The organism is Agarivorans aestuarii, assembly GCF_019670125.1.
In the GTDB taxonomy this organism is placed as follows: domain Bacteria; phylum Pseudomonadota; class Gammaproteobacteria; order Enterobacterales; family Celerinatantimonadaceae; genus Agarivorans; species Agarivorans aestuarii.
Genome location: NZ_AP023033.1, coordinates 344597 through 437500 on the forward strand (window position 1 = coordinate 344597; position 92904 = coordinate 437500).

A 92904-nucleotide genomic window follows, 5' to 3' on the forward strand; every position below is an offset into this window, starting at 1 on the left:
GTATTTCTGATCTTCCTGTTCGATACCAATGTGATTGGTTATTACCTGTTTCGTTGGGTAGTGGTGTTTTCGGTTCCCATGTACCTGCTAAGTAGAAACGCAGCTGTTGCAGGAGCGGTATCGGCCAGAGTCGTCACACATGGTGGCTCGCAGCCAGCGGTCACAGCTGATCGCATACGGCATGAGTAAGACTGGAGAAAAGCTATGGAAAGGTCTCTAGAGGCAGAACAAACGCAAGGCGCGTTGCTCGATAAAATGTTGCACTTGGCTGCCATCAGCACCTTCGTGCTGATGGCTCTTTGGCTTGCTGTTACCGCGTTCAAGTTGGGCGTGACCAATGTGTACTCCTACGCTTTGCAAGGTTGGCATCAGCGTTGACAGCAAGACTATGCCAGTGATCTGAGCGCCCAGAACCTGCAGGTGGCCGAGCAGGTCGCTCAAGAGAAGTTGGCTTGGCGAACCGAGGAAGCCTTCTATCAAACCCTCACTGCAAACCAGTTAGTGCTGAGTGAGGTTAACGATAAAGCCAGCCTACAACAGCACGGGCAGTACCGCTGGTTTTCAGCCGCCGAGTTACTGAGTAGTGACGAAGTTCATCAAAATACTAAATAGTATTTAGAAAACTAACTGTAACGCTGGCTCGGTACCACTTAGCGGAAGTGAGGTGAATATTGAGCGTTTGTGCTGATATGAACGATGTAATGGAATGAGCAGACCAAGGGATAAATAAAAGTATGGACGCTTCTATAGATATTCCGCATTCACCCAGTGCGGTGAGCAAACAGTATGTATGGGTGCGCTACCTTGCGTTAGCTACAGTAGCCGGGTTGGCCATTTGGGTACTTGTTTCGGCCTCACAATTAGGACTCGCAAATGTGTATTCTTATGCGCTTAGAAGTTGGCACGAACGCTGGCAACAAGATTACAGCAGCCAGTTAAACCAAGATACGATACTAATAGCAGACCAAGTGGGTTTGCAGATGCTTGAATACCGTAATAGCGACCCTTTATATCAAACCTTAATGGCCAAACAAGTTGAGTGGCGTAATTTTTATCAATTGGTTATCGCTACTGGTGAAAATAAGTCACAGCTTCAGCTAGAAAACTTGGATGAAGCCTTTGTTCACTATTTACAAGCCATAGAACAAAGGCCTACTTGGCCAAATACCTATGTGGATATCGCGAGTAATCGCTTAAAAAGTGGTGAGCCTGCTGATTTATGGTTTGGTTATTTGGAGCAAGGTTTGCGCATAGCGCCCACTACGCGGGCAAGTTTAGTGGGGGTGGTTAACCTTGGTATTAGTAATTGGGAGCAACTTAACCCAGATCAACAAGCCTTAGTAACACGCTCGCTAAAAACGCTTGTTGATACCCAAAGTATGAATGCTGAGTTAGCTAGGGACTTTGGTTCTGAAATGGTCCGACTGCGGGTATGTTATTTATTAAATTTTGAAGGTCACCCTGCGCAGCCTAATTTTTGTAAGAGTGGTTAGCTTATGTGGCGTAAAGGCTTAACAGGATTAACCGTATTTATCTGGCTTTGTGTACTAGCGGCTAGTTTATCTAAAACCTTGGGTTTATTTCCTGATACTTTAAGCGCAGTTGAAACCGCAATGGGGGGTGATAAACGACTACATTTAGCATTGGCTTATGTTTGCTCACTCAGCGTGTTTTTTGTGTTTTGCCAAGGGGCCGACAGAAAGTGGCAAGCTATTTTGTCATGGGTTTTAATCTTACTTATCCTATTTACTTTAGATGAAGGCCTACAAATGATTTTTCCATTAAGGCAGTTTTCTTGGGAAGATTTAGCGGCTAATTACTTAGGTTTGGCCTTAGCGTTAATCACTTGGTTCGCCTTTAAAAAGCTAATTAGTACAAAGAATCTAAAGGAGCAGCTTAATGGGGTTCGTTGATATTCACTGTCATATTTTGCCTGGCATTGATGATGGGGCAAAAGATCTAGCCCAAAGCTTGGCGATGTTAGACAAGGCGATAAGCTGTGGCACTCAGGTAATGCTGGCTACTCCGCATATATTGCCCGGAATATTTGATAACACCGCTGAAACCATAGAGCGTAGCTATCTTACGCTGATGAATGCGCTGCAGCAGCGCAATATGCCCTTGCGTATTTATCATGCGGCCGAGGTGCACCTTAGCCCTGAAATTATGTTGTGGCATGGTCAAAATAAATTGCCTTTGTTAGGTCGCTACCAAGATAAAGATGTGTTGTTGCTAGAGTTGCCACATGGTCATGTGCCGCAAGGCCTTAATAGCCTAATAAAGTGGCTCACCGCGCGAAACATTACCCCTTTGATTGCCCACCCTGAAAGAAATCGCGGGATATGGAAAGAACAATACTTGCTGCAACAATGGCGACGTTTAGGGTGTTTATTTCAGGTCACTGCCGGCGCTTTGCTGGGGGAGTTTCGCGAGCAAGCGCAACAAGTGAGTGAGCACATGCTACAACAAGACTTAATCGATGTTGTGGCCAGTGATTGCCATGGTTTGGAAAAGCGTAGCCCCGATTTAAGCAAGGCTTTTGCTAAGGTACAGGCGTTTGCAGGTGAGCCGCGAGCCCAACGCCTATTTGTTGACACTCCCGGCACTATTGCCGCTAGTTGTTCAGGAAGAATGGAACCAACCTTAACGGCGGTTAATGGTCAACGCGAACGCCTAAATGTAGACAAGGAAGCCTAAAATATGATGGAACTTTCATCGCCTAGAGTTGAGCGCACAGCGTTTGGCTTAATGTTATTTTTAATCGTTTGGCTGCCCATCCCCCTAGCCAGCAATAGGCCTTGGGCCTGGTCTATTATGGAAGTGCTAATAGCAACTCAGTCTTTAATGCTGGTTTACTGCTGTAGAGGCGGGATCCCTTGGCAGTGGCTAAAAGCTTGCCGAATTTTACTGTTTGGCTTACTGCTGTTTCAGCTATTTACGGTTATTCAGTTAGTGCCCTTATCGCAGGGGGTGTTAGCTTGGTTAAGCGAAGCAGCATTAAATTTTCGTTTGTTGGGCATACCCGGCTCAAGTCATTATCCTATTTCTTTAGACCCCAATCAAACAATTGTTAATCTGGTGAAAGGCTGTAGCTATTTGCTGTTAGCGATAAATGCTTGTTTGTTGTTTAATCATCCAGATCGAATTCGCATGGTGATGTTGGCCTTTGTTATTAGTGGTACTTTTCAGGCTTTTTATGGCTCGTTACTGATTTTGAGTAATATTACTCACTCACCGATTTTTGATATGGCGGTGGGCGGAAATGCCACCGGTTCATTTGTCTATAAAAACCATTTTGCTAACTATCTCATCTTGTGTTTAAGCATGGGCTTGGCCTTAGTGGTGGCAGATCTTAACGCAACAAGTGCAAGCAGTTGGCGTCATCGTATTCAGCAAATTATTGAGGCTTTATTAAGCGGTAAAATGCTGGTAAGGCTGTGCATGATCATTATGGTGATTGGTTTGGTGATGTCTCACTCACGCATGGGGAACAGTGCATTTTTTGCTATTACTATATTGGGCGCGGTGATGGCCTTGTTGCTATTTCGCCAGCGGCCACGTTCGTTAACTCTGTTGTTTTCTAGCGTGTTGCTGATTGATGTGGTAATAGTGAGTTCCTTTTTTGGGCTAGACCAAGTGAGAGAGCGCCTAAGTGCAACGGTTTTGGTAGAAGAAGGCCGAGCAGACATAGTGGGGTGGTCATGGCCTATTGTAGAAGATTTTTATATGACTGGTTCAGGAGCAGGAAGCTTTTACACCATCTTCCAAAACTATGCGCCCGAACCATTAAACCGTTTTTATGATCATGCCCATAACGACTATCTGCAGTTTGTGATTGAGTCAGGGTTACTTGCAACCCTAATATTGGGTGGGGCAGTGCTGTGGGTGTTAGTCCAAGCGACACTGGCAATGCGTAAACGACGAGATCCTTTATTACGCGCAACCTCACTGGGTTGTGCAATGGCAATTATTGGTATGCTGATTCATATTAGCGTTGATTTTAACTTACAGGCGCCAGCCAATGCCGCCAGCTTTATTATTATTTTATGCTTGGCTATGGTTGCAGCAAAAATGCCCAGAAAAGGCTACGTACCCGATAGGTATTAGCGGGTGTTTACCTTGGGTGTGCAATGTTGGTGATTAGTTGCACCGTAATAACCTTAGCTGTTTTGCGAGACAGAAATATATACACAATCGCCTTAAAGTCGTAAATGTGTGAAATGGTCCATTTGCTAGTGTTTATGTGTGTAAAGGTGCTATTGAGTGGCTTGTTGTTAAGTGTTTTTGCTGCGATTGCTTGATGTTGTAGAAGGAGGTCGTAGCGGCTGAGCTTTAAGACCAAAAATAGATGTCGAAATATTTTACATAGCTCACATAAATAGACTTGACGTTTTTTTAAGCTGTTGTTTTTATTGAGTTTGTATGGTTGGTTCTTTATTTGCATATATTATGAGCAGTAATAAATGCAAGTTTGATTTTGTGTTGAAGTTGGCATTATTCCATTTGTCGGTGGGTGTGCTTTATCAACAAGACATATCATTTTACTTATGCCACGGTAGTTCAAGGAGGACTTATGAGGCAAAAACGGTTGACAAAGTGGGTACTAATTTTACTTTCGGCTGGGCAAATGGCGCTGGCGAGTATGACAATGGCTGCTGACCTACCTGCACCTTTTTTCCCTGCGGGTCTTAGCGCTCCTGCGGGTTTGTTATTACCGCCGCCACCACCTCCACCCGCTCCTGGAGTAGGCAGTGGCGGAAGTGGTTCTGGTTCTACAGGTGGTGGTACTGTATTTGCCTCTCCAAGTTAAGTTTTTAAAGAAGTAACTAGGTTTCAGAAGAGGTTAGCAGTTGCTAGCCTCTTTTTTGTTTCGCTATATCGCTTGCAGTTTACCGCTTATAATGAAATGTAGTTTAGTGGATAAAAAAAAATGCCAATGAGTATTATCCCATTGGCATTTATAACTTACTGTTTTATTGTATATTTATCAGTCTAGCCGAGGACCTGCTGCTACCAGAGCTTCACCTTCTGCATTGTCGGTGTACTTGGCAAAGTTTTTGATAAAGCGTTGGGCTAAATCTTCGGCTTTGCTTTCCCACTGCAATGGATCTTGGTAGGTGTCGCGAGGGTCGAGAATCTCGCTGTCGGCACCTGGCAATGAGGTTGGTACTTCTAGATTAAAGATTGGCAATTGCTTGGTGTCTTGCTTTTCAATCGAACCATCTAAAATGGCATCAATAATTGCACGAGTATCTTGAATTGAAATACGTTTGCCTGTGCCATTCCAACCAGTATTGACTAAGTAAGCTTCGGCACCAGCCGCTTCCATACGTTTAACTAATACTTCGGCGTATTTAGTTGGGTGTAGGGTTAGGAAAGCAGCACCAAAACACGCTGAGAAGGTAGGTGTTGGCTCAGTAATTCCTCGCTCTGTACCGGCTAGTTTGGCGGTAAAGCCAGATAAAAAATGGTACTTAGTTTGCTCTGGCGTAAGCTTAGCAACTGGTGGCAATACTCCAAAAGCATCGGCAGTTAAGAAAATGACTTTCTTAGCATGACCGGCTTTAGATACAGGCTTAACGATATTCTCAATGTGATTGATAGGGTAAGAAACACGAGTGTTTTCGGTTTTAGAACCGTCATCGTAGTTTACGCTACCATCGTTGCGCACCGTTACATTCTCTAACAAAGCATCACGTTTGATAGCATTGTAGATATCGGGCTCGGCTTCTTTACTTAACTTAATGGTTTTGGCATAGCAGCCACCTTCAAAGTTAAATACGCCTTCGTCGTCCCAACCGTGCTCGTCATCACCAATCAACTGCCGTTTAGGATCGGTAGATAGGGTGGTTTTGCCGGTACCAGACAAACCGAAGAAAATAGCGGTGTCGCCCGCTTCGCCAACATTGGCAGAACAGTGCATAGACGCCATGCCATTAAGTGGTAGGTAGTAGTTCATCATGGCGAACATGCCTTTCTTCATTTCGCCGCCGTACCATGTACCACCAATCACCTGCATTTTCTCTGTCATGTTAAATACAGTGAAGTTTTCAGAATTTAGGCCGTGCTCTTTCCACTTTTTGTTGGTGGTTTTAGAACCGTTCATCACTACAAAGTCTGGCTCGTAGTCCTCAAGCTCTGCGGCTGTTGGGCGAATGAACATGTTGGTTACAAAGTGAGCCTGCCACGCTACTTCAACAATAAAACGTACTTTTAAGCGAGTATCTGGGTTAGCACCACAGTAGGTATCAACCACAAATAAGCGTTTGCCAGATAGTTGGTCGGTCACGGTTTGTTTTAGGTCGGTCCAAACCGCAGGGTCTATTGGCTTGTTGTCGTTTTTAGCTTGTTCTGAGGTCCACCACATGCTGTCGCGGGTGGTATCGTCAAGAACGATGTATTTATCTTTTGGCGAACGCCCGGTGAAGATCCCAGTATCTACTGCAACTGCACCGGTAGTGGTGACAATTCCGCGTTCGTAGCCTGTGAGCTCCGGTCGAGTTTCTTCCTTAAATAGTTCTTCGTATGAGGGGTTGTACACCACGTCCGACACATCTTTGATGCCGTATTGAGCCAGGTCGATAACCTGATCTTTTTCTGCAACGTCAAGCATAGCAGTCTCCTGTAGGTAGAGAGGTAAGATTTATATTGTTTTTTTATTTGGTGTTGGCTCTGATTCTATCCCTTTAGTGGTACCAAAAAGAGAGGGGTGTCAAATTACCAGCACTTTTTTTATGGTTATTAGGGGTCTATCTAGGAAATGCGATTCGCACCGCATTTCCTGAGGTCAGTTTAATGAATTTTGGCAGGGTTTGTCGATATATTACGCGTGAAAATGTTTTCAACGTCGGCTTCGTTAAAATTATAGTCATGTCCACAGTAGTCACAATGCATCGAAATATGGCCTCTTTCATGGCAAATTTCGAGCAATTCTTTGTGGTCAATATTGGCTAAGGCCGTTTCACAACGCTCTTTTGAGCAAGTGCATTTAAAGCAAACTTCTTGCGGCTCGTAAACGCGAACTTTATGTTCGTGATACAAACGAAATAGCAGCTGCTCGGCATCTAGCTCAAAGCTTTCTTGAGCGGTGGTGGTTTCACTTAAAGTGGTAATCAACTCAAAGTGTTCAGCATCTTCATCTTTACTGGCTGGTAGTGCTTGTAAGAACAAGCCGCTGGCGTGAGGGCGACCATCAAACATGCCAGTAAATAACCATAGGCGAGTATTAAGTTGTTCCGATTGCTGGAAGTAGGCTTCAATACTGGCGGCTACACCTTGCGGGTTTATTTCCACAATGCCTTGATAACGCTCGCCTTGGCTAGGCGTAATGGTAATGACAATGTGGCCTTTCCCAACCAGTTCTACAAAACCAATGTTAGGGTCAATGGAGCCTTGGTAGCGTGCGACACCGCGCATTTGTTGTTGGTCGGTGCCACTTACTGCTAGTACGCTTAATGGGCCATCGCCTTGCAGTTGCACGGTAATGTCGCCTTCAAACTTTAAGGTGGCGGTAAGCAAACAAGTGGCCGCTAGCATCTCACCCAATAGGGTTTGTACAGGCGCAGGGTAGTTTTGTTGATCGATGATTTCTGCGTAGCTTTGCTGCAACTGCACTAATTCGCCACGGAGGTTGTAATCTTCGAATAGGTAACGATTAAGAATGTCTTGCTTCATAAGTAGGCCTGACTATTGTTGTTTAAACTGAATAATTTGCCGACGCTGCTTTTTGTCGGGTCGGCGTTCTGGGCTGGCACTTTGTGCCATGAGCTTGCGTTGCATTGCATATTGTTCGCGCTTTTTAAGGCTTTGTTCTGTTTCTTGGTAAAGCAGCTGAGCTTGTGGCGCTGGGCCGCGTTTGTCGCTTAATTGCTCAACCTTGACTTCTATTTGTTGTTGGCCTTGCCACAAGCTAATCGTTGCACCCACTTCTACATTTCGGCTTGGCTTACAGCGCTGCTGGTTATAATGCACTTTACCGCCCATTACCATGTCGCGAGCAAGCCCACGGGTTTTATAAAATCGTGCTGCCCACAGCCACTTATCAAGGCGTAGCGCGGAGTTGTTAGAGTTTTGTGAATTCATGCTAAGTCTTGGCTGGCTTATATATTATCTATTAAATTATATCAGTTTTATGCGTACTAGCTATTTCTCGGATTAGTGCGTTATCCAGCAGAAAACCGATAAAAGTCCAATTAAATGCAAAATTTACACTTGCAGCTCTTGTTCTACGCCTAAGTCCCTTTAGAATGAAGAACCCTCTGTATGAGGCGCTTTGCCATAGTTTTTTCATAAGGATGATCGATAATCGGTTAACGATGACAGATGTATTATAACGAATAAATGGATATTAAATCTTTTTCTACTCAACTTGCTCGTTACGTTCCTTCGCAAAAGAGCAGCGTATTAATCACATTACTATTGATGTGTTTTGCCGCTTATCAGTTGGCGTCTATTACTTGGTTATTGGTGCCAACGCCTTCACCCGCTTTTCGCTGGGTTCCTCAGCAGGTGCAATCTAGTAATAAAGCGGCTCAAGTTGATTTATCTAGCCTCACCAAGCTGCATTTATTTGGTGAATACCAATCCAAGAAGGCTAAACCGGTTGTTCAAGCGCCTTCGTCAACCGATGCACCTAAAACCTCATTAAAGTTAACTCTTTCTGGTTTAGTGGCAAGTAGCGACCAAACTAAAGCGCTAGCCATTATTGAACACCGCGGTAAACAACAGACCTATGGCATAGATGAATCGATTAATGGTACTCAAGCTGTCATAAAAGAGATTCAAACTGACCGGGTGATTTTATTGCATCGCGGTGTTTACGAAAGTTTATTACTAGACCCAGAAGACAAAAAGTCGCAATCTCGGACTAGTTCAAATACTGCTAAGCGCAGTACCAATGCGTCTAGCAATAGTCGTTCGGCTAAAGTCGACGTAAAAGAAGTATTAAAAGACCCTTCAAAACTAACCGATTACATTCGTATTTCGCCGGTTCGTAAAGATGGTGCCTTAAGTGGTTACCGAATCAACCCCGGTAAAAACGCTGCCTTATTTAAACAAGTGGGCTTGAAAGCTAATGACTTAGCTGTAGCTCTTAATGGATATGACCTGCGCGACAACGCGCAAGCAATGCAAGTGATGCAAGAGATGGCAGAGCTAACGGATATTACGGTAACCGTAGAGCGCAATGGCCAGTTGCAGGATGTGTTGTTCAGCCTGCCAGATGAATAGTACCGGAGATTTATTTAACATGAAGTTGCAAGCCTTACGCTTGGTTCGCCACAGCCTTGTTGGCCTAATTGGATTAGGCCTTTGTGGAATCGTGAGTGCCACCGAGTTTTCAGCCAATTTTAAAGGTGCTGACATTAGTGAGTTCATCACCACGGTTGGTCGTAATCTCAATAAAACTATCATCGTAGACCCCGCGGTTCGCGGTAAAGTTAATGTGCGTAGTTACGATTTGCTTACCGAAGAGCAGTACTATCAGTTCTTCTTAAGTGTGTTAGATGTTTACGGTTTTGCGGTTATTGATATGCCAAACGGCGTAACCAAAGTTGTGCGCGCCAAAGACGCCAAGGCGGGAGCGATTCCGGTGGTAGACCGTGATGATCAAGCCTTTGGCGATGAAATGGTTACCCGTGTGGTACCGGTGCTAAATGTATCGGTGCGTGAGCTAGCGCCTTTATTACGTCAGCTAAATGATAATGCCGGTGGCGGTAACGTAGTGCACTACGATCCTTCTAACGTAATTATGCTTACTGGCCGTGCTGCTGTGGTGAACCGTTTGGTCGAGATTATCCGCCGAGTGGACAAAGCCGGGGACCAAGAGGTAGATATTATTCGTCTTAAGTTTGCATCAGCCGGTGAACTGGTGCGAATTATTGAATCGCTTACCGCTAGCACGGGTGGTAAAGGTGCGGCAGCCAGTTTGTTAATTCCTAAAGTGGTTGCCGATGAGCGGACCAACAGCATTGTGGTATCGGGCGAACCAAGTGCCCGAGCACGTATTGTGCGTTTAGTAGCAAAGCTTGATAGCGAACTAGAAACCTACGGCAATACCCGCGTTTTCTACTTAAAGTATGCCAAGGCCGCCGATCTTGTAGATGTACTTAAAGGTGTGAGTGAAACCGTAGCGGCAGAGGCTGCTGGCGGCAGCAAGAAGAGTTCTGCCAGTAACTCTCGTGGCAATTTCTCTATTGAAGCTCACGAAGATACCAATACCTTGGTCATTACCGCTCAGCCAGACAATATGCGCACCTTAGAAGGCGTGATTAATCAGCTTGATATTCGTCGAGCCCAAGTAAACGTGGAAGCGATTATTGTTGAAGTGGCCGAAGGTGATGGTATTAGCCTTGGCGTACAATGGGCCACTAAGGCCGGTGGTACTCAGTTTAACGATGCTGGTGTATCAATTAGTGAAATTGGCGCAGGTATCTACGATGCTCAACCCACCGAAGGTTCTACCGTGTGTACCGGCGAAACCTGTACAGTTAACCCAGAAACTCCCGGTGATATCTCTGGCTTAGCCAGCGCATTAGCTAAAATCTCTGGCGCTGCCTTTGGCTTTTATGGTGCTGATTGGGGCGTGTTAGTACAAGCCGCGGCTAATGACTCACGTTCTAACTTATTAGCAACACCTTCTATCACTACCCTAGATAACAAAGAAGCCTTCTTTACCGTAGGTGAAGAAGTACCAGTACTAACCGGGTCTGCTTCTAGCAGTAGCAACGATAATCCTTTCACTACCGTTGATCGTAAAGAAGTGGGTATCAAGCTAAAAGTAACGCCACAAATTAACGAAGGTAACGCGGTTCAGCTTACCATCGAACAAGAGGTGTCTAAGGTACAAGGTCAAACCTCTGTAGACGTTGTATTTGCTAAACGCCAATTACAAACTACGGTGCTAGTCGACAGCGGCGATACCATTATTTTAGGCGGTTTGTTAGACGACCAAATTGAAGAAAGTGAATCTAAAGTACCGCTACTGGGCGACATTCCGGTATTAGGGCATTTATTCCGCTCTACCAACTCGAAGAAAGTTAAACGTAATTTGATGATCTTCATTCGCCCAACCATTATTCGTGACTCGGTAACCATGCAAAGCGTGAGCTCGCGTAAGTATAGCCAAATCCGTGCTCAGCAATTGTTGCGTGAAGAGTTAGGCGTAGTATTAATGCCAGATACTAAAGTGCCAGTATTGCCAGAATTTAACTCGGTAGATGATGTATCGCCTGAAGTTCAAGAGTACATCGACTACTTAAAAGAAAAGAATGAGCGCTTAAAGAAAGAAGAAGCTGAGAAAGCGGCAAAAGAAGCCGAAGCAGCAGCTGCTAATAAAGAGCAAGTGAGTGCCGAGTAATGGACTTAGATGCTGAGCTAAATGTATTAGAAGATGAAAAGGCCTTAGTGTCTGACACCCCCCACATGGAAGGAGTAGAAGGCTGGCAGTTACCCTATATGTTTGCCAAAACCTACGGCGTGATGTTGGAAAAAAAACGGGACGCTTGGCAGGTTTATCATAACTCTAAGGTGGAGTTAGAAGCGCTGCTTGAAATTCGTCGAGTATTAAAGCAAGAATTCGCATGCGAAGCGCTGTCTGATGATGATTTTGAGCAACGCCTTACTGAAGGTTATCAACGAGATTCATCGCAAGCTCGTCAGCTAATGGAAGATATCGGTAACGATATGGACTTCTATACCTTGGCTGAAGAGCTTCCCGAAAACGAAGACCTATTAGAAACCGAAGACGATGCGCCGATCATCAAATTGATTAACGCCATGTTAGGTGAAGCGATTAAAGAAGGGGCCAGTGATATTCACATTGAAACCTTTGAAGCGGCCCTAGTGATTCGTTTTCGTATTGACGGCGTATTGCGTGAAATTTTACGCCCACACCGCAAGCTTGCCGCTTTGTTGGTTTCACGTATTAAAGTAATGGCGCGCTTAGACATTGCTGAGAAGCGGGTTCCGCAAGATGGTCGTATTTCCTTGCGTATTGCCGGCCGTGCTGTAGATGTGCGGGTTTCAACCATGCCATCCAGCCATGGCGAGCGTGTTGTACTGCGTTTATTAGATAAAAACAATTCTCGCTTGAAGCTCGAAAGCCTAGGTTTGGCAGAAAACTACCGCGAAGTGATTAGCGAACTACTGAAAAAACCACACGGCATTATCTTAGTTACCGGACCGACCGGTTCCGGTAAAAGTACTACCTTGTATGCTGGCCTTAACGACATTAATACTAAAGATCGGAACATTCTCACTGTAGAAGATCCGGTGGAATTTAATATTGAAGGCATCGGCCAAACCCAAGTTAATACCAAAGTGGATATGACCTTTGCGCGCGGTTTACGGGCTATTCTTCGTCAAGATCCCGATGTTGTAATGATTGGTGAGATCCGTGATTTAGAAACCGCGCAAATTGCGGTGCAAGCCAGTTTAACCGGTCACTTAGTATTATCTACTCTGCACACCAATACTGCGATTGGTTCGGTAACCCGTTTGCGCGATATGGGGGTTGAGCCGTTTTTATTATCATCGAGTTTATTGGCGGTGTTAGCGCAGCGTTTAGTGCGTACTTTATGCCAAGATTGTTGCGAAGCACATCTGGTAAGTGAGCACGAACATCAACTCTTAGGCATTGCTAAAGATGCTACAGTGTATCGCCCTGTAGGCTGTGAAAGCTGCAATAATACTGGTTATCGTGGCCGAACCGGTATTCATGAGTTATTACCCGTTACCGATGAAGTGCGCGATATGATTCACTCTGGTAGCAGCGAACAAGAAATTGAAAATGCAGTGCGCTCTAGTTGCCCAAGTATCCGACAAGATGGGGTAAATAAGGTGCTGAAGGGCATTACTAGCCTAGAAGAAGTATTGCGAGTCACCCGCGAAGGATAGTTAGTGTAATGCCGGCATTTGAGTATCAAGCCTTTAATAAAAAGGGCAAAAAATCTAACGGAGTTCATGAAGCGGAATCGGCGCGTCAGGTTCGCGCTCATCTGCGTGAGCAAGGCTTAACACCACTTAAAATTGAGCAAGTGGCCGAACGCGTTCAAAAAGCCAGCACTGGCTTTAGCTTTCGAAGCAAAGTTAGCACCTCAGATTTAGCCCTATTAACTCGCCAGCTAGCAACCTTAGTTGCAGCAGCTATGCCCATTGAAGAGTCGCTTAAGGCGGTAGCTCAGCAGTGTGATAAACCTAAACTCAAAAGCATTATTTCAGGTGTACGTTCTAAAGTTGTAGAAGGGTACAGTTTGGCCGATAGCATGGCCGAATTCCCCGATGTATTTGAAAAGCTGTATTGCGCCATGGTGGCCGCAGGTGAAAAATCAGGTCACTTAGATAAAGTGCTTGATCGCTTGGCTGATTACACCGAGCAGCGCCAAGCCATGCGCATGAAAACCATGCAAGCCTTAATCTACCCAGCAGTGCTTACCTTTGTGTGTTTGGGGGTTATCGCAATTCTGTTGGTGTCGGTTGTGCCTAAGGTTGTGGCGCAGTTCGAACACATGGGGCAAGAGCTGCCCAACGCCACCAAGTTTTTGATTTATGTAAGTGAACTGGTAAGTGATTATGGCCTAGTTTTCTTGATTGGTGGCATGTTGGCGATGGTGGTATGGCAGCGCTTACTGCAGAAAGACAATGTCAGAATGAAGTGGCATCAGCGACTTCTAGGCATGCCGGTGGTTGGCAAAGTTAGCAAGGGGCTTAATACTGCGCGCTTTGCCAGAACCTTAAGTATTTTGAACGCCAGTGCCGTGCCCTTATTAGAAGGTATGGGCATTGCTGGTGAAGTACTCACCAATGATTACGCGCGCGCCCAAGTGTTGCATGCCGCCTCTAAAGTGCGCGAGGGCGGCAGTTTGCACTCTTCGCTAGAAGCAACCAAGTTGTTTCCGCCGATGATGCTGCACATGATCGCCAGTGGTGAGCGTTCTGGGGAATTGGAAGGAATGTTAGAACGCGCGGCCGACAACCAAGACCGCCAGTTCGAAACGCAAGTGAACATAGCATTAGGGATATTCGAGCCTGCCTTGATCGTAACCATGGCGGGTATCGTGCTATTTATCGTAATGGCAATTCTATTGCCGATTTTGGAACTTAATAACATGGTGGGGCTATAGCACCTACCGGTATTTCGGAGTAAGTAACATGCAAAAGTCGATGCACACTCAAGCAACTAGCCGAGGTTTTACCTTGCTAGAAGTGATGGTGGTGATTGTAATTCTAGGTATTTTGGCCGGTTTAGTTGTTCCTAACTTATTAGGTAACAAAGAAAAAGCCGATATTCAAAAGGCAAAAACCGATATTATCGCTCTAGAAAATGCCTTAGACATGTACCGCTTGGATAACTCGCGTTACCCCACCACCGAGCAAGGCCTAGAAGCCTTGGTGACTAAGCCAAGCTCTAGCCCAGAGCCACGTAACTACCCAGAAGATGGCTACTTACGTCGTCTGCAAAAAGACCCATGGGGTAATGACTACATTCTAATTAGCCCAGGTGAAAAGGGTCGTATTGATATTTTCAGCGCCGGCTTAGATGGTGAAGAAGGTACCAATGACGATATTGGTAACTGGAACTTAGATCAGTAAATTGATGAGGTCTCGCTTAGCTCATCGCCATCGCCAGCAAGGTTTTACATTGCTGGAGGTTATTTTGGTATTGCTATTAATGTCGATGGGTATCTATTCGGTTGTTATGTCAGTATCGGGTTCGAGCGAGCAAAAGATCGTTGAGCAGCAAGCCAAGCGTTTAGCCGCTCTTGTTCAATATGCCCAAGAGCAGGCGCTGCTTACTGGCTATGATTATGGCGTTTACAGTGATGCCGAAAAGTACCAGTTTGTGCGTATGGAAAAGCAGCGTTGGATAAAACTTAACGACCGCATATTTAAAGAAAAAGTATTTGAAGAACCGTATTTTCTAGAGTTAAGCCTAGAGAATGTGGAGCTAGAAGAACAAGGTTATGGTAGTGGTACTTTAGGTTTTGAAGGCGATGGTTTATTTGAGAAAGACTTCATCACTGAAGAGGTCGAACAAACCATTGTGCCGCAAGTATTGTTGCTAAGTAGTGGTGAAGTAACGCCCTTTAAACTGGTGTTTGCTTACGAAGATAGCCTTAATCGCTGGCAAGTAAGCAGTGATGATTTAGGCCAGCTGACAATTGCTCGAGACCAAGAGCAATGAACAAGCAACGAGGAATGACCCTACTCGAAGTAATGGTGGCCTTGGCGGTGCTGGCCATTGCTGGCACAGCGGTAATGAAAAGTGCCTCAGAAAACTTGCGCAGCCTAACTTACATTCAAGATAAAACCTTTGCCCTATGGATTGCCGACAATCAAATGGCCGAGCTTAAGCTCAGTAAAACTTGGCCCGGTACGGCGAGTCGCAAAGGAACCACCAAATTTGGCGATACCGATTGGCATTGGCGCTCACAAGGGGTAGCCACTGGCGATCCTAATTTTGTGGCAGTGACTATTTCGGTGTATCGCAATGCCGAAGAAAAAGCTGCTTTGGCAGAAATAACCAGTTATGTGAGCCGTTGATGAAGCAGCGCGGTTTTACCTTATTAGAAATGCTGGTGGCAATTGTCATCTTTGCCTTGCTGACTATGGCAGCTTACCAAGTATTGCAAGGAGTAATGCGCAGCGACGAGATTTCCCAGCGCCACGGCGAAAGCCTGCAAGCCTTGCAACGCGCGATGTTTTTTATGCAGCGTGATTTTACCCAGCTGGCACCGCGTTCTGTACGTGATGAAACCGAAGAACAGCGGCCACTAATAATGGCTGAGAAATACTTGCTAGAAAGTGATGACATGGGCATTGAAATGCTGGTGCTTGGCTGGCGTAACCCTCAGTCAGTGATTCGTCGTTCGCAACTGCAACGCGTGGCATATTTGTTAAAAGACGAAAAATTGATTAAACGCTTTTACAACCACCCAGATTCCGTTGTGGGTTACGAACCCCGCGAAATGGTGTTGCTTAACGATGTTGAAGAACTCAAATTCCGTTTTCATGGTTCCAGTGGTTGGAGCCAGCAAGTGTCAGATAGCAACCAACTGCCGCGTGCGGTAGAAGTGACCTTGCGGCATAAAGATTATGGTGAATTACGCCGAGTATTTCTAAGCCCCGAAGGCAGCCGTGCGGCGGTAGCCAGCCAGGCCCAAGAAGACGCCAATCGTAACACCAACCAAGGTGGTAGTGATTCGGGCACCAATAATGGCAACAATAACTCTGGCAGCCAACCTGATCCGGACGGCTCATAATGCAGAGTATTCATGCTTGCCCTCAGCGCCAACGTGGCGTAGCACTGCTTACCGTAATGCTGATTTTGGCAGTAATGGTTGTGGTGGCGGCGCAGTTTAGTCAGCGCTTGCAACTCGATTTAGCTAGAGCGACTAACTTGCAGCATTCGTTGCGCTCAAACTGGATGCTATCGGGCGCCGAAGCTTTTGCCTTAAAAGTGATAAAGCAAGATTTAGAGGATGATGATCGGGTGCATCTTGGCCAATATTGGGCCACCGAAGGCATGGTGTTCCCGGTTGAAGATTCGGTGATTAAAGGCCAAATTGTAGATATGCAGGCCTGTTTTAATCTAAATGCTCTAGGGCAACCAAATAAAACCGACGGGCAACCGCCTAAAGTGGCTGATCAGTTTATTGGCTTGTTGGTTGCAGTTGGTGTTGATGCCTATAGCGCAGAGCAAATAACTGATGCAACTAGGGATTGGATTGACGCAGATACTATACCGCTGCCACAAGGTGCAGAAGACGGTGTATATGAAGGTTTAAACCCGTCTTACCTACCAGCGAATATGCCGATGGTAGATAAAAGTGAGTTTAGAGCGGTTTATGGTGTTACTGCAGGAATATATCGGCGGGTTGCACCTTTTATCTGTGCGATACCTGAAACTGGGTTAGCGGTAAATGTGAATACTGTAGCTGTCGACCAGCCACAACTTTTAGAAGCGCTATTTTATCCTGATCTGGATAACACCGGCGCACTGCAGGTCTTGAATGACCGTCCCGATGAGGGGTATCGTACCTTTGATGAGATGATGACTCATCCAGCGTTAGCGGGGATCCCGCTTACTCAGCCGGGTTTACAGCAAACATTGGCCTTGCAATCGAACTACTTTAAGGCGCAATTGTTAGTGGAAAATGAACAAGGACAAGCACAAATGAGCAGTGTTATTCAGCGCAGTGGTACTTCTGATCTTAAAGTGATTAGACGCTCTTACGGAGACCAACTGTGAACGAACAACTCATCATTCGCCTGCCGAGCACCGGCAAAGAAGTTATCAACTGGATGGTTTGGTCCGACAGCGAGCAGGAGCTTATTGCTGCCGGAGAATTGGCAAGTAGCGCCGAGTTAGGTTTACTTCAGGAAAAGGCCGAACAGCGCCGAGTTATCGTATTAATTCCGGCCAGTGATATCAGCCAGCACCGCTTAGATTTACCTAAGTCGGCACAGCGCTCATGGCAGCAGGTTGCGCCTTTTATGCTCGAAGAGCAGTTGGCACAAGATCCTGAGAGTCTACATATTTGCTTGCTCGAAAAAGGCAAAGATAGCATTGATGTTGCTTGCGTAAGCCATCAGCAAATGGAAAGCTGGCTAGATATGCTCGAAACGGCCGGCATAGAAAGCCAAACCTGGTGTGTTGATGCTCTATGTTTACCTGAAGCCGAAGAAGGCCAAGCGACAGCCATTCAGCTAAACCTGCAATGGCTATTGCGCTTTTTTGATGGTCGAGTAATGAGCATTGACGAAGCGTGGTTAGCCACTGCTTTGCCACTTATTGCCAAGCAGTATCCAGACTTAGTTATTCAGCATTACAGCCCATCAGCTAAGCTCGACGATGATTCGGTGGAATGGCAAGCTCGTGCGCCAGAACTGCCAATGAAGCTGTTAAGTGATGGTGCCAAAAAAGCCAAGCTTAATCTGTTACAAGGGCGATATGCTGCGGCTAACCCTCTTGCTCAACTTTGGTTGCAATGGCGAAAAGTGGCCATTGCCGCCGGAGTGTGTTTTGTATTGGCCTTGGCCTATCAGCTTATTGATACCCACAAAACAGAACAACAAATAGCCAGTGTTGATGAAAACATTCGAACTGTTTACAAAATGGTATTTCCTGAAGTTTCACGCGTTCGTGATAGTCGTATTCGCAGCGATTTTCGCAAAGCACTTGCCGACATTGGCGAGGCCCCTGAGCAAGACTTTTTGAAGATGATGATTCACCTCTCGCTAGCCTTTGATAAAAACCAAGATCTGAACCCAATTAGCCTGCGCTACGACCACAAAAAAGGTGAAATACGCTTGCAGGCGCAAGCCAAAAACTTCCAAACCTTTGAGCAGTTTCGTCAGTCGGTTAAACCTTTTGAGAGTGAGCAAGGTACCTTGAGCAACAAAGCAGGTGCAGTGGTTGGCACGTTAGTCATAAGGAACGCATCATGAAACAGTGGTGGCAAAGTTTAAATAAGCGTGAACAAAACCTGGTTACAGCTGCCGCGGTATTAGTAGCAATAGCTGTTTTGTATTGGGGCATTTGGTCACCAATAGCTGGTGCTAATGCTCAAGCCAAGCAGCGCTTGGCTAGTCAGCAGCAAACTTTAGAGTGGGCCCAGCAGCAAGGTTCAGTGATTATTGCTAATGGTCGCCCTCAACAAACTAGCAGTGAAGTAAAAGTAAGCCAAGCCGTGAGTAGTTCGGCTCGCCAGCAGCGTATTACTATCAGCCGCATTCAACCTAAAGGTGATGAGGTAGAGGTGTGGATTGAAAGTGTGCCGTTTAATCAGTTAATGACTTGGTTAAAAATGCTGAGCCAACGCTATGGCATTATTGTTGAAAACGTAGATTTAGATGAAGGTAAACAAGAAGGCATTGTTGGTGTTCGACGTTTACGTTTAGGAAAAGCTGAATGAAGAAGTACCTCGCTTTAGCGCTATTACTTATATTGGTGTATTTGGTTAGTTTAATAGCTACCACGCCCCTGGCTGTGGTACTAAATTATGCACCGTTACCAAAGGGCATTGCGCTTAATCACCCCAGCGGCAGCATATGGAATGGCAAGTTAATCAGTGTTGATACGCCAAACTTAAGCCTAAACCAAGTAAATTGGCAGTTGAAACCCAGCGCCTTGTTGTTGGGGCGAATTGCTGCTGACGTGCAGCTTGGTACTGGCCAAGAGCTACATGGAGAAGGGCAAGTAGGTTTGAGCTTTGCAGGTTGGTATGCCAAAGACTGGCAATTAGAAGCCCCTGCCAGTTGGGTGGTTGAACAGGTGCCAATGCCGCTGCCCTTATCTATTGAGGGTGATATTCAATTAAACCTTGCCGAAGCAAGCCAAGGCAGCCCTTGGTGTGAGCAATTAACCGGGCAGCTGCTTTGGTTAGGGCCGTTAATTGGTACCCCATTAGGCGAATTACGCTTAGATAACGCAAATGCACAGCTAAGCTGTAATGAAGGGCAGCCTACTATTCAGCTTAGCCATAGCGATCCTCAGCTTGAGTTGGAATTGCTAGCCTCTGTTGGACAGCCTAATTGGTTGGCCGAAGGCAAAATTAAGGCCGGCGCAGAGATGCCCAAAACCATGAGTGGTAATCTAAAGTACATAGGCCGCCCCGACCCTCAAGGTTTTTATCGCTTTAAGCAACAAGGCCGCCTGCCTCGCTAAAGTAAAAGCTAGCTCTTAGAGCTAGCTTTTTTGTTTGCTTAATCCTGCTAGCCTAATAGCTCTTTAGTAAAGTGATGGTAGTCATCAATAGACGGGAAGTGGGTAAATTCTTTACTGGCCTGTTTTGAATCAGGATTATTGATCCCCAACAGGTATTTAATGCCAAACTTGTTGGCTTGTTCGAGCACGGTTTCGTTGTCGTCAATAAACAAAGTACGTTCTGGGTCAAAGGGATGGTGCTCTATTAAGGCTTGCCAAAGCTTAGGATCTTCTTTGGGGAAACCAAATTGGTGGGCACTAAACAGTGTATCAAGGTATTGGTCTAGGCCGGTTACTTTAATTTTGGTAGTCAGCCCGTCGGGGTGACAGTTGGTTAGCAATACCCGGTTTTTCCCCGCTGTAGCGAGCGCTTCTAAAAAGGGTTTTACGTCGTCTCGCCATTGAATCTTGTGCTCAACTTCTGTTTTCAAGTTTCGAATATCAATATTGGTTTTATTGCTCCAATAATCGAAGCAATACCAATCTAGCGTGCCGGATACGGTTTCGTAGTCGGCGAACAAACGCTCGCGCGCCTCATCTAAACTCAGGTTATTTTGGTGGGCGAAGGAGATAGGCAGATAGTGCATCCAAAAGTAATTATCGTAATGCAGATCTAATAAAGTGCCATCCATATCCAATAAAACGGTATCGATTTTAGTCCAGTCAAACATTCTTAGTCGCTAATCCTTGAGTGCTTCTAACAGCAATGTAACAATGACATTAAGTTAATGATAGCAGGAAGATAGATGAGCAAGCATCATCCGCCTCGATTATTAGACAGCGCCATTGCTGCCGAAAGTCGCTTCTTCAAAATTGAAGAGTTACACCTCGAGTTTAGCAACGGCGAGCGACGGATATATGAACGCTTGGTAGGATCAGGTCAGGGGGCGGTAATGGTATTGCCGATTACCCATCAAAATGAACTGTTGCTTATTAGCGAATATGCCGCCGGAACAGAGCGTTATGAACTAGGCTTTGTAAAAGGCTTGGTCGATCGTGGGGAAGCTGCTATTGATGCCGCTAACCGCGAATTACAAGAAGAAGTGGGATTTAAAGCACAAGATTTGCAACTACTTACCGAGTTATCGGTAGCACCGGGCTATTTCTCTAGTCATATGTCGGTGTTTGTAGCGCAGGGTTTGCAGCCTAGTGTGTTACAAGGCGATGAGCCAGAACCCTTAGAAGTGATAAAGCTGCCACTTGATGAGATAGATAATTTGTACGCAAATCCGGCCTTTTCTGAAGCGCGTAGTGTTGCGTCATTGTTACTCCTTGAGAAATGGTTAAAACAGAACAAGGTGAGAAGTATATAGGATGATAGACCCTGCTAGTGTGTTGTCAGAGGTGATTGAAATTGCTCGTGGTGCTGGCGAAATTATTCGTAAAATCTATGAGGAAGGTGATTTTGTTAGCGAAGTAAAAGATGATGCTACGCCGGTAACCTCGGCGGATTATGCTGCGCATCATTACATTATGGACGCACTTAGCAAGCTTACCCCAGAGATCCCGATTTTATCTGAAGAACAAGCCGATATTAGCTTAGCGGACAGAGAGGCTTGGCAATGTTATTGGTTAGTTGACCCGCTTGATGGTACTCAAGAGTTTGTTTCTGGTAGTGGCGACTTTGCTACCGAGATTGCCTTAGTCCAAAACAACCAACCAGTGCTTGGCGTGGTGTATGGCCCCATTGTGCAAATCTTGTATGCTGCGGTAAAAGGTCAGGGCGCCTTTAAAGAGCAAAATGGTACACGTACCTCAATAAAAAGTCGCCATTATCCTGATAAGCCGGAGCATATTCGAGTAGCGACGAGCCGCGTTCAGCGTCCAGCTTTGTTACAGGCAATATTAAACTGTAACTATCATTACAGGTTGTACCCCTTAGGCAGTGCCAGTTTAAAAAGTTGCATGGTCGCAGAAGGTGCAGCTGATTGCTACATAAGGGTTGGTCCCACTGGTGAGTGGGATACCGGAGCACCGCAAATTATTTTACAAGAAGCAGGCGGTACCTTGTTAGACTTGCATCTACGCGAGCTAAGCTACAACCAGAGAGAATCCTTAGAAAACCCTAACTTTATCTCTTTGGGTGATCCACAATTACCGTGGCGTGACATATTAAAGAATCCCAGTTAGTGGGCATAAAGCTAAACAAGCAAGCGTAAACCGCTTTAAACTCGTTTAGCTAACAACTCGGACACATCTGGCTAATATTCGTTTTTACAATGGTTTAACCTCAAGGTAATAGCGGGTATAATTTTGCCAATAATGACAAGGATGCCTAATACTGCGGTCAGTAGGCACGATGAGGAGAGATAAGGGTGAAGCTTTTGAACTGGAAAACACTGGTACTATCTATTTGCTTAACAATTGTGCCGAATGCTTTTGCGGCTGATATGTCTGATGAGGCGATTGCCGAGCGTATTAAGCCAGTGGGTGAAGTTTATCTCGATGGCGAGTTAGAAGTTGCCAAAGCACCTGCTGCTTCAAGCGGACCTCGTGATGGCGACGCGGTATATAATACTTTCTGTACTGCCTGTCACAGTACTGGCGCAGCGGGCGCACCTAAGAAAGGTGACAGTGCAGCTTGGGCACCACGCATTGCCCAAGGTGATCAAACGATGTTTGACCATGCTTGGAAGGGCTTTAACGCAATGCCTGCAAAAGGTACTTGTGGCGACTGTAGCGAAGACGAAATTAAAGCGGCTATTGCTTACATGATTGAGTAAGCGATAGCTTAAATGAAAAACACCACGCATTGCGTGGTGTTTTTGTTTGTACTGCAAAATGATAGCCGCGGTAGTTGCTAACTGTTTTTTCTGCGGCGTTGGCGCTTTTTAGTTTTTTGTAACTCTTCCACCATTTTTTTGCGCTCTTCCTTTTCAGCCACAATTTTAGCGGTTTCTACTTTTTCTATGGCGACCATTTCAGGCGTTTCTAAGGTGATACGACCAATGGTTGCATCACGAAGCTCATTAAGAATAATAGCGGCCGCTTTAACATAATCAACCTGTCCACCACGCACTAAGCAGCCGCGCTTACGGCCAATTTCTTCCATCAATACAACTTCAGATTCTGGCAGTTCTTCGAGTTTATAACGGGCTTTAAGCTGTTCCGGGTAGGCTTGTAGCAAGTACTCACAGGCAAAGGCGGCTACGTCATCGTATTCCATAGCGGTGTCTTTAACTGCACCGGTGGCAGCTAAGCGGTAGCCACTGGCCACATTGTCGAACTTTGGCCACAAAATACCAGGCGTATCCGAGAGGATAATATTGCCTTCTAGGCGGATCCGCTGCTGGGCCTTGGTAACCGCAGGCTCGTTACCGGTTTTGGCGATTTGGCGGCCGGCTAATGCATTAATTAAGGTAGATTTACCCACATTAGGAATACCACAAATCATGGTGTGAATAGGTTTATCTACGCCGCCTTTGTTAGGCAACATGCTACGGCACAGCTTCAGCAGGTCTTGGGTTTGGTTACCTTGAATGGTGCAAAGAGGAATCGCTTTTACTCCTTGCTCTTGTTCAAAATACTCTTGCCACAGGGCGGTTGATTTGGGGTCGGCTAAGTCGCTTTTATTCAGAACCTTTATACAAGGTTTGTCACCGCGCAGGCTAGCAACCATTGGGTTTTCACTGCTGTAGGGAATACGCGCATCCAATACTTCGATGATTAGATCGATTTTAGGCATCACTTCTTTAATTTGTTTTTGGGCCTTGTGCATGTGCCCTGGATACCATTGAATAGCCATTTTATCCCACCTCAACTGCGTAATTGGCGCTCATTGTACTTGCTAAATCGTTAAAGTGTAGCGCTTTGTGATCGAACTATTAGTTCATATAGCTCAATTTCAGTACATTTATTAAGCAGATAGAAAAATCTTTCAGTATTCTGTGCAACTTGCTGCTATGGTTTTAGCATCGATTCATTCAAGCGCTGTTTTCTTATAGCTAGCAGTGTAAAAGGACAATCTTAGGGAAGAGATAATGTCTAGCAGTGAACTACCTAGTGATATTGAGTTAGAAGCCCAGCAGCCGGTGGAGCAGCAAGCGGCAACCAGTCATCGTTCCGGCATCAGCTTACAAGCACGTTATGAGCATCATAAAGCGCGCCACAAGCATTATAAAAAAGGCTACAAACACCTTCGCCGCTACCGCTGGATTAGCCTTGGTTTAGGCATTGTAAGTTTTAGTGCGGTATTTTCTTTAATGGCGGTGTTGCCTACCTACAATGAAGTAAAAAACGATTATGATGATAGTTTGGCCGAGCTCAAGATTGTTGAAGACCAAAACCGTCAGCTCAAAGAAGCTTTGCTGATAGAGCGTCGTAACAACTTTGAACTGAATAAAGAGAACCACCCAGAGCTACGCATTTTTGCCTTCAATACCCTTATTGCCACTGACCAAAGTAATATTCGTTCGGCTTTTTTTGAAGCCTCTGACGATATGGGTAAAAAGATAGCGATTAGTTATCAGCTATTGGCCGAGGGCCCCGTTGAGCAGGCCTTAGCATTGGCGCTAATTGATCAAACGGGGGAGCAAGTGTTCCAACATACCATTGATTTTGGTGAAGTGCCTCCAAAGCAAGGTGAGTCTTTAACAGTGGAAAGCACCATCAATTTAGATAAAAACTTAGATGTTCGTTACTTTAGAATCGTTGAATTGAGTGAAGAATAGGCCATTAGCTGGCCGAGTTAATAAGAGGAGCTTTATGCTCCTTTTTTGTTGCGTATTAAGCGCTATACTGCCAGCAAATCGATTAACTTTGCTGTGAGGGCAAGTATGTATATCAGCGATAAATTTGATAGTGGTAATATTCGTGTTGTAGAACTCAATGATCCTCAAAATATTCAACTGGAGATAAAACACGATAATCAATCGGAGTTTTTCCAGTGGTTTCACTTTCGTTTTGAAGGGCCGTTGGAGCAACAATATCGTTTTTCTCTGCTCAACGCGGGCCAATCTGCCTACGCTAAAGGCTGGCAAGGTTATCAAGTTGTCGCCTCTTACGACCGTGAAGAGTGGTTTAGAATTGATACCGACTTTGATGGCGAGCAACTGCACTTCTCTTTGCTATTGGAGCAGCCTAGCGTTTATTTTGCCTACTTCGCGCCTTACAGTTATGAGCGCCATCAGGATTTACTGCATACCATGCAGCAGGATTATCGGGTAAACCTCACAACCTTAGGGCAAACCTTAGATGGCCGAGATATGAGTTTGCTTAGTGTAGGCGATGTTGAGAACGCTAAACATAAAGTTTGGGTGATTGCCCGTCAGCACCCGGGTGAAACCATGGCCGAATGGTTTGTTGAAGGCTTGTTAGGCAATTTGCTGGACCAAGACAATCCCCTAGCAATGAAGCTGTTAGAAGACACCGTGTTTTATGTTGTGCCTAATATGAACCCCGATGGTTCGGTTCGTGGGCATTTAAGAACCAACGCTGTGGGGGCTAACCTAAACCGAGAATGGCAGAATCCTACTATGGAGCGCAGTCCTGAAGTCTTTCTTGTGAGAGAGAAGATGCTAGATCTAGGTGGAGACTTGTTTTTAGATATTCATGGCGATGAAGACTTACCCTATAACTTCGTGGCTGGATGTGAAGGGATCCCTTCTTACGATGAGCGCCACAAACAGCTCGAAGACACCTTTAAAGAGGCGTTTATGGCCATTTCTCCTGATTTTCAGGATACCCATGGTTACGCCAAAGACGAGTCAGGACAAGCTAACTTAACCATTGCAGCGGCTTGGTTAGGCGAACAGTTTAAAACCCTGTCTTACACCATCGAAATGCCTTTTAAAGACAATGCCGACATGCCCGACGAAGCCTTTGGCTGGTCGCCGGAGCGCGCAATGCAATTAGGCTGCGATGTATTGTTCCCAATAAAGCAAACCCTAGCCAAGCTTTAAATAGATTATAAGCACCTGGCTAGTAGCTGGGTGCTTGTCGGCTTTTTCATTGATAGGCCATCAAATTGTGAGCAAGCTCACTATGCATCTATCTAATGTTTGTCAAATATCTATACAAATATAACTGTTTGATTTGTAAATAATGACGTTAAATCTAACTTCATGAACAGTATGCAGTTCCTTTCGTGGGAGCAATTTATGCGTGCAAAGCTCATGTGACAGAACATCTAACAAACCGCATGGAGTGCTAAATGAGAATAATAAAAGCAAGCAGCATATCCCAAGCAATAAAAAAGGAGTTCAATCGAGCTCCTTTGTATTGTTTTTTGGGCTAATTAATTAGCTAAGAAAGCTAATATAAGTTTGTAGCACGATCAGATTCACGATATCGATGAAGAAAGCGCCGACAATAGGTACTACCATAAACGCCGGTGGTGAAGGCCCATTGCGAGACACTAGCGCACTCATGTTCATCACCGCCGTAGGGGTAGCTCCTAAGCCAAAGCCACAATGCCCGCCAGCAATTACTGCAGAGTCATAACCTCCTCCCATAAAGCGGTAGCTAACATAGCTAGCAAACAGCGCAATCATAATGGTTTGGCAGAGCAAGATAATGAGTAGTGGTAAGGCTAAATCAAAAATCTCCCAGAGCCTTAAGCTCATTAAAGCCATCGACAAAAACAGCGATAAAGAGAGAGTACCAAGTAAGTCGACGCATTCGTGGTTAATTTCATAGCGGCCACTAAACTCGCTGGCGTTGGCTATCAGCACCCCAAAAAATAATGCATATACAAAATCAGGCATTTTCAGCCAAGAGAGGGCAAGTTCGGTTTCCAAACCTTTGGCTATCTTGGCCATTACCACGCAAACCAGTAACAAAAATAGCACTTCGATCACTGATGTTGGGGTAACTAAATCTTCTTCTTTTCGGCTATATGTGACTAAATCAGGGTGGGTTTTGTGGTGGCTTTTGCCCTTAGAGAAAGGTGACTCTAGGTTTTTTTTGTTAATTAAGCGCTGTCCTACCGGCCCGCCAATGATACCCCCCATCACTAATCCAAATGTGGCGGCGGCCATGGCAAACTCTAAGGTTTGAATATTGTACTCATCGGCAAAGATTTGGGACCAAGCCGCGCCTGTTCCGTGCCCGCCTGAGAGCGTAATTGAACCGGCGAACAAACCCATCATAGGTTCTAAACCAAGCAAAGTAGCTAGTACTACACCTAAGCCGTTTTGTAGCACGATATACAGTGAAGCAATAGCTAGGAAAACAAAGACTTTCCTGCCGCCTTTAATCAGTAATTTGTAGTTGGCAGCAAGGCCAATGGTAGCGAAGAACATTAGCATTAGGGTGTCTTGCAAGGGCAGCGCAAAACTAAGCTCAATACCGCGCATTTTAAGTACGGTTATTACAATGGCTACCACTAAGCCGCCCACAATTGGCTCGGGAATGTTGTACTTTTTAAGGATGGCCACATAGTGGCAAATAATGCGCCCAATAAACAACACGGTAAGGGCCACAAGAAAAGATTCCAGTTCTCCAACTGAATAAACAGTGTCCATATATTCAAAGCCTTACAAAGAAATCGACCTATTTATTTAGTGTAGTTGGCGGTTTGCTATGTGTGAGGGTTTTATTGTTAACAATTGCTGAAGATTTAAGGTAAATAGGAAGGGTAAAGCGAGGGTTCAGAACAAATCAGCGGCAAAAATAAGGCTAAGCATAATAATGCTTAGCCTTTTATGTACTAGCGAAGAGTTACAAACTCTTCTGCGCTAGTGGGGTGAATCGCGACACAAGCGTCAAAATCAGCCTTAGTTGCGCCCATTTTCATGGCTACACCAAAGCCTTGTAAGATCTCATCCATGCCTAAGCCAATGCCGTGAAGACCTACTACTTTTTGCTCTTCGCCAGCACAGATTAGTTTCATCTTGGTTACTTGGCGGTGTTGGGTAACGGCGGTGTACATGGCCCCAAAGCTAGAGTTATACACTTTCACGTTATCTTCACCGTATTGAGCAATAGCTTCTGGCTCGGTTAAACCGATGGTGCCAATGGCTGGGTGACTAAATACTACGGTAGGAATTAAGTCATAATCCATTTTTGCGTTGGTTTGGCCATTAAATAATCGCTCAGACAATAAACGGCCGGCTTTTACTGCAACAGGAGTCAATTCAACTTTACCGATGTTGTCACCTACGGCATAAACGCCAGCAACGTTGGTATTTGAGTACTCATCAACCTTAATGTAACCACGTTCATCGGTTTCAACACCAATGCCTTCTAGGTTAATTTTGTCATTGGCGGGTTCACGGCCAATTGCCCAAATTACACTATCTACTTGCAAGCTATTACCATTTTCAAAGCTAACAACTAGGCTGCCATCAGCTTGTTTTTCAATGGCTTTAGGAGTGCTATTGGTATGTAATGTTGGCCCGTCTTCGGCCATTATCTCCACTAAGGTTTCGCTTAGCATAGGATCAAAGTTCCGCAGCGGAGCATGCTTGCGAACGGCTAAATACGTTTCGCTGCCTAGCGAGTGCAATACGCCAGCGAGCTCAACCGCAATATAACCAGCACCTAGCACCAATACTCGCTTGGGTTGCTCGGTCAGAGCAAAGAAACCGTCGGAATCAATGCCTAGCTCGGCGCCAGGAATATTAGGAATCGTCGGGCGGCCACCGGTAGCAATAAGAATATGTTTTGCGCGGATTTGTTCGCCGTTTACTTCAACAGTATTGGCGTCGATAAACTTGGCAAAGCCGTTGATAACGGTCACGCCATTATTGCCTAACACGCGGTCATAAGAGCCATGGATACGCTTAATGTAGGCTTCGCGGCTTGCCACTAGCGTAGACCAATCGAACTTATTTACCTGAACATCAAAGCCATAGTCTGGAGCGTAGCGGTGAATGGCTTCTGCAACTTGAGCGCCGAACCACATGGCTTTTTTGGGTACACAACCCACATTTACACAGGTGCCGCCAACGTGACGGGCTTCAACTAAGGCAACTTTTTGTCCGTACATAGAGGCGCGATTTGCCGAGGCGATACCGCCACTGCCTGCGCCAATGCATAGGTAGTCGAATTCTCTCATTAAGGTACTCCAAATAGGGGCCGAAAACTTGCAGCAGTATAGCCTGTACTAAAGACAGATGTTAATCAGCTTTTTGCGCTTGGTAAGGCAAGCGGATAGAAAAGTGCACCCCTTCATCAGGTTTGCTATCAAAAGCAATGTGCCCTTTAAGCAGTTGAACCACTAGGTTGTAGACAATGTGTGTGCCTAAACCACTGCCGCCTTGGCCTCGTTTTGAGGTGACAAAGGGGTCAAAAATACGTTGGGCAATATTGTTATCAACGCCGCGTCCCGAGTCGCGGTAGTCGATATGCAATTGGTCGTCTTCTCGGTGAATGGAAATGTCGATACGTTTATCACCTTCCCAGCCTTCAAAGCCGTGTTTAACTGAGTTTAAAATCAAGTTGGAATAGATTTGAGTAAAGCTCCCAGGGAAGCTGTAAAGCTCTAAGTCGTCATCACAATCAACCACTATCTCACAGCCCGAACGTCTAATTTTGTGGCCTAAGGAAGTGATTACTTGGTTAACATTTTCGTTAAGGTTAAAGGTGTAACAAGCCTCGGAGCTTTGGTCTACCGCCACTTGTTTGAAGCTGCTGATAAGATCGGATGCACGTCTTAAGTTGTTAAGCAGTAATTCGGTAGATTGGTTGAGGTTTTGAATCAACTCTTCCATAAACTTGCGGCTTAGTTTTCCGCTCTCAATATTCTTCTCTAATTGGTTACCTTGCTCTTGCAAGTAAGAGGCGGCTGTTACACTAATACCAATCGGCGTATTAATCTCGTGGGCAACGCCAGCCACTAAGCCACCCAGTGATGCCATTTTTTCTGCTTCAACCAGTGATTGCTGAGCGTTTTTAAGCTTGTCGAAGGCACTGGCTAATTGCAGGTTACTTTCTTCTAGCCGCTCGGTACGAGATTGCACTTTTTGCTCAAGCTCATCGTTGAGCTCTTTAATCTCTTTCTCAACGCGTTTGAGAGGGGTTACGTCGTAACCAAAGGCGATCATTCGTGATACATGGTTGCCCTCGTAAAAAGGCACAAAGGTCCATAGTAGGGTGTATTGATTGTTGGCTTGGTCGGTAAGGGTTAACTCTTGGTCTTGAATAACCCGCAGTTGGCGTAAATCGGTTTCAATTTTCTCGCGCATGTCATTATCAATGAATACGCTTAGCCAATTCTGTCCTTCTAATTCTTCTTGGTGGAAACCGGTGAGCATTACCCCCGCAGGGTTAGCGGTGAGTACATTAAGTTGATTATCGAGAGTAACAATAACCGCGTTACTGGCGTTGATTACCGTGGCGGAGAAGTCGCGCTCATGCGCCAACTGTTCAGTGGCTTTGAGTTTTTGGTCAAATTCGTGGTCGATCTTCTGGGTCATTTGGTTAAGGGTATTAACCAGTTCTCCTAACTCATCGTTACGCGTTTTATTGCCAGTATCAATTTTTAACGGTGCGCCTAAGTTATCTAGGTCAAGGTTGCGGGTGTACTCCACAATGGTATTTAGGTGGCGCACAATCACGTAATAAATGATGAACAAAATACCAATAGAAACTACTAAGGTTTTCACGGTTTGGCTGATTAAAATCAGCATAGCTTTTTGCCACAAGCGCTCATAAACCTGCTCTAGTGAGGCTGCCACAAACAGCTTACCTACCATTTCACCTTGATAGATAAGCTCAAATTCTTGGGATAAGTCGTAACGATCAGCAGAGCGGCCGCGCGCTAGCAAAGGAACTTCAGATGAACCAAGGATCTCTTTCACTAGCACATATTGCATATTGGGCAGGTTCATAATGCCCTCAATTTGCACTTCTACTTGCTCTTCATCAAGGTTCCATAAACTGGCAGCAATTGGCTGCAAAAAGCTCACTTCAATTTGATCAATGCTTTTTTCAATAACTTGTACGTCTTGTTTGTAGTCGTAACGAAGTTGGATGAGAGTGATGATAAGGGCAAGCAGGGTAGAACAGATAAGGATGTAGGACAGCATCCGTAATGACAGGCTGTTAGTACCTTTGTTTAAGGCTAATTTTTGCCACAGCCCTGAGTTTTCAACTCGTGGTGTATTGTTATTATTGTCCATTAATCGATGAGTCCTGTTGGTCTAGGTTATTGATAAACCAAGAAACCAAAATAATCCCTAAGGAAATCATAGTCTAATTCAAAGCTATGTAAACTGTCCAAATCACTAAACGTGGGTTGATTTACAAATTTTTAGCCCCAGATTAAGCTATTCATAGCTGACATTTCTCAATCTTTAAGGATCCCCTATGAGTAACCCTTTACTTGATTTACCTGGATTACCGCCGTTTAGCAAAATTAAACCTGAACATGTGCAGCCTGCTGTAGAGCAAGTGATTGAGGAATGCCGCACCACCATTGACGATGTGCTCAAGCACTCAAGCCCAAGCTGGCAAAACTTCATTCTGCCTTTGGATGAAGTAAATGATCGCCTTAGTCGCCTATGGTCACCGGTGAGCCATTGTAACTCGGTAGTGAATAGCCAAGAGTTGCGCGAAGCCTATGAAGCCTGTTTGCCCTTGTTGTCGGAATACAGCACTTTTGTTGGCCAACATAAAGGTTTGTATCAAGCCTACAAACAACTCGCCGGTAGCGATGCCTTCGCTAGTTATAATCTAGCCCAGCAAAAATCGATTAGTGATGCATTACGGGACTTTGAATTGTCGGGCATTGGTTTAGAAGCCGAGCAGCAAAGCCGTTATGGTGAGATTGTGAAGCGCTTGTCTGAGCTATCTTCACAGTTTTCTAATAATGTATTGGATGCCACTTTAGCTTGGCAAAAACAGATTACCGATGTAAATGACCTCGCCGGTCTGCCAGAGTCTGCTTTAGCTGCCGCTAAACAAGCCGCAGAAGCCAAAGAACTTGATGGCTACTTGCTGACTTTAGAATTTCCGAGCTACCTGCCAGTAATGACTTATGCCGACAAGCGAGAGCTGCGCGAAGAAATGTACCGCGCTTTTAGCACCCGCGCCTCGGAACAAGCAAGTACCGATGAAAAGTTCGATAACACCGTGATTATTGATGAAGAACTAGAGCTGCGTAGTGAGTTAGCTAAGCTGCTCGGTTTTGATAGTTACGCCGACAAATCTTTAGCCACTAAAATGGCGGAATCACCCTCTCAAGTATTGGGCTTCTTAAATGACCTGGCCGAGCGCTCTAAGCCACAAGCTGAGCTCGAATTAGCCGAGCTAGAAGCCTTTGCCAAAGAACAACATCAAGTCTCAGAGCTAGCTGCTTGGGACATGGCCTATTACTCTGAGAAACTAAAACAACATACTTACGCTATTTCTGATGAACAGTTACGCCCTTACTTCCCTGAAGACAAGGTACTAGGCGGTTTGTTCGAAGTGGTTAAACGCCTATTTAAGGTTGAGGTAAGCGAGAAGCAAAACGTAGATACTTGGCATTCTGACGTACGCTTTTTTGAAATTAGCGACCAAAGCGGTGAGCTGCGCGGTTCTTTCTATCTAGATTTATATGCTCGCGAACACAAACGTGGCGGCGCTTGGATGGACGGCTGCATAGACCGCCGTATCGACGCCAAGGGTGAGCTGATTAAGCCAGTGGCGTATTTAACCTGTAACTTCAATAAACCGGTAGGTGACAAGCCAGCGCTATTTACTCACGATGAAGTGATTACTCTGTTCCATGAGTTTGGTCACGGTATTCACCATATGCTTACCAAAGTTGATGAAGCGGCGGTATCGGGGATTAATGGTGTAGCTTGGGACGCCGTAGAGCTACCTAGCCAGTTTTTAGAAAACTGGTGCTGGCAAAGCGACGCGCTTGCCTTTATCTCGGGCCATTACGAAACTGGCCAGCCACTGCCACAAGCCTTGTTAGATAAAATGCTAGCGGCGCGTAACTTCCAATCAGCGATGACCATGGTTCGCCAGCTGGAGTTTTCACTATTCGATTTTCGTTTACACCACGAGCCAGCCAATGGTCGCAGTGTATTGGATCTGCTTAATGAAGTTCGTGCTCAAGTTTCGGTGATTAAGCCACCTAGCTTTAATCGCTTCCAAAACAGCTTTAGCCATATTTTTGCTGGCGGTTACAGCGCGGGTTACTACAGCTACAAGTGGGCCGAAGTATTGTCTGCCGATGCCTTCTCGAAATTTGAAGATGAAGGTATCTTTAACCCAGACACTGGCCTGCACTTCTTGAGCAATATTCTTGAGAAAGGTGGCTCGCAAGAACCTATGGAATTGTTTAAAGCCTTTAGGGGCCGTGAGCCAAAAGTTGATGCTTTATTGCGTCACTCTGGCATCGCAGCCTAAGTGGCTAGCAAGCTATAATTTACAACGCGGCTAAGGCCGCGTTTTGTTTTTAAGGCTTAAATAAATTTTTGCTCACAGCAACTAGGTGTTGAGTTAAGCTAGCTTAGTTACCAAAGAAAGAGATGGATTAATGTTTGAAGAATTTGCCCAGTGGTTAGAGCAGGAGCAAGCTCAGCTAGCCACGTCTAATTGGTTATTTGATGTATTTGTAGTGTTAAGCATTACGCTAGTGGCCTTTTTGGTTTGGCGTGTTTTGGCCTCACGCATGAGCCGTTTAACCGAGAAAACTAAAACTGTCTGGGATGACGCTATTTGGTTTTCACTTTGGAAACCGATTAACTGGATGATTGCGGTGGTGGGGTTGTCATTAGTGGCAGTAGCCTTTGCTAATGCCTTGGATTCAGACTTTAAACCTTATATTCCCATTATTCGCCAAGTGATGGTGGTATTCATGGTTGCTTGGGCGGCGATGCGCTTTGTGCGCAGAGCCGAAGAGCAGCTGATCGTGGTGGGGAAAGACAAAACCACTGTGCAGGCAGTGGCTAAGTTATGCCGCGCAGCAGTGATCATTCTATTTTTACTCGCGGTATTTCAAACTCTTGGCTTTAGTATTTCTGGGGTATTGGCCTTTGGCGGCATGGGCGGCCTTATTGTTGGTATGGCTGCTAAAGACTTACTGGCTAATTTCTTTGGTGCCCTATTGGTCTACTTTGACAAGCCTTTTAAGGTGGGCGATTGGATCCGTTCCCCCGATCGCAGCATTGAAGGTACGGTTGAAAACATAGGCTGGCGAGTAACCAAAATTCGCACCTTCGACAAACGCCCTTTGTATGTGCCTAACTCAATTTTTTCTAGCATTGCGGTAGAAAACCCTAGCCGCATGAGTCATCGCCGAATTAAGGAAACTATTGGTTTACGTTATGACGATGCTGACAAGGTGAGCAAGGTGGTGGCTGATGTAGAAAATATGCTGCGTAATCATCCAGAAATCGATACCAATCAAACCCTGATGGTGAACTTTGATAGCTTTAATGCATCCTCACTCGACTTCTTCATTTACACCTTTACTAAAACCACCAACTGGGTGAAGTATCACGAAGTGAAGCAAGACGTATTAAATCAGATTGTGCAGATTGTTGCGGCCAACGGCGCCGAATTTGCCTTCCCTACTCGAACCTTGCACTTAAACACTAGCCCGGCAGATCTAGAAGCCTAAGAAAAACGGCAGAAGCAGCAATGCTGTTTCTGCCGAGCGCTAAATTGGCGCATAGCAGCCTGCATATTTATTCTCTGTAAAAGCGTAAAACTTCAAAACTCCGCCAGTGATACTAGCTAAATCTTATGCTATTTACACAAATTGCTTTATTTTTATCCTGCGAAAATTAATTTAACCTTATCAAAATTTAGTTATTCAGCAGAGCTGTAGCATATTTGAGATAAATAAGGCTTAAATTTCGGATTTAGATCTATTTGTAGCTTTAAAGTTTGCTTGTGTGGAATAAGTTGCTGTATGTGATCGGTGTATTGTTTTTAGTCTAGACAAATAAGTTGTTAAAACCCTATGTGATAGAGCCGGCTTCAGAAGGCTGACTTGTGAAACACTGCAAACTTAGGGTAAAACAACAGCCAATGGGGTGAAATCTGCATTATGGTTTAATGCGGCACTTCTGCAAACACACTCAATATAACAAAAAGCTAACATGGAGTTATCAATGACTAAATGGACAAAATCAGCTTCAGGGGTAGCGGTATCGCTAGCTCTATTCGGCGCTGCTACTTTCGCACAAGCGGCAGACACAATTAAAGTGGCAATTGCTGGCCCAGTAACGGGCCCAGTAGCGCAATACGGTGACATGCAATTTGCTGGTGGCGGTATTGCTGTAGAACTGCTTAACCAAGCTGGCGCCTTAACTGGCAAGCAAATTGAAGCAGTGGTTTACGATGATGCTTGTGAGCCAAAACAAGCCGTGGCCGTGGCCAACAAAATCATTAACGATGGTGTTAAATACGTCATTGGTCACCTTTGTTCAGGTGCGACTCAGCCAGCGTCTGACGTATATGAAGATGAAGGTGTATTGATGATTACCCCTGCTTCTACCAACCCAGACATCACCACCCGTGATTACCAACTTATTTTCCGCACCATTGGTTTAGACAGCGACCAAGGTCCAACTGCCGCACGTTATATCATCAATGCGGTTAAACCTGAGCGTGTAGCGGTAATTCACGATAAGCAACAATACGGTGAAGGTATTGCTACTTCTGTGAAAAATGAGCTAGAAGCTGCTGGCACTAAAGTTGTGGCTTTTGAAGGTGTAACAGCCGGTGATAAAGACTTCTCAGCACTAATTGCTAAGTTGAAGAAAGAGAACGTAGATTTTGTTTACTACGGTGGTTACCACCCAGAGCTAGGTTTGATTCTTCGTCAGTCTTCAGAAAAAGGCCTAAAAGCCACTTTTATGGGGCCGGAAGGTGTGGGTAACAAAGATATTTCTGCGATTGCTGGTGCAGCTTCAGAAGGTCTATTGGTTACGCTTCCTAAGAAATACGACTTAGATCCTGCCAACAAACCAGTGGTAGATGCTTTAGTTAAAAATGGCGACGATCCTACTGGTCCATTCGTATGGACAGCCTTTGCTGCCATGCAAAGTATTGTTGCTGGCGTAAATGCTGCGGGTGATGATCCAGAAGCTGTAGCCGAATTCCTACGTGGAAACACCGTTGAAACGGTTATGGGCCCACTACAGTGGGACGCTAAAGGCGACCTTAAAGGCTTCGACTTTGGTGTATTCACTTGGCACGCTGACGGTTCTTCATCAGCAGCTAAGTAAGCGCGTAATACCACACCGGCTAACGATAAGTTAGTCGGTGTTTCTGTTTTTAAGACACTAAATATACCAAACAAGATAAGTCAGCTGGGTAACAAGGTTATCAGCGGTTTGGGCCGCAACACTGAATACACTTACTTGCCGGTATAGGTGGCGTAGGCCACTAGATTGGGGCAGTTATGTCTGAGCAATTTTTCTATTTCTTTCAGCAGCTAGTTAATGGTTTAACCATTGGTAGCACCTACGCACTTATCGCCATTGGTTACACCATGGTGTACGGCATTATCGGCATGATTAACTTCGCTCATGGTGAAGTGTATATGATCGGTAGTTACGTCGCGTTTATCGTGTTAGCTGCATTGGCCTTAATGGGCCTAGATTCCTTACCTATTTTGTTATTTGGTGCGTTTGCAATAAGCATCATTATTACCAGCGCCTATGGCTGGACCATTGAAAAGATCGCCTATCGGCCAGTGCGCGGCGGTAATCGCCTAATTGCGCTCATTTCGGCCATTGGTATGTCTATCTTCTTGCAGAACTTGGTGCGACTGTCGCAGGGCAGCCGAGACATTGCCATGCCCAGTTTAATTACTGGTGGTTGGACATTTGGTCCAGAAGACGGCTTTAACCTAACTATTTCCTACATGCAGTTAGTTATTTTTGTAGTGACCTTTGTCACCATGATTGCACTAACCACCTTCATTACTCACTCGCGCATGGGACGTGCCTGTCGCGCTTGTTCTGAAGACATAGGCATGGCTAACTTATTGGGTATCGATACCAATAAAGTTATCTCTCTCACCTTTGTGATTGGTGCTGCATTGGCGGCAGTAGCGGGTGTGCTATTGGGTATTTATTACGGTGTAATCAACCCTTACATTGGCTTTATGGCAGGCTTAAAAGCCTTTACTGCAGCGGTATTGGGCGGCATTGGTTCTATTCCTGGTGCAGTGGTAGGTGGTTTGTTGTTAGGCATTACAGAGGCAATTACCGCAGGTTACTTTAGTACCGAATACAAAGATGTAGTGTCGTTTGGTTTGCTCTGTTTTGTATTGCTATTTATGCCGACAGGTTTACTCGGTAAGCCGGAGGTTGAGAAAGTATGAGTAAGCTCAATCTCTCTGGTGCATTAATTTCTACCATCACTTTTATGCTGTTGGCCGGCTGGCTATTGGGCATTCGTATGGAGCCAAGCAGCAGTGGTTTAAATTTGGCTTTGGCCGATGAAGGTCATTTGAAATGGTTATTCATTGGCATGGCGGCAGTATTTGTTAGCCAGTTACTTCATCCGCTGTTATTTAAGAAGAAAGTCGCAAAAGCCCCAAGCAAGGGTTTTAACTTTAAACTGCCTAGTCCTGAGCAAAACCCAAAGGCTTATCGCTTGCTGGTGTCTTTTGCCTTAGCTGGCGCAATTATTTGGCCCTTTATGGTAAGCCGTGGCTCAGTGGATTTGGCCACGCTAACCCTTATTTACGTGATGCTAGGTTTAGGCCTTAACGTGGTGGTTGGCTTAGCCGGCTTACTGGATTTAGGTTACGTAGGCTTCTACGCAGTGGGTGCTTATACCTATGCGCTGCTAAGTGCCGACGGCTTTGGTTTTTGGATTTGCTTGCCTATTGCCGGTGGTATGGCCGCTCTATTTGGTTTCTTGCTGGGATTCCCTGTATTGCGCCTGCGCGGCGACTACCTCGCCATTGTGACTTTGGGTTTTGGTGAAATCATCCGTCTGATGCTGAACAACTTAACTCATCTTACCGGCGGCCCAAATGGGATCAGTGGTATTCCTAAACCTACCTTGTTTGGTTTGGAGTTTAACCGCCGTTTGAAAGGCGAGGGGTTTGATACCTTCCATAACTTTTTTGGCATTAGTTACAACTCCCAATACAAAGTGATTTTCTTGTATTTAATGGCTCTATTACTGGTAGTGCTAACGGTGATTGTGATTAACCGTTTATTAAGAATGCCAATTGGCCGCGCATGGGAAGCACTTCGCGAGGACGAAATTGCCTGTCGCTCATTAGGCTTAAATCCTACCGTGGTTAAACTGAGTGCCTTTACTATTGGTGCTGCGTTTGCTGGCTTTGCCGGAAGCTTTTTTGCGGCTCGCCAAGGCTTTATTAGCCCCGAGTCTTTCACCTTCATTGAATCGGCAATTATATTGGCGATTGTGGTGCTGGGCGGTATGGGCTCGCAAATTGGTGTAGTACTAGCAGCAATTATTATGACGGTACTGCCAGAGATGGCGCGTGAATTTAACGAATACCGCATGTTGATGTTTGGTTTGATGATGGTATTTATGATGGTTTGGCGACCACAGGGCTTATTGCCAATGTCTCGTCCTCATATTGAGTTAAAAGAGGAGGCCAAGGCATGAGTACTTTATTAGATGTAAATGGCCTTACCATGCGTTTTGGTGGCTTATTGGCGGTAAACAATGTTGCCCTTCAGCTAAACGAAAAAGAAGTGGTATCGGTTATTGGCCCAAATGGGGCAGGTAAAACCACGGTATTTAACTGCTTAACCGGTTTTTACAAACCAACTGCCGGACAAATTCTTTATCGCGGTGAAGCGCTACAAGGTTTAGCGGGTCATCAAATTGCCCGTAAAGGCGTGGTGCGTACCTTCCAACACGTTCGTTTATTTAAAGATATGAGCGTGGTAGAAAACTTATTAGTAGCACAGCATCGCCACCTTAATACCAACTTTTTAGCGGGTTTGTTAAAAACGCCAAGCTTTAAGAAAAGTGAAGCCGATGCCTTAGCCTTTGCTGAATATTGGCTTGAGAAGGTTGATCTCAAAGAGTTTGCCAATCGCAAAGCCGGCAATTTGGCTTATGGTCAGCAGCGCCGCTTAGAGATTGCCCGTTGCATGGTAACGCGTCCAGAAATTTTGATGCTTGATGAGCCTGCCGCTGGTTTAAACCCTAAGGAAACCGACGATCTAGATCGCTTGATTATGGACTTGCGTGACAATGAAAATGTATCGGTATTGCTGATTGAGCACGACATGAAGTTGGTGATGGGCATATCAGATCGTATTTACGTGGTTAATCAAGGCTGTCCTTTAGCCAACGGTACGCCAGAAGAAATTCGCAATAACCCCGAGGTGATTAAAGCCTACTTGGGCGAGTTTTAGGCTGAGGTAGAAAATAACAATGTTAGAGTTAAAAAATGTTTCAACCCACTACGGCCCAATTCAAGCTCTGCACGATGTAAGTGTCAAGGTGGACCAAGGCGAGATTGTGAGTTTAATTGGCGCAAATGGCGCAGGTAAAACCACCTTGTTAATGACCTTGTGTGGCGATCCGCGTGCTAGCAGTGGCCAAGTTTTGTTTGACGGTAAAGACATCACCAATAGTCAAACTCACGACATTATGCGTGGCGACATTGCTGTGGTGCCAGAAGGCCGCCGGATTTTCTCGCGTTTAACCGTAGAAGAAAACCTGCACATGGGCGCGTTTTTTGCGACCAAAGAACAGACAGCAGAGCGCATCGAAGAAGTTTATAGCTTGTTCCCGCGTTTGCTCGAGCGGGTTAGTCAGCGTGCCGGCACTATGTCTGGTGGTGAGCAACAAATGTTAGCCATTGGCCGAGCATTAATGAGTAACCCTCGTTTGCTGCTATTAGATGAGCCTTCCTTAGGTTTAGCGCCGATTATCATTCAGCAGATTTTTGATATTGTTGAGCAATTGCGCCAACGTGGCATGACGGTATTTTTGGTAGAACAAAATGCTAACCAAGCATTGCGTTTAGCAGACCGTGGTTACGTGCTTGAAAACGGCCGTATTGTATTGGAAGACACCGGCGATAACCTCTTGGTTAACGAGGATGTGCGTAAAGCCTACCTCGGCGCTTAAGCACCTTTCTATACCTAATCTAAGCAAGCTTCGGCTTGCTTTTTTTATCTCTAAACTGAGCCATTTCCTTATGGTTTGTGGCTTTTTCTTTGCCCTTAAACCAGTTAAAGTGAAATAAAAATGACAGCGAAGAAAAAGATGATGGAACAGTTCGAACAAATTGATGTAAATGGCGCTCAGCAAAAGCTCGCTTCAGAAGGCGCGGTATTGCTAGATATGCGTGATCCGCAGTCTTTTTCTCAAGCACACCCCGTTAATGCCTTTCATTTAAGCGACGGCAGTTTAAATCAGCTTATTTCGGAAACCGAGTTTGATACTCCGCTTATTGTTATGTGTTACCACGGGATTTCTAGCCAAGGTGCTGCACAATATCTAATTCACCAAGGCTTTGAAGAAGTTTATAGCCTGCAGGGTGGCTTTGAGGCCTGGCGCCTAGTGGCTCCTTTTGAATCGGGTGATGCTGAGTGAAGCAACTAATCGTAATGGGTAACCCTCGGGTCGCCCAAGCTTTTGTAGATTATATGGCAGTGCTCAAGATTGAGTGCCAACTCGCACCGGCTGATCAGGGTGTGGCGGTTTTCTTAATGGATGAGCAACACTTAGAGAAGGCTGAATACGAGCTCAAGCAGTTTATCGAAAACCCCAATGATGAAAAGTACTTAGCAGCCTCTTGGACTGTGGCGGATAGCCGTAAAGCTAAATTCTCTTATGGTGGAAAGGGCCTAGTTAAAAGTGCTTTTTTTGCACATGCTGGCCCGGTTACTTTGGCTGTTTTGCTGATTTCCGCCGTGGTTTATTTGTTTATGAACATTGGTTTTGAGCGTTATTTGATGCTCAACCTTACCATTACACCACAGTTGAGTATGTTAGCCTCAGATCAGTTTTGGCGAGTGATAACACCTATCTTTCTGCACTTCTCGGTGATCCATATTGTCTTTAACGGCTTGTGGTGGTGGCAGTTGGGGGGCGAAATTGAACGCCAGCTGGGTAGCTCTAAATTATTGCTGATTACACTTGTGGCTGCGGTGATACCTAATGTGGCACAACTGCTGGCAACTGGCCCCTACTTTGGCGGTTTGTCGGGGGTAGTTTACGCCTTACTGGGATATTGTTGGTTTACCGGCTGGTTACGCCCACAAGCAGGCTTACAGCTTAGCCCGGCTATTGTCGGCTTTATGTTGGTGTGGCTAGTGATTGGCTTTATGGATGTAGTAGGGCCATCTACTGCTAACTTGGCCCACTTATTTGGCCTATTTGTTGGTTGTTCTCAGGCTCTTCTCGATAAGTTTTTCGATAAACAGCAGCCAAACTAAAAGCAGCGTTTAATAAGCAAAAAGCCCATCATTGATGGGCTTTTTTGGTTTTATCTATCGAATAGCTTTATTGGTACAAGTACTTAGTGAACAGTAATTTGCTCACGAGTTTTTTACCGGTTTCTTGTACCAATAAATCGTTAACGGCTTCTTGGCATAAGACGCGAATCTCTTCGCGGCCTTTTAAGGACTTAATGTCTTCTTCGCGTTGGTGACCCAGTATTTCAATAATCGCGTCGCGAATAAGTGGTGCGTGATGCTCAATGCTGCTTAAAGCACTTTGGCTCTCTACCATTACTTCAGCGGTAATGCGCACGTAACCAAGCTTTTTGCCGGTGCTAATGTAGTTAGTAATGATATCGGGTTCGAAGCCAAAATATGCATAACTAGAGGTTCCTGCTTCTTGGCTGTAGGCCAGCGAGGAGAAGAATAAGCTGCAACATAACAGCAAGCTGTGAACAAATTTCATGCGACGGTGTATTTCCTTGGTAGTCCTAGCTTTATTGTTTCTGTTAGTGGGCACTAGGTCAAGCTGGTGATGGAAAATAATACAAGACTTGTTAGCAAAGCAGCCTAACCACTTAGGTTAACCCCACTCATTATGCTGATAAATGTGGGTAAATTCGCTAGTTATTGGCGCAAAGTAGAGTTTACTTTAAGCCGCTGTTTACTGGATAATGCCAGTCTAATTCTTTGCAATGTGATCGCGTGAAACCAAATCAACAGCAGCCTTGCGGGGCCGATGGCAACTGGCAATTACCCCAACAAATAAGCATGACAGCGCCACACCTGCGTGACTGGCTAGAGTACCCAGGTTCGTTAACCGCGCGCTTACGCCTACATTGCCAGCAGTTCTCTATTCAAGTGTTGTTTGAGGGTTACGCCGAGATAGCCAATCATGAGCTTAAGACCTTGGCCTGCGCTGGCCCCTATTGGGTGCGTGAAGTACTGCTATGCTGTGATGGCGAGCCGTGGGTATTTGCGCGTAGTGTGATACCTAAAAGCTCCTTAGAAGGCGATGCCGTCGAGGTGAGCCGTCTCGCAAATAAGCCTCTAGGTGAGTTATTGTTTACTGATAAAGGCCAACGACAAACTTTAGAGTTAGCTCAAATTGACCAAAGCTCGGCAATTTATCAGCATGTTAAAGACCCGCAGCCTTTGTGGGGGCGACGTTCACGTTTCTTATTAGCCTCGGCACCATTGTTGGTTTCTGAGATTTTTTTGCCATCTTGTATTGCCTATCAAGGAGAAAGTGGTGTTGCAGCTAGCTAACGCAAAACCCTATTGGCAATTAATGCGGGCGGACAAACCCATTGGCACTTTATTATTACTGTGGCCGGCTTTGTGGGCACTTTGGTTAGCCGCCGAAGGATTGCCTGATTTTTCTATTTTGCTGGTGTTTGTATTAGGGGTGTTTTTTATGCGCTCGGCTGGCTGTGTGATCAACGATTTTGCCGATCGTAAAGTGGATGCCCATGTGAAACGCACTGCTCAGCGTCCGTTGGCCACTGGAGTGGTCAGCGAGCGTGAAGCGCTCACCTTATTTTTTGGTTTGGTGGTGTTGTCGTTTCTGTTGGTACTAAGTCAAAACACCCTTACTATTTTGCTATCTTTTGCAGCCCTTGTATTGGCGGCAATTTATCCGTTTATGAAACGCTATACCCATCTACCGCAGTTGTTTCTTGGCTTGGCTTTTAGTTGGTGTATTCCCATGGCTTACGCGGCGCAAACCAGCACAGTGCCTGCCGAGGCGTGGTTGCTATTAGTGGCTAATGTGTGTTGGACGGTGGCCTACGATACTAAGTACGCAATGGTTGATCGTGACGACGATTTAAAAGTGGGTATTAAGTCTACCGCCATCTTATTTGGCCGTTTCGATAAACTCATTGTGGCGCTGTTACAGGCTGCCAGTTTGCTGTGCTTGGCGCTTTTAGGTCATGTGAAGCAATTAGGTTTTATCTTTGATCTTGGTTTGCTCGCTGCAGCGGTATTGTTTGTCTATCAGCAAAAATTGATTAGGTATCGTGAGCGAGAAGCGTGTTTCCGAGCTTTTTTAAACAACAACTATGTAGGTTTGGCGGTGTTTATAGGCATAGCCAGCCATTATGCATGGCTGGCTATTAGTGCGGCTTAAGCTTCTAAATCTAACAATTCACTGATCGATTGGTACACCCCATCGGCCAGCAATGGCGAGAGTTGTTTGAACAAACCCTCTGCCGATTGACTGTCACTTAAGCCCTGCTCGCGGATTAGTGAGAGTAAGTTAGTGGTAATGCGCTTGTCGTAATATTCCGGCGCGTCGATATTGTGCAACTGCGCTAAACGTTGTGCGCCGGCCAATGCTTGCTGTTCTAACTCTGCACGCTCTAGGTGAGGGCGCTTGGCTAGCAACGCTGCAACAATGGCGTAGCGGTGCAAGCTTTCTTGAGCCACTTGAGCTAGCAGCAACAAACGTCCACGACGTTGGCTGTCAATGTTAAAGCAATCGCCTTGATCACTAATTAGTTTTAGTGCGGCAAATTCTTCTAAGTAGCGGTCAGCCAGATCGCTCATGTCACTTACTTGATAACGCAGGAACAATTCACCTTTTAGCAAAGGATAAAGCTGCTCAAGTAAGGCGACCAATTGGCTACGACACAGGCTACGATGTTGCAATAACGCAGTGGCGATAAAGGCTGGAATAATCAGTAAGTGGATAATGTTATTGCGATAAAAGTTAAGCAGTACCTGCTGTTTTTCATCTAGGCCAATAATTTCGCCTAGGTAGTCGCTGCGAATTTCAAACTTATCGAGGCTAATAGCCTGATCCAACAGCGTTTCTGCATCCTCTTCCGGTAGCGTTACGTGGTCACTATAAGGCACGTTTTCGATTAAAGATGTATATAAACTTATCTGCTTAACCAGTTGCTTGCGCGGCAGGGCTCGGTTCTCGGCAGCCAATAAAATAGTGGCGCTTAAACACAAACCATTTACCGCAGCGGCGCTGTTAATATTCACCATTAATTGGTTGGAAATATCGTTAACCGTAGGCACCAACCAGTTGGGTTTTAAACCTTCTTCTGGATGTTCTCGCCACTCCGGCGCTAGTTTGTTTAAGCTTTGGTTTACGTTAATCGGCTCGCCAAAGTTTACATAGCCGTGGCCAAAGTTGCGCAATTTACGCAGCATGCCAAACAGTGAAAATAACGACTCTTTATCTTTAGATTTGCCTTTTAGCTCTTTGTAGTATGTGCCTACTTCCATTACGTGTTCGTAACCAAAGTACACGGGGACAATGGTTACCGGGCGCTCTAAGCCTTTTAGCATGGCTTGCACGGTCATGGCTAACATGCCGGTTTTAGGTGGCAATAAACGCCCAGTACGGCTGCGACCGCCCTCGGTAAAGTACTCTACCGAATAACCGCGGCTGAATAGCTGCCCTAAGTACTCTCTAAATACGGTGGAGTAGAGTTTGTTACCTTTAAAGCTGCGGCGAATAAAAAACGCGCCAGAGCGGCGAAAGAACGGACCGGCAGGCCAGAAGTTTAAGTTTACTCCCGCTGCAATGTGCGGCGGCACCATGCCTTGGTGGTATAAAACATAAGACAGCAGTAAGTAATCCATGTGGCTGCGGTGACAAGGTGCGTAAACTATCTCATGGCCTTCTTGGGCCAGTTTACGCACTTTTTCTGCGTGGTTTACTTCAATGCCTGAATAGATTTTGTTCCAAACCCAACTGAGTACCGCGTCGGCCATGCGTAAGTTACGATAAGAGAAGTCGGCAGCAATTTCTTCTAAGTATTTTAAGGCGGCTTGACGAGCAGCAGCCTTGTCGATGTTCTTGGCTTTTGCTTCTTCATTAATCGCTTCACGAATGGTTGCCGAAGCCAGTAGCTGCTCAAACATGTGGCGACGGTTAGGTAGTTTAGGGCCGGTTGCGATCATTTGCATGCGGCTAAAGTGAATCCGAGCTACACGTGCCAGTTTGTGGCCGATACGTTTGTCGGAGCCTTGGCGTTGCGCCATGTCTTTAAGTGATACCGGTGGACTAAAACGGACTAAGTTTTCGCGGCCTTTAAAGATAACCTGCCAGGTTTTCTTTAACACCCCAGCTGGGCGTTCTGGCTTGCCTCCCATTAAGTCATCCACGCTTTCGCGCCCTGGGTAACGGTCCCAAAATAACTTAACTGGCACCAACTGCGCGTTGTGGCTTTCGTCACTGCGGTGAATGGCCAAGGCGGAGGTGAATTGCTCAATGGTTTGCTCTAGGGTTTCGCCATTGCCATCAACTAAAAAAGCTACCCGTTTATGCGCTTCGCCAGCAAACATTACCGGTTCAAAGGGATCGGGTAAGCCAAGTTCTTTACAGGCTAACTGTAGGGTTAGTACATCGGCCAAGGAGTTGCTTGGAATCACGTAAATAATCGGCTGAGTTAAATCTAAATTGAACTCAGTGATGGGATTGTCTGGGACAAATTTTCCGCGAGTAAAAAAGCCAATTATTGCTCGCAAAACGGCTAAAACTGGAGAGGGTAAATGTAACATCTCAAGAGCTTATAGTGGTGAATTGATACAGGGCATAGGGTAGCAGACTTATCTAAATTTGGCTTTGATTTGATGCAATATCTTAAATAATTCAGAATCTAGATAAATAACTGAAATAAAGCTCAAGAGTTACTCTGGGTAGGTTATTCTTGCTGCATAAATTAGTTTATTTAGTTGTGGATGCTATTGTTATTAATATGTTGCTCAAGGTTTTCATTAGGCTTACCACGCTAAGGAATGTGTTATGACCCTGTCTACAAAAAGCTCAGTATTCGCCCTGTTGTTATTTATTTCATCAATGGTACAGGCGGCCTTTATTACCACCAATGAAGCGGCATTGGATGAAATATATTCGCAAGCTAGCTTTGGCCAAAATATCATCGATATTCGTATTGGTACGGCCAGCGAATTAGTGTTTCCTGAACTGCTTGATATAACCACTAGCGCAGAAGTCACCCAGCTATTTAATCAGCACGTTGGCCCAGCCAATGTAGTTAACTTCTATTTCATCGACACTATTAGCGCCTGTGGCAGCTTTGTGCTTACGGGGATTGTTGGTTGTGGTGAGTACTTTGGGAACGATTTTGTGGTTGAGTCTTCCTATGCTGCAGGATCTTACGGTGGAGAGTTATTGGCTCATGAGCTTGGCCATAATTTAGGCTTACCGCATATGAGCGGTGCATTTTTGATGAATCCGTCTTTGAATAGACAAACCCTTATTACCGAAGATGAAGTGACGCGTATTTTTAATAGCCCCTTGGTACAAGGCGATGAAGATTACTATTGGATAGACATTAATCCGGTGTTGATTGTGGCGGAGGCCACGCGGGTTAATGAGCCACTTTCGGCGGGCTTGTTTGCCTGTATTGTATTAATGTTAGCCTGGAGAAATGCTGGCTTTAAAACAAACAAGGGTGCAACAGCTTAACTGTTACACCCTTGTCATTAAGAGCTCGAGTTACTTTTCTAGTTTAAGAAAGTAATCGAAAATCTCTGGTACATTGCCGTTGCCTAGGCCTGCATCTAGTGCAGCGGCTAAGTTAGCAGAAGAACCTTCAGCGATTTTAGACTCAGTACCTAAGTCTTTAACCATTTCTAGGAAGTAGCCAAGGTCTTTGTTTGCGTTAGCAATAGAGAAACCTAAGTCACTTACATCATCTACAGCGTAGTTTTTACAAAACTGCATGAATGGTGAGTTAGATGGGCCTGCAGACATAATGTCGAACAATTGTTGGCGGTTTACACCAGCGCGGTCGGCAACAGCGAAAGCTTGCGACATAGCAACAACGGTAGTCATGCCCATAAAGTTATTTACTAACTTAGTGGTATGGCCAGCGCCAAGAGCACCTAGGTGGAATACATTTTCACCTTGCTCGTCTAATACCGGTTTAACTTTGTTAAAGGTATCGATATCGCCAGCTGCCATAATGTTTAGCAAACCATCTTTAGCGTGAGCAGGAGTACGACCTAATGGTGCGTCAATCATACCTGCGCCTTTAGCGGCTAGGTCTTCACCAATCTTACGGGTAGAGGCTGGGATAGAAGTACCAAAATCTACTAATACCGCGCCTTCTTTAATACCAGCTAAAATGCCGTCGTCAGCGTAGATAAGTTTTTCAACTACTGCAGAAGTGGTTAAACAAAGCATTACAATGTCACTTGCAGCGGCAAGTTCTTTTGCTGAGCTAGCTTCTTTAGCACCACGAGCAACACAAGTAGCAACAGCCTCTTTGTTTAAGTCCATCACATTTAGTTGGTAACCGCGCTTTTGCAGGTTTTCAACCATGTTGCCGCCCATAAGGCCAAGGCCGATGAAACCGATGACAGGTTTTGTCATATTCAACTCCAGTAAATCATATTGTATTATTAATTGGGCCTAAGCATATACCTCAGTCACTTTTTAAGCAATTGGGCAGTAGCTTAAATTTGTCTTAAAGTATGAATTATTTGATTTTGATCGTACTAAAGAAACGATTTATTACTCTTCTAAGCAAATATTTCGTACAGCTCAACAACGCTTAGCTTTCTCTTCCTGCTCGTTTTCCTGCGGCTTAAACAAGCCCTTTTTAGCTCTTTAGTGTTGGCCTATTGTCTAGGATCCGAGGGTTTGATCCATCAAAGCTGATTCACCAATATTCTCCCTCAGCCATAAGCTCATGCCTCATTTATGAACTTGAGGTAATGATGAAAGACATTCGATTTGGCGTTATTGGCAATATGGGACCAGAAGCTGATGCTCTGTTCCAAGATATCGTGGCTAAAACAGAAATGCAGCATGGTGCATTAAAAGACCAAGATCACATGGCGATGATTGTGGTTAAAAACTCAGACATTCCAGATCGCTCAGAAGCGATTAACGAAGGGGGGAAAGACCCAGCTCCTGAGCTAAGTAAGTCAGCCAAGTTGCTAGCAAACTGCGGAGTGCAATTTGCGGTGATGACTTGTAACACAGCGCACTACTTTAGAGATGAAGTGCAAAAGCATAGCCCAGTGTACTTGCTCGATATGCTGCAAACCACCACCCAGCTTATCAAAGATAAGGATCCAGAATCGATAGTTGGCATCCTATGTACTAACGGCACCTATAACTCTGGTATTTATGACCGTTACTTAGAGCAGGCAAATTTGGTGTTTGTAAAACCACAAGCCTATGACCAGGAGCATTATGTTCACAGTGCTATTTACGGGGAAGTAACCGGTGAAAAAAGTGCGGCTGGGCAAGCTCTGCGACAAGCTAATGGCATTAAATCAGGTGAGTTTGACCGTAATGCTGAGTTGCTAGCAAAAGCCATTGAACCATTGGTAGCAAAAGGGGTAAACACAATTATATTAGGTTGTACCGAGCTTCCTCTGGTAAGAAAGCAACTAGAGCAAGCCTTCCCTAACTTAAATTTTATTGATCCAATGGAAGCGGTGGCAGAACGCGCAGTTGAGATATACCAACAAGCAGAACAAGCCTTAAAACAAGGTGCTTTGACCGAGGTGATTCCTGCAATTAGCGAGATTCATAACAATCAAGATATTGTAAATTATGTGCTAAGCCGCGCTCGCGTTTAAGCTTGTGTTATTCAACCAAGAACGGGTTCTTGGTTGAATAAGCGTGCATTATTGCTAATGCGCTAAGCAAGACTAATTACTTGAATGGGGTTCGGCTACGAAGCCGTTTTATTCTTAGCGTGTTTCCAGTGGCTAATTGCTTGAAGGTGTTCTGGATGAATACCACAACAACCGCCTATGATAGTGGCGCCAAGTCGCTGCCACTGCTTTACAAACTCCAGGTACTCTTCAGCCGACAAACCCTTAGTTTGATTTAATGAGCTATTGGCTTTGTGGCCCGCTTTAATTGGACCAAAGCTATTGGCGTAGGCACCAATTTCTAGCGCTTTTCCAAGCTTTTCACTTAGCACTTTAGTCTGTTTAATCGCCTCTGCCATTACCTCGGGAATAGAGCAGTTAAACAGTATTCCGTCTGCGCCAGCATCACATACTTGTTTTACTGCCTCTGTGACTAACTCGCCAGACCTAAGTTTTACCTGTTCATCGGGAGCATCTTGCAGCGTGAAGGAGTAATACTTTTTCTTGTTGCTGTTTTTAAGAGCGCGCTGAATAGCTGTAAACTCTTCGATGCTAGAAATGGTTTCGGCAATCCAAATATCTACATAGGGTTCTTGGGCGCTTACCAAGGCGTCGAGAATACTCATTGCTTGTTTTGGCTCAAACAAGTCTGGTCGGTAACTGCCTAATACTGGTGGGATAGCGCCGGCAACAATAATGGTGCGGTGGGTATTGCTAAGGGCATCTCTCGCTACAGAGTTTGCAATCTCAGCCGCTTGTTGCGCAAGCATTGCACCCTGGCGCTGAAATAGCTCTTGGCCTAGATGAAAAGGCACACAAGCGTAGCTGTTTACGGTAATTATCTCGGCGCCGGCATCAATAAAGTTTTGATGGGCTTGGCGCACTAAAGCAGGGGATTCAATCAGTGCTTGAGCACTCCATAAAGGTTGTGAAAAAGGTGCGCCCATTCTTTTAAGCTCTCGGCCCATGCCACCATCTAGCACTACTACATGTTTACCCATAACTTCTTATACCACCACTGTGAGCTGTTCGAACTATCATGGTGAGTCTAATTCAAATTCGATATCAAAATAATGAAATTTGTTCATGTTGATTAAGCTAGCTCTACCTTTAAGCATGCTCAATGAAAAAGTTCAAAGCTCTATGAAGTCGTTTAAGGCTAGTAACATCTGGAGGGCATTTTAGCGCTAAAGTGGATTGTAAAAACGCAGCAGCATAGGCTTTATTCATCCCACTGCTTATGAACTACTCTTAAGGCTAGCAAGCACTTAAGTCTTGGCATGAAAGCGGCAAATATAAACCGTATCTTAGTGACCAGTCGCAAAATGATCATTTTGGACCGAGAGGAGCAATACCATTTGCTTCATACGCGCATTTTAAAAAGTGTTCGACACGCCTAATTTAAGCAATAAACGTTTTAGTTGTAGTTATTATCAAACATTGAGAGAACATACATGATGAACAAATTTATAGTTGCCCCCCTTGCCTTAGCCACTTTGAGTATTTGAGCATTGCTAAGGCTCAAATAGAGGTAACTCGCGATAATTATATTGTGGCTGAAACATCTAAATATTTTGCAGTAACCGAAGCTAAAGCAACGGATGGTGTAAATTCTTGGCGGCATTTTCGTGTACCACCGTTAACCGAAGATCAACCTATTGTTCGAATGAACCGTGACACGATCTACTCAACAGCGGTTGTAGATACCGAGAAGGGAGCCAGTATTACCCTTCCTGACTTCGGTGAGCGTTTTGTTATGGTGCAGTTTACTGATGAAAATCATCAAACCTTCGATATGGTATATACCCAAGGCAACGAAACCCTAGAAGTACCAAATTCAACCAAGTTTATGTTTGCTATGGTGCGAGCGTATTTACCGAATATTCACGATCAACAAGAGATTGCAGAGCTTAACAAGTTGCAAGATAAGCTAGTAATTGATGCTGCCTCTAGCGATGATTACCCAATCTTTGCGGGCTACGATTTAGCGACTTTAGCAGCCAAATTAGAGCCGGTGAAAAAAGGCATACTAGAAGAGATAGCAGCACAAGGCGTTGGCGATTCAGAAAAAATGTTTGGCACTAATGATTACACTATTGCAGAAAAGCGAATTCAAGGGGCTGCTTACGGCTGGGGCGGCGCCACCTTTAAAGACAATGTATATCAGTACTCGGCTAACTTTGAATCAACCGAATGTCACTCGGTGACCTTTGAAGATCCTAAGAATAAAGGGTTTTGGTCATTCACCGTTTATAACGATGATGGCTTTATGTTTAATGACGACGCAAGCACCAACAGCGGTGTAGCTAAGCCAAATGCAGATGGTAGTTACAGCGTGTATTTTGGTTGTGATGAAGACAAATACGGCGCAAACAACATTCCGTTAACCGGGCTTAAAGAAGGGCAAGAGTGGAATGTATTGGTTCGTCACTATGCACCAAGCAGCCAACTCGCCGATGATAACATCGACCCCAGTAAAGGCATCATGCCCAGCAAATAAGTAATCTGATTTAGTTACTTATAATATGGGTCTGCACACGCAGGCCTTTTAGTTTGCAACGAGCTTCCAAGCGGATCCTCCGATAAACTTTTCCCAAGTCTAACTACCTTAAGCTAGTTTTTAACTCGCTTATTTGCAAATTGAAGTACCCGATTTAGTCTGAAGGAGTACAAAAAAATGGAGAGATATGACATCGCCATTATATTAGATGTAAGTGGCTTTATTCAGTCGTTATCTTTAACCTCAGCCTTAATTTACACCATTCTTTTTTCAAGGCTTTTCTGAAGTTTATTGGCATCATAGGGTTTCATGGTCTTCCACGTTTGACACTCTTTGCGAGGCCGTCCACAACCTAAGCACCAACCTTTGGGGCCGGAGAAATTACAAACATCAAATATGTAAGGACCGCTTAAGAGTGAAATTATTTATAAAATCGGTTGTAGTTATTACGCGGGTTCATGTTTAGTTTTCCGTTTAAGCAAACTCAAAAACGCTAAAAATTCCGCTTAGTACCGAAATTTAGTGTTAGAAATTCACTTAATAGTGAAATAAATTTTAAAGCTGGTGCGAATGTTTTTGGGTTTTCACTTTTAATTTCAGCAGCTTAAAGTTGGTTCGTGTTCGAGCGGAAAATTTCAATTTTTCGTATGTTTTCGCGTCATGTTTTACGGTTAAAAGTAGCGCTATAAAAAACCTTTCTAACTCAGTTTTTGTCCAGAGATTTGTTATACCAGTCGATAGGCTAACAAGGTTTTGCCCCATTATGTGTTAACTATAGAGTAAAGGCTTTCGCCTGCGGCGACGTCATTTTTCTTTGACGAGCAAAGAAAAACGAAGCAAAAAGAAAACTCGCCCTGCATCTTCTTAGATCCTCCGTTGCGCATTCGCAAGGGAGTTGAAGTAACTCGCTACGCTCAAACAGACTTCAACTCTGCTCCCTTGTTCATTTGCGCTACTCGGCGAAGATGATGGGATTGAAAAGCATGGTCTTGGCTATAGAGTGTGTGAAACGGTTTTGTCCAATAGCGAGTTAGCTTTACTCTTCGTATCTTTCTTTTATCCTGAATTCTATCTATTTGTGACTGGTGTCACGAAATATCGGGTGTAGTTTCAAAGTAGCGGAAAGAATTCCAATGAAACTGAATCCTACAAATAAGTCACTGATTTAGATAAAGCCTTGCTTCATTATCTATGCTGTATATACTAACAGTGCGCTGTATAAACCTACAGGTAAATTATGAAGCCCTTAACACCTCGTCAAACCGAAGTCTTTGAACTTATTCGCCGCCATATTTCCGATACCGGAATGCCGCCAACTCGCGCAGAAATTGCCAAGGAGTTGGGCTTTCGCTCAGCTAATGCGGCTGAAGAGCACTTACGTGCTTTAGCTAAAAAGGGCGCTATTGAGATGATCCCGGGGGCTTCGCGTGGTATCCGTTTAAGTGAAGCGTACTTGCCCGCCAGTGCCAATGAGTCTGCGGCCGAGGAAGCAGAGCCGGGTTTACCTTTAATTGGCCAAGTGGCTGCCGGTGAGCCTATTTTGGCGCAAGAGCATGTAGAGTCGCACTATGCGGTAGATGCTAATCTGTTTAACCCGCATGCAGATTATTTGCTGCGGGTGCAAGGTATGAGCATGAAGGATATTGGCATAATGGATGGTGATTTACTGGCTGTGCATAAAACCAATGATGTTCACAACGGCCAAGTGGTGGTGGCGCGTTTAGAAGACGATGTTACGGTTAAGCGTTTTGAGCGCGACGGTAAAATGGTTTACCTGCATCCAGAGAATGAAGAACTCTCTACTATTGAAGTTGATTTAGAATATCAAAGCATCGAAATTGAAGGTTTAGCGGTAGGCATTATTCGCACTGCCGATTGGATGTAAGCCTTACATAGCAATAAGTTCCGCCTTTTTTAAGCCCAAATCAGCCTGATTTGGGCTTTTGTCGTTAGCATCACATCTTTCGTGTTTATCCATAAAAATCTCAACAATATATTTACATTTCTTTAACTTAGGGGTTAATTTATAAGCAGTAGCTTGTATTTAGCTGTTGCTGTCTACTACTTTTGGGGTGGGGGATTTCCCTTTTTCTGCAGCTACTTTCCTAGTTTGGAGAGTTGTTGTCGTTGGCTACTAGCAAAGGAGAGCGCTGTGGGCCGATGGATTCAGCTAATAATGCTGACATTCTTTTCGTCGCAAGTATTTGCGCAAGAAATGTCATTCAACTTACGTCCGGGTGTTACCGCCATTAGTGAGCAGGTTTATGGCCTGCACATGACAATTTTTTATATTTGTTGTGCTATTGGGGTGCTGGTGTTTGGCGCCATGTTCTGGGCTATTTTTCATCATCGCAAGTCTAAAGGGGCCAAGCCGGCTCAATTTCATGAAAGTACCAAAGTAGAAATTATTTGGACCATCGTTCCTTTCATTATTTTGATAGGGATGGCGATTCCTGCCACTAAAACCCTGTTGGCCATGGAAGATCCTTCCGATGCCGATATCACCATTCAAGTAACAGGGTCCCAGTGGAAGTGGCATTACAAATACTTTGACCGTGAACTGGAATTCTACAGTGTGCTGGCATCTGATATGGATGAAGTTAACGGCAAGCTGGAAAAACGCAAAAACTACTTGCTTGAGGTAGACCGTCCGCTGGTATTGCCCATCGATAAAAAAGTGCGGTTCTTGATGACTTCAGAAGATGTTATCCACTCCTGGTGGGTACCTGATTTTGCAGTTAAGAAAGACGCCAACCCAGGCTTTATTAATGAGGCTTGGACCATCATTGATAAACCCGGCATATACCGCGGCCAGTGTGCTGAGTTATGTGGTAAAGACCACGGTTTTATGCCGATTGTGGTTATTGCTAAAACTCAGGCCGACTACGATACCTGGTTAGCCGAAGAAGAAGCGGCTTATCTAGCTAAGAAAGCCCAAGAGTTGGAGCTGGTGGCTATGACCATGGAACAAGATGAGCTGATGTCGCTGGGCAAAAAAGTCTACGACAAAAGCTGTGCGGCTTGTCACCAAGTTAATGGTGAAGGTTTACCGGGTGTATTCCCTGGTCTTAAAGACAGCCCAATTGCGGTGGGGGATGTAACTAAACACATCGAAGTGGTTGTACACGGGGTACCAGGCACTGCAATGCAAGCCTTTGGTAAACAGCTAGGTTTAAAAGAACTGGCTGCTGTAATTACTTACGAGCGCAATGCTTGGGGTAATGATACCGGTGATTTAGTGCAGGCCAAGGATGTTGTGGCCGTGCAAAACGCAGCGCAGTAGGGAGAGAAATAATGAGCACGATTAGTGACGTTCATGCTGACCATGACGAGCACCATCACGGCGCCCCTCGCGGCCTTATGCGTTGGGTATTAACCACTAACCACAAAGACATTGGCTCTATGTATTTGTGGTTCAGTTTTGCCATGTTTATTACCGGTGGCGCAATGGCTATGGTTATTCGCGCAGAACTGTTTCAACCTGGCTTACAGCTGGTTGAACCTAACTTTTTTAACCAAATGACCACCATGCATGGCCTTATTATGGTGTTTGGTGCAGTAATGCCAGCCTTTACTGGATTGGCTAACTGGCTGATTCCAATGATGATTGGCGCGCCAGATATGGCCTTACCTCGGATGAATAACTGGAGCTTCTGGATTCTACCTTTTGCTTTCACCATGCTGTTAGCTTCGTTATTTATGGAAGGCGGTGGCCCCAACTTTGGTTGGACTTTCTACGCACCGCTTTCTACTAACTACAGCCCTGATAGTACTGCCTTGTTTGTATTCTCGGTGCATATTATGGGCATCAGTTCGATTATGGGGGCGATCAATGTGATTGTAACCATTATGAACTTACGTGCACCCGGCATGACTTACATGAAGTTACCGCTATTTGTGTGGACTTGGTTTATTACCGCATTTTTGTTGATTGCTGTGATGCCGGTATTAGCGGGTGCAGTGACCATGGTGCTTACAGACAAGTATTTTGGCACGTCGTTTTTTGATGCCGCCGGCGGGGGAGACCCTGTACTGTTTCAGCACATATTCTGGTTCTTTGGCCACCCCGAAGTTTACATTATGATTTTGCCGTCATTCGGCATTATCTCGGCGATTGTTCCAGCCTTCTCTCGTAAAAGGTTATTTGGTTATGCCTCGATGGTTTACGCCACTGCATCTATTGCTGGTTTAAGCTTCATTGTGTGGGCGCACCATATGTTTACTACTGGTATGCCTGTTGCGGCTGAGTTGTTCTTCATGTTTTGTACCATGCTGATCTCGGTGCCTACTGGGGTGAAGGTATTTAACTGGGTAGCCACCATGTGGCGCGGTTCAATGACCTTTGAAACGCCGATGTTATTCGCACTGGCCTTTATTGTGCTGTTCACCATAGGTGGGTTCTCGGGATTAATGCTGGCGATTACGCCGGTGGACTTCCAATATCACGACACTTATTTTGTGGTGGCGCACTTCCATTATGTATTGGTAACTGGCGCGGTATTCTCGATTATGGCTGCTGCTTATTATTGGCTACCCAAGTGGACTGGCAACATGTACGACGAAGGTTTGGGTAGGTTGCACTTTTGGTGTTCGCTTATCTCGGTGAATGTGCTGTTCTTCCCTATGCACTTTTTAGGCTTAGGTGGTATGCCACGGCGTATTCCAGACTATGCCCTGCAGTTTGCCGATGTTAACGCCATTGTGAGTATTGGTGGCTTTGCCTTTGGTTTGTCTCAATTCATCTTCTTGTACATGGTTATCAAGTGTATTCGAAGCGGTGAACCTGCTCCGGCTAAACCTTGGGAAGGCGCAGAGGGCTTAGAATGGGATGCATTGCCATCGCCAGCGCCTTACCACAGTTTCTCTACACCGCCGGAGATTAAATAATATGCTTGGCCATGGCCGTTTAGTCACAAAGCTGCTGCTTGTAGTAGTGGCTATGTTCGGCTTTGGTTACGCCTTGGTGCCGCTCTATGACGTGTTTTGTCAGGTTACCGGCATTAACGGCAAAACAGCTACAGAAGCCAGTGAATTAAGCCTTGTTACTGACCAACAGCGCACCGTAACCGTGGAGTTTATTAGCTATGTACCGCAAGGGCTTAATTGGAAGTTTGGCCCTAAGGTTAACCAAGTAAAAGTCCATCCAGGTGAGACTCTACAGGTTGATTTTAGTGCCAGTAACCTTACTCCCAAACGTGGCACTGTGCAGGCGGTTCCTTCGGTTAGTCCTGGTTTGGCGGCCAATCATCTAAAAAAAGTCAGCTGCTTTTGTTTTGAGCAGCAAACCCTAGCTCCGGGTCAGCAACAAGACATGCCATTGTTCTTCTATGTAGATCCTGAGTTACCTAAAGATATAAATACCTTAACCTTGGCTTACACCTTATTTGCTGTAGAGGGCGAGCCGATTGAATCTGAAACTGCACAAGTAAGTGCCGATGGAGAGGTGGGCAATGACGCAGCCTTATGAGAAATATTACGTTCCCGCACAAAGTATATGGCCAATTGTTGGCGCGGTGGGTTTATTCCTAATTGCAATGGGCGCTGGGTTTTCTGTTCAACAAATGGGCAGTGAACAAAGTTACGGCCTATGGATATTGTCTTGTGGCTTTGTGGTAATTGTTACCATGATGTTTGGTTGGTTTGGCAATGTTATCCAGGAGAGTATGGATGGCTTATATAGTGCCCAAATGGACCGCTCTTTTCGCCAAGGCATGAGTTGGTTTATTTTCTCTGAAGTAATGTTCTTTGGTGCATTCTTCGGAGCGTTATTCTACGCCAGAATGATTGCTGTGCCTTGGTTGGGCGGTGCTGGTAATAATGAAATGACTGGCGCGGTGTTATGGCCAGAGTTTACTGCCATGTGGCCGCTAGTTGAAACGCCCGGCGGTACAACAACCCAAGCGATGGGCTGGTTCGGCTTGCCACTGTTGAATACTGTAATACTGGTGATTTCGTCAGTGACTTTGCACTTTGCTCATGTGAGTTTAGAGAAAGATAAACGTGGGCCACTTAAAATGTGGTTAGCCATTACCTTGGTGCTAGGTTTTGCTTTCTTATTTTTCCAAATTGAAGAATATATTCATGCATATCAGGAATTAGGCTTGCGCCTTGATTCAGGCATTTATGGCAATACCTTTTTCTTACTCACCGGTTTTCACGGTTTACACGTTACTTTGGGCGCCATCATGCTTACGGTGATGTTTTTGCGGGTACTAAAAGGCCACTTTACCGGTAAGAGTCACTTTGCATTTATGGCATCGAGTTGGTATTGGCACTTTGTAGATGTGGTGTGGTTGTGTCTGTTTATTTTTGTCTATGTGCTTTAGTAAGGGCGTGGGTTGGGCTGAATAATGCCCAAGGCCATGGCGAGTAAAACCAATAGGATAACCAACACGCTAAAAACTAAGCGTTTACCCAAGTAATGGGTCATTGGTTTTTCTCCGCCCTTTAGCATTACCCGTAAAGCAAACAACATGTTCACCACCACAAACAGGATTAACGCGGTAATTAGCAGTTTTATGACCATAACTAAGCTCTCTCAACAGGCTGATAAAAAAACAGTGTCTTACCGCTTGATACTGTTTGTTGTGCTTATGGTTGCGCTGATAGGGCTAATGGTCAAGCTTTCCTTGTGGCAATGGCAACGCAGTGAACAAAAACAGCAGTTATTAGATCAATACCAGCAGCAATCTTTGCAAGAAAGCAGTTTAGAGCAAGCGCTTCGCTCTGGTGTGCAGCCATTTCAGCTGGTGACGGTAAGCAGTATTACCGCTATGGATAAGTATCTATGGCTAGACAATAAAGTGAACGACGGTGTGGTCGGCTACGACGCTTATACACTGGCAAGCACTCCGCAAGGTAATGTATTGGTGCGCTTAGCTTGGCAGCCTGCAGGTTTAGACCGAAGTATTTTGCCTGATGTGCTTAATGCCGATGCATTAGCTCAGCGTTATCGTTTAAGAGAAATCAGCTTACCTGTGGTGCTTATGCAAAAGCATTGGTTGGAAGAATTACCGCAGGGCTTGCGAGTTCAACAAATAAATATCGCCGCCTTGGCCGATTATTGGGGTATTGATTTACTGCCCTTTGTTTTAGATAGCCAGCTTGAACATAGCTCGACGCAATTGGTTTCTATATCGCCGCAAAAGCATCAAGGCTACGCTTTGCAATGGCTATTAATGGCCCTGGTTGCGGCTGGCTTAACTATTTATTTTTGTAAGCAAAACAGAAACAAGGAAGGTTTATGAGAAGTCACCAAAAAACCATGTTGTTACTTGCTTCGGTATTTTTAGTGCCACTTATTTTAGCTTGGGTGGTACTTAAAATGGGCTGGTATGAACCCGGTGCACTAAGTCATGGAGAGTGGTTTGAGCCGCCAATGCAGATAGAAAACTACCCGATTGGTAAGTGGTCGATTGCACAAGTGATTGATGGCGATTGCTCACAAGCCTGTTTGCAACAACTGAATAAACTCAATAATGCTTGGTTAGCCTTAGGCATAGCCAAACAGCAAACCCAAAAGGTCGCCCTTACTTCTGGTGAGCAATTGGAACAGATTAACGATGGCCTTGAGCAAATGACGCTAGGGCAGGCGAATCAACAATTAGCCGACTACGACCAGCAGTGGTTGGTTGTAGACCCAACCGGTTGGGTGATTTTGAGTTACCAGCCCGCTCAAGGTGATGAGCAAGTTAAAGGACTAATTACCGATTTGAAACGATTAATCAAAAACTCGCGGTTTCAATAGGGCTTAAGGACAGCATATGCAAAAGGGATTAATTGCAGCTATTTTACTTGCCGTGGTGGTGATTGGCTTAGGCGCTTTCACCCGTTTAACCGATGCGGGTTTGGGTTGCCCTGATTGGCCCGGTTGTTATGGTCAGCTAGTGGTTCCTCAAAGCGAGGAACACATTCAACACGCGGCAAACGCTTATCCTGAGCGGCCACTCGAAACCCACAAAGCATGGAACGAAATGATTCATCGCTATTTTGCCGGCACCTTGGGTTTATTGGTAGTAGCTTTAGCTGCTCTAGCATTTTGGCAAAAGCAACATCGCTTATTGGCATTGGCGTCGGTGCTATTGATTGGCTTTCAAGCCATATTAGGCATGCTAACTGTAACGTTGGGTTTAATGCCGATTGTGGTCATGGGTCACCTGTTAGGTGGCTTTTCGATGCTGGCTTTACTGTTCACTTGGTTGATGATTGCTAAGCGACCTTTTGGTAAACCGCAGCGGAGTGGACGGTGGTTGTGGCTGGGTTTATTGGTACTGGTGGTGCAAATCGCGCTGGGCGGTTGGACGTCGGCCAACTATTCGGCAATTTCTTGTCAGGGTTTACCGCTTTGTCATGAAGAGTGGCTGGGTTCTTATCAGTTAGAAGCGTTTGATCCCTTGCCTGCAACTAGTGGCAATGATTACGAGTTTGGGGTGCTAAGCCACGAGCAACGTAAAACCATTCATGTAACACACCGGATTTGGGCAGGGGTCACAGCCATTTACCTATTCGTTTTAGCCTTGAGTTACATCCAGCGTCGACATAGTGATATGGAGCGGGGGCGTGCTTCTAGGTTAATCTTTGTATTGTTTACCCAAGTGGGCTTGGGGGTTGCCAATGTGCTTTGGCAAGTACCGCTGGCCATCGCGGTGGCGCACAATTTAGTTGCTGTCATGCTGCTGTTAAGTTTAATCAGTTTAATCTTGGCTCACTATCAAGGTGGAGCTGTAGCAACATACCTTGAGCAAAAGGAGACGCATTATGGCGAAGTTGAACACGCTTAATCCGCCAAGTTCATTGACTAAAGGGATTAATTGGCGAGCCTTGTATAAGCTTACTAAGCCAAAGGTAGTGGCATTAATTGTGCTCACTGCGGTAGTGGGTGCCTGCTTGGCAACTTCTGGTTTGCCGCCTTGGCAAGCTCTGCTAGTAGGTAACTTAGGCATAGGTTTAATGGCCGCGGGCGCTGCCGCCTTTAATCACTACATTGATAGCGAAGCAGATGCAGCAATGGCACGCACTCATAAACGCCCTTTGCCTACTGGTGCTATAGCCAATTGGCAGGCCTTGCTATGGGCCTCACTGTTATCAGTGGTAGGTTTTTCCATGTTGTATTGGTGGGTTAATCCACTGACTGCTTGGCTAACTGCAGCTAGCTTGGTGGGGTATGCGGTGATTTATACCCTTTGGCTTAAACGAGCAACGCCGCAAAACATCGTAATTGGCGGCTTAGCAGGTGCTATGCCTCCATTGTTGGGGTGGACGGCAGTAAACAACGCCATATCGGCTGAGCCCTTATTGCTAGTAATGCTAATATTCACTTGGACTCCGCCACACTTTTGGGCCTTGGCAATTGCTCGCCGTGAAGATTACGCCAAGGTTAATATTCCAATGCTGCCGGTTACCCACGGTGTTGGCTTTACCAAAAAGTTGATACTTCTTTATTCTCTCTTACTATTCGCTGTTGCTTGGCTACCCTTTTTAGTAGGTATGAGCGGGGTGCTTTATCTCGTATTAAGTTGTGCGCTCAACTTGCGTTTTATGCACTTAGCTTGGCGACTGTATAAAGGAGATAACCAGCGTGACGCAATGCGCCTATTTGCCTTTTCGATAGTGTATTTGATGTTGTTGTTTGTTGCCTTGTTGGCAGACCATTGGTTGTTTGCTTTGCTATAAACAGTCCCTAGCTTTTAAAGTCTTGCCGAGAGTGTAACTAACTCTTACACTCTCGCTATCGCCTGCTTAGTTTCCCTTTCATGTCTGTTTCGCGTTTTTCCGCCATTGCGGCCATTGCCGTGCCAATGATTTTATCTAACATCACTATTCCTTTATTAGGGCTGGTGGACACGGCTGTTATTGGCCATTTAGATCATGCTTATTATCTTGGTGGGGTCGCTTTAGGCTCAATGATGATTAGCTTGGTGTATTGGTTATGTGGCTTTTTACGCATGTCGACCACAGGCTTAAGTGCGCAAGCTTTTGGTGCAGATGATCGGCAAGCTTTGCAAAGGGTGGGATTTAACTCTGCCTGTATTGCGTTAATCATTGGCCTGGCTTTGCTTTTGTTAAAACAGCCGATATTGCAACTTGGTTTGGCTTTAGCCGGAGGCAGTGAACAAGTTCAATATTATGCGGCGCAGTATTTTTCTACCCGCATTTGGGGCGCGCCTGCGGCATTGTTAAATCTGGTGTTGCTGGGGTGGTTATTGGGCATGCAAAATGCTCGAGCCCCCATGTTACTGCTGATTGTGGCTAATACCACCAACATTGCCTTGGATGTGCTGTTTGTTGTGGGGCTAGATTGGAAAGTGCAGGGTGCTGCTTTAGCCAGTGTGATTGCCGATTATTTTTCATTGGCAGTTGGCTTGGCGTTGTGCCGCAAGCAGTTTTTAACACGATTTAATGCCTTACCGTCATTAAAGGATTGTTGGGCCGATTTTAATCGCCAGCATTTGGCGGGACTATTCTCGCTAAACCGAGACATATTTTTGCGCTCACTGGCCTTGCAAGCTTGTTTTGCCTTCATCACTTTTCAAGGCTCGCGTTTGGGCGACCACATTGTTGCGGCCAACGCAGTATTACTTAACTTCTTGATGTTTGTTTCTTTTGCTTTAGATGGTTTAGCTTACGCCGTAGAAGCCTTAGCGGGTAAAGCAAAGGGCAAAAATGACCGCGCCTTGTTTGTGGTAACTATTAAACAGTGTTTGCAGTTAGCCTTAGTGGCGGGCATTGGCTTTAGTTTGGTATTTGGAGTACTGGGTGAGCAATTAGTTGCGTTGCTTACCGATATACCTGAAATTCGCAACACTGCGGCTAGCTATCTTAATTGGATGATTTTGCTGCCGTTAGTCTCGGTGTGGTGCTTTATCTTAGATGGGGTTTTCATTGCTACTTCTGAGGGGCGGATTATGCGTAACTCGATGCTGTTGGCCAGTTTTGCCGGTTTCTTCCCGCTTTGGTGGTTTACGCAAAGCTGGGGTAATCACGCTTTATGGCTAGCAATGAGCGGCTTTATGGCGATTAGGGGTTTAAGCCTAGGCTGGATTTGTTACCAAGCCTTAAACCAACAGCGTTGGTTTAAGGCTTAGCACTTAGCACTATCTACACGCCGTCTATGTAACCCAATTGGCGCCAAGCTTCATAAACAAACACCGAAACGGCATTTGATAAATTCATGCTGCGGCTGTCTGCCAACATTGGAATGCGCAGCCTAAATTGACCATCTATCTCATTTAGCACTTCATCGGGTAGGCCGCGTGTTTCTGGGCCAAACATTAGATAATCACCCGCTTCAAAAGCAAAGTCACTATGAAAACCGCTGCCTTTGGTGGTACAAGCAAGCAAGCGCTTAGGCTGCTCGCTGTTTAAGAAGGCTTGGTAGTCGGGGTGGCGTTTTACCTCGGCAAACTCGTGGTAGTCCAAGCCGGCACGTTTAACTTTTTTATCATCCCAGGCGAACCCTAAAGGTTCGATAAGATGTAAGTTACAACCGCTGTTCGCCGCTAAACGGATAATTGCGCCGGTGTTTTGCGGTATTTCTGGTTGATATAGCACAATGTTAATCATGATTAATCCAAGTGGCTGCGAAAAGCGCTATTGTAGTGGCAAGCGTAGGCTAACTTCTAGCCCTTTACGCGAATGATTGCTGGCGCTAATGCTGCCACCGTGTTGGCGAATCGCCGATTCGGCAATCGCCAAGCCTAAACCTACTCCGCCACTGTCACGGTCTCGTGCTTCACCGCTACGATAAAATGGTCGGAAAATGCTATTTAGTTCGTCATCTGGAAGTCCTGGGCCGTCATCTCGCACAATCAAGGTGAGCAAGTTTTCTTGCACACTAGCGCTTAGTTTAACCTTACGATCTGCGTATTTAAGGGCGTTGCGACAAACGTTCTCAAGTGCCGATGCGAGGAGCTCTGGGTAACAAATCACACTCAGTTGCTGGGGGTAGTTGGCACTAAACTGTTTGTTTAACTGTTCTGCTTCAAACTCACAATCGCTAACTAAGTCTTCAATGAGTTCCTGCAAGGTCATTTTTTGTTGTTTAGCATTAACTTGCATGCGCGATAAAGACAGCAAGGCGTCAATCATTTCGGCTAGGCGTTGCGATTCTCGCTCAATTCGTTCCACTTCGGGAGTCACTTGCTGGCGTTTTTTATGTAGCGCGAGTGCCATGTTTAAGCGAGTAAGCGGCGAGCGCAGCTCGTGAGAAATATCGCTAAGCAGGCGTTGTTGGTTGCTAATGGCTTGATTAAGGGTGTCTACCATTCTCTGCAAGCTATCAGACAGTTGACCAATTTCATCACCACGATTGATCTCCGGTAATGGTGTATCTAAATATCCGAGAGACACCTTATTCGCGGCAGATTGCAGCTTTTTAAGCGGCCTTACGATGTGGCGAGTAAGTAAGAAACAAAGCGCTAAACTTAAACCCACGGCTACTAGCGACAAAAACCACGGTGATACACCAAAGTTACGGATAGCGTGCAGCTGTTCTGGGTTACTTCGGCGTTCTACGTAGAGCAGGTAACGCTGGTTATCAATGGTAAGCGCTTGCGGACCAATCAAAATATGCTTTTTATCGAGCATGATTCGAGGGTCTTCAATATTGTCGTGGTTAACTAAAAAGCGCCTCATGCCCCGGCTGATGTTTTCACGGTTTACCACTTCACCTTCGCTATTAACGATAAAGGGTTTACCAAAACGTGATTTAAGGTGGGGCTCTAAACGCGGGCTTAACATGCGTTCAGGGTTACGCTCTATACGTAGGGCAAATTCATGTAAGTTTTTTACCGCCCATTTAGGCGCTTTGAAGTTGTCTTCGCTAAGCATTCTGGACAGGTTAATCGACACAAAGGCCGTAACCAGCAAAATCATCCAAAATGAGATGAAGATTTTTACAAATAGATTGTTGATTAAGCGCTTCATTATTACCACTCTAACCACATGTAACCTTTGCCTCTTACCGTTTTGATACGCGGCAGTTGGTCTTTGCGAGCAGGGATCTTTTTACGCAAATTACTAATGTGCATATCCAAGCTGCGATCAAACGCTTGTAGGCGTTTGCCCAATACTTTTTGATTCAGGCTATCTTTTTCTAATAGCTTGCCTGGCTGCTCTAGCAAGTGTTGTAGCAATAACAGCTCGGTACTGGTGAGCTCTAACTCTTGCTCATCACAGTGTACTTGCTGCTTAGCAACCGAGAGGGTCAGATCTTGGTGGCAAATAAGGTCTTGTTTAGGGTCGGCTGGCAGACTGTTTTGAGTGCGACGTAAAATGGCTCTTATGCGCGCTAGCAATTCTCGTTCGCTGAAGGGCTTGGCTAAGTAGTCGTCGGCGCCTAACTCTAAACCCAGCACTCGGTCTATCTCATCACCTTTGGCGGTAAGCATTAATACCGGTTGCTGGTTGTCTTTACGTAATTCTTTTAGCACTTCAAAACCATTTTTGCCTGGCATCATTACGTCGAGCAGTACTAAGTCGTAGCGCTTTTCGGCTAGCTTGGCTAAGCCGCTTAAACCGTCGTTGCATACCTCACAACTAAATCCTTCTAGTTCTAAGAGTTCGCCGAGTAACTCGGTCAGTTCTTTGTCGTCATCTATAAGTAGTAAATCCACTGGGCGATTCTCTATTCAACATCAATAAGCAAATTGTACAAAACTCACAGCGCTTTGCCGTGCTTAATGTTCGGCTTTTACATAGCTTTACACTTTGCTGCGGTTAGTTTGCATTGGCTTTTGTAGACTACAAATGACCGAACAGACCTGAGGAAAGAAAATGAAAAAGTTACTAGTTACTGCCCTTGTTGGCGCACTTGTTGTTGCCCCTGTAGCCTTTGCCGCTAAATCTAATAGTGAAGGTAAGCAACGTGGCGGCCACCCAGCTATGAAAATGATGAAGCAGCTAGACTTAAGTGATGAGCAAAAAGCTCAAGTAAAAGAGATTATGCAACAGCATAAACCTAAGGCAGATCAAGAGCAGCGCCAAGCGATGTACCACCAACGCATGGAAATTATCACTGCTGCCAGCTTTGACCAAGAAGCGGCACAGGCCTTAATTGATATTCAACAAGCTAAGCATCAAACTCGTATGCTAAATATGTTGCAAGCTCAGCAGAAAATCTATCAAGTGCTAACCCCTGAGCAACAGCAGAAATACCAAGAGTTAAGCGCTAAAAAGATGGAAAAACAGCAAAAGCGTATGCAGAAGGGCGATAAAAAAGCTCAACTTTAACATGCACTAAACGTTATACTTTACAAAACCTTCCAAAGAATTTGTAAAGTGGATAAGCAACGTTATCAGCGCTTGGTCACCTTAGCTACATGGGTTGCAACTTGTGTAGCGGTGACCTTGCTTGTTATTAAAAGCGCCGCATTTTTATATACTGGCGCTGTAAGTATTCTAGCTTCCTTAATTGATTCGCTGATGGACATAGCTATGTCTTTGGTGAACCTGTTAGCAGTGCGCTATGCTCTGCAACCCCCCGACAAAGAACACAGCTTTGGCCATGGAAAGGCAGAGCATTTAGCCGGCCTAGCTCAAGCGGCTTTTATCACCGGTTCCGCCTTAATGTTGATGTTTGGTGGTGTGAATGAGCTGCTGCATCCCAAAGCTATTGAACACAGTGCCGTAGGCATTACAGTAATGGTGATATCTACAGTTATCACCTTTGCTTTGGTGATGTTCCAACGCTACGTTATCGCTAAAACAAATAACGCTGTAATTAAAGCTGACTCGATGCACTATGCCATGGATATATACATGAACATTGCGGTGCTGGTAGCTTTGCTGTTGAGTTTTTATGGCTGGTATTGGGCAGATGGCTTGTTTGCCGTGCTTATTGCCATCTACATTTGTTATGGCGCTTTTGGCATCGGTAAAGAGTCGGTACAAAACTTGTTGGATAGGCAGCTTCCAGAGGCCTTTCAAAAACAAGTGTTTAACACTGCTTTAGCGGTGGATGGTGTATTAGGTGCTCATGATATTCGCACCCGCCAATCTGGGCAGACTAAATTTATACAACTTCATTTGGAGCTAGATGATAAGCTTAGCCTGCATGAAGCGCATAGAATTGCCGATGAAGTTGAAGATGCGTTTATGGTCGAGTGGCCAGAGGCAGACGTTTTGATCCATCAAGACCCTCAATCGGTGGTTCCGCAAGAAAAGAAATTAGATCTTGAGTAAGGTGAAGTAGTGGCAAAGGTAAAGGATTATCAAATCAAACAAACTCTGGCTGAGACGGTATGGTTACAAATCCGTGATGAAGCAACCCGCATGGCGGCAGATGAGCCAATGCTATCGAGTTTCTTTTACTCTACCATTCTTAATCATCACAGTTTGTCTTCGGCATTAAGTTTTCAGCTGGCTAGTAAGCTTGATAGCTCAACGGTTCAAGCGATTTTGCTGCGTGAGTTTATTGAAGAAGCTTTGCTGGCAGATCCTTGCATTTTAGAAGCCGTAGCTGCAGATATTGTTGCGGTAAAAGACCGTGACCCCGCGGTTAAGTATTACGCTATTCCCTTACTTTACTTAAAAGGTTTTCATGCCTTGCAAGGCCATCGCGTGGCTAATTGGCTTTGGCATAAGGGTAGGCTCGCCTTAGCCCGTTATATGCAAAACCAAATCTCGGCGGTATTTGCGGTAGATATTCACCCCGCTGCAACAATTGGTAAAGGCATAATGCTCGATCATGCCACCGGTATTGTGGTGGGTGAAACCGCAGTTATTGAAGATGAAGTTTCAATTTTGCAGTCGGTAACTTTAGGTGGTACTGGTAAAGATCGTGGTGACCGCCACCCAAAAATTCGTCGCGGCGTATTGATTGGGGCCGGCGCTATAATCCTTGGTAACATTGAAGTTGGCCGCGGCGCTAAAGTGGGTGCTGGTAGCGTAGTATTAGAGTCTGTTCCAGCTCATACTACAGTGGCTGGCGTACCGGCAAAAGTGGTTGGCACGCCTAGCTGCGACATGCCAGCCATTGATATGGGGCAAAATATTTAACCTTCCTGCGCTGGTGCCTCGATAAATGCAAATCGGGGCACTTGCTTACCTTCAAATTCAACGTTTTCAAAAAACATATCGTAAGGCCTTACCCATAGTTTCCCTTCACCATATAAAGGCTTGTAAAGCACAAATACTTCTTCTGTTTCTGAGTGTATTGCGGTATCAATAACTTGGTATTCAGGGCCTTTGTAGTGACGATAACGGCCTTTTTGTAGATTCATGATTATTTATTCAACAACTAGTTAGGGAAATACATTTCTACTCTTGTTGGCTATAGATGACAAGAGTATGCTGCTTTAAAAGCAGTCATCATCAGTAGGTGAACACTAACTAGCGTTCATATATCCATGATGACTGACTCAACGAAAATAAGCTGAGTTGGCTTTGAGACGGAATTAACGGGAGAAATATTAATGTCTTTTGATGTATTAGAAAAATTAGAAGCAAAAGTTCAGGTTGCAGTAGATAGCATCGAACTATTACGTATGGAAATTGACGAGCTTAAAGAGCAAAACAGCCAGTTAAACGACGAGAACGGCCGTTTAGTGCAAGAGCAACAAGCTTGGCAAGAACGTCTTAAAGCCTTATTAGGCCGTATTGAAGACGTTCACGCCGAATAGTTTTAAGCTTGAGCGCTTATTCTATATCTAGCGGCTCAGGCGATAAAATTACCCCGGTGGTATCTGCATAGATGTGATCTTCTGGAAGGAAGGTCACTCCACCAAAGTTAACCGGAATGTTCACATCGCCGGTTTCATCTTCTGCGTCAGCGCCTACTGGAATAGAAGCTAGGGCTTGAATACCAATGTCCAAGTCTTCCAGCGCATCAACATCACGCACACAACCATAAACAATAATACCGTCCCATTCGTTGTCGGCTGCGGTCTCGGCAATGCTCTCATCAACCAAGGCGCGGCGTAATGAGCCACCACCGTCAATGAGTAGTACGCGACCAGTTCCAGACTCTTGAACTACCTGAGCAATTAAGCCGGCATTTTCAAAGCATTTAATGGTAGTAATTTCGCCCCCAAAAGCGTTTTTGCCACCGTAACTGGCAAACATGGGTTCAACAACGTCAACCGTATCTGCGTAGAGGTCACAAAGTTCAGAGGTATTATATTCCATGGTCTGGATCCTAAATTGGCCCGAGTATTCGCTACCAGTATAAACCCTAAGTTGCCGTTTTCAATTAAGAAATATCAAGTCTTTTGCAGAAGCCTTAATCAGCAAACCAGCAAATAACAGGTGCAAAAAAGCCGCCAAACTGGCGGCTTAGGGTCTATTTAGCAAGCTGCTTACAGAATAAAGCGGCTTAAATCTTCATCTGCCACAAGCTCGTCTAAGTACTTAGTCACGTAATCAGCATCAATCACGATGGTTTGGCCTGCGTTGTCTGAAGCTACAAAGCTTAGTTCTTCCATCAGCTTTTCCATTACCGTATGCAAGCGGCGAGCACCGATGTTTTCGGTACGCTCATTCACCTGCCAGGCAGCGTTAGCGATGTGGCGAATACCGTCTTCGGTAAACTCAATATCCAAACCTTCGGTGGCCATTAAGGCTTTGTATTGCTCGGTTAACGAGGCATTTGGCTCGGTAAGAATACGCACAAAATCTTCGGCGCTTAAAGCGCTTAGGTTTACCCGAATTGGTAAACGACCCTGTAGCTCAGGGATTAAGTCTGAAGGTTTAGCCACTTGGAAAGCGCCAGAGGCAATAAACAAGATGTGGTCGGTTTTAACCATGCCGTGTTTAGTGCTAACGGTTGAGCCTTCGACCAAAGGTAGCAAGTCGCGTTGCACACCTTCGCGGCTTACATCTGGACCAGAGGTGTCAGCGCGTTTACAAATCTTATCAATTTCATCTAGAAACACGATGCCGTTGTTTTCTACCGCATGTAGGGCTTTTTCTTTAAGCTCCTCTGGGTTAACCATTTTGGCTGCTTCTTCTTCAACCAACAGCTTAAAGGCTTCTTTGATCTTGAGTTTGCGCTTCTTGCTGTCTTTGTTGCCCGAAAGGTTTTGGAACATGCCTTGCAACTGGTTGGTCATTTCTTCCATACCAGGAGGCGCCATGATCTCTACGCCAACTTGTGGCTGAGCCACATCGATTTCGATTTCTTTGTCATCGAGCTGGCCTTCACGTAGCTTTTTACGAAAGGCTTGGCGGGTTGAGTTTTCTTTGGTGTCTTCTTCGTGACCGAAAGTGTCTTTAGCAGGCGGAAGTAAGGCATCGAGTATGCGGTCTTCGGCTTGATCTTCGGCGCGAAAGCGGAATTTTTCGGTTTCTTGCTCGCGGGTAATCTTGAAGGCAACATCAGCTAAATCACGAATGATGGTTTCAACTTCTTTACCCACATAACCCACTTCGGTGAATTTGGTGGCTTCAACTTTAATGAATGGCGCGTTGGCTAGCTTGGCTAAGCGGCGAGCAATTTCGGTTTTACCCACACCCGTTGGGCCAATCATCAAAATGTTCTTTGGGGTAACTTCTTGGCGCAACTCGTTATCTAGTTGCATGCGACGCCAGCGGTTACGTAGGGCAATGGCTACTGCACGTTTTGCTTCACCTTGGCCAATAATGTGGTTGTCTAACTCTGAGACAATTTCTCTTGGGGTCATTTCCGACATAATATCTTCCTGCAAAGCCTTAGGCTTTGGCGTCTAATTCTTCAATAGTGTGGTTTAGGTTGGTAAACACACAAATGTTTCCGGCGATGGTAAGGCTCTTTTCTGCAATCTCACGGGCGCCTAGCTCAGTATTTTCAAGTAATGCTAATGCCGCAGACTGGGCAAATGGCCCACCAGAGCCAATGGCGATAAGGTCGTGCTCTGGCTGTACTACGTCACCGTTGCCGGTAATAATTAGCGAGGCTTCGCTATCGGCTACAGCTAGCAATGCTTCTAACTTGCGTAGCATACGATCGGTTCGCCAGTCTTTGGCGAGCTCTACGGCAGCTTTGGTTAAATGACCTTGATGCATCTCTAGCTTAGCTTCAAAACGCTCAAATAGGGTGAATGCATCTGCAGTACCACCGGCAAATCCAGCGAGTACTTTTCCGTGGTAAAGGCGGCGCACTTTTTTGGCGTTGCCTTTCATTACGGTGTTGCCAAGGGAGACTTGGCCATCGCCAGCAATGATCACTTTGCCGTTGCGGCGTACGGAGACGATAGTAGTCACGTTATTTCCTCAGTTTGTTGAGCTAACTTGCAGCGTTAGCTTGGCTATAAGTGTGAAATGGGGGGGAGTGACAGGATTTTCAAGGTGTAAGCTAAAAAACAGCGTGCTTTTAGGGCTCTTTGCTCTCTTCTAACAGTGCTTGTTGCTGTTGCGGGCTGAGTGAATCAAATTGCTTGAGTAGTAGCCTAAGTAGTTTAGATTTAGGCACTTTATGTTGTTCAGAGGCCTGTTGTAAATGATCTATCGCTGATGCGTCAAAGGTAAAGGTACAGTGGCGAAATTTAGTAGTGGCTTTAGTGCTCTTAACCGGGTTATTGCTGGCGCTTGGTTTACCCTGGGCGTAGTTGTCAGCATCTTCAATAAACTGGTCAACACTCACTTTGCTGCGCTTAACTGGCTGCTTAGGGCGTTTTTTTAGATCAGTTAAACTCATGAGAGTCTTCTTGTTGAATCGCGAACAGTTCATCAACAATAGCTGCAATTTCTGCCGCGGCCTTGCCATCTTGCTCTATCTCTATCACCGAGCGGCCACTTTCTTCGCTGTCATCATAAATGTTACGTGAGAAGGTAACGGCATCTAATACATGTAAACCAAAGGAGCGGCAGACGTCTTTGGCATCTAGTATGCGTTGTACTTGGCTAGGTAAAGCGGGGCACTGGGTGATAATAAAACTGGCAACCATTTTTGGGTTAACCATTTTACAGGTGCTAAGCATGTCTTCCATGTGCGGTAAGGTTTTTAAATCGCGGCGTTTAGGACGCAATGGAATGAGTACATATTTAGCCACCGACATAGCGGCTCGCATTGCCAGGTTATCTTGCCCACCGCAGTCCACAATTACGAAGTCGTAGCCGCCTTCAAGGCTTAATAGGTCTTTGCGGATCTTGCCGTAAAGCTGGATACAATTGATACCGGGCAGTGATTCATCTTCGTTACGGGCTTGGATCCAATCAGAAGTGGTGCGTTGAGGATCGCAGTCCACCATCAGGATGTTGGCATTTAGGCTGGTTTTAAGGTGTACAGCAATGTTTTGTGCGAGGCAGCTTTTGCCACTGCCGCCTTTCTCTCCACCCACTAATATTAACATGGCTGCTCCTTGTTATTGCTACTTGTGCCTAGTTAACCAACTTGTCGTTGGTACAAGTAATAATAAGTATAAGACAGATCGCCGACTTTGCTTGAACAGATGAATTTTCTATAGCAATAACAAAAACATATGATAGCTGGAGAAGTTTTTACGGTGGCAGCGTGCAACCTTAGCCTTCATTTCTGCGGTATCGCTATGTTCTGAAGAAAATTGTAATTTTAGCTTAGTGCCTATTTGCAGATCGTTGCTATGTTTTACCAACATACCCCGTCGAGAGATATCTATGCAGGTTGCTTCAATGCTTTGATCTTCGCCTTCGCTGTCTTTCCACGTTAATTTCACTGGCTCATTCTCTAAGTCCAATCGCATTGAGCGACGGCGGTCGAGCTGCTCTAGTTCCGTGTTTTCCATTTCATCGCGTTCCTATTACGAGTCGCGGATTGAAGCTTATAGATATTCCGCATTTTAGTTGTCCCTAACATACTAGCCTAGCTACATTTTTATAACATAGTTGAGAACTAGTTCAAATAACTAATATTTTTAATTGCTTAGCGTTGTTTTTTTCTTTCTTTTTCACTAAAGGGTGAGAATATTTTGCTGATTTAATGCGCTATTGTAGTTGTTTTAACGTGCAATTGTTAATACATAACTGTAATACCACATCGTGGCTAAGTAATTAAAAAATAAGCTGAATTAGGATTATTCAGCTTATTTAGAGTGGTAGGTGGCTTAAAAGTTCCAATGCCAAATTTGACAGCCATTTATCTTGGCTCGTTGCAAGATATGGCGAGCGCGTTCAGCGTCGCGTTTAGTTGGGTAGGGACCCAGCACAACCCTATACCATGCGCCATTTTTACCTTCAGTGCGTCTAATTTGGCTTTCTAAGCCAGCAAAGGCGATAAGCGCTTTACTTTCTTCTGCTTTGTCGCGGCTACGAAATGACGCACATTGCATTTGATAAGGCTTGCCTGGTTTAGAAGATTGCTCGGCAATCTCTACTTCAACCTTTTTCTCTTCCAGCTCTTTTACGTAAGTACGCTCTTTAGGTGGCTCTGGCAGCGTTGTTTTAGGCTTAGGTGCTGTGGCTTTAGGTTTTACTATTTCGCTTAGTTCTGGTGCGGGGGTTGGGGCTGTGCCTTTAATATTAAAGAGCAACGCTGCAAATCCCACAATAGCGGCAATTACCACTAAAGCTAGCGGTAAAGGAAAGCGTTTATTATTAGATACCGCACGGCTAGATTTAGCCGCGCGTTTCTTGGGCTTGCTACGCCCTACGTAGTCCTTGGCCATGCTTACATGCGTTCCAGGGTTTCAATTCCTAGTAGTGATAGACCTTGGTCTAGAACTTTGGCGGTAAGTGAAGCTAGGCGTAAGCGGCTAGATTTAGTATCGGCTGCTACATCATCTTTAAGAATTGGGCAGGCCTCGTAGAAGGTCATAAAGGCACCCGCTAGCTCGTAAAGGTAGTTACACATCATGTGTGGCATACCTTTGTTTGCTACGTTGTGCACTGCATCGCTAAACTGGATCAGTTTTTGCGCAAGGGCAATCTCGGCGTCTTGTTCTAAATTAATCGCTTGCTGTAGCTTGGCGACGTCAATTTCCGAGCGGCGAATAATTGATTGAATACGGGTATAAGCGTATTGCAAGTAAGGAGCCGTGTTGCCGTTAAACGCCAGCATGTTTTCCCAATCAAAGATGTAGTCGGTAGTACGGTTCTTCGATAAGTCGGCGTATTTTACTGCGCCCATGGCTATTGCTTTTGCTGCTACTACTTGTTGCTCAGCGTCTAAGTCACGCGACTTCTCGGCCACAATGCTTTGCGCGCGTTGCTCGGCTTCTTCTAATAGGTCTACTAACTTAACAGTGCCGCCGCTACGAGTTTTAAATGGGCGACCGTCTTTGCCAAGCATCATGCCAAACGCATGGTGCTCTAAAGGTACTTCTTCAGGCACGTAACCGGCTTTACGCACAATATTCCAGGCTTGCATTAAGTGCTGGTGTTGGCGTGAGTCAATGAAGTACAGCACTCGGTCAGCATTTAAGTTTTGGTAGCGGTATTTAGCACAGGCAATGTCGGTGGTGGTGTATAGGAAACCGCCGTCTTTTTTCTGGATGATCACACCCATTGGGTCGCCGTCTTTGTTTTTGTATTCATCAAGGAATACTACGGTGGCGCCGTTGTCTTCTACCGCTAAACCTTGCTGTTTTAAGTCAGCCACAACGTCATGAAGCATTGGGTTGTACATGCTTTCGCCCATCACATCGTTTTTAGTTAACGATACGTTTAAGCGGTCGTAAACGGCTTGGTTATGGCTAAGGGTAATGTCGACCAGTTTGCGCCACATGGTGTTGCAGTAGTCGTCGCCACTTTGCAGCTTAACCACGTAGTTACGAGCACGTTCGGCGAATACTTCGTCGCTGTCGTAGCGCGCTTTAGATTCGCGGTAAAATACTTCTAAATCGGCGAGTTCAATATCACCAGCGTCTGTGCCGCGGGCTTCCACTTCTTCGAGGTTGGCGATAAGCATGCCAAACTGGGTGCCCCAGTCGCCAATGTGGTTAGCGCGTACCACTTTGTGGCCTAAAAACTCTAGGGTGCGAACCACTGCGTCACCAATAATGGTTGAGCGTAAGTGGCCTACGTGCATTTCTTTGGCTACGTTTGGCGCCGAGTAATCCACCACAATGGTTTGAGTCTTTTCTGCGGGCTTAACGTTAGCGGTTGGCGAGCTAGCCATGGCTTCAACTTGCGATGCTAACCAATCGTTGTTTAGGTAGAAGTTGATAAAACCTGGGCCAGCAATGGCGGTTTTTTCTACCAAGGTAGATTCTGGTAGGTTATCTACAATTAGCTGCGCTAGCTCGCGTGGGTTTTTACCCGCTGGCTTAGCGGCCATTAAGGCTAGGTTAGTGGCTAAATCACCATGAGCTTTATCTTTGGTTCGGTCTACTTGGATTCGTGGTTCGAATCCTTCAGGAAGCACCTGTTGTTGTTTTAGGGCTGTGACCGTTTGTTCCAGAAGTTGTTGAATAAGCTCTTTCATGAAGGTTGGCACCAATCTCGCGTAAATAAATTCTACAAAGCGGGCATTTTACCGACAATTTGTGACGAAGACTATCTCTTATCTTGGCTAATTAGCCTTAGTTTTGGAAGCTAGGGGAAACCACCGAAGATCCTAGGTGCTGGTTGGCGAGAGATTGATCTTTTAAGCCTTACAAAAAGCCTTAGATTTATTGCATGTCGTAAGGGTCTATATCTAAAGACCAACGTACTTTTCGGCTTAGTTTTAAGCTTTCTAGTTGCGGCAACAGGCGATAAACCAATTGATGCAGTTGCGGGCGTTGCTCGGCTTGAATCAACAGTTGCATACGAAACTTACCCGCACGGCGCGCTTGTGGCGCAGGGCAGGGCGGAAATACCCACGTTTCTCCTTGTTGTAGCGGTTGAGCAAGTTGGTATAGCTGTTGGCTAAGCTCGTTAACTGCGTTGCCATCGGCAGCTTCAAAGCGAAACAGCGCCTGAAAGCTAAAGGGCGGCAGTTCGGTATCTTTGCGCTCGTTTAAGGCAAAGCGAGCAAAATGTTGGTAACCGTTGTTGATAAGATCTTGCAACAGCTCGTGTTCTGGATGGTGAGATTGCAACAATACTTTGCCCAGTAAATTCGCTCGACCAGCTCGGCCAGCTACTTGAACGTAAAGTTGGGCTAAGCGTTCTGGTGCGCGAAAATCAGAGCAAAATAGAGCGTGGTCAATATCTAACAAAGCCACCAAGGTGACGTTAGGAAAATGGTGACCTTTAGCCAACATTTGGGTGCCAATTAATATTTGGTATTGGTTATTGTGAATATCGTCCAGTAACTGTTCTAAGCTGCCTTTGCGGCGGGTGCTGTCACGGTCGATGCGCGCCACTTTGTATTCGGGAAATATCTCCAGCAAGGCTTCTTGCAACTGCTCGGTGCCTAAACCTGTTGTTACCAAGTTGGTAGAGCCACATTTTTCACATTGGTGTGGCACGGCTTTTTGGCTGCCACAGTGGTGACAAGCTAAGTGGCGAGGTTGCTGATGATAGGTAAAGTAGGCCTCACAGCGCTCACATTCGCATACGTGGCCACACTCATGGCACAGCAACGCAGGAGCGTAACCTCGGCGATTTAAAAACAGCATTACTTGGCGGCCAGCTTTTAACTCGATGCGCATGGCTTTAATCAGTGCCGGTGATAAACCTGACGATAGTGGCTGCTGGCGAATATCTAGCAGTTGTTGCTCGGCCAATACTGCATTACCGGCGCGTTGTTTTAGTTCTAAGTGCGAGTAACGGCCGCTTAGCGCATTATGCAAACTTTCTAGCGATGGGGTGGCAGAGCCAAGCACCACCGGCATTTTTTCTAATCGGGCACGCACTATGGCTAAATCGCGCGCGTGGTAGCGAAAGCTGTCTTGCTGCTTAAAAGAGCTGTCGTGCTCCTCGTCGATAATTATTACCCCAGGGTTTTTCATGGGGGTGAATACTGCCGAGCGGGTGCCAATAATAATGCCTGCTTCGCCTTGTTTGGCTTTAAGCCATGCGGTAAAACGCTCGGTGTCGTTTAACCCAGAGTTAATCGCATAAACCGGCACTTTAAAGCGCTCCGCAAAGCGCGCTAAGGTTTGTGGCGTTAAGCCAATTTCGGGCACCAATACTAAGGCTTGTTTACCTTGGGCGAGCACTTCGGCAATAACATTTAAATACACCTCGGTTTTGCCCGAGCCGGTAATACCCTCGATAAGAAAGGCCTGAAAACTGCCAATGCTTTGATTAACTGCCGCCACTGCAATGGCTTGTTCTGCATTAAGCTTTAGCGAGGCTTGGTTGTTGGTATCGCTTTTCGACCACAGCGCTGGCGCGGGTGTAATCTCATGTTTTTTGATAAAACCTTTATCTACTAGCGCTTTAATGGCAGTACGGGATAATTCTTGTTGCTTGCATTGTTCGTCACTCAGCTGGCCATCTTCTTGCTGTTGCAAGCTGCCTAATACAACCCCTTGCTTGGGGGCGCGGGTAAAGTTTGCTAGATCGGCCACTTTGCCCTGCTCGCTTAAACGCCACACCACTATGCTTTTCGCTTTGGCTGGCTCACCTTTGCGTAAAAGTGCTGGCAAGGCTTGGCTGATCACATCTCCCAAACTGTGGTGATAATAAGAGCTAGCCCAATTAAGTAGCTTAAATAGGCTTTCTGGTAACAATGCTTGTTGATCGAGTGATTCACTAAAAGGTTTGAGTTTATCTTCGGCAATGTCGCTATCGCTGGGGTGTTCTATTACCAAACCCACTTTTTCGCCTTTACCAAAAGGCACCTTTACGCGAGTACCAATGGCTGGCATTGGGGTGTTTGCTGGCACGCTGTAATCAAAAAGGCGACGCAGGGGAATAGCTAAGGCAACACGAACAATCGACACTAATCAATAAACTCAAGCAAAAAACCTGTCTCATTCTACTGGCAGAGCACCTTGCGGAGCAAATTAAGCGTTTGGCGAATTTTTACCCGCTTTTTGTTGTTGGGTGCTTGCTATGCTAGGTGGCTTCTTATATGATCCGCCACCTAAAATTTATAGGCTCTGATAGAGTTGCTTTCGTATGGTGTTTGGTGTCAATTGTGGCGACCGAATGGCGATACGGCCCAAGTATTGAGGTAATCCATGAAAACTGATATCCACCCAACTTACGAAGTACTTACTGCTACTTGTTCTTGCGGTAACGTAATCGAAACTAAATCTACTCGCACTGGTTCTATGTTCCTAGACGTATGTGACAAATGTCACCCGTTCTACACTGGTAAGCAACGTAACGTTGATACCGGTGGTCGTGTTGATCGTTTCAACAAAAAATTCGCTGTATTGGGCAAAAAATAAGCCAGCCTTATTTACGCTACACAGCAAACAAAAAGCGCCTAAGGGCGCTTTTTTTGTGTCTGGGTGTTATGTATCAGTTTAATTAAGAAGTGGAGCAAGAATGGTGTATCCATTTTCATCGGTATCATAGACCTGCTTGTCTTTTAGCCATGATTGAATCAAATAGATATCCTCAGGGTAGACAGAGAGGTGTTGGAGATCACCCTTACGATATTCACCACAAGGTGACGGAAACAGAGGAGTTATTTCTGTTGAAGCTTTTAAAGTAGTGCTATACACACATTTTTTGATTATATCTCCTACCTCACCTTCTGAGCTGATTTGTCTGATCTGACTTTTTACGGTTTCTTTTAACTCTTCTATATCTATGTTCACTGAATATGAAGATTGTATGAATCCACGACCTCGATATCTAAATTGTAGTATTGAGTATCTGACGTTCCAAAATTCTTTTGGGGTAGGTTGCCTTTCGTTGGGAGAACTAAGAGTTGGTGTGTTGGGGATAATATCAATATTGCGGGCTAATTGGAGTTCTAGTCTTTGAATTTTTTTGTTTAATTGTTCATTTTCTCTGGTCAAATTTGAAGTGACTAGGCCGCTTGTTGCTGAGTCCAAGGCTCTAACCCAACCAGGCATTGGATCAGAGTTGATTAGCTTATTAATCGAGACTGTTACTTGTAGAGACAACTCTTCTGGAGAACTCCAATATGAGCACATTCGATTGTTATTTTCTACTGTTTTCCTAAAATCTGAATAGAGCTTTTTCCCATGGTCTGTTTTTCTATTTTACTAGCCTTAAGTTCTTCAGGGTCCTTACACAAAAAGCTAATAATCGGTATGTTTTTGCTTTTAGCATAGTGATACTCGTGGTGAGTGAAGCTACGTGAAACCTGTTTAGATTTTAGGAGGTTAAAATCATCTCGGTAATACTCATTTACCTTGCATTCAGTTCCGTACCTTCCCCCAAGTATTAAGATATAGTAATCGCATTCGTCTATGAGGCTTTTTATAAACTCCCATTGAGTAGAATTAGTTGAGGGAAACAGTTCCATTCCTACAGGTATACAATCGCACTTTAGTAAGTTTTCAGAAACATATCTTCTTTCGTCTTGCAGATCTTCGTAAGTCGAGCTAACAAAAACTTGATATTTCTTCTCCATATGATTTTCCTAGAACCAACATTATTTCATCAGACAATTCTAATCGTTACTTTATCATTTAATGCTAATTGAGTTAGCGCTACACGTTATTAAATGATGATTTAGTTACTATTTAGTAGATGCTTTATGCTTGCGCACTTATTAGTTAGGACCACAGCATTCCCCTCCATTATCGCGAGTAGCGGAAGTTTAAAGTGATTAAGCCAAGCACTGTTTGAGCGAAGCGAGTTGTGCAGGCGCGCTTTAAAATGAGGTGAAAGCACAGATGTAAACAAAGCATCGCTTTGTGTGCTTGAACACAGGAAGAAGATAATGCGGGGCAACCTTTCTTTTGCTTCGTTTTCTTTGGTTGTTCAAAGAAAATGACGCCGCCGAAGGCGAAACCAATGCGCAGAGCTAACGGATGAAGGCTTTGTTTTTCTCAATATGTACTAGGTATGTCTAGATGTAGTAGTTCAGACTTGACAGTTTCCCGATTTTTAGGGGGCTTTGTCAGCTTAGGCTTGGGCTACTACACATTAAAAGTAGAAAACCACCTCAATAGCTATAGATTTAGTTGTTTTATAATCGCAATTAAATCAAATGGCTCACTGAGTAGAGGTTCTTTAAGAAAAGCTATCAACTCTTCAGAGTTAAGCTCATTGATATCATTTACTAACTCATCGGGCTTAAAATTTTGTTTTATTTTTAGCCATTCATCGAGTTGGTTTTTATCCTCTGTTTGAGCTGCGTACTCAACTAAAATAAGCGAATACTCATCGGCTTGTGCTTTGGTGCAACGTTCCATTGCTTCGTGGCTAGCAACAAGTAGCACTACCTTTTTACTTTCCGCTGGCAGAGCTAAAAACCAGTTGCTTGTTATTTTTTCTACTTCTATGTGGTTCCTGCGAGCCTCTCTGCAAACTTGAGTTTTAGCGTTTAAGGCTTGATATTTAAGCTCTAGTTCATTTGCTAAGTTTTCATTACTCATGAGCAGAGACGTAGAAGAAGCAGCCCCTGAGAACGTCATAATCAAGCCTGCTGTTAATAAATTAAGTCTATAGAGCATTATATACACACTCCCAAAAGCGCCTTTCTTTACCGTGAGTATAAATAGATGCGGTACCTGCAATGTCTTCCAGCTTTTTACGTTTTATTTCGGGAATGCTCTTTACAGTGTTGGCATATAGTTCCCAATTATAAGTCGTAACTTGGTAACCCGTAGATATCAATTCTGCAGCTTTGTAGGTGCCTCTGCCTGCAAATATTTGAAAGAAAGGAACTACACTAATGAGCTTATCCAATAAATTTGCCATTTCAACTGTGTCGTTCATCTGCTCTATGTATTGTAGCGTTCTTTCGCTAGGTTCAAAGCCCTGTAAATGACAAAAATTGCCCTTAGACATAATGCCTCCTTTAACTAATTGTTAATAGTATCAGTAAGTTTGTTTTCAATCAATTTGTAATTCTTTGAAAACGCAGCTTACTAAACCTTGTTATTGGCAGGATAACTAAAAGGAAATTGGGCAATTGAATGTAGCTATTCAATCCCTCATTATCGCTGTGAGGCGAAATAAAAATTATTATGCATACTGGGGGATGAAGTGTTATTTAAACACAGAAGTTTTTGGTTAATAGCTGTAGCAGTGTTATGTAGTGGGCTGTCTTGGTACTTTATTGAGAATACTTCAGAACTAGTACTAGCGCATTGCTTAATTATCTTTTCAGTTGCCTATGATGTAATCAAACTTAGGGAGCAAAACAAAATTAGAATAGTGGTTTTAGAGTAAATCAAAAAAGCCGCTCAATGAGCGGCTTTGTAAAATCTTAATCTTCTTTATTGAGTTCTGCTTGGGCGGCTTTCTCTAAGGCCGGGTCGGGCTTGTCTTTTTGCAAGTCGGCGTCGTCGGGCAGTGGTTGGCCAGTATAGGCGTGCAAAAATGCTTCGCAAAGTAGCTCACTGTTGGTGGCGTGGCGTAGGTTATTTATTTGTCTACGGGTTCGCTCATCGGTCAATATCTTTAGCACTTTTAGTGGGATAGATACTGTGATTTTTTTTACTTGTTCGCTTTTTTTACCGTGCTCAGCGTAAGGGCTGATCCACTCACCATTCCAATCTGTAGACATTCTGCAATACACACCAAACTAAAGAGACCCTATTGTAACGGGGGAAATGCGACTTAGCAATCCAACAGCAAAGACATTTAGACGTCTAGAAGTGTTGACGTCTTTTTTGCTGGTGGTAAAGTGGCAGGATAAATTGAGGGAGTAAATCAGCAATGTCTTTAAAAGATCTACAAGCGGCTACTATAGCAGTGCGCAGCGGTATTGAAAGTGATACCCAACACGGTGCGGTAGTGCCACCTATTTATTTGTCGAGTAACTACAGCTTTGCTGATTTTAACCAAAAACGCCAGTTTGATTACAGCCGTTCAGGTAACCCTACTCGGCACATTTTGGCCGAGGCGATTGCCGATTTAGAACATGGCGCTGGTGCGGTAATTACTAACACCGGTATGTCGGCGGTTAACCTTGTTACTGCCTTGCTTGAGCCGGGCGATTTATTGGTTGCTCCGCATGATTGTTACGGTGGTAGCTACCGTTTATTCGACAGCCTAGCTAAAAAGAATGCCTTTGAAGTGGCTTTTGTTGATCAAAATGATGACGCAGCTTTAACTCAGTTATTGGCTAAGAAGCCTAAATTGGTGTGGTTAGAGACCCCTAGTAACCCTTTACTTCGAATTGTAGACATTAAAGCCATTGCTGAGCAAGCGCATGCTGCTGGTGCATTGGTGGTGGTAGACAACACCTTTTTATCTCCTGCTTTGCAAACGCCAATTCTGTTAGGTGCCGACATTGTGGTGCACTCGGCCACTAAATACATTAACGGCCACTCGGATGTAGTGGCCGGTATGGTGGTGGCGGCCAACGAAGAACTGGCCGAGCAATTGGCGTGGTGGGCTAACTGTTTAGGTTTAACCGGTTCGGCTTTTGATTCTTACCTTACTTTGCGCGGCCTGCGCACCCTTAAAGCACGTATGAATGTGCACCAGCAGAATGCTCAAGCCTTGGTGGCGTGTTTGCAACAACAAGAGGCGGTGGGCGCGATTTACTACCCTGGTTTGCCAGAGCACCCAGGACATGCTTTAGCGCAAAGTCAGCAAAAGGGCTTTGGTGCTATGTTCAGTTTTGAATTGAATTTAGAAGAAAACCAAATGGTTAAGTTTTTAAAAAGCTTACAGTTGTTTTCTTTGGCGGAATCTTTAGGTGGCGTAGAAAGTCTAATTGCTCATCCGGCTACCATGACGCATGCTGCGATGTCGGCGGAAGCGCTAGCAGAGGCTGGCATTTCTAATCAGTTATTGAGGGTATCGGTAGGCTTGGAAGATTCGCAAGATTTAGTCAATGATTTACAGCAGGCCTTTGCCCAACTGTAGTTTTACCAGCGTTGTAGAGAGGTAAGTCATGTCGGTAAATAGACATGTGCATAAATTTGGTGGCAGCAGCTTAGCTGATGCAGGGTGCTTTAAGCGGGTGGCGGCGATTGTTGCCAAACATACTCAAGCGCAAGATTTAATTGTGGTATCGGCGGCTGGTAAAACCACCAACCGCTTAATTAACATTATTGAACTGGCTAAGCAGGCTGACAATGCCGCGGCTGATGCACTTAAAGGTTTAATTGAGTTTCAATGCAAGTTAGTTAATGAGCTGCTTGATGAAGCCGCAGCCAAGTCGATTTTAACCGCGCTAGATGGCGAGCATCACCAAATTGCTAGTATTCTTGAAGGTGAGCTTACAGCCTTTACCTGCAACGAAGTATTGTCTTTTGGCGAGCGTTGGTCTGCACGTTTATTAGCAGCTTTGTTAAGTGCTCAAGATTGCCAAGCCGAGTGGTTAGATTCTCGCCAGTTTTTTAAAGCGGAGTTATCTACCCAACCGCAAGTGGATGTTGCGAAAAGTGCCCCCTTATTAGCTAAATGTTTAGCTGAAAAAGCCGCTTGCCGCATAGTGGTAACGGGGTTTATTTGTAGTGATAGTGAACAACGTACCGTGACTTTAGGTCGCAACGGCAGTGATTACTCGGCTACCGAGTTAGCTGCCTTGGCCGATGCTGTGTCTACTACGATTTGGAGTGATGTAGCTGGTATTTATAGTGCTGATCCACGTTTAGTGAAAGATGCAGTATTGCTTGAAAACCTTGCGTTGAATGAAGCTGCAGAATTATCGCGCATTGGTACCTCAGTATTGCATGCGCGAACTTTAGAGCCACTGGCGCGTTCTCGGCAAAAGGTGAACCTGCGCTGCAGTTACGCACCCAACGATGGACAAACCTTAATTCACCGCAAAGGTACTAATAGCCACAGCGCAAAAATTGTTACCTCGGTAGGCAATGTAGTGCTACTTGAGCTTACCTTTACCCAAGATTTTACGCTTAACGCTACGGCCTTGTTAGAAGCCTTAGCTAGTCATCATCTAGCACCCGCTACTCGCCATAAGCACAGCGAAACAGGCTCGCTGCGTATGGCTTACACTTGCGAACTAGTCGATGAAGCCTTGGCCAAAATCGATCAGCTGGCTAGCCAATTTCATATCCAAAAAATTGAGCGTAGCGAAGGTTACAGTTTGGTGGCCCTAGTGGGCGCGGGCGTATGTGATAACCCGCAGCAGTGTTATCAGTTTTTTCAGCATTTGGCTGAGCAGCCATTAGAGTTTATCCACTCGAGTGCTGATAAACTAAGTTTGTGTGCTGTGGTGAGGAAAATCACCTTAGAGCCACTATTAAAAGATTTGCATAGCCACCTATTCAAACAAAAAACCAAGTTGGGTTTGGTAGTCTTTGGCAAGGGCAATATTGGCAGCCAGTGGTTGGAGCTATTTAACCAACAGCAAACTACCTTGGCACAGCAGCATGAGCTTGAAATTAGCTTGGCGGGTGTGTTTTCAAGTAAAGCTGGGCACTTAGACTTTGCCGGCCTGAACCTAGAGCTGCTTGATAGTACTGAAGCCAATACGCCGCTTATTTGGCCAGAGCTATTCGATAAGCTAAAACGCCATCCTTATGACGAGCTTGCTGTGTTAGACATAACCGCCAGTGAAGCACTAAGTGCTTATTATGGTGAATTTGCTCGACATGGCTTCCACCTTATTACCGCTAACAAGCATGCTGGTGCAAGTGAGCAAGCTAATTATTCAGCCTTGCAGCAAGCCTTTAGCGATCATGGTGCGCAATGGTTGAGCAACGCCACAGTAGGGGCGGGCTTGCCAGTGCAAAAAAGTATTCAAAGTTTGCGCGACTCTGGCGATGATATTCATACCATCTCAGGAATATTTTCTGGCACTTTGAGTTGGTTGTTCCAACAGTACGACGGAACCGCGGCCTTTTCTGAATTGCTCGCCGACGCCTTAAATCAAGGTTTAACCGAGCCAGATCCTCGCGAGGATCTTTCTGGTAAAGATGTGCAGCGCAAGTTGCTTATTTTAGCTAGAGAGGCGGGTTTACAGTTGGAGCTAGCCGATATTGCGCTTAGCTCTTTAGTGCCAGAGTATTTAGCGGCCTTAACTGTAGAGCAGTTTTTAGACTCGATGAGCGAGTTAGACCAAAGCATGCTAGAAGCTTTTAACGACGCTAAACGTCAAGGCAAAGTGATTCGTTTTCTAGCCAAAGTGAATCAAAAGGGAGAGGCTGAAGTTGGCTTATCGGCAATTGATGCGCTGCACCCTTTCGCTAACCTTAAACCTTGCGACAATGTGTTTGCTATTGAGAGCTTGTGGTACAAGCAAAACCCTTTGGTGATTCAGGGGCCTGGCGCGGGCAGAGAAGTGACTGCAGGGGCTATTCAAGCTGATTTAGTTAGCCTTTGCAAAAGCCTTAAATAAGCTGATTTTTGGATAAAAAAAGGCCTCTTAAATTAAGAGGCCAAATAGGATATTAAGGGTGTTTACAAACGCTTGAAGGCTACTACCTTCACTCTAGTTTTAAGGGTTGCTAGAAAACCTTCCGCACAAGAAAAGGTGGCGTGAAGCCACCTCTCAATTTTTACTCACATTTGCTAATCATCATTGTTCCGCCGGTTAAGGCATCATTGATTTCAAAGCTATATACGTATTCACCTGCTTCAGGGATAACTACACTTGATTCTGTACCTTCACCGGCTGCAATAGACATTGCTTGTTCCGTTGCAATTACAGCGACTCCGGTAGATGAAGCAAATTCTGAGCTCCAATCTGATGCAGCAAACTTAAAGCCAAACGAAGTGGTCGCTGTTTCGTTTACCACGACTTGGTAAATATTGTCGCCTTTGTAAGTGAACTTATGGCTATCTGGCGTGGCCATGAACCCGTCGCCACCATTGTAGTTACCACGGATCCACATTTCTTTATCCAGAGGACCGTTCCCTGCAACATCTGGTGCGTTACAATCTGCTAAAGGACCAGTACCAACTAGGCTGCCGCCATTTCCTTGTTGTGGACCATCATCTGTAGCTGACATTACTTCTAGGAATAAAGACTCGAAGCCAGCTATTTCGATGGTATAACCACCAGAAGCAATATCGATAGTCTCATTGCTTAGCATGTTGCGTAACTGACCATCACTACCAATATCTTCACTAGTTACAGCAATGGTGTAACTGTTGCTGCTAGTATTGTTTAGGAACAAGATGGTGTTATCTTCGAACTGTTTGTGGTCAAAGAAAACATTAGCCGCATCATCATGATTAATGGCTATACGCTCACCTTTGTAAAGCGCAGGGTTTGCTGCTCGCAAGGTCATCAACGAACTGATGTAATCACGTAAATCAGCTTGGTTAGCATTCGCGCTAAATACGCTGCCGCCTTGTTCGCTGGCTAAGCCTTCTACTTGTCCGCTGTTTCGAGCTACGTGGTCATCACATAAACCTAAATCTGCACAAGTTGTGTTGCCAACTTGGTCGGCAAAGTCTGGTACTTCATCGCCAATCTCTTCACCATAGTAAAGGGTAATTGGACCTGAATAAGCGCTTAAGAAAGCATAGGCCGCTTTATGACGGTCCCAGTACTCCTGCTCATTTGGCTCTGCAATGTTGCCACGCTGTAATAGATCGCCGAAACGCACTAAGTCATGGTTACCAATAAAGCCATTAGGTACAGCATGAGAAGGGTTAGCAATTTGGGCGTTAAATGCTGCGTTCAAATTAGTTGCATCACGACCACCACTGCCGTTTTCTTCTACAGCGTAAGTTTGGGTGATGCTGTATCGCATAGGGAAGTCAAAGGCCGAACACACACCTGGTGCAGCTTCTGGTCCGTAGCCTTCATCACGAATTTGGTTACCACCGCCATCCCAAATCTCAGCCACCATATAAGCTAATGGGTTAACTGTTTGACCATTCATGGTGTAAGTTGTTGCCTTCGACGCATCTTCTACCGCTTTACGAATTTCGCCCCAAGCGCCAATAGGAACTTGATAAGCTTGGTCTAAACGCCAACCATCTATGCCCAGCTCTGTTACCCAGTAACTAGCCACTTCTTTATAAAACTCGAGGGTATCGTTATCGGTACCTGGGTAGCTTACAGGGTTATCAGAACCAGATGGAGTTAAGCCATTTGGAGAAGGCGTTACATTGCCTTTGTGGTGGCCAAATACGCCATCAAAAATTACGTACATACCACGGGCATGCGCTTCGTTCACGAGCGTGCGAGCCTGTTCCATGGTGCCAAAGTTAGGGTCTATGGCAAAGTAGTTACGAGTGAAGTAACCAGTAGCATCTAGCTTACTGCTACCCTCTGAATCGAAGATAGGCGTCATCCAAACAGCGTTTAGGCCTAGGCTTTGAATGTAATCGAGCGAATCGATAATGCCTTGTAAGTCGCCTTTGTGGTGGCTTGTGCCGTAACCGTCGTTGTAGTCATGGCTTGAGTCACCATCAATAAACGCTTCGGTCATTACTTGGTAGATGCGTAACTCTTTGGCTTTTTCATAAATATCTGCGTCACATGCGTAAGCCTGATATTCATATTCCGGGGTGGTTGGTGGAGTGTCATCACCGCCGCCTCCGCCACAAGCACTTAAACCAAATACTACTGCCATTGAGATGGCGCTCTTGGACCAATTCATTATTCATCCTTGCTGATTACAACTTATATAGCTTGAGTTAATCACAGCACAGCTCGACTAGATACTTGATAGCGTTTTCAGGTTGATGGAAAATTGACCTAGCTCGCATCTTTTGTTTAATTGAGAATATTGTTTTTTTATGAAATGCTTTTCAGTGGGTTTGTTCTGGCCTTGAAACGATTCGCAGTTAAAAACTTGGTTTTTGAGGATTTGCATTGTTCGATTTGGGTTTTTTATTACTCACGGTATGATAGCCCTATAAATAGAAAGGAAGTGGCAGGTTTATGAGTGGCGTTAGGGCCCAGCAAAAAGAGAAAACACGCAGAGCAATTATTGATGCAGCATTTAGTCAATTAAGTGCTGAACGTGGTTTGTCGAGCTTAAGTCTGAGGGAAGTAGCTAGGGAAGCGGGTATTGCGCCTACTTCTTTTTATCGTCACTTTTCCGATATGGAAGAACTAGGGCTAACCTTAGTAGATGAAGGCGGTTTAACCTTGCGCCAACTTATGCGCCAGGCGCGGCAACGAATTATTGCCAGTGGTGGCAGTGTTATTGGCACCTCGGTGGAAACCTTTATGGAGTTTGTTTATAACAATCCTAATGTGTTTCGTTTGTTATTGCGTGAGCGTTCTGGGACATCCCCAGCCTTTAGGGCAGCGGTGGCGCGCGAGATTGCTCATTTTATTGCCGAGCTTACCGACTATTTGGAGCTGCAATATCGCTGCCCAAGAGGTGATGCGCAAATGCAAGCCGAAGCTATGGTGATTATTGTTTTCAATGCTGGTGCTTCGGCCTTAGATTTAGCAGAGTTTGATCGTCAATTGTTGGCCGATAAAACCATTAAACAGTTACGCATTGTTGCCAAGGGAGCGGCACTTTACAATCGCTCGGAAGCCTTAAGTTAAGAGGTGAATATGAAGGTAAGAAAATCGCTACTATTGTTAGCTTTTATTGCAGGTTTATGTGGTAACGCTAGCTTGGCCTTGTTTACGGTGCCTGAGCTAAGGTTTTCGGTGTTTCCAATTATTGCCTTTGTTTTGGCCATTATGCAGTTGTACCACTTATATACTGAAAAAGACTTAAGTGAAGATTCTCCCTTAATGAGTGTTGCCGCCTTTTTACTGGGTGCGCTGGGTTATTCGGCCATGTTGCGTGCTCAATTTCCCGACATTGGCAGCAACTTAGTATTGCTAATCATCTGTCTGTTTATTGGCTTATGGCTGATGTTTAAGTTAGGCGGTTTTAAACGCTAAGCATTTAGAATGCTAGATTATTGTAAAGCCTGCTGCCAAGCTAAATCTGCCTGTTGTTGGTAGGCTTTCCAATCTCCTTCTAACCAGCGCTTGCGACCTTTTTCCGCAAAGAATAGGTGCAGTTGGCTATCAAAAAACTCCCAAACTTGGCCATCGGTTGCAATTAAGCCCTCGCCTAAAGACAGAGCATTAGCGCAAAACCCGTTATATTTAGGCTGGTAAGCTTCTGGCTTAGCTGCAAACTTGTCGGCGCTTTGCTGGCTAGCAAATTGCCAATCAGCCTCTTTCCACCTCACTGTGTACTTTTTATTGCCTTGCTGAATGTAGCGATTACCCTGATCTTGAGCGAGCTGGTAACTGGTGACATCGATTCCGCCTATGGCCTTGTCACTCCAAAAGCTGGTGCTTACTGGCTCATTGGCAAAGCTGCTTAAACTGAGTATCAAGCAAGTGGTGGCAAAAATAATCCGTTTCATAATTTTCCCTAGATGCAGAGTAAGCTATGAATGGAGACCGTGCTTAGCTGAGCACTATTTCAAATAATAAAAAGTCGCGTTAGTTAACGCGGCTTTAACTAGCGACGTTGCAGATACATGCCTACTTCGATGTGATCGGTGTAAGGAAACTGATCGAACAGTGCCCAGTGGCTGATTTTATGGGTACGGCTTAGTTCGCTTAAGTTGTTGTATAGGGTGTTAGGGTTACAAGAGATATACACGATATTGTCGTAAGCTTGCACCATGCCTAGGGTTGCATCGTCTAAGCCCGCGCGAGGTGGATCAACCAAAATGGTGTCGCATTGGTAGCTGCTTAAATCAACATCGGCTTCTTGCAAGCGGCGAAACTCGCGTTCACCTAACATGGCTTGAGTAAACTCTTCTGCCGACAAGCGAATGATTTTAACGTTGTCGATGTTGTTATGCTTAATATTGTATTGGGCCGCTTGCACCGAAGGCTTGGCAATTTCAGTGGCTAATACTCGATTAAAGTTTTTAGCCAGCGCCAATGAGAAGTTACCGTTGCCGCAATACAATTCTAGCAAATCACCTTGGCTATCGCTGGTGGCGTGTTGCGCCCATTCCAACATATGTTGATTTACTATTGCGTTAGGTTGAGTGAAGCTGTTTTCTATTTGCTGGTAAATAAGTTTTTCACCATTAACTGTAAGTACTTCATCTACTCTATCTTGGTCTAAACACATTTTTTGTTTACGTGAGCGACCAATTAACTGTATGGAAAACTGCTTGCTTAGCTCAGCTTTTAGTTTTTCGGTTTCTACGCGCCATGCCTCGTCGATAGACTTGTGGTAGAGCATGCTTACTATCACTTCGCCACTTAAAGTAGATAAAAAATCCACTTGAAACAGTTTGTGGCGTAGCAGCGGGTTTGGTTTTAGCCGCTCAACTAAAATTGGCATTAGCTGATTAATGATTTCGCTAGCCGGAGGAAAGCTGTCTACTCTAAATTTTTGTTTGGTTTGCTGATCAAACATGATGTAGAAGAGATCGTCACCTTCGTGCCACACCCTAAACTCAGCGCGCATTCGGTAATGTTTAGTCGGTGATGCAAATACACTAGGTTGAGGAGGCGTGAATTCGGCAAACTGCTCTAAGCGTTTTGCCACTTTGTCGGCCAATAGTTGTTGGTACTGTTCTGGGTAGTATGCAATAGCGCTCATGGCCGTTCCTCTGTTCTAGCAAGCAGCGCAATTTAAAGGTGCGTGGCTTGCTTGTCCAGTTTATCTACAATAATAGTGATAATATTTCTAAAGTTTTAATTTTGGTCGCCGATAAGCTGTGACTAGGGTGAATCCGTGGAGGCTTTATGAACGAACTGAATGGCGTGGGCAAAACCCCCGTGCAACAGTATGCCGAGCGCCTGTTGCAGCAATCGGCACCGGCGATTGAGAAACGCAATAACCTAGCTGATGACAAGGCTAGCTTTAATCAGCAAGGCGCAGTGGCTAGCCACGTGTTGCTAAGCTCAATCGAAAAACACACCTTATCAATGGCCAGTGGTGGAGTTAGCCTCCCTAAACCACAGCAAGTGAGTGTGTTTGATGCCGAGGAAGTCGCTAGAAACGTGCTTAACTTTGTCGCAAGTTCGTTACATAGTGCTAAGCAGTCGGGAATGTCTGAAGATAAATTAGCCGAGATGATGGCGCAGGCACGCAAGGGCGTTGATATAGGTTTTGAAGGCGCCCGCGAAGAGCTGAGTGATGCTGGTATTCTTAATGAAGATCTAGAAAAAGGGATAGATAAGAGCTATGACCTCATTCAAGAAGGGCTAGAGAAAATTGAAGAGGGGGATTATCAAATTCAATCTGCACCTCTTTATAGTCAGCTTGCAATGTCCAGTTCTCAATCCGCATCAATGGAACTTGAAACTGCCGAAGGCGACAAAGTAACCATTAGTTACGGCTCGCAACTGGCGGCAAGTTATAGCGAGTCAGGCTCATCCATTCAGGCCTCTTTTGCTTCTCAGCAGCAGTTTAGCTTTTCGGTAGAAGGCGATCTTAATGATGATGAGCTAGCCGCCATTGCCGATTTAATTAAACAAGTTGATGAAGTTGGCCAACAGTTTTTCTCCGGCGACTTAGATAAAGCCTTTGATCAAGCCTTAAGCATTGGTTTTGACGAGCAACAGTTAGTGGGTTTTGCGGTTAATTTTCAACAGCAACAAAGCGTAGCGGTTACTCAGGCCTATCAACAAGCTAATGATAAAGCCTCTGGCGGCTCTGAACTGGTGCCAGATTTAAGTGAATTCTTGAGTTCTTGGCAAGATATTCAAGCCAAGGTAAGCGCCTTGTTTGCGCAACCTGAATCGGCTACCGAAACTTTGTTGGCTGGAATACTGCCTATTTCTAGCCCTAGCGAAGAGCAAGATAAGCAAGCAGATGTAGAACGCTTTAAAGGGTTTGCCGACCGAATGGCGGAAGCATTGGCGATGTTCAACACTTCTCCTTCCACTCCAAACAACGCAGCCGACAATATTAGTTAATTTCATGTTGGCTAATTAGCAGGCTTTTTGTGCTATTAATCACATTAAGCCTCGCTTATAATCTCGCCCGCTGTGGTGCTTGTGTATTAAATACTCAAGCTTAATAGGGAATCTGGTGCAAATCCGGAACTGACGCGCAGCGGTAATGAGGAACGAAAGCTCAAGGATTGGCCTTTTCCAAGGATCTCCAGACACTGTTTGTATCGCCAAACGGGAAGTCGCAGCCGTAGTACAAGTAATATGCCTCTAAGTCCGAATACCTGCCACATCGCACATGCTTATAACAGCAAAGTACTACGCGACGATTAGGATTACATCGATGAAGAAGTTCATATTACTGGCCGCAGTAGCGCCAGCTTTTGGCTATGCCCAAGAAACCCAGCAAACACCCCAAACAGAACAGCCAGCTACTATGGTTGTTACCGCTAACCGCATGGAACAAACCGAAGCCAGTGTGATTGCACCGCTTACTGTGGTTAGTCGTAGCGAAATTGAAAGCAGCGGCGCCCAAGACATTATTGATGTGCTAAGCCAGCAAGTTGGTATAAGTGTTACCCGCAACGGTGGTAAAGGTCACAGCGAGAGCGTATTCATTCGTGGTACTAGCTCCACTCAGTCTCTATTTCTTATTGATGGTGTAAAGGTAAATACTGCAACTAATGGCGGTGCTCAGTTATCTTTATTGCCTTTAGAATTTGTTGAGCGTATTGAAATTATTCGCGGTGCTCGAGCGTCCATTTATGGGGCAGATGCCGTAGGTGGCGTAATTAATATTATCACTCGACCTGAATTTGGTAGTGAGTACGCTGGATTGAAAGCTGCGGTTGGTAGTGAAAACAGCGGTAAGATTGCGGGCCGAGCAAGTGGTCTATTGGGTGAATCAACTCAATACAACCTTGTATTGAGTGCTGATAAGAGTGATGGCTATGACATTCGCCCGCAGGATAACTTAGACGAAAACTATGGGTATAAAGCCACCGGTGGTTTATTTAGTCTTGATCACCGCTTCAACCAAGCTTGGCGTGGCCGTATTTTTGTTATACGTAATGATGGTGAGGCTGAAATCATTCAAGGCGGTAAAGCCTTAAACAAAACCCGTCAAAGTGTTTATGGCGCCAGTGCTAACTACAATAACAATAAATGGTCTAGTGAGCTTGGTTTAAGCTACCATCAAGACCGGTCTGATACTGCTCCGGCGGAAAACTTTGTTGATCCTCAGCGTTATACTACCGAGCGCCAAGCTGCAAATTGGTTGTTAGCATATGAGTTTGACCAGCAATGGTTATTACAAGGAGGATTGGATTATCAGAAAGATGATATCTCTGGCACTAGCTTAGTTTATCAACAAGAAAGCCGTGATAACAAAGCCGCTCACATAGGTGCTCGCGGTGACTACGAACAGCATATTTTAGAAGCTAGCCTTCGTTACGATGATAACGAGCACTATGGTGACCACACTACCTATAACTTAGGCTGGGCTTGGCAATTACAACCCGATTTAACTTTTAACGTTTTGCATGGCACCGCATTTAGAGCGCCTACCTTTAATGATCTCTATTATCCCGGTAGCGAAAATCCGAATTTAAAAGCTGAAACGTCGGAAAACACTGAGTTTGGTTTTGCATTAAATTTACTGCGCAGTCAGTGGCAGTTTAATGTATTCCGTAATGATGTAGATAATCTTATTGCTTGGGGCTGTGTTGCCCGTTGTGATAATGACTATTCAGGTACGCCAGACACATGGCCGTTATGGACACCTGATAACGTAAGTGATGCTCGCATTCAGGGTGTTGAGATACAGGGGGATTTTTCTACAGCCTGGTTAAATCATCGCGTAATTGTTGAGTTTTTAGATCCTAAAGATCGTGGCACCAATAAAAACTTAATTCGCCGTCCAGAAGAGCAAGTTAAATACAAAGCTGATATGTATTGGCAAAGTCTGCAAGTAGTGGTTGATTTCCTTTGGCGTGGAGAATCCTATGCTGACGCAGCAAATACCACCACGATTGGAAGTTACTCGGTGTGGAATCTTGGGTTTAACCACCAATTAACTAATGATTTGAAATTGGCTATCAAAGTTCAAAACCTATTCGATAAAGAATATTCAACGGTAAATGACTACCAAGCTCAAGGTCGCACCTTTGAGTTAGGCGCTAGCTACCAATTCTAAGGCTTA

At 45.1% G+C, this 92904-nt stretch carries 95 protein-coding genes and 1 riboswitch (1 of these 96 running past the window's edge); of the genes, 59 read left to right on the forward strand and 36 right to left on the reverse strand.

Annotation, left to right across the window (positions count from 1 at the left end):
- Nucleotides 1-189, forward strand: partial view of a hypothetical protein gene (locus K5609_RS01605; RefSeq protein WP_221075691.1) — the 3' end only. 1257 nt of this gene lie to the left of the window's left edge; 189 of the gene's 1446 nt are visible here — the last part of the coding sequence; the start codon falls outside the window, past its left edge; the stop codon is at nt 187-189.
- Between the two features lie 27 nt (nt 190-216).
- Here the strand turns inward: K5609_RS01605 and K5609_RS01610 are convergent, their stop codons facing one another.
- On the reverse strand, nt 217-369 hold the full coding sequence (locus tag K5609_RS01610; protein WP_221075692.1) for a hypothetical protein: 153 nt from the start codon (nt 367-369) through the stop codon (nt 217-219).
- Between the two features lie 51 nt (nt 370-420).
- On the opposite strand from K5609_RS01610, the gene K5609_RS01615 reads away from it, so the two are divergent.
- The 6 genes from K5609_RS01615 to K5609_RS01640 all read left to right on the forward strand — a co-directional run bounded on the left by K5609_RS01615 (nt 421) and on the right by K5609_RS01640 (nt 4810).
- Entirely contained in the window at nt 421-612 is a 192-nt protein-coding gene (locus tag K5609_RS01615; RefSeq protein ID WP_221075693.1) for a hypothetical protein, read from the forward strand.
- Between the two features lie 122 nt (nt 613-734).
- Complete coding sequence (locus K5609_RS01620) at nt 735-1493, forward strand: hypothetical protein (RefSeq protein WP_221075694.1); 759 nt, start codon at nt 735-737, stop codon at nt 1491-1493.
- Between the two features lie 3 nt (nt 1494-1496).
- Nucleotides 1497-1913, forward strand: coding sequence for a VanZ family protein (locus tag K5609_RS01625; RefSeq protein ID WP_221075695.1), 417 nt, complete (start codon nt 1497-1499; stop codon nt 1911-1913).
- On the forward strand, nt 1900-2697 hold the full coding sequence (locus K5609_RS01630) for a tyrosine-protein phosphatase (protein ID WP_221075696.1): 798 nt from the start codon (nt 1900-1902) through the stop codon (nt 2695-2697). Before K5609_RS01625 ends, K5609_RS01630 begins: the two co-directional genes overlap by 14 nt.
- Nucleotides 2698-2700: 3 nt before the next feature.
- A complete protein-coding gene (locus tag K5609_RS01635; protein ID WP_246611931.1) occupies nt 2701-4107 on the forward strand; it encodes an O-antigen ligase family protein in 1407 nt (468 codons plus the stop codon).
- 466 nt (nt 4108-4573) lie between these two features.
- Nucleotides 4574-4810, forward strand: a complete 237-nt coding sequence (locus K5609_RS01640; RefSeq protein ID WP_221075697.1) for a hypothetical protein — start codon at nt 4574-4576, stop codon at nt 4808-4810.
- Between the two features lie 177 nt (nt 4811-4987).
- Here K5609_RS01640 and pckA read toward each other — a convergent pair whose 3' ends face one another.
- From pckA to hslR, 3 genes are all read right to left on the reverse strand, one after another.
- On the reverse strand, nt 4988-6613 hold the full coding sequence (gene pckA, locus K5609_RS01645; RefSeq protein WP_221075698.1) for a phosphoenolpyruvate carboxykinase (ATP): 1626 nt from the start codon (nt 6611-6613) through the stop codon (nt 4988-4990).
- A gap of 179 nt (nt 6614-6792) precedes the next feature.
- Entirely contained in the window at nt 6793-7674 is an 882-nt protein-coding gene (gene hslO / locus K5609_RS01650) for an Hsp33 family molecular chaperone HslO (protein ID WP_221075699.1), read from the reverse strand.
- A gap of 12 nt (nt 7675-7686) precedes the next feature.
- Nucleotides 7687-8082, reverse strand: a complete 396-nt coding sequence (gene hslR, locus K5609_RS01655; RefSeq protein ID WP_221075700.1) for a ribosome-associated heat shock protein Hsp15 — start codon at nt 8080-8082, stop codon at nt 7687-7689.
- Nucleotides 8083-8340: 258 nt separating this feature from the next.
- Here hslR and gspC point away from each other — a divergent pair, with 258 nt between their 5' ends.
- Genes gspC through K5609_RS01715 form a run of 12 tightly spaced genes read left to right on the forward strand, consistent with a single transcriptional unit; the run spans nt 8341 to nt 19666 of the window.
- Entirely contained in the window at nt 8341-9228 is an 888-nt protein-coding gene (gspC, locus tag K5609_RS01660; protein WP_221075701.1) for a type II secretion system protein GspC, read from the forward strand.
- 19 nt (nt 9229-9247) lie between these two features.
- Nucleotides 9248-11356 (forward strand): type II secretion system secretin GspD, encoded by a 2109-nt coding sequence (gspD, locus tag K5609_RS01665; RefSeq protein ID WP_221077182.1) that lies wholly within the window; start codon nt 9248-9250, stop codon nt 11354-11356.
- Nucleotides 11356-12894, forward strand: coding sequence for a type II secretion system ATPase GspE (gene gspE / locus K5609_RS01670; protein ID WP_425514830.1), 1539 nt, complete (start codon nt 11356-11358; stop codon nt 12892-12894). The genes gspD and gspE overlap by 1 nt, the downstream gene beginning before the upstream one ends.
- 8 nt (nt 12895-12902) lie before the next feature.
- Entirely contained in the window at nt 12903-14120 is a 1218-nt protein-coding gene (gene gspF / locus K5609_RS01675) for a type II secretion system inner membrane protein GspF (protein ID WP_221075702.1), read from the forward strand.
- A 28-nt stretch (nt 14121-14148) separates the two neighbouring features.
- Nucleotides 14149-14589: a type II secretion system major pseudopilin GspG gene (gspG, locus tag K5609_RS01680; protein ID WP_016399780.1), complete on the forward strand. Its 441-nt coding sequence runs from the start codon at nt 14149-14151 to the stop codon at nt 14587-14589.
- A 4-nt stretch (nt 14590-14593) separates the two neighbouring features.
- Nucleotides 14594-15181: a type II secretion system minor pseudopilin GspH gene (gspH, locus tag K5609_RS01685; protein WP_221075703.1), complete on the forward strand. Its 588-nt coding sequence runs from the start codon at nt 14594-14596 to the stop codon at nt 15179-15181.
- Nucleotides 15178-15540, forward strand: a complete 363-nt coding sequence (gspI, locus tag K5609_RS01690; RefSeq protein WP_221075704.1) for a type II secretion system minor pseudopilin GspI — start codon at nt 15178-15180, stop codon at nt 15538-15540. The genes gspH and gspI overlap by 4 nt, the downstream gene beginning before the upstream one ends.
- Entirely contained in the window at nt 15540-16259 is a 720-nt protein-coding gene (gene gspJ, locus K5609_RS01695) for a type II secretion system minor pseudopilin GspJ (RefSeq protein WP_221075705.1), read from the forward strand. Before gspI ends, gspJ begins: the two co-directional genes overlap by 1 nt.
- Nucleotides 16259-17248 (forward strand): type II secretion system minor pseudopilin GspK, encoded by a 990-nt coding sequence (gspK, locus tag K5609_RS01700; protein WP_221075706.1) that lies wholly within the window; start codon nt 16259-16261, stop codon nt 17246-17248. Before gspJ ends, gspK begins: the two co-directional genes overlap by 1 nt.
- On the forward strand, nt 17245-18447 hold the full coding sequence (gspL, locus tag K5609_RS01705; protein ID WP_221075707.1) for a type II secretion system protein GspL: 1203 nt from the start codon (nt 17245-17247) through the stop codon (nt 18445-18447). Before gspK ends, gspL begins: the two co-directional genes overlap by 4 nt.
- Nucleotides 18444-18914 (forward strand): type II secretion system protein GspM, encoded by a 471-nt coding sequence (gene gspM / locus K5609_RS01710; RefSeq protein WP_152783621.1) that lies wholly within the window; start codon nt 18444-18446, stop codon nt 18912-18914. The genes gspL and gspM overlap by 4 nt, the downstream gene beginning before the upstream one ends.
- The gene (locus tag K5609_RS01715; RefSeq protein WP_221075708.1) at nt 18911-19666 is read left to right on the forward strand and encodes a type II secretion system protein N; all 756 of its coding nucleotides are present in this window, start codon (nt 18911-18913) and stop codon (nt 19664-19666) included. The genes gspM and K5609_RS01715 overlap by 4 nt, the downstream gene beginning before the upstream one ends.
- A gap of 47 nt (nt 19667-19713) precedes the next feature.
- Here K5609_RS01715 and yrfG read toward each other — a convergent pair whose 3' ends face one another.
- The gene (gene yrfG, locus K5609_RS01720; RefSeq protein ID WP_221075709.1) at nt 19714-20376 is read right to left on the reverse strand and encodes a GMP/IMP nucleotidase; all 663 of its coding nucleotides are present in this window, start codon (nt 20374-20376) and stop codon (nt 19714-19716) included.
- Between the two features lie 75 nt (nt 20377-20451).
- On the opposite strand from yrfG, the gene nudE reads away from it, so the two are divergent.
- The 3 genes from nudE to K5609_RS01735 all read left to right on the forward strand — a co-directional run bounded on the left by nudE (nt 20452) and on the right by K5609_RS01735 (nt 22428).
- Nucleotides 20452-21018 carry an ADP compounds hydrolase NudE gene (nudE, locus tag K5609_RS01725; protein ID WP_221075710.1) on the forward strand — a complete coding sequence of 189 codons (567 nt, stop codon included), beginning with the start codon at nt 20452-20454 and terminating at the stop codon, nt 21016-21018.
- A 1-nt stretch (nt 21019) separates the two neighbouring features.
- Entirely contained in the window at nt 21020-21835 is an 816-nt protein-coding gene (cysQ, locus tag K5609_RS01730) for a 3'(2'),5'-bisphosphate nucleotidase CysQ (RefSeq protein WP_425514831.1), read from the forward strand.
- Between the two features lie 185 nt (nt 21836-22020).
- Nucleotides 22021-22428, forward strand: coding sequence for a c-type cytochrome (locus K5609_RS01735; protein WP_221075711.1), 408 nt, complete (start codon nt 22021-22023; stop codon nt 22426-22428).
- Between the two features lie 77 nt (nt 22429-22505).
- Here the strand turns inward: K5609_RS01735 and ylqF are convergent, their stop codons facing one another.
- Nucleotides 22506-23450 (reverse strand): ribosome biogenesis GTPase YlqF, encoded by a 945-nt coding sequence (ylqF, locus tag K5609_RS01740; RefSeq protein WP_221075712.1) that lies wholly within the window; start codon nt 23448-23450, stop codon nt 22506-22508.
- Between the two features lie 235 nt (nt 23451-23685).
- Between ylqF and K5609_RS01745 the strand changes: the two genes are divergently transcribed.
- Together K5609_RS01745 and K5609_RS01750 are read left to right on the forward strand one after the other, a co-directional pair.
- Nucleotides 23686-24375, forward strand: a complete 690-nt coding sequence (locus K5609_RS01745) for a hypothetical protein (RefSeq protein WP_221075713.1) — start codon at nt 23686-23688, stop codon at nt 24373-24375.
- A gap of 105 nt (nt 24376-24480) precedes the next feature.
- Entirely contained in the window at nt 24481-25605 is a 1125-nt protein-coding gene (locus K5609_RS01750; protein ID WP_221075714.1) for a M14 family metallopeptidase, read from the forward strand.
- Nucleotides 25606-25944: 339 nt separating this feature from the next.
- Here K5609_RS01750 and gltS read toward each other — a convergent pair whose 3' ends face one another.
- The 3 genes from gltS to K5609_RS01765 form a co-directional block, all read right to left on the reverse strand.
- Complete coding sequence (gene gltS / locus K5609_RS01755; RefSeq protein WP_221075715.1) at nt 25945-27168, reverse strand: sodium/glutamate symporter; 1224 nt, start codon at nt 27166-27168, stop codon at nt 25945-25947.
- 185 nt (nt 27169-27353) lie between these two features.
- Nucleotides 27354-28703 carry a glutathione-disulfide reductase gene (gene gorA, locus K5609_RS01760; protein WP_221075716.1) on the reverse strand — a complete coding sequence of 450 codons (1350 nt, stop codon included), beginning with the start codon at nt 28701-28703 and terminating at the stop codon, nt 27354-27356.
- A 61-nt stretch (nt 28704-28764) separates the two neighbouring features.
- A complete protein-coding gene (locus K5609_RS01765; protein WP_221075717.1) occupies nt 28765-30768 on the reverse strand; it encodes an ATP-binding protein in 2004 nt (667 codons plus the stop codon).
- A gap of 187 nt (nt 30769-30955) precedes the next feature.
- Here K5609_RS01765 and prlC point away from each other — a divergent pair, with 187 nt between their 5' ends.
- The 9 genes from prlC (at nt 30956) to glpG (ending at nt 40986) form a co-directional block, all read left to right on the forward strand.
- Nucleotides 30956-32989 carry an oligopeptidase A gene (gene prlC / locus K5609_RS01770; RefSeq protein ID WP_221075718.1) on the forward strand — a complete coding sequence of 678 codons (2034 nt, stop codon included), beginning with the start codon at nt 30956-30958 and terminating at the stop codon, nt 32987-32989.
- Between the two features lie 130 nt (nt 32990-33119).
- On the forward strand, nt 33120-34205 hold the full coding sequence (locus K5609_RS01775) for a mechanosensitive ion channel family protein (protein ID WP_221075719.1): 1086 nt from the start codon (nt 33120-33122) through the stop codon (nt 34203-34205).
- Nucleotides 34206-34701: 496 nt separating this feature from the next.
- On the forward strand, nt 34702-35820 hold the full coding sequence (locus K5609_RS01780; protein WP_221075720.1) for a branched-chain amino acid ABC transporter substrate-binding protein: 1119 nt from the start codon (nt 34702-34704) through the stop codon (nt 35818-35820).
- Nucleotides 35821-35996: 176 nt separating this feature from the next.
- Nucleotides 35997-36923: a high-affinity branched-chain amino acid ABC transporter permease LivH gene (gene livH, locus K5609_RS01785; protein ID WP_016399757.1), complete on the forward strand. Its 927-nt coding sequence runs from the start codon at nt 35997-35999 to the stop codon at nt 36921-36923.
- Nucleotides 36920-38191, forward strand: coding sequence for a high-affinity branched-chain amino acid ABC transporter permease LivM (locus tag K5609_RS01790; protein WP_221075721.1), 1272 nt, complete (start codon nt 36920-36922; stop codon nt 38189-38191). The genes livH and K5609_RS01790 overlap by 4 nt, the downstream gene beginning before the upstream one ends.
- On the forward strand, nt 38188-38952 hold the full coding sequence (livG, locus tag K5609_RS01795) for a high-affinity branched-chain amino acid ABC transporter ATP-binding protein LivG (RefSeq protein ID WP_221075722.1): 765 nt from the start codon (nt 38188-38190) through the stop codon (nt 38950-38952). Before K5609_RS01790 ends, livG begins: the two co-directional genes overlap by 4 nt.
- Nucleotides 38953-38971: 19 nt before the next feature.
- Nucleotides 38972-39673, forward strand: a complete 702-nt coding sequence (locus K5609_RS01800; protein WP_163134005.1) for an ATP-binding cassette domain-containing protein — start codon at nt 38972-38974, stop codon at nt 39671-39673.
- A 141-nt stretch (nt 39674-39814) separates the two neighbouring features.
- Nucleotides 39815-40141 carry a thiosulfate sulfurtransferase GlpE gene (gene glpE / locus K5609_RS01805; protein ID WP_221077185.1) on the forward strand — a complete coding sequence of 109 codons (327 nt, stop codon included), beginning with the start codon at nt 39815-39817 and terminating at the stop codon, nt 40139-40141.
- Nucleotides 40138-40986, forward strand: a complete 849-nt coding sequence (gene glpG / locus K5609_RS01810) for a rhomboid family intramembrane serine protease GlpG (protein ID WP_246611933.1) — start codon at nt 40138-40140, stop codon at nt 40984-40986. The genes glpE and glpG overlap by 4 nt, the downstream gene beginning before the upstream one ends.
- A 67-nt stretch (nt 40987-41053) precedes the next feature.
- Here the strand turns inward: glpG and K5609_RS01815 are convergent, their stop codons facing one another.
- A complete protein-coding gene (locus K5609_RS01815) occupies nt 41054-41455 on the reverse strand; it encodes a flagellar basal body-associated protein FliL (RefSeq protein WP_221075723.1) in 402 nt (133 codons plus the stop codon).
- A 239-nt stretch (nt 41456-41694) separates the two neighbouring features.
- On the opposite strand from K5609_RS01815, the gene K5609_RS01820 reads away from it, so the two are divergent.
- Together K5609_RS01820 and ubiA are read left to right on the forward strand one after the other, a co-directional pair.
- Entirely contained in the window at nt 41695-42258 is a 564-nt protein-coding gene (locus tag K5609_RS01820) for a chorismate--pyruvate lyase family protein (protein WP_221075724.1), read from the forward strand.
- Nucleotides 42245-43120: a 4-hydroxybenzoate octaprenyltransferase gene (ubiA, locus tag K5609_RS01825; protein ID WP_221077187.1), complete on the forward strand. Its 876-nt coding sequence runs from the start codon at nt 42245-42247 to the stop codon at nt 43118-43120. Before K5609_RS01820 ends, ubiA begins: the two co-directional genes overlap by 14 nt.
- Here the strand turns inward: ubiA and plsB are convergent.
- Nucleotides 43117-45510, reverse strand: coding sequence for a glycerol-3-phosphate 1-O-acyltransferase PlsB (plsB, locus tag K5609_RS01830; protein WP_221075725.1), 2394 nt, complete (start codon nt 45508-45510; stop codon nt 43117-43119). The genes ubiA and plsB overlap by 4 nt on opposite strands.
- 244 nt (nt 45511-45754) lie before the next feature.
- On the opposite strand from plsB, the gene K5609_RS01835 reads away from it, so the two are divergent.
- Nucleotides 45755-46438 (forward strand): hypothetical protein, encoded by a 684-nt coding sequence (locus K5609_RS01835; RefSeq protein WP_221075726.1) that lies wholly within the window; start codon nt 45755-45757, stop codon nt 46436-46438.
- Nucleotides 46439-46468: 30 nt separating this feature from the next.
- Here K5609_RS01835 and K5609_RS01840 read toward each other — a convergent pair whose 3' ends face one another.
- Nucleotides 46469-47347 carry an NAD(P)-dependent oxidoreductase gene (locus tag K5609_RS01840; RefSeq protein ID WP_221075727.1) on the reverse strand — a complete coding sequence of 293 codons (879 nt, stop codon included), beginning with the start codon at nt 47345-47347 and terminating at the stop codon, nt 46469-46471.
- A gap of 344 nt (nt 47348-47691) precedes the next feature.
- Here K5609_RS01840 and K5609_RS01845 point away from each other — a divergent pair, with 344 nt between their 5' ends.
- The gene (locus K5609_RS01845; protein WP_221075728.1) at nt 47692-48567 is read left to right on the forward strand and encodes an aspartate/glutamate racemase family protein; all 876 of its coding nucleotides are present in this window, start codon (nt 47692-47694) and stop codon (nt 48565-48567) included.
- 95 nt (nt 48568-48662) lie between these two features.
- On the opposite strand, the gene K5609_RS01850 is transcribed toward K5609_RS01845, so the two are convergent.
- Entirely contained in the window at nt 48663-49586 is a 924-nt protein-coding gene (locus tag K5609_RS01850; RefSeq protein WP_221075729.1) for a homocysteine S-methyltransferase family protein, read from the reverse strand.
- 503 nt (nt 49587-50089) lie between these two features.
- On the opposite strand from K5609_RS01850, the gene K5609_RS01855 reads away from it, so the two are divergent.
- A complete protein-coding gene (locus tag K5609_RS01855; RefSeq protein WP_221075730.1) occupies nt 50090-51085 on the forward strand; it encodes a DUF1254 domain-containing protein in 996 nt (331 codons plus the stop codon).
- 254 nt (nt 51086-51339) lie between these two features.
- On the opposite strand, the gene K5609_RS01860 is transcribed toward K5609_RS01855, so the two are convergent.
- On the reverse strand, nt 51340-51510 hold the full coding sequence (locus K5609_RS01860; RefSeq protein WP_343212511.1) for a DUF1289 domain-containing protein: 171 nt from the start codon (nt 51508-51510) through the stop codon (nt 51340-51342).
- A gap of 812 nt (nt 51511-52322) precedes the next feature.
- Between K5609_RS01860 and lexA the strand changes: the two genes are divergently transcribed.
- From lexA to K5609_RS01885, 5 genes are all read left to right on the forward strand, one after another.
- Nucleotides 52323-52970, forward strand: a complete 648-nt coding sequence (lexA, locus tag K5609_RS01865; protein ID WP_163134017.1) for a transcriptional repressor LexA — start codon at nt 52323-52325, stop codon at nt 52968-52970.
- A 291-nt stretch (nt 52971-53261) separates the two neighbouring features.
- Nucleotides 53262-54368 carry a cytochrome c oxidase subunit II gene (gene coxB, locus K5609_RS01870; RefSeq protein ID WP_484765268.1) on the forward strand — a complete coding sequence of 369 codons (1107 nt, stop codon included), beginning with the start codon at nt 53262-53264 and terminating at the stop codon, nt 54366-54368.
- Nucleotides 54369-54379: 11 nt separating this feature from the next.
- On the forward strand, nt 54380-55972 hold the full coding sequence (gene ctaD / locus K5609_RS01875) for a cytochrome c oxidase subunit I (protein ID WP_016399731.1): 1593 nt from the start codon (nt 54380-54382) through the stop codon (nt 55970-55972).
- A 1-nt stretch (nt 55973) separates the two neighbouring features.
- Complete coding sequence (locus K5609_RS01880) at nt 55974-56552, forward strand: cytochrome c oxidase assembly protein (RefSeq protein WP_221075731.1); 579 nt, start codon at nt 55974-55976, stop codon at nt 56550-56552.
- Nucleotides 56536-57411 (forward strand): cytochrome c oxidase subunit 3, encoded by an 876-nt coding sequence (locus K5609_RS01885; RefSeq protein WP_152783580.1) that lies wholly within the window; start codon nt 56536-56538, stop codon nt 57409-57411. The genes K5609_RS01880 and K5609_RS01885 overlap by 17 nt, the downstream gene beginning before the upstream one ends.
- Here K5609_RS01885 and K5609_RS01890 read toward each other — a convergent pair.
- Entirely contained in the window at nt 57408-57611 is a 204-nt protein-coding gene (locus K5609_RS01890; RefSeq protein WP_221075732.1) for a DUF2909 family protein, read from the reverse strand. The genes K5609_RS01885 and K5609_RS01890 overlap by 4 nt on opposite strands.
- Here K5609_RS01890 and K5609_RS01895 point away from each other — a divergent pair.
- The 5 genes from K5609_RS01895 to dinF all read left to right on the forward strand — a co-directional run bounded on the left by K5609_RS01895 (nt 57604) and on the right by dinF (nt 62169).
- Nucleotides 57604-58332 carry an SURF1 family protein gene (locus K5609_RS01895; protein WP_221075733.1) on the forward strand — a complete coding sequence of 243 codons (729 nt, stop codon included), beginning with the start codon at nt 57604-57606 and terminating at the stop codon, nt 58330-58332. The two genes, K5609_RS01890 and K5609_RS01895, sit on opposite strands and share 8 nt — an antisense overlap.
- A complete protein-coding gene (locus K5609_RS01900; RefSeq protein ID WP_221075734.1) occupies nt 58329-58832 on the forward strand; it encodes a hypothetical protein in 504 nt (167 codons plus the stop codon). The genes K5609_RS01895 and K5609_RS01900 overlap by 4 nt, the downstream gene beginning before the upstream one ends.
- A gap of 16 nt (nt 58833-58848) precedes the next feature.
- Nucleotides 58849-59865, forward strand: a complete 1017-nt coding sequence (locus K5609_RS01905; RefSeq protein ID WP_221075735.1) for a COX15/CtaA family protein — start codon at nt 58849-58851, stop codon at nt 59863-59865.
- A complete protein-coding gene (gene cyoE, locus K5609_RS01910; RefSeq protein ID WP_221075736.1) occupies nt 59843-60757 on the forward strand; it encodes a heme o synthase in 915 nt (304 codons plus the stop codon). Before K5609_RS01905 ends, cyoE begins: the two co-directional genes overlap by 23 nt.
- A gap of 80 nt (nt 60758-60837) precedes the next feature.
- A complete protein-coding gene (dinF, locus tag K5609_RS01915) occupies nt 60838-62169 on the forward strand; it encodes an MATE family efflux transporter DinF (RefSeq protein ID WP_221075737.1) in 1332 nt (443 codons plus the stop codon).
- Between the two features lie 13 nt (nt 62170-62182).
- Here dinF and trmL read toward each other — a convergent pair whose 3' ends face one another.
- The 3 genes from trmL to K5609_RS01930 are packed head-to-tail and all read right to left on the reverse strand — an operon-like array spanning nt 62183 to nt 64698.
- Nucleotides 62183-62647, reverse strand: coding sequence for a tRNA (uridine(34)/cytosine(34)/5-carboxymethylaminomethyluridine(34)-2'-O)-methyltransferase TrmL (trmL, locus tag K5609_RS01920; RefSeq protein ID WP_221075738.1), 465 nt, complete (start codon nt 62645-62647; stop codon nt 62183-62185).
- 27 nt (nt 62648-62674) lie between these two features.
- Entirely contained in the window at nt 62675-64009 is a 1335-nt protein-coding gene (locus K5609_RS01925; RefSeq protein ID WP_221075739.1) for an ATP-binding protein, read from the reverse strand.
- A 2-nt stretch (nt 64010-64011) separates the two neighbouring features.
- Complete coding sequence (locus K5609_RS01930) at nt 64012-64698, reverse strand: response regulator (protein WP_221075740.1); 687 nt, start codon at nt 64696-64698, stop codon at nt 64012-64014.
- Nucleotides 64699-64858: 160 nt separating this feature from the next.
- Between K5609_RS01930 and K5609_RS01935 the strand changes: the two genes are divergently transcribed.
- The 3 genes from K5609_RS01935 to cysE are packed head-to-tail and all read left to right on the forward strand — an operon-like array spanning nt 64859 to nt 67081.
- Nucleotides 64859-65314: a Spy/CpxP family protein refolding chaperone gene (locus K5609_RS01935; RefSeq protein WP_221075741.1), complete on the forward strand. Its 456-nt coding sequence runs from the start codon at nt 64859-64861 to the stop codon at nt 65312-65314.
- Between the two features lie 48 nt (nt 65315-65362).
- Entirely contained in the window at nt 65363-66265 is a 903-nt protein-coding gene (locus K5609_RS01940) for a cation diffusion facilitator family transporter (RefSeq protein ID WP_221075742.1), read from the forward strand.
- Nucleotides 66266-66310: 45 nt separating this feature from the next.
- On the forward strand, nt 66311-67081 hold the full coding sequence (gene cysE / locus K5609_RS01945) for a serine O-acetyltransferase (protein ID WP_221077190.1): 771 nt from the start codon (nt 66311-66313) through the stop codon (nt 67079-67081).
- Here the strand turns inward: cysE and K5609_RS01950 are convergent.
- Nucleotides 67078-67305: a DUF1653 domain-containing protein gene (locus K5609_RS01950; RefSeq protein WP_221075743.1), complete on the reverse strand. Its 228-nt coding sequence runs from the start codon at nt 67303-67305 to the stop codon at nt 67078-67080. The genes cysE and K5609_RS01950 overlap by 4 nt on opposite strands.
- Nucleotides 67306-67497: 192 nt before the next feature.
- On the opposite strand from K5609_RS01950, the gene K5609_RS01955 reads away from it, so the two are divergent.
- Nucleotides 67498-67704, forward strand: a complete 207-nt coding sequence (locus K5609_RS01955; RefSeq protein ID WP_163134032.1) for a cell division protein ZapB — start codon at nt 67498-67500, stop codon at nt 67702-67704.
- A gap of 16 nt (nt 67705-67720) precedes the next feature.
- Here the strand turns inward: K5609_RS01955 and rraA are convergent, their stop codons facing one another.
- The 9 genes from rraA to priA form a co-directional block, all read right to left on the reverse strand.
- Nucleotides 67721-68209: a ribonuclease E activity regulator RraA gene (gene rraA / locus K5609_RS01960; RefSeq protein ID WP_163134033.1), complete on the reverse strand. Its 489-nt coding sequence runs from the start codon at nt 68207-68209 to the stop codon at nt 67721-67723.
- Nucleotides 68210-68379: 170 nt separating this feature from the next.
- Nucleotides 68380-69711, reverse strand: a complete 1332-nt coding sequence (gene hslU / locus K5609_RS01965) for an ATP-dependent protease ATPase subunit HslU (protein WP_163134034.1) — start codon at nt 69709-69711, stop codon at nt 68380-68382.
- A gap of 19 nt (nt 69712-69730) precedes the next feature.
- The gene (hslV, locus tag K5609_RS01970) at nt 69731-70261 is read right to left on the reverse strand and encodes an ATP-dependent protease subunit HslV (RefSeq protein ID WP_016399711.1); all 531 of its coding nucleotides are present in this window, start codon (nt 70259-70261) and stop codon (nt 69731-69733) included.
- Between the two features lie 109 nt (nt 70262-70370).
- Entirely contained in the window at nt 70371-70694 is a 324-nt protein-coding gene (locus K5609_RS01975) for a replication protein RepA (RefSeq protein WP_221075744.1), read from the reverse strand.
- Nucleotides 70681-71349 carry an AAA family ATPase gene (locus K5609_RS01980; protein WP_221075745.1) on the reverse strand — a complete coding sequence of 223 codons (669 nt, stop codon included), beginning with the start codon at nt 71347-71349 and terminating at the stop codon, nt 70681-70683. Before K5609_RS01980 ends, K5609_RS01975 begins: the two co-directional genes overlap by 14 nt.
- Nucleotides 71350-71457: 108 nt before the next feature.
- The gene (locus K5609_RS01985; protein WP_221075746.1) at nt 71458-71760 is read right to left on the reverse strand and encodes a PilZ domain-containing protein; all 303 of its coding nucleotides are present in this window, start codon (nt 71758-71760) and stop codon (nt 71458-71460) included.
- Between the two features lie 318 nt (nt 71761-72078).
- Complete coding sequence (locus K5609_RS01990) at nt 72079-72639, reverse strand: SPOR domain-containing protein (protein WP_221075747.1); 561 nt, start codon at nt 72637-72639, stop codon at nt 72079-72081.
- Nucleotides 72640-72641: 2 nt separating this feature from the next.
- Entirely contained in the window at nt 72642-74396 is a 1755-nt protein-coding gene (argS, locus tag K5609_RS01995; RefSeq protein WP_221075748.1) for an arginine--tRNA ligase, read from the reverse strand.
- A 187-nt stretch (nt 74397-74583) separates the two neighbouring features.
- A complete protein-coding gene (priA, locus tag K5609_RS02000; protein WP_221075749.1) occupies nt 74584-76788 on the reverse strand; it encodes a primosomal protein N' in 2205 nt (734 codons plus the stop codon).
- Between the two features lie 240 nt (nt 76789-77028).
- Here priA and rpmE point away from each other — a divergent pair, with 240 nt between their 5' ends.
- The gene (rpmE, locus tag K5609_RS02005) at nt 77029-77241 is read left to right on the forward strand and encodes a 50S ribosomal protein L31 (protein ID WP_163134041.1); all 213 of its coding nucleotides are present in this window, start codon (nt 77029-77031) and stop codon (nt 77239-77241) included.
- 78 nt (nt 77242-77319) lie between these two features.
- On the opposite strand, the gene K5609_RS02010 is transcribed toward rpmE, so the two are convergent.
- From K5609_RS02010 to metJ, 5 genes are all read right to left on the reverse strand, one after another.
- On the reverse strand, nt 77320-77928 hold the full coding sequence (locus K5609_RS02010; RefSeq protein WP_221075750.1) for a hypothetical protein: 609 nt from the start codon (nt 77926-77928) through the stop codon (nt 77320-77322).
- A gap of 44 nt (nt 77929-77972) precedes the next feature.
- Nucleotides 77973-78401, reverse strand: coding sequence for a DUF4062 domain-containing protein (locus K5609_RS02015; RefSeq protein ID WP_221075751.1), 429 nt, complete (start codon nt 78399-78401; stop codon nt 77973-77975).
- 544 nt (nt 78402-78945) lie between these two features.
- Nucleotides 78946-79449, reverse strand: coding sequence for a hypothetical protein (locus tag K5609_RS02020; RefSeq protein ID WP_221075752.1), 504 nt, complete (start codon nt 79447-79449; stop codon nt 78946-78948).
- Complete coding sequence (locus K5609_RS02025) at nt 79439-79786, reverse strand: hypothetical protein (RefSeq protein WP_221075753.1); 348 nt, start codon at nt 79784-79786, stop codon at nt 79439-79441. Before K5609_RS02025 ends, K5609_RS02020 begins: the two co-directional genes overlap by 11 nt.
- 421 nt (nt 79787-80207) lie before the next feature.
- Nucleotides 80208-80507, reverse strand: a complete 300-nt coding sequence (gene metJ, locus K5609_RS02030) for a met regulon transcriptional regulator MetJ (protein ID WP_152783554.1) — start codon at nt 80505-80507, stop codon at nt 80208-80210.
- Between the two features lie 152 nt (nt 80508-80659).
- Here metJ and metB point away from each other — a divergent pair, with 152 nt between their 5' ends.
- Together metB and metL are read left to right on the forward strand one after the other, a co-directional pair.
- Nucleotides 80660-81817: a cystathionine gamma-synthase gene (gene metB / locus K5609_RS02035; RefSeq protein ID WP_221075754.1), complete on the forward strand. Its 1158-nt coding sequence runs from the start codon at nt 80660-80662 to the stop codon at nt 81815-81817.
- A 28-nt stretch (nt 81818-81845) separates the two neighbouring features.
- Entirely contained in the window at nt 81846-84257 is a 2412-nt protein-coding gene (metL, locus tag K5609_RS02040) for a bifunctional aspartate kinase/homoserine dehydrogenase II (protein WP_221075755.1), read from the forward strand.
- 160 nt (nt 84258-84417) lie between these two features.
- Here metL and K5609_RS02045 read toward each other — a convergent pair whose 3' ends face one another.
- On the reverse strand, nt 84418-86475 hold the full coding sequence (locus K5609_RS02045) for an alpha-amylase family glycosyl hydrolase (protein WP_221075756.1): 2058 nt from the start codon (nt 86473-86475) through the stop codon (nt 84418-84420).
- Between the two features lie 284 nt (nt 86476-86759).
- Here K5609_RS02045 and fabR point away from each other — a divergent pair, with 284 nt between their 5' ends.
- Nucleotides 86760-87380, forward strand: coding sequence for an HTH-type transcriptional repressor FabR (gene fabR, locus K5609_RS02050; RefSeq protein ID WP_163134047.1), 621 nt, complete (start codon nt 86760-86762; stop codon nt 87378-87380).
- A gap of 9 nt (nt 87381-87389) precedes the next feature.
- On the forward strand, nt 87390-87728 hold the full coding sequence (locus K5609_RS02055; RefSeq protein WP_221075757.1) for a DUF1422 family protein: 339 nt from the start codon (nt 87390-87392) through the stop codon (nt 87726-87728).
- Nucleotides 87729-87745: 17 nt separating this feature from the next.
- On the opposite strand, the gene K5609_RS02060 is transcribed toward K5609_RS02055, so the two are convergent.
- Together K5609_RS02060 and trmA are read right to left on the reverse strand one after the other, a co-directional pair.
- Nucleotides 87746-88204: a YHS domain-containing (seleno)protein gene (locus K5609_RS02060; RefSeq protein WP_221075758.1), complete on the reverse strand. Its 459-nt coding sequence runs from the start codon at nt 88202-88204 to the stop codon at nt 87746-87748.
- A gap of 98 nt (nt 88205-88302) precedes the next feature.
- On the reverse strand, nt 88303-89406 hold the full coding sequence (gene trmA, locus K5609_RS02065; protein WP_221075759.1) for a tRNA (uridine(54)-C5)-methyltransferase TrmA: 1104 nt from the start codon (nt 89404-89406) through the stop codon (nt 88303-88305).
- Nucleotides 89407-89552: 146 nt separating this feature from the next.
- On the opposite strand from trmA, the gene K5609_RS02070 reads away from it, so the two are divergent.
- The gene (locus K5609_RS02070; protein ID WP_221075760.1) at nt 89553-90728 is read left to right on the forward strand and encodes a DUF5610 domain-containing protein; all 1176 of its coding nucleotides are present in this window, start codon (nt 89553-89555) and stop codon (nt 90726-90728) included.
- A gap of 56 nt (nt 90729-90784) precedes the next feature.
- Nucleotides 90785-91010, forward strand: a riboswitch (cobalamin riboswitch).
- 37 nt (nt 91011-91047) lie between these two features.
- Nucleotides 91048-92898: a TonB-dependent receptor domain-containing protein gene (locus K5609_RS02075; protein ID WP_221075761.1), complete on the forward strand. Its 1851-nt coding sequence runs from the start codon at nt 91048-91050 to the stop codon at nt 92896-92898.
- Nucleotides 92899-92904: the final 6 nt, after the last annotated feature.

What these genes read in the sequence shown, in the direction of transcription:
- K5609_RS01610 (WP_221075692.1), bottom strand. Translation starts at nt 369, where the DNA reads ATGCCAACCTTGCAAAGCGTAGGAGTACACATTGGTCACGCCCAACTT.
- K5609_RS01620 (WP_221075694.1), top strand. Translation starts at nt 735, where the DNA reads ATGGACGCTTCTATAGATATTCCGCATTCACCCAGTGCGGTGAGCAAA.
- K5609_RS01625 (WP_221075695.1), top strand. Translation starts at nt 1,497, where the DNA reads ATGTGGCGTAAAGGCTTAACAGGATTAACCGTATTTATCTGGCTTTGT.
- K5609_RS01630 (WP_221075696.1), top strand. Translation starts at nt 1,900, where the DNA reads ATGGGGTTCGTTGATATTCACTGTCATATTTTGCCTGGCATTGATGAT.
- K5609_RS01635 (WP_246611931.1), top strand. Translation starts at nt 2,701, where the DNA reads ATGATGGAACTTTCATCGCCTAGAGTTGAGCGCACAGCGTTTGGCTTA.
- K5609_RS01640 (WP_221075697.1), top strand. Translation starts at nt 4,574, where the DNA reads ATGAGGCAAAAACGGTTGACAAAGTGGGTACTAATTTTACTTTCGGCT.
- pckA (WP_221075698.1), bottom strand. Translation starts at nt 6,613, where the DNA reads ATGCTTGACGTTGCAGAAAAAGATCAGGTTATCGACCTGGCTCAATAC.
- hslO (WP_221075699.1), bottom strand. Translation starts at nt 7,674, where the DNA reads ATGAAGCAAGACATTCTTAATCGTTACCTATTCGAAGATTACAACCTC.
- hslR (WP_221075700.1), bottom strand. Translation starts at nt 8,082, where the DNA reads ATGAATTCACAAAACTCTAACAACTCCGCGCTACGCCTTGATAAGTGG.
- gspC (WP_221075701.1), top strand. Translation starts at nt 8,341, where the DNA reads ATGGATATTAAATCTTTTTCTACTCAACTTGCTCGTTACGTTCCTTCG.
- gspD (WP_221077182.1), top strand. Translation starts at nt 9,248, where the DNA reads ATGAAGTTGCAAGCCTTACGCTTGGTTCGCCACAGCCTTGTTGGCCTA.
- gspE (WP_425514830.1), top strand. Translation starts at nt 11,356, where the DNA reads ATGGACTTAGATGCTGAGCTAAATGTATTAGAAGATGAAAAGGCCTTA.
- gspF (WP_221075702.1), top strand. Translation starts at nt 12,903, where the DNA reads ATGCCGGCATTTGAGTATCAAGCCTTTAATAAAAAGGGCAAAAAATCT.
- gspG (WP_016399780.1), top strand. Translation starts at nt 14,149, where the DNA reads ATGCAAAAGTCGATGCACACTCAAGCAACTAGCCGAGGTTTTACCTTG.
- gspH (WP_221075703.1), top strand. Translation starts at nt 14,594, where the DNA reads ATGAGGTCTCGCTTAGCTCATCGCCATCGCCAGCAAGGTTTTACATTG.
- gspI (WP_221075704.1), top strand. Translation starts at nt 15,178, where the DNA reads ATGAACAAGCAACGAGGAATGACCCTACTCGAAGTAATGGTGGCCTTG.
- gspJ (WP_221075705.1), top strand. Translation starts at nt 15,540, where the DNA reads ATGAAGCAGCGCGGTTTTACCTTATTAGAAATGCTGGTGGCAATTGTC.
- gspK (WP_221075706.1), top strand. Translation starts at nt 16,259, where the DNA reads ATGCAGAGTATTCATGCTTGCCCTCAGCGCCAACGTGGCGTAGCACTG.
- gspM (WP_152783621.1), top strand. Translation starts at nt 18,444, where the DNA reads ATGAAACAGTGGTGGCAAAGTTTAAATAAGCGTGAACAAAACCTGGTT.
- K5609_RS01715 (WP_221075708.1), top strand. Translation starts at nt 18,911, where the DNA reads ATGAAGAAGTACCTCGCTTTAGCGCTATTACTTATATTGGTGTATTTG.
- yrfG (WP_221075709.1), bottom strand. Translation starts at nt 20,376, where the DNA reads ATGTTTGACTGGACTAAAATCGATACCGTTTTATTGGATATGGATGGC.
- nudE (WP_221075710.1), top strand. Translation starts at nt 20,452, where the DNA reads ATGAGCAAGCATCATCCGCCTCGATTATTAGACAGCGCCATTGCTGCC.
- cysQ (WP_425514831.1), top strand. Translation starts at nt 21,020, where the DNA reads ATGATAGACCCTGCTAGTGTGTTGTCAGAGGTGATTGAAATTGCTCGT.
- ylqF (WP_221075712.1), bottom strand. Translation starts at nt 23,450, where the DNA reads ATGGCTATTCAATGGTATCCAGGGCACATGCACAAGGCCCAAAAACAA.
- K5609_RS01745 (WP_221075713.1), top strand. Translation starts at nt 23,686, where the DNA reads ATGTCTAGCAGTGAACTACCTAGTGATATTGAGTTAGAAGCCCAGCAG.
- K5609_RS01750 (WP_221075714.1), top strand. Translation starts at nt 24,481, where the DNA reads ATGTATATCAGCGATAAATTTGATAGTGGTAATATTCGTGTTGTAGAA.
- gltS (WP_221075715.1), bottom strand. Translation starts at nt 27,168, where the DNA reads ATGGACACTGTTTATTCAGTTGGAGAACTGGAATCTTTTCTTGTGGCC.
- gorA (WP_221075716.1), bottom strand. Translation starts at nt 28,703, where the DNA reads ATGAGAGAATTCGACTACCTATGCATTGGCGCAGGCAGTGGCGGTATC.
- K5609_RS01765 (WP_221075717.1), bottom strand. Translation starts at nt 30,768, where the DNA reads ATGGACAATAATAACAATACACCACGAGTTGAAAACTCAGGGCTGTGG.
- prlC (WP_221075718.1), top strand. Translation starts at nt 30,956, where the DNA reads ATGAGTAACCCTTTACTTGATTTACCTGGATTACCGCCGTTTAGCAAA.
- K5609_RS01775 (WP_221075719.1), top strand. Translation starts at nt 33,120, where the DNA reads ATGTTTGAAGAATTTGCCCAGTGGTTAGAGCAGGAGCAAGCTCAGCTA.
- K5609_RS01780 (WP_221075720.1), top strand. Translation starts at nt 34,702, where the DNA reads ATGACTAAATGGACAAAATCAGCTTCAGGGGTAGCGGTATCGCTAGCT.
- livH (WP_016399757.1), top strand. Translation starts at nt 35,997, where the DNA reads ATGTCTGAGCAATTTTTCTATTTCTTTCAGCAGCTAGTTAATGGTTTA.
- K5609_RS01790 (WP_221075721.1), top strand. Translation starts at nt 36,920, where the DNA reads ATGAGTAAGCTCAATCTCTCTGGTGCATTAATTTCTACCATCACTTTT.
- livG (WP_221075722.1), top strand. Translation starts at nt 38,188, where the DNA reads ATGAGTACTTTATTAGATGTAAATGGCCTTACCATGCGTTTTGGTGGC.
- K5609_RS01800 (WP_163134005.1), top strand. Translation starts at nt 38,972, where the DNA reads ATGTTAGAGTTAAAAAATGTTTCAACCCACTACGGCCCAATTCAAGCT.
- glpE (WP_221077185.1), top strand. Translation starts at nt 39,815, where the DNA reads ATGGAACAGTTCGAACAAATTGATGTAAATGGCGCTCAGCAAAAGCTC.
- K5609_RS01815 (WP_221075723.1), bottom strand. Translation starts at nt 41,455, where the DNA reads ATGAAATTTGTTCACAGCTTGCTGTTATGTTGCAGCTTATTCTTCTCC.
- plsB (WP_221075725.1), bottom strand. Translation starts at nt 45,510, where the DNA reads ATGTTACATTTACCCTCTCCAGTTTTAGCCGTTTTGCGAGCAATAATT.
- K5609_RS01835 (WP_221075726.1), top strand. Translation starts at nt 45,755, where the DNA reads ATGACCCTGTCTACAAAAAGCTCAGTATTCGCCCTGTTGTTATTTATT.
- K5609_RS01840 (WP_221075727.1), bottom strand. Translation starts at nt 47,347, where the DNA reads ATGACAAAACCTGTCATCGGTTTCATCGGCCTTGGCCTTATGGGCGGC.
- K5609_RS01845 (WP_221075728.1), top strand. Translation starts at nt 47,692, where the DNA reads ATGATGAAAGACATTCGATTTGGCGTTATTGGCAATATGGGACCAGAA.
- K5609_RS01850 (WP_221075729.1), bottom strand. Translation starts at nt 49,586, where the DNA reads ATGGGTAAACATGTAGTAGTGCTAGATGGTGGCATGGGCCGAGAGCTT.
- lexA (WP_163134017.1), top strand. Translation starts at nt 52,323, where the DNA reads ATGAAGCCCTTAACACCTCGTCAAACCGAAGTCTTTGAACTTATTCGC.
- coxB (WP_484765268.1), top strand. Translation starts at nt 53,262, where the DNA reads ATGCTGACATTCTTTTCGTCGCAAGTATTTGCGCAAGAAATGTCATTC.
- ctaD (WP_016399731.1), top strand. Translation starts at nt 54,380, where the DNA reads ATGAGCACGATTAGTGACGTTCATGCTGACCATGACGAGCACCATCAC.
- K5609_RS01880 (WP_221075731.1), top strand. Translation starts at nt 55,974, where the DNA reads ATGCTTGGCCATGGCCGTTTAGTCACAAAGCTGCTGCTTGTAGTAGTG.
- K5609_RS01885 (WP_152783580.1), top strand. Translation starts at nt 56,536, where the DNA reads ATGACGCAGCCTTATGAGAAATATTACGTTCCCGCACAAAGTATATGG.
- K5609_RS01895 (WP_221075733.1), top strand. Translation starts at nt 57,604, where the DNA reads ATGACCATAACTAAGCTCTCTCAACAGGCTGATAAAAAAACAGTGTCT.
- K5609_RS01890 (WP_221075732.1), bottom strand. Translation starts at nt 57,611, where the DNA reads ATGGTCATAAAACTGCTAATTACCGCGTTAATCCTGTTTGTGGTGGTG.
- K5609_RS01900 (WP_221075734.1), top strand. Translation starts at nt 58,329, where the DNA reads ATGAGAAGTCACCAAAAAACCATGTTGTTACTTGCTTCGGTATTTTTA.
- K5609_RS01905 (WP_221075735.1), top strand. Translation starts at nt 58,849, where the DNA reads ATGCAAAAGGGATTAATTGCAGCTATTTTACTTGCCGTGGTGGTGATT.
- cyoE (WP_221075736.1), top strand. Translation starts at nt 59,843, where the DNA reads ATGGCGAAGTTGAACACGCTTAATCCGCCAAGTTCATTGACTAAAGGG.
- dinF (WP_221075737.1), top strand. Translation starts at nt 60,838, where the DNA reads ATGTCTGTTTCGCGTTTTTCCGCCATTGCGGCCATTGCCGTGCCAATG.
- trmL (WP_221075738.1), bottom strand. Translation starts at nt 62,647, where the DNA reads ATGATTAACATTGTGCTATATCAACCAGAAATACCGCAAAACACCGGC.
- K5609_RS01925 (WP_221075739.1), bottom strand. Translation starts at nt 64,009, where the DNA reads ATGAAGCGCTTAATCAACAATCTATTTGTAAAAATCTTCATCTCATTT.
- K5609_RS01935 (WP_221075741.1), top strand. Translation starts at nt 64,859, where the DNA reads ATGAAAAAGTTACTAGTTACTGCCCTTGTTGGCGCACTTGTTGTTGCC.
- K5609_RS01950 (WP_221075743.1), bottom strand. Translation starts at nt 67,305, where the DNA reads ATGAATCTACAAAAAGGCCGTTATCGTCACTACAAAGGCCCTGAATAC.
- K5609_RS01955 (WP_163134032.1), top strand. Translation starts at nt 67,498, where the DNA reads ATGTCTTTTGATGTATTAGAAAAATTAGAAGCAAAAGTTCAGGTTGCA.
- rraA (WP_163134033.1), bottom strand. Translation starts at nt 68,209, where the DNA reads ATGGAATATAATACCTCTGAACTTTGTGACCTCTACGCAGATACGGTT.
- hslU (WP_163134034.1), bottom strand. Translation starts at nt 69,711, where the DNA reads ATGTCGGAAATGACCCCAAGAGAAATTGTCTCAGAGTTAGACAACCAC.
- K5609_RS01975 (WP_221075744.1), bottom strand. Translation starts at nt 70,694, where the DNA reads ATGAGTTTAACTGATCTAAAAAAACGCCCTAAGCAGCCAGTTAAGCGC.
- K5609_RS01980 (WP_221075745.1), bottom strand. Translation starts at nt 71,349, where the DNA reads ATGTTAATATTAGTGGGTGGAGAGAAAGGCGGCAGTGGCAAAAGCTGC.
- K5609_RS01985 (WP_221075746.1), bottom strand. Translation starts at nt 71,760, where the DNA reads ATGGAAAACACGGAACTAGAGCAGCTCGACCGCCGTCGCTCAATGCGA.
- K5609_RS01990 (WP_221075747.1), bottom strand. Translation starts at nt 72,639, where the DNA reads ATGGCCAAGGACTACGTAGGGCGTAGCAAGCCCAAGAAACGCGCGGCT.
- argS (WP_221075748.1), bottom strand. Translation starts at nt 74,396, where the DNA reads ATGAAAGAGCTTATTCAACAACTTCTGGAACAAACGGTCACAGCCCTA.
- rpmE (WP_163134041.1), top strand. Translation starts at nt 77,029, where the DNA reads ATGAAAACTGATATCCACCCAACTTACGAAGTACTTACTGCTACTTGT.
- K5609_RS02015 (WP_221075751.1), bottom strand. Translation starts at nt 78,401, where the DNA reads ATGGAGAAGAAATATCAAGTTTTTGTTAGCTCGACTTACGAAGATCTG.
- K5609_RS02020 (WP_221075752.1), bottom strand. Translation starts at nt 79,449, where the DNA reads ATGCTCTATAGACTTAATTTATTAACAGCAGGCTTGATTATGACGTTC.
- K5609_RS02025 (WP_221075753.1), bottom strand. Translation starts at nt 79,786, where the DNA reads ATGTCTAAGGGCAATTTTTGTCATTTACAGGGCTTTGAACCTAGCGAA.
- metJ (WP_152783554.1), bottom strand. Translation starts at nt 80,507, where the DNA reads ATGTCTACAGATTGGAATGGTGAGTGGATCAGCCCTTACGCTGAGCAC.
- metB (WP_221075754.1), top strand. Translation starts at nt 80,660, where the DNA reads ATGTCTTTAAAAGATCTACAAGCGGCTACTATAGCAGTGCGCAGCGGT.
- metL (WP_221075755.1), top strand. Translation starts at nt 81,846, where the DNA reads ATGTCGGTAAATAGACATGTGCATAAATTTGGTGGCAGCAGCTTAGCT.
- K5609_RS02045 (WP_221075756.1), bottom strand. Translation starts at nt 86,475, where the DNA reads ATGAATTGGTCCAAGAGCGCCATCTCAATGGCAGTAGTATTTGGTTTA.
- fabR (WP_163134047.1), top strand. Translation starts at nt 86,760, where the DNA reads ATGAGTGGCGTTAGGGCCCAGCAAAAAGAGAAAACACGCAGAGCAATT.
- K5609_RS02055 (WP_221075757.1), top strand. Translation starts at nt 87,390, where the DNA reads ATGAAGGTAAGAAAATCGCTACTATTGTTAGCTTTTATTGCAGGTTTA.
- K5609_RS02060 (WP_221075758.1), bottom strand. Translation starts at nt 88,204, where the DNA reads ATGAAACGGATTATTTTTGCCACCACTTGCTTGATACTCAGTTTAAGC.
- trmA (WP_221075759.1), bottom strand. Translation starts at nt 89,406, where the DNA reads ATGAGCGCTATTGCATACTACCCAGAACAGTACCAACAACTATTGGCC.
- K5609_RS02070 (WP_221075760.1), top strand. Translation starts at nt 89,553, where the DNA reads ATGAACGAACTGAATGGCGTGGGCAAAACCCCCGTGCAACAGTATGCC.
- K5609_RS02075 (WP_221075761.1), top strand. Translation starts at nt 91,048, where the DNA reads ATGAAGAAGTTCATATTACTGGCCGCAGTAGCGCCAGCTTTTGGCTAT.